The organism is Spartinivicinus marinus (assembly GCF_026309355.1).
Classification (GTDB): domain Bacteria; phylum Pseudomonadota; class Gammaproteobacteria; order Pseudomonadales; family Zooshikellaceae; genus Spartinivicinus; species Spartinivicinus marinus.
This window is the reverse complement of sequence record NZ_JAPJZK010000001.1, coordinates 3,554,885-3,670,227: the sequence shown is the minus strand read 5'-3', so window position 1 is coordinate 3,670,227 and position 115,343 is coordinate 3,554,885. Positions and strand designations below refer to the sequence as shown.

Here is a 115,343-nt window from a genome sequence, read left to right as displayed (position 1 = left end):
ATACCTGTAGTCCAGTCTTCTGAATCTCTCTCATCGTGCTAGTCAAGCATTAAAAACTTCGGAATCGAGTATTTAGCCTAGTTCTCATTTAGCTTCTTTAACCCAATCTTCTCGCCTATCTATTCCTTTATCTTGATAATTTACTATCAGCACTACCTAAATAATATCAATATATTACCAGAACAGCCTTATAAATATATGGCGCAGTTATCGTACATTTTGTTTCTATGGAGAGAGTATCAGTGGCTTACTTATTTAAAAGCTGCTATAAGTTAACAACTAAACTATAGCGACACATATAGTATATATACTCTTCGCGAATGATTTTTAGGGTTTGTTGTCATCGCATCTCACCCCAATCACCTATTATTTATAGGCTCATGGGGCTTCGTTGCTCGACGGCCGCCCCTAAAAACCCTACGCTTTGGGTATAACTAAAAAATAATAAACATTCACTCAAAAACTAAATTAACTTTAACTACAATACCTTATGATAAATACATTAACTGAACCTAACCTTAACCGAATAGACCAAAGTATACTAACCAGCAGCCACTCTCAACCAGCTGTTAGTAATATCACACAATATAACTCTCTGCCTGGAAGTGATTTGAGTGTTACCGCCTGGAGCCCAGAAGTTGCTAAATTAGCAGGTACTGAAGGTGATTTTTCTGAGCGTTTCAACCTGATATATCAAGCACTCCAACAAACAACAACCGATGTATTTATTGCTCCTGAGTATTATTGGAATCAACATGGTAATACACTTACGCCTTTTACTACTGACCAAAAAAACCAACTGTTAGAACAATTAAAAGAATTAAGTACAAACCAGCCCGATAGGCTAGTTATACCAGGCAGTATTGTTTGGCATGATAATGAAAATCAAGGAATAGTACATAATTCAGCTTTTGTATTTCTAAATGGTGAGCAACTGCAGGATAAAAATGGCCTGGATCGATACGACAAGCTTGACCTTGATTATGAAGATAGAACATTTCCCTCCTTAAACTGGGGCGGAGGCACGCAAGCAGGATTTGATGTCAACTTTAATGGTAAAAATGTACGAATAGAAATATGCAGTGATAATGGTATTAGCGATGAGCACAAACCTTCTTTATCTAGTGAGATTGATCTGAATCTGGTACTTTCAAGCAAAATTGGTTCACCTCACCAAAATACTAAGGTTGGTGGTTCAACTGTCGTTTGTGATGGTGAAGGTTGGTCAAATCAATATGAAAAAGCGCCTCCACGCCAACAACCAGCAAACCTAATAGCACAGTTTAGCGACTATCTTCCTGAGGAGTTACGAGATAAGTTCATACCCAGGTTCCGTCATCAGGAAATATTGATGAAACATGTACCAGAAGACATACTTCGTGAACACAAACCAGAGTGGTATCCACCACCGGCAAATAGTCAACGAGTTTAATAAATACTATCAACCAAAAATCAACACGCTAATGTCATCCTATACCCTGAATAAATAATAACCTAATAACATTCAGGGTATTTAAACACGTCTCATTTAATCTAACAAGAACCAATATTTAAACTGGTCCAATAGTATAAAAAGTAAGTATTTATACGATTATAATGTAGTAAGTATTGAATTTTTTTATTACTTAGAAGTAACATCCAGTTACACTGTTTAATCAAGATAAAGTCACTGGAGATATAGAAACCAACACGATGTATATACAATAAAACTCACATAATATTAATTACACCTATTTTTATAACGTATTTCAGGACTACAAATGCAATTTAATAAAACAAAGCTTTTTCCATTATCTGTATTATTTTTATCAGTACTCTCAGTTAATACTTTTTCAGCACCAATATCCAATCCCGAAACCGTAGTATTTAAACCATTAAAAAATGCTAAAGGGATAATAATCAGTCAACCAAAACAACCCAGCAAACAAAAACGACGAGTTAAACGCAGCACGCTTTTACAAGATTCAACCCCCCTCAATGATTGGTTTAACTTAAGCCCTAAACAGGATGGTATAGAAGGATCAAATGTAAATAGGGTATATAACAGCTTAAATCTAAATAATAGTAGTCCTCCTGTCATTGTTGCAGTCATTGACTCTGGAATAGATATCAATCACAAGGATCTACAGGGAAAAATCTGGCAAAATAGTGACGAGATTCCCGATAATGGCATTGATGATGATAACAATGGTTATATTGATGATATTCATGGCTGGAATTTCATTGGTGGCCCAGATGGTAGCCAAGTAACAACCGACACTAAAGCAGTTACAAGAGAGTATGCCAGGTATAAAAAATTGGTGGCATCTGGAACAACGCTATCTGAAACGCAACTTAAATATTTCCAAGAAGTAGAAGAAAGATACAATCAAGAAATCACTGAATACGATTTTAACTATTGGCTGGAGACTGAAAAAAAATAAATAATGCAAAATCAGTTTTATCTAACTATGGCCTCACTGATTACTCTAAATACAATATAGAGCAGTTTTTTCACTCTGATAGTGAGATCATGAATGAAAGAAAATATTTACTAGATATAGTAGAAGATTATGGAAGTTTAAGTTCACTTGGTAGCTATATAAAATCTTTAAAAGGATATTTTGATTTAAACCATAATCCAAGAGCCTCTATTGTTAAAGATGACCCCAATAACTTAAGGGAAACTGGTTACGGAAACAATAATGTACTTCCTGCTAGTGTCAGTGAAGATCATGGTACTCATGTTACGGGTATAATTGCAGCGGATAGAAATAATGATATCGGCATAAACGGTGTTGCTAATAATGTTAAAGTAATGGCAATACGGGCAATTCCTGATGGGGATGAGCGAGACAAAGACGTAGCTAACGCCATCCGTTATGCAGTAGATAATGGTGCTAGAATTATTAATATGAGTTTTGGCAAGCGTTATTCTTCGCATAAAGAAATTGTTATCGAAGCCTTTCAATACGCTGAAAGCAAAGGGGTATTGCTCGTTCATGCAGCAGGTAATGATAGCGAAAATATAGACCTGACTCCAGCCTATCCAAGCAAATACATATCACCAGGCGTTCGTTTAAATAACTGGCTAGAGGTTGGTGCATCTGCAGCTCAAGCTGAAAAGCTAGCTGCTGGATTTTCTAACTATTGCAAACAAAGTGTAGATTTATTTGCTCCAGGTGATGATATTCTATCAACCATACCTGATAACCAATATAAAAAGTTAAAGGGTACCAGTATGGCTGCGCCTGTGGTATCAGGAATTGCAGCTTTAGCTTTATCACAATACCCAGAACTAGATATTCTGACGCTCAAACAATACTTGTTAAATACGGTAAGAGCCTATCCAAATCTACAAGTCGTAAAACCAGGAACTGATGATGAAAAAATCAACTTCTCTGATTTATCTTCAACAGGAGGGGTTGTTGATGCCTATGCTTTTATACAAGCACTTAGCAGTGATCTCAACAGCGCTAGTAACAACCATTGCGAAACAAAAATCAATGATATTTACAGTGGTTACCTAGATGACCCTCGAGCTTTAGAAAACTGTATTGCAATAACCAATATTTCATCACAACAAAATAATAAATATTATTATGTTTTTGTACCCGCTGGCACTAAAACTCTCAAGTTATCGTTAACTGATGGCGAAGGTAATGCAGATCTTTATGTATCAGAAGCAGTTAATGGTTGGCCCTCTGCTACTGAAAATGATTTTTCTTCAACAGAAGAACACAGTACTGACCTAATTGAAATTAACAATCCGACTTCTGACCAGTTTTATCATATTATGATAGCGCCTGCGTCAACATATAGTAATGTATCTCTCAAAGCAGAGTTGATTAACTAGTTTGTTTTTTCCCTTAAACCATGGAATTTTATGGTTTAAGGGGTATGAATTATATGAAGATTCCGCCCTATTTAAACAATTAACACATCTAACCAGCACTACTTCTGCATGTATCGCCCTTTTTTCTAACAATTAGACAGGATGACAAAAGTCAAGTTATTTTTTATTACCTCCAATTTTAGTTGGATCAAACTCAGTAAAGTGTTGTCTTCTGACTTCGCCAGGTCCAATACCAAATATCTTTTTAAAATTTTTACTAAAGGCAGATACAGATTGATAGCCAACCGCTTCAGCAACTTCAATAACAACTTCTCTATTTTTTAATTTTTTCCAGGCTTTTTGCATACGCCACCAGACTAAATACTCTATTGGAGACATACCTGATAATTTTTTAAACCTATTTGCTAATGTAGTTCTCGATACTCCACATAGCCCTGCCAGCTCTTCAAGCTGCCAGTTTTTCGCTATATCTTTATGTATTGCAGATAAAGCTACTGAGGTTAGCGAATCAGTATACAAATCAAGCATCCCCAAAGATTGATGATTGTCAATATAGTATTTTAATATCCTAACAAAAATAATCTCTGAAAGTTTATTAATTATAATAGGTAACTCTGGAGAGTCACTTTCAATAATAATTAGCTTCAACAAAGGGTCTATCCAATGTTTAGTTTTTTCTATATAGGGAACCAATACAATGTCAGGTAATATATCCAAAAAGCTATTGACTTGAGGGTTATCAAAAGATAAATAGGCACACAAAGCACCTGTTTTATTCGTTGTACTATTTTTTTTAATATCATAAAGTTTGTGTGGCATTTGTCTTGGAAATAGTACTAGATCACCAGCCTTCAGCTGAATATTTTCCTTACCTACTATTTCTAAGCTGCAAATCCCCTCTGATACCAAATGAAATGATGTTTTACCATAGTTTCTAGATGGTGGAGATAATAGTAAACTATCACATGTATGCAGATTTTTTACTACAAATGCATGCATTGAAAAAACAGACAGTAAATCATTAAGGGGTGATGAAGCGTCAACCATCAGATAACCTTATCTACTTACAGCTAAGAATATCATAAACAATACAAACAGCTTTTAAATTCAATAAGAAGTATAACTAGCTGTTTTTATATTAAGGGCACCTCTAATAATAGCAGCGCAGATGCTTTTTTATAAACCAGATAGACTTAGTGACATCTTTTGCTGCTTAAAGTGAATTGATATACCAAACACTATACAAACAAGGCCTACTCCACAGCTCCATGCCCAGCCACCATAAGCATAGGCAGCAGCCCCTAAATAAGAACCTAAAGCACCTGCTAAATAGTAGACCAGCATATACATCCCATTAATTCTGCTTCGTGCCTCAGGATTAAGTGAAAAAACCCTAGCTTGGTTAGGGATCTGCGCCACAAACACGCCTAAATCCAGCATAATAATACCTATAACCAGACCGATAATACTGTATTTTGAAATATATAAGCATACAAATGCTAACAAGATCATCAGTAGCGCAAACGAAATCACTGGATTTGCACCATAGCGGTCAGCCATGATTCCTGCACGTTTCGCTCCAATAGCGCCAGCCAAACCTACCAAACCAAATAAACCAGCCTGCTGAGTGCTTAGCAAAAAGGGCTCAGAGGTAACATGCATTGCCAGTGTAGCCCAAAGACTGTTAAAGGCAGCAAACCACAAAGCACCAAGCACTGCTGCTTGCCTTAATTCAGGTAGCTGATTAAACAAACGCAGCATGGACTTAATCAACTCAGAATATCGCTCATTTGTACTCGGCTGGGTCGCAGGCAACCGCCAGGCTAATATTCCCCCAATAATTGTGGCAATAGCGGCAGCAACCAAAAACATACTACGCCAACCAAAGTGTTCACCAATAAAACCACTTATCGTTCTTGAGCATAACAAGCCAATGGTTAATCCTGTCATGACAATGCCAATTACGCGCCCTCTTGAGCTTTTATTGGATAAACTTGCTGCTAATGGAATTAATTGCTGAGTAATATTGGCAAAAACCCCTATTAACAGGCTAGCAAATATTAACATATAAATATTTACCGCAATACTCGCTAAAAACAAAGACAAAACAAGACCAATAGAAAGGAATCGAATTAGTACCTTTCTATTAAATTTATCTCCTAATGGAGATATAAAAAACAGGGCAAGGGCATAACCTAGTTGTGTTGCGGCAGGCACATAACCGACTAAATCGAATGATATACCAAAATTATCTGCAATACTTGGCAGTAAAGGCTGATTGTAGTAATTATTTGCGGCAGTTGCGGCAACCGCTACTACTATAATAAAAATAAGGCCAGAGCTTAGTTCTGCTTTATAGTTTCCCATACTATCCCCACCAAAACGCTAGTATTAATCAACCACAGCCCTTATAAATTGATAGTCAAAGGCTCACAAGATTGTAAAGAAAACTACAAGCAGTTGATATTCTCAATTTACAAGATATTATCCTCAATTAACAAAGCCACTAAGTGAGACAATATTAGGGCACCTATAAATATTGAAATCGCTCGTTACTTACTATTATCATTCAACCTCCACAATCTAAACATCAGGAGATATGTAAATCGAACACTGTATATACAGCAGTATCAATATAACCTTAATTACACATATTTTATAACGTATATCCTTCAGGAAGATAAATGCAAACTAATATAACGAAACTATTCTCTCTATCTTCTTTATTTTTATCAATACTCTCAACCAGTAGCTTAACAGCACCAACAAGCGATCCAGAAACCGTAGTATTTAAACCACTAAAAAATGCTAAAGGAATAATAATCAGTCAACCAAAGCAGTCACTAGAGAGTATGCCAGGTATAAAAAGTTGATGGCATCTGGAACAACACTATCTGAAGCGCAACTTAAATATTTCCAAGAAGTAGAAGAAAGATACTATAAAGAAATCACTAAATATAACAATTGGCTGGAGACTGAAAAAAAAATTAATAATGCAAAATCTGTTTTATCTAACTATGGCCTCACTGATTACTCTAAAGACAATATAGAGCAGTTTTTTCACTCTGATAGTGAGGTCATGAATGAAAGAAAATATTTACTAGATATAGTAGAAGATTATGGAAGCTTAAGTTCACTTGGTAGCTATATAAAATCTTTAAAAGGATATTTTGATTTAAACCATAACCCAAGAGCCTCTATTGTTAAAGATGATCCCAATAACTTAAGGGAAACTGGTTACGGAAACAGTAATGTACTTCCTGCTAGTGTCAGTGAAGATCATGGTACTCATGTTGCGGGTATAATTGCAGCTGATAGAAATAATGGTATTGGGATAAAAGGTGTTGCTAATAATGTTAAAATAATGGCAATACGAGCAATCCCTGATGGTGATGAACGGGACAAAGATGTAGCTAATGCTATGCGGTAGATAATGGTGCTCGTATTATCAATATGAGTTTTGGCAAGCATTATTCGCCTCATCAAGAAATTGTTACCGAAGCCCTTCAATATGCTGAAAGTCAAGGTGTCTTGCTTGTTCATGCAGCAGGTAATGATGGCAAAAATGTAGACTTGACTCCAGCCTATCCAAGCAAATACATATCACCAGGCGTTCGTTTAAATAACTGGCTAGAGGTTGGTGCATCTGCAGCTCAAGCTGAAAAGCTAGCTGCTGATTTTTCTAACTATGGAAAACAAACTGTAGATTTATTTGCTCCAGGCGATGATATTCTCTCCACTATACCCAAAAATAAATACAAAAAGCTTGGTGGCACCAGTATGGCTGCACCTGTGGTATCAGGAGTTGCAGCTCTCGCTTTATCACAATATCCAGAGCTTGATATTCAAACACTTAAACAATACCTGTTAAATACTGTAAGAACCTATCCAGATCTACAAATCATAAAGCCAGGAACTAAATATGAAAAAGTCAATTTCTCAGGTTTATCTGCCACAGGTGGAATTGTTGATACCTATTCTCTTATGAAAGCACTTAACAGTGACTACAGTATCAATAGCTCTAGTAATAGCCATTGCGAAACAAAAATTAATGATATTTACAGTGGTTACACAGATGATCCCAGAGCGTTAGAAAACTGTATTGTGAAAACTAATATTTCATCACAACAAAATAATAAGTATTTTATATTTTTATACCTGCTGGCACTAAAACGCTCAAGTTATCTTTAACTGGTGGAGAAGGCAACGCAGACCTTTATGTATCTGAAGCAATTAATGGTTGGCCCTCTGCTACTGAAAATGATTTTTCTTCAACAGAAGAATACAGTACTGACCTAATTGAAATTAACAATCCGACTTCTGACCAGTTTTATCATATTATGATAGCGCCTGCGTCAACATATAGTAATGTATCTCTCAAAGCAGAGTTGATTAACTAGTTTGTTTTCTCTCTAACCATGGACAGTTATGGTTAGAGAGAAGTGATTCAGATGAAAATCCCATCAATTTTGTAACAATTGACATATATAACCAATACTGCTATTGCATTGATTGTCAATTCAATAATGAGTGCACTACCAGATGCCTGCTATACCCATGAAACGACTTATATTGATAATTGGGCTGCTATTTTGGCTTCCACCAAGCTTTGCCTTAGACTGCTTTGCCCCTTCACCCAGTAAGCAGGAAGGTGATAACACTTTCATACCAATTACATCCTCCAAACTATCAGTGGCTGAACAGAAAAAGGTCAAATTATTATTTGATAACCTTGTGGGTAATTGGCGAGGGAAAGCGGAAGAGTTTGAATGTTTTGGTACCAAAAATTCGCCTAGAGCAGTTAAATCTAGCTACAACGTAGACTTTAGAGTGTCAGAATTTTCTCAGGGAGATTTAGAGATTAATTCAACATTAGATGATCAATTTAAAGGAAGGTTAACTCAAGAGTATATTAAGCTGCATAGCAGCAAAAGGTATTTACGCATTGAAACGAACAATAAGGCTGGTGATGTTGAAATCAGCATGCTGTCTTCAACAACTGTCCAGTTTTTTCAAAAAGTAAGAAATAAAGGACTAGTTAAAGAAACTGTTAGGCGCTTTGAAATTCACGGTTCACACCTAACAGTCGACTATGAGTTTTATACTCAGAATGTGCTAGCGAGAAAAATTACATACCGACTAAAAAAATAACACCGCCATCAATAGCAACGACTTCTCAGCTGGCTTGCAATTGCTCTTCATCCTGTACTTGCTTAGCTTGCACTACTGCGTTATAACAAGCTTGCAATGATGCTAATACGCTATCTTGCTGAATAGCTACGCCATAGCCATTTTGATCATTACATTTAATCGCAATATAAGCAGCAGCATCGGCTTTACTGCCAGCCCCCATCGCATGCTCTTGATAATCACTGATTTCATAGTGGGTACTATCATGTGCCATTAAGGCATTCAGGAACGCTTCTAGCGGACCATTACCAATGCCCACGATGGTTGTGACACCATGGGGGGTTTCAATGGTAGCATCTAAACGCTGCTTGTCGTGTTGTTGGTGAATATCATAATTCAGTATTTTGCCAGCACTATGGATAAAGGTTTCAGTGAATACACGATAAATCTCGTCTACAGAAATTTCTTTGCCAACCCCTTCTGCTCTTTTTTGCACAACTTTACTTAAGGCTATTTGCATCCAACGAGGTAACTTGAAGCCATAGATTTGCTCAAGTACAAATGCAACCCCCCCTTTACCGGATTGGCTGTTAATTCTAACCACTTCTTGATAGCTTCTACCTACATCTGTTGGATCAATGGGTAAGTAAGCAACATCCCAGTGGTCGCTTTCATGTTGGACTTGCAAGCACTTATTAATAGCATCCTGATGGCTACCTGAAAACGCGGTATAAACCAACTCACCCACATAAGGATGCCGGGGATGAACCGGCAGTTGAGTGCAATCTTGAATGGTTTGCACAATTTTACTTACCCCACTTAAATCCAGGGTTGGATCAATGCCCTGGCTGTATAAATTCATGGCCATGGTGACAATATCCATATTGCCAGTACGTTCACCATTACCTAATAAGGTACCCTCCACTCGTTGTGCACCGGCTAATATGGCTAATTCAGCAGCCGCTACCGCACAACCACGGTCATTATGGGTATGCACACTTAAGATGACTGAATCACGATAAGCGAAGTTCTCGTGCATATATTCTATTTGATCGGCAAACACATTAGGTGTAGTCATTTCCACCGTAGAAGGTAAATTAATAATGGCTGGCTGTTCTGGAGTGGGTTGCCATACCGCTAACACCGCATTACAAATTTCTACTGCAAATTCTGGTTCTGTAGCACTGAAGCTTTCAGGTGAATATTGGAATGTCCAATGCGTTTCCGGGTAACCAGCCGCTAACGCCTTAACGGTTTTTGCGCCATTAACGGCAATGTCTACAATACCTTGCTTATCTAACTTAAAGACCTTTTCTCGCTGAGTGGGCGATGTTGAATTATATAAATGAACAACCGCTTGTTTAACGCCTTTTAACGCTTCATACGTTCTTTCAATCAGGTCATGTCTGGCTTGGGTTAACACCTGAATCGTCACATCATCAGGAATTTTATTTTGCTCAATTAGGCTTCTAACAAAATCAAAGTCTGTCTGGCTGGCTGCAGGGAAACCCACCTCAATTTCTTTAAAGCCCACTTCAACCAATAAACTGAATAGCCGGTCTTTTTGGTCAACTGTCATCGGATCGATCAGTGCCTGATTACCATCCCGAAGATCAACAGAACACCACTTTGGGCTATGCTCAATTGTTGCATTTGGCCAGCGTCTGTCAGTTTTATTGATGGGATGATAGGGGCGATATTTTTTGTGATCGAATGCCATGACTATAAACCAATTGATTACCCTAATTAATAATGCGACCCACCTCAGAAAATAAAGACCGCATAGTTTTAGAGCTAAATCACTATAAAATGAAATATTTAAAATGTATCAGTTTCATGGTGGCTTAGCTCTACACTTTTTTGCTTTTAGTTTGCTTACGTATCTTTTCCCTTTTGGGGTATCTCACTAAGCTCGTCTACCTTTTGGGCTGTGTCATTTTACTTTGACTAAGAATGCTCACCTTGTGGGTGGTTAGGTTCGCCGTGGGTTGGCTCACCCTTTTTAACGATGATTAGTATAAACCACTTGCAAGGGTGAATGATTGCCAATATCCTCATTTAAAAGATTTTTAAGCAATAATAAGCTAATATATGTTAATTTGTTAGCATAAATAACCCTTTAATAGCCAGGTATTAGCATGACTTTATCATTAGACCGTACTGATAAACGTATATTGGAAGCAATGCAGCAGGATGGGCGAATCAGTAATCTAGAGCTAGCAGAGCAAGTGGGGCTATCCCCTTCCCCTTGTTCACGGCGGGTCAAACAGCTAGAAGAGTCTGGAGTGATCAAAAAGCATGTCACTCTATTGGATGCTGAAAAGCTCGACTTAAAGCTAATTGCGCTTATTCAAATTTCCATGGATCGCCACACACCCGATCGTTTCAAACAATTCGAAGAAAGCATTCGGGAACTACCAGAGATATTAGAGTGTTTACTCATTACCGGCCAGGCTGCCGATTATCAGTTAAAAGTCATCGTGCCTGATATGAACTACTATCAATCATTTCTGTTGGGTAAACTCACTCGAATCAAAGGGGTGACAGGGGTTCATTCAAGCTTCGTTCTACAACAGGTGGTTAATAAAACAGCTCTGCCGCTAAATCACTTAAAGTAACAGCCCCTACAAGTTACTCCTTAAAACCGTTATGCTGTCTTCAAAAGAATGAGATAAAAACATACGGAGCAAGCAAATGGTAAGGAAACCAGTCACTGCTGCTATAATCAAAGTAGTTTTAGCACTTGCGGTTAGCATAGCTTTTCTACAAACGTCTTTTGCACAAACACCACCTGATGTGTTAATTGTCGGGCAGATTGCCGAGCCCAAATCAATGGATCCCCACACAGCAACTGCACTCAATGACTTTCGTATTTTAATGAATCTCTATGATGGCCTGGTGCGCTATAAAGATGGGACTTTGCAGGTAGAGCCCGCTTTGGCCAAATCCTGGCAAATCAGTAAAGATGGTAAAACTTATACCTTTCAACTCCGAAAAGGAGTGAAATTTCATGATGGTTCCTCCTTAACAGCAGGGGCAGTAAAATTCAATTTCGACCGAATATTAGATGAAAACCATCCTTACCATAAAACCGGACCATTTCCTTTGGCTTTCTTTTTTAGCGCTGTTGATAAAGTTATAGCCAAAAACCGCCATACGATTGAATTTAAGTTAAAAGAACCTTATGCCCCTTTTCTTTCTAACTTAGCTTATCCAACTGGATTAATTGTATCGCCAGCAGCAGTAAAACAACATGGTAAAAATTTTGGTCGTCACCCCTCGGGCACAGGTGCTTTTCGTTTTGTTGAATGGAAAAGTAATGCCAAAGTGGTGGTTGAACGTAACCCCAATTATTGGAGTGGCCCTCCCACATTAAAAACCATTATTTACCGCTCTATTACCGATGCAAACACCCGAGTAGCAGAAATGCTCGCTGGAGGTATTGATATGATGGTAGAAGTGCCACCAGATAATGTCAGCACTTTTGCCAAACAAAATAATTATCAGATTTATGAACAAATCGGACCTCATTTGTGGTTTTTAATTTTAAACCTTAAAGAAGGCCCACTTGCTAATAAGCAATTACGTCAGGCAGTAAATTATGCCATTAATAAAAAGGCATTAGTTGACAATGTTTTACAAGGGACTGCGACTGTTGCAACAGGCCCTATTCCCCCTGCGTTTTCTTGGGCCTATAACAATAATTTACAACCCTATGCCTATAACCCTGAAAAAGCTCGTCAATTAATTAAAAGTGCAGGTTATCAAGGCGAAAAGTTAACCTTTTATGTGACAGAAGGTGGTTCAGGCATGCTTAATCCTGTGGCTATGGGAGCCGCTATTCAAGCGGATTTAACTAAAGTGGGTTTGAAGGTGAATATTGAAACTTACGAGTGGAATACTTTTCTGGGCAAGGTAAACCCTGGTTTAGCAGGAAAGGCCGATATGGCAGAAATGGCCTGGATGACCAATGATCCAGACACCCTCCCCTATTTAACCTTGCGTACTGCTGCCTGGCCAGATAAAGGAGGCTTTAATTCAGGTTATTACTCTAATCCTAAAGTAGACAAATTACTGGAGCAAGCTCGCCGTATTACCGACCAAACGGAGCGAGGCAAACTTTATAAAGAAATGCAGGCTATTGTACTAGAAGATGCCCCTTGGGCCTTTATTGCTAACTGGAAACAAAATGCTGTCGCTAATAAACGGGTAAAAGGATTCAAACTACAACCGTCGTTTTTTTTATTATTAAAGAATGTTACTAAGAAGTAAAAAAAACAAACTAAACCATTATGCTACATTACATTATTAAACGATTACTCGCCATTACCCCCATTTTATTTGGGCTAACCCTAATTGTCTTTTTAGTGATGGCTTTAATACCCGGTGACCCTGCCACTGCAATTTTAGGTGCATACGCTACTCCCGAAAATGTAGCTCGATTGAACAAGCAATTAGGCTTAGATAAAACACTTGTCGAACAATATATCATTTGGCTGAGTAATTTATTGCAGGGGGATTTGGGCCGCTCTTACAGTCTTAATCGACCCGTGGTTGACGAAGTAATAGAACGCTTTCAAGCTACCCTGGTATTAGCAGGCACTGCATTAATATTGTGTAGTGTAATGGGGCTGCTGGCCGGTATTGTATCTGCAGTCAGACAATTTAGCTGGGTTGATAAAACGATTACTTTTTTGGTGTTAATCGGTATTTCCATGCCCTCATTTTGGCTGGGCTTATTATTAATTATGCTGTTTGCAGTTAAGTGGCAATTACTGCCAGCCAGTGGTATGTATGCTATTTATGGTGGTGGTGATTGGTTAGATCTGCTCAAACACTTAATACTCCCCGCCATTACTTTAGCCTTAGTGGCCACCAGTGTGATTGCTCGGTTAACCCGCAGTGCTATGCTAGAAGTACTACGCCAGGATTATATTCGTACTGCTCGCGCAAAAGGATTAGCTGAACGTCAGGTGATATACCGACACGCTTGTAAAACTGCTTTAGTCAGCGTAATTCCTGTTATCGGTATTCAAGCCGGTTTTGTATTAGGTGGCGCCGTTTATATAGAAACGGTTTTTCAGTGGCCAGGCATCGGTAGAATGCTAGTTAATGCCATTTCAATGCGGGATATCTTGTTAGTACAAGGTGGTGTATTAATAGTTGCTGTCTCTTATGTCATCTTTAATTTACTGGCTGATATTTTTCAGCACTATTTAGACCCCCGGCTCACTTCATGACTAATCAAGTGCCAGCAAATAAAACCCCTCGACCATCAGCTTGGCAGTTATTTATCAACAATCGTCTCGCCTTAATTGGATTTGTTATTTTTTTAACGTTGTTATTCCTGGCACTCGCAGCCCCATTATTGCCCTTAGCGCCTCCAGATGAAACGGCTTTAACCCTACGGCTACTGACTCCATTTTCATCAGAGGCTTTGTTAGGCACCGACCACTTAGGCCGAGATTTATTATCCCGCCTGATTTGGGGCACGCAAGTCAGCTTAATGGTTGGTGTTTCTGCCACCTTAATTGCAGCCATCATTGGTTCAACCATTGGTTTATTAGCGGGCTATTTTGGTGGCCGTACAGATAGTTTACTGATGCGAGGTATTGATATGCTGATGGCATTTCCCTATATCTTACTTGCCCTTGCCATTGTTGCTGCCTTAGGGCCAGGGTTAATGAATGCACTCTATGCCATCGCTATTGTCAATATCCCTTTTTTTGCCCGGAATATTCGTGGAGTCACCTTAGGATTATCACAACAAGCTTTTATTGATGCTGCCCGACTTTCAGGAAAAAATGACAGTCTAATTCTACTATCGGAAATACTGCCCAATGTGCTTCCCACCATTGTCATTACTATGACCACCACCATTGGCTGGATGATTTTAGAAACTGCTGGGCTTAGCTTTTTAGGGTTAGGCGCTCAGCCTCCCCAGGCTGATTTGGGCTCTATGCTAGGTGAAGGTCGCAAGCTGTTATTTACTGCCCCTCATGTTTCTATTATTCCCGGATTAATGATTTTTGTTTTAGTGATGAGCATTAATTTAATGGGTGATGGCGTACGAGACTTGCTAGATCCACGCTTAAAATCTGGCGTCATGGGTCGGCCTGCAGCAGCCACTTTAGTTAACCATAAAAATACAGCCTCTAAACAATTAATCCCTTGTAATGTTCATGGCCTGAAAAATGGACTGCAAGTAGCTAATTTACATACAGAATTTCACCAGGGCAAAAGCATTTATAACGCTGTAAATGGTGTAAGCTTTTCTATTCAACCTGGCGAGTGCCTAGGCATTATAGGTGAGTCAGGTTCAGGCAAATCGGTGACAGCAATGTCTATTTCACGATTAGTACCGTCGCCACCAGGGGAAATAAGCAATGGTCAAGCATGGCTTGATAATCAAGCGTTATTTTCATTGCCATTAAGCCAGTTACAACAGATTAGGGGAAATAAAGTGGCTTACGTATTTCAAGACCCACTTTCTGCTCTACATCCTCTATTAACAATAGGAGAGCAACTTATCGAAGCTATTCAAGCTCATCAATCAATTTCTTATCAAGCCGCTAAGAGCATGACTATTAGTCAGCTAAAACAAGTAAAAATCCCCAACCCTGAACAGCGAATTAAAAATTACCCTCACCAACTATCCGGGGGATTACGACAAAGAGTTGTTATTGCAATGGCGTTGGTTAATAGCCCTAACCTGTTAATTGCCGATGAACCAACAACCGCATTGGATGTAACGATACAAGCCCAAGTATTAAAATTATTACGACAACTTCAACAACAAACGAAAGTTGCCTTATTATTTATTACACATGATTTTGGTCTGGTTTCCGCTATGTGTGATCAGGTAGCTGTCATGTATGCAGGGCATATAGTTGAAACAGGGCCAACCCACAACCTTTTAACTCAACCTGCTCACCCCTACACGCAAAAGTTGATTAATTGTGTGCCAATATTAGGTAAAAATAACCAACAACTGGAGACTATTGAAGGAATGCCTCCTCCAATGAACCAATTACCAACAGGCTGTCATTTTGCTGATCGTTGCCCTTATGCAGAAGACAGCTGCCGACAGCAAGCCATTCACTTAACAAATTTGACTGATGGGCATGCTGTGCGATGTATTAAACCGCTTCAACATACCCTTCATTAATGATTTTTAGCTCATGGAAGAAAATATTTTACAAGCACAACAGTTAGTCCGTCATTTTGGTGGAGGCAAAACATTGCTGGGTAAGCAACGACCAGCTGTACATGCTATTCGAGGTATTAATCTACAAGTTTACAAAGGTGAAACTCTGGGGGTTGTTGGAGAGTCTGGTTGTGGTAAATCTACTCTGGCAAAAATGTTAGTCGGGTTGGAAAAACCCTCTGAAGGGAATATTTATCTCAATAATCAACATTTAATTACCCTTTTACAAAAAGATCCAAAACAATTATTCCGTCAGGTTCAGTATGTATTTCAAGACCCAGTTAGTGCCCTAAATCCCCGAAAAACAATTAGTGACATTTTATCCTCACCTATCGCGCACTTATTAGGAATGACTAAATCAAAAAGGGAGAAACAATTAAAAGCACTGATGAATGACATTAGCTTGCCTGCTGAATTTTTACAGCGTTACCCTCACGAACTGTCTGGTGGCCAAGCCCAACGTGTAGGTATTGCCCGCGCCTTGGCAGTTAAACCCAACCTGTTAGTTCTCGATGAGCCAGTATCAGCTTTAGATGTATCTGTGCAAGCACAAATACTTAACTTGTTAACAGACTTAAAAAGCCGTTATCAGCTCACCTATGTATTTATCAGTCATGACTTATCAGTGGTAGAAACAATCAGTGATCGAGTAGTCGTAATGTATTTTGGTAGGGTCGTAGAACAGGGACCAGCACAAGCCCTATTTAACAACCCCAGTCATCATTATACCAGGTTACTACTGGATTCTGTCCCCATACCCGGTAAACCCTTAATTGTAGAAGACGCTAACGCTTCTGAATTACCAGACCCATTTAACCCACCAACCGGCTGCGCCTTTGCCCCTCGTTGTCCCCAAGCAACCGAACACTGCCGAAAAGTGATGCCCGAACTGCAGCAAATGAACCAAGCAAACCACCAAGCAGCCTGTCACTTTCCGTTGACAAAAATAAAGTAATCAGTTTTTTTTCTAGAGATTATACCCTTCTCGAATGATTTTTAGGGTTTGTCGTCGTTCCTTAACCCAGCAACTTTTAAACTAATTATTAATATTTTTCATTAATAAATTGTAGCCAAAAGCTTACACAAAAAGCTACATAACAAACATTAAATTCAACCTAATACTTTTGTCGAATACAACTTGTAAAACAAACACACATAAAAACAATATACATTTATTTGCATCATATAAACAATAACTTCAAGTAATACTTTATTTTAATTTTCACATTCCATTGAAAAAATTTTGACTTATAGATAGCGTATCTCTGTATCAGAAAACAAATTAAGACACGACGGAGTCATTTATGAAGAAAAATACCTTTATTGGTTTAACCTTACCTTTGTTATTTATTGAACCTGCTTTAGCAGCAGGAAATGCCGTTGATATTGAAGGTAAGGCAATAACAATCAATACTCGTTCTTTACATCAGGAACAGTCTAGTGGAAAAATTTATGGGCTAGATGGACGTGTTTATGTTCTTACAGGTACCTATAAAAGCTTTGATAAATTTGGTAACACTATTTATAAGAAATGCTCTGAAGCAAAACTGTTTACAGATCCTACTGTCGTACCTGATGTACCTCCTGGTTCTTTAGTAGGCCCAGAGTGTAAAATCCAACAGGTTGAAGGCCCTATATTAGATTCAGATGAACAGCCTTCTGCTAATGCCAAAAAAAAAGTAACCACCCCTGATAGAGACTTAGCTATTGCATCATGTAAACGATTTGCTGGCTATGCGCCGCCAATGGTGTGGAGTCCACAAACAAGTATAATGGGTCATATAGGTTCAACAAGCTTTAAAATCGATATAAAAACCTTAGGTAGTACATTAGTCCACTCGCTAGTTAGATTTTGGGGGCCTAGTGAGCGCTGGCAAGAAAAACAGTTTAATGGCTCAACATCTATACGTACAGGTGATGCTGCTGCAAGTGTATACATGAGATATAAAGGTGTTCCGCTTGGCTCAGCGGTTGAAGGAAAAATTTGTTAATTTAGCTTAAAAGGATTTATGAAGTGAAAATAATATCAATACTTACTACCTCAGTATTGCTAATGGCAAACCATGCCATTAGTGAAATAAATAATACCGAAAATGGCAATGAAAAAATTCCACCCGCATGGCAAATCGCTAAACCAAAGGATAGACCAGCAGAGCCAATATTATTTGACAGTCCTATTACTGCCACTCACTCAACTGAAGAGATGGGTTTAAAGGAAGTTGAACCATATCTTAATAGCAAGCAAGAGGGAGTCTATGCTTCAATGAAATATGTAGCATCAATGACGCCTGAAGAATTAAAACGCTTTGCCAGTGATGCCAGTATTACTGAAAACTCTGCTATTGCATTTCATGACAAATCGGTAAAAACACTTTCTAATGCTGAAAAAGAATCAATCAAACATTATAAAGCGTTTTGTAAAAAACTGTTAAATCATACATTTAATTCACCAGTACAAAGATATGAAATTGAAGATTTCATAATTGCTCGTGATAAATCTGAGTCAATAATGTTTGAAGTCATTGCCAAAGGAATTGACTCATACAAGGCGGCTTACCCTCAAGATTACAATTCCATGTTTAAGGATATCAGTGCCAACTTCAGTTACATCGAGCATAATGATGAGGCTGTTAGCCCAAGCCACTGGGTCAAATATTATAAAAATGACTGCAAATTGATTAAATAGGAGTTAAGCTAGTGAATAAACTCGTTTTTGTTGTATTTTCTACTGTTTGTATGTTTACCAAACATGCTTATGCAACCCACCAAGGCTGTAGTGTTACGCCTGATCGCAAAGGATTCTGTATAACACAACTTTATCCAAATGAAATGAGTAAAATATCGAATGTTAGTGTCGCTTTCGTTGAGAGAAAAGGTGATCACTATAACTATGGGGGTACAAATCATATCATCAGAAGATCTCTTGCAAGACAGGAATACAAACTACCCAGGCCAGTTCAGCGACACTCCATTAGGGGCAATCATTGCTTTAAATACAGCAATGGAAATAGTAACTGCTTAAAGTCACTATATACCGGCGGCTTATAAAATATTACAAATAAAGGGAGTTAGGCCGAGTTTCTGTTTGCTTAATACATCAAGAGTCTCGGCCGTATCTTAAAACATCACTCAGTTATTTTCCCTGCATTATTGACAATTCTAACTAACCTCTTAAAACACTCATTATTGTAATTTAATGGGGCAACAAACTTCTTAGCTTCAGACCAACTCAAGTGTTTTACTGCATTTTTTTTATTGTGCCCCTCAAAATAAATAACAGGAGAGTGGTAACAATCAACATTTTTTTCAAATGCTCTATTTTTCAAGAAAAATTCATACCAATTTCCATCTTCAGAGTCAAAGCAAAAGCCATATGAGCCTCCATCTCTATAAAGCATAGCTCTCCATACTTTTATTACTTTCATATTACTAAATATACCTAAATACTAATAAACACCCTCTAATCCAATTGATACAAACAAGTTAGATAGCTACCTCTTACAAAGAAATAGCTAGCATATTATTATAATAATTTTACACATATCAAACAAATCTACTTATACCTTTCTATTTTGACTGAAAACTACTGATAGGGTCTACTAACCCTAGAAAATTTTAAAAATCAGCCAAATAAGTTATCAACAACTTACTACAGTCTAAAAAAACAATTCCAGCTTGGATCAAATAGTTTTTTTATCAAAAAAAATGACTAATTTTTTAAGAGCTTCATACTGTTTATAGGTATAAAGGGAAAAATTTAAATACTGCTCACAGAGAAGTGAATAATTTAATGAAAATTTTTGATTGCATTAGGCCCAGAACAACAGACTATGATGTCGCCTCTCAGCAAACTGACAACAATACAGGTAAGCAGCATATTGACTCAAGTCAATTAGAAACTGCATTTAAAGATGCTATCGATAGAAAAACTAACTACCTGGATCTATTAAGCTGCAGCAATCTTAGACAACAAGATATCGATCAGCTCTATAGCGCGCTCAGTAAACAGCGTGGCCATAAAATAAAAGTCGTTCTCTTTGCTAATGATATTAGTATAAACCCTTACCAGCATAAACCGGAGAATATTAAAGTAGTACAAGCATCTAACTGGTTAGAAGGTATGTCTGCTATCAATAAGTCACTGTCAGAAGAAAACCCTGAAATTGAAGCGTATCGTGCAGCCCGCCAAGCCGAGCTTGATCGATTTTATGGAAATAATATTGAGCAATCACCAACAGCCTCTTCATCTAAGCTATACACAACTAACCGCTCAGGTAAAATAACAGTCGTCCAAGATGAAAGCAACTTTTACCGGGATGGAAGGCTATTATCTTACTATGCTGATATTGGCAGTAATGCATTAAAAGTATAAGCCAACTGTTCCCCCAGTTAACTGAGGCTATCGTAAAAGCTAGCGGATATGGGGTGACGGGATGTTCTATAGCTGCGACAAGGAAGTCGCTTTAGCTCTTGATGGGCCAGGGATGGTACTTCAAGAGCGGCGGAAGAATATCCTGTTATTCCATATCGGACACTAGACTTATTTCAACACCCTTTTGATTAACTCGTATTAAAGCTCGATCAAATAACAGTCGTAATTTTTCTGAAAAAGTGATTTCAGGTTCCATCCCCATTTCTTTTACGACGGCGGTAATGAATTGAGTATTAACCCCTTTTCCTTTCAAATCTTTTGATGTAAAGGAAGGCCATTCTCCAGTAGCTAGCGGTAATGTTCCAGCTGTAACACATTGAATAGATCGAGTCAGTATTAAAACAACTATGTAGATTAACTTTTTGTTAGAAGCTATAAAATTATACATAAACAGCTCGAATCAAATAAATCTCTTATAGGCATCACTAATGATTCATGCTACCAGATAAGAATACTATACTCTTCGCGAATGATTTTTAGGCTTTGTTACCGTCGCTCTTCACCCCAGCCATTTAGTTTATCAGCACATACTTGGCGGTATAAACCATAACACCCTTCCTCTATCCTCTTCTATTTCCAAACAAACAATGGCAGAATTTTGAAACTTAATGACATCTCTCTCTTGATCACCAGCCACCAATTGAGCAACCACTTTTTGCAGGTTTGGCAAGTGCCCAACATACATACACTTCTCTTCCAGATAGCCTCCAATTAAAAAGTCAGGATCGTCATTTGGTGACATATTTGACACTTCAATAACATTATCAACCTTTAATTGTTTCGAGAATATTTCTGCTGTTTGTTTAGCCCGCAACTTGCCGCTATGACATATTTTATTAATCTCAATGTTATGCTGCTTTAAATAAATGGCTATTTTATTTGAATCATTATAACCGATTTCCAATAAAGGCCTGTTCTCATCAACTTCCTTAGCAGCAGCAATCCCATGCTGAACAAAGTATAATTTCATGATTTTACGCCATGATCTTAAATTTTAAGTTTACTCTACACGCTTGTCTCTCAAGAATTACTCTAGAAGACAATATTTATTTTTATTCAACAACTATTTGTATACACAAACCTATAGTTCAAATAATCTCAAATGTAAAGATAACAACTCCATAACACAGTTTTTTTGAGCAATAAATATTTTGAGAAGTGTATCTAATATGTCTTGTACTTATTTGTGTACTAGTTATATCAATAGCTACTTATGGTTTTCATATAATTCAGCAAACTGAAGTGAGAGCCTAACATGCGTATAAAAACATTAAATAATAAAGTGACGAAGCCATCTAAAGCTTTTTGTTCACCCTTACTACTTAGCCTATGCGTTTCATTAATTTGCTCTGTCAGCCATGCAAATACATGCCCACCAGCCCCTGAAAAATTTGCTGTGCCTATTCCAAATCCAGACCCAGGCTCACCTAATGGGAAACTGCCATTAGATATAAATAAAGTCATGCCTTTTATTAAGGAAAAAGGTATTCGCAATGCTAAAGAGTTTATTGATGCATTACCCGACAGTATGCATAAGAACTATTCAATCATTGAAAAATCCCGAGCACTAGGGCAAACCGATATTAATCACCCTGGTTTATTAATGTTTGGTTCAGATGCTCGTTTTATGGTTAATATCAGCACTAAAAAATCTGATCCTCGCTATGAGATTGTCGATATAGCTCACCTTGACAATAAAGGAAATTGGGTGTTTAGAGCTTTAGACTTCAGTAGTGGCACCCCTAAAATGGGTAAAAATGACACTGATTGCCAAGAATGCCACGGTAAACCGGCAAGACCTTTTTGGGGGGAATATCTAGACTGGCCGGGTATATTTTCAGATGATGGCCGCGGCAATGAAAAAATTACAAACCGTCAAGCAGCAACATTAACCCGAATTAAACAAGGCCAACAAAATAACGAACGTTTTCATCAGTTAAAAATTCCTGACTATTATTTCGATAAAGCAGGTACTGCAATGCACTTACCCAACCATGTATATGGACCAGCGCTTACTATTTTTAACAATGAGTTGGCCGGGGCGGTTGCTAGTAGTATTCACAAACGAGCAAAAAAATCAGCTAATTATAATGGTTTGCGAGAAGAGTACTTAGCCCTTAGTTATTGTGATACATCAGCAGGTGTATTAAGCCAACAAGCTAAGGATAAAATTAAACAGCTAATTGAAAGTAAAAAAGGTAAAACCACAGGTTATAATGGATCAGCTCATTGGAGTGACATATTAAGCTTATGGGGATTAGATCCTAAACATGAGCTACCTCTACATAAATTATCAACTGAAGACGTCAAACGCCAAGACTTAGATTGGAATACAGGTGTTGGCCGTTTAAGAGAAGTCATCGATTTAGCCATTTTAATGGAATTAGCTAAAGAAAATAACCAGCTAAATGCAATATTGGCAGGTAACCCTTCATCCTGGTCTATGACGAGTTGCGGCAATCCCTTTTCAACACTCAAAGACCATCTAACTCATAAACTTTTTGCGAACTTTACGCTACGTAATGAAGCCAGACAAACAGCAAGAGAAAGCTACTACGACATTGATTACTTAAGAATTCATCAAAGCATGGATTATATCACTACTTCCTTCTGCAACTTACTATCTGAAAATATTAGTGAAGACACTATAGGAACACCATCCAAACCTGATGATGACAAACCCACTCCTCCTGATAATGGAGATGACAATAATAAACCCAATCCACCGGATGATGGCGATGATCATGATAAGCCAAATCCTCCCGATGATGGAGATGGCGACAACGACAAACCCAATCCACCCGATGACGGGGATGACAATGACAAACCCACGCCTCCCGATGATGATATTAATCGACTACCTGTAAAGCCTTTGTTCAAAGGAAAGCCCGCGAGCAATTTGAATGATAGCCAAGGTAAACAACAGCTGTATACCATTCATGTTCATGGAAAACCCAGCAATCTTAAGTTTTCAGTTGAAGGTGGCCAAGGCGATGTTGATCTTTATGTCAGGCATAACAAAAAGCCAAATTTAACTCAATTTGACTGCCGTCCACTTGAACATGGCACAAACGAAACTTGCTTATTTAAAAATCCCAAAATGGGATTAGCTGGCTCTTGGTATGTACTATTAAATAGTGACAAAGATTTTTCTGGTGTAACACTAACTGCAGACTATCAAGATAGTGATGGCGATGACCATGGCGATCATGACAACGGCCAGGGGGCCTGTGCTCATCAAAAGCCAAGTCATGATGTGGCCATTTTCGACAGCAAACCATTATGTGTCACTCCTGCTCCTAATAAAGACCACTACCGGCACTATTACATTCGCCTACCTCAAACTGATGCTGGCAAAACGTTGGAAATTACAATGAAAGGAGGCACAGGTAATGCCGATTTATTAGTATCAGCTGATTTAGGCCAATTTCCTCATGAGGAGCATTACGAATCAAGACCTGATATTGTATTTGGCTCTACTAATCCAGGTAACACAGAAAAAGTAACGATTAAAAATGCAAAAGCAGGCAAAGACTATTTAATTACGCTACCTGCAGTATCAGCCCACAAAGGCATCACAATTACTGCTAGTGTGCGTTAGTTGTTTGATATGGATTCTTCCGCTGTGCTAAAGGCCATGGATGGCCTTTAGCACTTTTTTGCGACAACCTCTCTTATGGAAGACTTTACTAACTAAACTCTGGCGGTAAAATATCAAACTTAGGGACATCCTCTGGAAATACTGCCCACTTAGGTGCTGAGGCGGTATAAATAGCCATTTTCGGAGAAAAGTGAGAGCTGTCATCTAATGTTGACGCAGAAACAGAGTAAAACCCAGCTACTGTCACCTCAACACAGACTGTCGTACCGCAACGGCTACAAAACTGATGGTGTATATCTTTACTAGAGTCTCCTTTACGGGTATAAGACTTGGTTTCCCCTTTGGTAAAGGCAAATTTATCTTTGGGTACCCATAATCCGAACCACTTATCTGACCCTGTATGCTTCTGGCACTCTTTACAGTAGCAAAATGCAGCGTTAATCGGCTCCCCCTCAAACGCATACTTGACATGACCACACCCACAACTTCCTTCATATTTTGCCATAAACTAGATTTCCTAATTAATTTTTATGAGTCTCTTACCAATATACAGTAATACTCCTGACAGCATTATGTCAGGAGCTTAAAACGCTAGGCTTTGACCCCGTTGGGGAATATCTGTTTGTATCCCCTTTTCATCCCACAATTTTTGAGAGAGTGCATCCAGCGCTTCAGGTTCACCATGCACCAACATAATACGGGGATTATTTTTAAATTGGCTGATCCACTCAATTAATTCAGTTTGTCCAGCGTGCGCAGAAAAGCCTCCTAAGGTTTCAATATGAGCCTTTACAACATACTCGTCACCAAACAGTCGTATATGTTTGACACCATCAACCAAAATCCGACCAAGCGTCCCATACGCCTGAAACCCTACAAAAATAATCCGATTAAGTTTATTCCAAATCCGCTGTTTAAAGTGATGTCTAATCCGCCCCCCAGTACACATACCACTACCCGCAATAATAATAGCGCCATTTTTTATATTGTTGATGGCCATAGATTCCTCTGGCTTTACAGTTAAATGAAGTTTAGGAAGAAATTTGCCTAATAACGTTTGATCACCTGAACAAAGTGGTTTAATACCTTCACAATCCAAAGTGCGCAACCAGCGATCATAAATTCGGGTTACTTGAATTGCCATGGGGCTATCCAGATATACATGCCAATTATCCAAGACACCTTCATGGTTCAAGCAACCTAAATAAAACAAAAGCTCCTGGGTTCTACCAACCGCGAATGCAGGAATTAAAACATTACCGCCATCATCCCAAGCTTCTTGTAGAATATCCCTTAGTTGGTCAATGGTATTATCAAGAGAACGATGATCGCGATTGCCATAAGTGCCTTCCATCAGCACCACATCAGCTTGGGTAAGTGTCATTGGGTCATTCATTAGCACTGTATTTTTTTTGCCCAAGTCACCTGAAAATACTAGAGTTTTTTGTTGCTGCTTTTCCTGAAGTTTAATTTCAATAATAGCTGAACCCAAAATATGACCTGCATCATGAAAAGCAACAGTTGCATTATCAGAGAAAGCAAACGGCTTATTATAAGGCTGTGGTTTACAAAGCTTTAACACCTTACCCACATCACTTGATACAATCTGCGGCTTTAAGGTTTTTTTCCCTCTTCTAGCACGTCGCAAGTTTTCTTTTTCCAGGTCACGCAGATAAAGGTTAGTAGAATCATTCAGCATAATATCAAGCAGTTCAGCCGTTGCCTCTGTGCAATATATTTTGCCTTTAAACCCTTCATGCACTAACTTCGGTAATAATCCTGAGTGATCAATATGCGCATGGGAAAGAATAACTGTATCAATTTGTCTTGGATCAAACAAAAATGATTCATGTTGCAACCTTTCTACAGCATCTCCCCCCTGATGCATTCCACAATCCAGCAGCACTTTACCGGTAACAGAGGACTCCAATAAATGACAAGAACCTGTTACCTCTTGAGCAGCTCCAATAAACTTTATTGTTGCCATATCAAAACTTTTCCATACGAGCATGATAAGTTAGGTTATTATAGACGTATTAAACTGAGCACTTCATCGAATCATATTATTTTTGGGCAAAGCAACAATATAGCGCTTCACTTTTTGTTAATAAAAATTAAACTACAACTGACATCTACCTTTATGAATATTTAAGCACTATGCAAATGAACACCAACATCAATCAACTTACGCTAGAAACAAGTAGCTCCACCAAGTGGTGGGGAGAAATGACTTTAGCTGTGGGAAAAAATCAAGTCTGGGATTTTGGTACATTGCTATTTAGTTTGAAGCGTCAACAACGTGAATGGCAAGTCCATTACAAGCATTTTAATTTAAACCCTGAAGCAGAGAGAAATGATGTATCAACTTGGTGCGGAGAATGCGACTTAACCGATGCTGACAATTTTAAGCGCTTTGTCTTTAGTCGCACCCATAAAGACCTGATAATTACTCCTATACTGCCAGATCGAAACCTGGTAGCCAAACCGATTGTCAGCATAACCTTAATGCTAGAGGAACAGATTACCCTTTATATCAGCGCAGCGTTGTGGCTTCGAGTTAGGGTTAAAAGCCCTACAATAGAGAGTGTTAAAAACAATAAAACGATTATCTAACACTACACGAACTACCTATCCGAGAGTTGTCGAATACCTGGTTTGGACCCAACACACCTAGAAGGTGAACTTTATTATACCAGTAAAACCCATGCGTTTGTTAATCAGTAATCATTAACTGAAGAGAAGTTTATTACCCGAGCATACGAAGTATTCTTTTCCTAATTAACCCTTTGTTGAATCACAATTTTGCACAACTATGGAAACACTAAGTAGCTTAGCTTTTAGCCAGATACTTATCAGTATTGCTTTTATTATCATTGGCTTTATTTTAGCTAAGCTCTCTACCAAGGAAGCCTCCAGATTAAGCAAGGACAAATTGACTCTGCACCAGTCATTACTGTTTCAAAGAATTAGTTTCTACCTTATCGTCGCACTTTTTATCATTACTGCCCTACAACAAATCAATGTAGATTTAGGTGTTATTCTTAGTACCGCAGGTATCTTATCTGTTACTATTGGCTTTGCTTCACAAACTTCCGCTTCAAATATAATCAGTGGTTTATTTTTTCTCGGTGAAAAGTCATTTGGTGTAGGCGATGTTATAAAGGTTAGTTCAACAACCGGAGAAGTGCTTGCTAATGACTTATTATCAATAAAATCACGTACTTTTGATAATTTATTTGTGAGAATTCCTAACGAAACAATCATAAAATTAGGGGTCACTACACTCACCCGTTTTCCAATCCGTCTTTTGACTTAGTGGTTGACGAGGCTTATAAAGAGGACTTATCCAAAGTTAAGTAAGTTCTATTAAAAGTAGCTAATGACTATCACCTGTGTTGAGAATATCCAGAGCCTCTATATATTACAAGGGTTTAGTGATTCTGTCATTAATATCCAACTTTCAGCTTGGGCTAATCGTGAAGACTTTTTAGCCTTAAAAAATGGCATTATTCAGCGGGTTAAAGAGGCTTTTGACGAAAACAACATTGAAGTACCATTTCCACATCGAACACTTTATACTGGCATTGAAACCAAGCCTTTTTCAATCCAGCACATTAAATCGCTTTGAACATATACCCAGCACGAATGGTAAAGGTAACCAATGTCTGAAGAAAATGAATTTGAATGTAGGGTTTTTCCCAGCGCAGCTGATGATGTAGAACACGCCAAGCGCGTTGAATGCAGTAAGCAGTTAATGGCTTCCTCTGCTTTTCGGCTAGCGTATGATGATAAAGCATTTGTTCTAAGGGATGAAATGAGACCCGTTAGGCTCCTACTGGAACTCAGCAAAACCGAGCTAATCCTTAATGACCATAATATCAATAACACAGTGGTTATGTTTGGTAGTGCTCGTATGCTTCGGCCAAAAAAAGCAAAAAAGCAGTTATTTGAAGCAAAACAATTATTAGCCCAACAACCCAGTAATCCAGATTTTAAACGTCAATATAAGCAAGCTAAAATACGGCAACAACAAACTGACTATTATATCCAGGCAAGAGCTCTAGCCAAAATAATCACCGAGCAATCCATGTTAGGTGATATACCAAACCTGTATGTTATTACAGGTGGCGGACCAGGTATCATGGAAGCGGCTAACCGAGGAGCAAATGATGCAAAGGGAAAGTCAGTGGGGCTTAACATAATACTACCAGAAGAGCAGCAGCCAAACCCTTATATAACCCCTGAACTTTGCTTTCGCTTCCACTACTTTGCTATGCGCAAAATGCACTTCCTACTAAGAGCCAAAGCATTAGTGGTATTTCCAGGTGGCTTTGGCACTCTAGATGAATTGTTTGAAACGCTTACCTTAGTACAGACTAAAAAAATAAAGCCCATGCCAATTTTATTATTTGGTAAAGCTTACTGGCAGCGGCTGTTAAACTGGAATGTCTTAACTGAAGAAGGAATGATTAATGAAGATGACTTAAACTATTTTTCCTACGTGGAAAGTGTTAATCAAGCATGGGAAATTATTGAAAAACATGTAAAAGGGTTACGTAAACTTCATAGAGATATATAAGTCTTTCATCACTAACCTACAATTCAGCTGGTAAATTTAAAACCGAAGAACCATCCTCAGTGGGCTCAGCTACCACTATTACAGCTAAACTTTTACAAATCGTATTCGCCTGAGACAATTGCTCGATAAATCGACGGCTTAAACTGGCAACCTGTAAAGCGAGATCTATTATATGTATTTCTGCTTTTTCATCGACAACTGCTGCAATGATCTGTTTTTTCAGCACATCATATTTTTCAATTAAACTCGTTAACTGTTCCTCCTCTAATACGTTGTCACAATGATGCAGTGTATAAGAAACCTGATCAACAGCAACTAACCATTGGCGCAAATACTCCACCGCTGTTAATCGGCCAAGCCGGATCGACTGATATAGCAAGACAGCTTCTGCATATAATTTGCATGCACTATATAGCCGATAAGCCACTGCAAGGCCATTAGTGACTATTTCACCTTGCTCTTTAGCCAGACTGGATTTCAACAATAAGCTAATAAATACATTAACTTGTTCAATTCTACTTTTAATCTGCTGTATTTCTTCCTGCTTCTTTTCACGAACAAAGCTGAGTTGCCCGACTTCTTCAAGTAATAAATTAAGTTCTAACACCATTGCCCGAATGGCTAAGTCAGGTACAGCGGCAATATTGGCATCTAAATATGATTTAAAGTGTCCTTTTACTGGCTTTTTATAACGCGCTAATAGGAAACGCGACAGGTATGGTTCAATAGGCCACATCAACAGCACGCCAATAATATTAAAACAAGTATGAAAAATAGCCAACAAAATTGTCAAGTTGCCATCTTTCCCAGTTAACCCTGCTATCCAAGTTACTAATGGCCAGAATACTGGCAACATGATAAGTGCTACTGCTGCTGTAAGTACATTAAAAACTACATGAGCCCATGCCAGTCGTTTTGCATTAACAGTTGCCCCCAAACTGGCAATAAGTGCTGTAGAGGTGGTACCAATGTTAGCCCCAATAACTGCTGCAGCAGCTACCTGAACACCCGCTACTCCACTGGCAACTGCAGTTAGAATAATAGCTATTGCTGCACTTGAAGACTGAGTAAGTAAAGTTAAAATAAAACCAATAAATAGGCCCCACAAGACTTCATGACCACCTTCAGCCAAAAAACTGGTGATATCAATTTGGTTGGCATAACCCGAAAAGTTTTCCTTAAGGGCATCAATTCCCATAAAAAGTAAACCAAAACCAGCCAACGCCATCCCCAGTGCTTTACCTCTTTCATAAGGGAAAAAAATCCGTAAGGCTGCACCGATACCTACTAAAGGAAATGCAAACGCATCAATTTTAACTGTAAAACCAAACAGGGTTACAATCCAAGCTGTTAACGTTGTCCCCACATTACTACCAAAAACGACCCATAATGCTTGTTGAAATGTGAGGACACCCGCATTAACAAAGCCGATAGTTGCAACAGTAACCGCACTGGATGACTGTACTAAACCTGTTATTAAGACGCCAGAAAACAGGCCTCGTTGTCGATTAGATGTCCATTTGGCTAATAACTGTTCTAAGGCTCTACCACCAGCTAATTTAAGCCCCTCTGTCATTAACCACATACCCAATAAAAACAGACCTAATGAGCCCACTAAATTAAAGATCACCTTTTTCTCCTAAGCATACCTTTTGCTCTGGCTAGCACTTTGACGCTTATTTCTACTTCTGTTAACGACAATCACTATTTTTAACTTGGTAAAACGATAAGTTGGCTATTATTGTCATACGTTATTAGCTAACCATCATAAAAAGGGTAAAGCTAATCTTAACCAGAAAAAATAAGGAAAATTCATGAATATTTTATTACATATTTTTAATATTTAGGTAACTATTCAGCTCAAAAAAAATGGTAATTTTACTTGACAGGTTTTTTGCGTTATTTTTGGAAGTTTAAACATTACTGGCAACTTACTTCATATATATGGCTAAATGCCTTGTTCTAGAAGCTGTGGTGCTAATTCCACTACTTGTTCTGCATAGGCTTCAACACGTATTTTATTTTCTTGATCGATGGTTTGACGCAAATCGAAAGCAAAAGTTGTACTCAATTTAAGATCAACCAACGCGAGAAGTGGAAAATCTAAGTCCTGTTGAGATTGACTCGTTGAGCCATTATAAAAGTAGCCTACCTCAGTCTTCTTTCCTTACTTATGTTGAGGTTTATTAACATTGAGCATAAAACCGTTTTTACTATGCTTTCCAAAGACAGATTCCTGTGACAATTCGACTTTGACAATCCCATTTTCGCAGTTTCTATTTTTGGTTCGATCTTACCATTCCAAGATCAAAAACTGTCTGCAGCATTGTTTATATTAGTTTTCAAAAATGCTGAGACCAAGCTTTAGCTCCTTGCATGATCATCTCAACAGACACAGTTCCCACATATAATGCAGTAATACGGCCTGCGATTTCTATATACCTCTGGATCAGCGGCTCATGACGTGTTCGAGCAGCATCGTGTAAGGCCTTAAGTCCTAACATGATAAATAGAGATATTAAAACTGCAATAAGAACTGCTCCACATGCCAATATTGCATCATGTCGTTTACCTATAATGACACTTGCACTGATAGTACCTGGTCCAATGAGAACAGGCATTGCAATTGCTCCCACAAGATGATCGGACTCTCCCTGTAGGAGCTCAATTGCCGTAGGACCACGGAAGACAAACTGCAAGCCAATAAGTAGAAATATAACACCACCGAAAATCTGAAATGAAGCAAACTGGGCTTGCATGAGGCCGGAAAAGACCGTATCGCCAAGGACCACAAAAACCCAAAAGACTGTTGTCGCAATCAGGCCAGCACGAACTAGCACACGAGCAAACTGTATGCGGTCAAGTTTTTGAACTACATCAATCAAATAGATGATTAAAAGGAAAGGATTAAGCAGCGCCAGTACTAAAGCTGAAGACTTCAAGAAATCTGTCATTCTATTCCCCATCATAAAATTAATGATCATTATTTTTATGTTGGTAATCAATGCTATTGAATACCGAGTAAACTGTTATAAAAGTGATAGTAACGAATTTACAATCAATAATGATTAAGTTAAGTAGTCAGCTATATTTTACTACTGTTTAACTGAGTTTATTTTTTGTACAAGAAATTATGCTTCATGCTTCTCTAAAACCAACTATACAAAATCTGTTTGTATAACTATAAATAATTATTTGATCTCTCACTATTGGAATGCCAAAACCAATTATTGACAGAGGAGCAGCTCCTAGACATTTTTATGTAAACTTGAATAGCTTTTCAGCAAAGTCAGTAGCTGCCTCTAATTTTACAATATAAGCATTATCTATTATTTACTCTAAAACAACTCCAATCATATCGTTATTTTCAGCAGAAATCGATTTCCCCCCTGAAATCAAGATAATCTCAGCACTTGATAATCTAAGAAAGAAAAAGAGTATTATCAAAACTATAATAAATTTGTATATCACTGATTTACTACCTATTAATATGCACTTATTAAATATAGTATGTCCTACAATTATCACTGTTTTTTTGCCTTGACTTCTGTCATGTCCAAGGGTGCACTAATATTTTGTTCACTCATTAACTATTTTTTGCTGAGTAATCGTGTCTGACAGACCCGACCTTTCTCTTATATTCTAATCACTCACATTAGCTTTTCAAAATGTTTAACTTTATCTGCAATTGCTCAACTTCTTCAATAAGGTCCAAGGCCAATGCGGCTCCTGCAGTATTAATACCTAAATCCTGTTTTAGTCGCTGGGCACTGTAAATCCGTACGATGCTGGTGGCAGCAAAACGCCATTTTTTTCGTTCGCCACATGGTTCAACAATGCCGTAATCAACTAGCTCCATCAGCTGTTCAGCCGAGATATGACAGGCATGACATAACTCAGCCATACTGATTTCTGTATCTGTATCGATAAGCACGCCAGAGATAACCACCATGGATGTTTTCTTCATGGTCACACCCCCAGATTTTCTCGTGGATTAAAATTCAAAGCGCCGGCAAACGCTTCGTACGCCTTTCTTGTTGCCTCGTCTTCAGCTTTAGGTAATGCGATTTCCAATACTACATACAGATCCCCAGGCGTATTCGCTGGAATTCCCCGGCCTTTCAAGCGTAATTTGGAGCCACCTTTGGAATTGGCCGGTATTTTGAGTTCCACCCTGCCTGAAGGCGTGGGTATTTTCACGTTCGCTCCCAAAATGGCTTCCCAAGGTGCTACCGGCAAAGTCAAATAAACATCTTTTCCCTCAACTCGGTAAAAGGAGTGTGGACGAAATTCTGCTTGCAGATACAAGTCACCGGCTTCACCGTTACCAACGCCCCCACTTCCCTGTTTCTCAAGTCGAATGTATTGGCCTTGGCTGATGCCCTTGGGAATACGCACATTGAGGGTCTTCTCTTTAAGCTCAGGCCTGCCCTCTTTACCTATGACTGACTGTTTTAACGTTATCGTGCGCGTGGTGCCTTGATAAGCATCATCAATATCAATCACTATCTTGGCATGAGCATCCTCACCCCGAGTATGAAATTCCCGGTAAGCACTGCGGTTACCACCCCGGGTAAAACCACCGCGACCAAATAAACTCTCAAAAAATTCACTAAAGTGTTCTGCTCTTGTATCTGTAAAACCACCGCCATGAAATTCAAACCCTTCATCCCAGTCTGGCGGTGGTCGAAAGTCCTGTCCCGCTTTCCAGTTGTTACCTAACTGATCGTAGGCAGCGCGTTTTTCCGGGTCTTTCAATACTTCGTAGGCTTCCCCGACTTCTTTAAAACGCTCCTCTGCATCCGTTGCTTTGTTCCGGTCAGGGTGGTATTTGAGCGCCAGCTTACGATAAGCTCTTTTAATCTCATCCTGGGGGGCATCCCTGTTAACCCCCAGAACTTGGTAATAGTCAGTGAATTTCATGTTGCCCCATAGCATTGTTAATTAATTATTATTGGCCACATCTAATCTATTTTAGGTACAAATTTGATTGGCAAACGAATCAGGTCAATTATCAGTTACGGATTCAGTGCAGCAAGCACCTAAAATGATTCTAATGAGCAAGCAAAGCTCTGTGGAGAGTGTCATAAGGGAAAAATACCTAAAGCTAATCTTAACCAGAAAAAACAAGGGAAATTCATAAATGTTTTATTACATATTTTTAATATTTAGTTTACTTACACTGACGCTAGCTTGGATACATTTATTACAACTAAAGCAAGACTTAAGGATTATCCTATGGATTTCTTGATAGGGCTAGGAATACTTGTTTGCATCACTCAGTCAGCTATGTTTTCGGGTTTAAACCTGGCTTTTTTTAGCATTACTCGCTTACGGCTTGAAATAGAAGCAGCAAAGGGGAATGAGCAAGCCAAGCAAGTACTCGCTTTACGTAAAGATTCTAATCGATTATTGGCTACTATCCTTTGGGGTAATGTGGGTGTTAATGTGTTATTAACACTGTTGTCTGATAACTTACTCGCAGGGGTTGCCGCATTTCTATTCTCTACAGTCGCAATTACTATTTTAGGTGAAATTATGCCGCAAGCCTATTTTTCTCGGCATGCGATAAAAGCAGCTTCTTTTTTCTCACCTGTTTTAAGATTCTACCAAGTTCTTCTTTACCCTGTTGCTACACCAACTGGAAAACTACTCGATTGCTGGATTGGCCCTGAGTCAATTAATTACTTTAAAGAAGATGACTTTTACCAACTCATCAAATTACACATTACCTCTTTTAAAACTGATATCAGCCATATTGAAGGTACAGGAGTAATTAACTTCTTAGCACTCGATGATATTCCTGTGAAAGATGAGGGAGAGATAGTTAGCCCAAAGAGTATTATTGCCTTATCCTTCAAAGAGGGTAAACCTGTATTTCCTGATATTACTTGTAATCCCGATGACCCTTTTCTTAGACTTCTAAATAGTGCTAGAAAAAAATGGATTATCATTGTTGATGAAACCCAAACGCCCCAAGCTATCATTAACGCCTACCGTTTTACCAGCGGCGCCTTATTTGATGACCCTCCATTTGATCCTATCAGTTATGTGCTGAAACCATTGATTATTAAAGATAACCATGCTCAATTAGGTTATCTTATCAGCCAGTGGAAAGCGTGGGGAGATTTATTAGTCAATGATGTAATACTGCTGTGGGGCACCAACAAACGAATTGTTACTGGCTCTGATATTTTAGGCAGGCTACTTGAAGGCATTATAAGTACATCGTCCCACAAACCAACACCAGAACAGATATAAATCGAGAGAATGGTATGAGTCTTAGTCAGCTAGAAAAACAACTTCCTTCATTTCGATTAATCCCTGACGCCTTAGCCCGGTTAGTTGAAGGCCGGTTATGGGTAAAAGTGCTAATTGGCCTTGGTTTGGGAATAATAGTGGGTATTTTATTAGGCCCCGACCTTGCTTTATTTTCAAAAGAAACTTCATTGGTAATCGTTGGCTGGCTCGCATTACCCGGCAAATTATTTATAGCAATGGTACAAATGATTGTTGTGCCATTAGTCTTTACGTCCATTATTCGCGGTTTAACATCCACTTCCGACTTGGAAACATTAAAGCGAATGGGAATTCGTTGTGGGCTATTTTTTGTGGTAACCACAGCTATTGCTTCAGTTATTGGATTAACGATCGCTGGGCTTATAAACCCCGGTGATTTTGTAGACCGAGCAGCAGTGAAAGTCAGCTTAATGAGTGAGCCTGCGCCGCCAGCTGTTGTTAACAAAACCATGCAAATTCCCTCTATCGCTGAACTACCTCATACATTACTAAACCTGTTACCAGTCAATCCCGCCCAGTCCATGGTACATGGAGAGATGTTACAGGTGATTCTATTTGCCACGATTATTGGTATAGCCCTGCTTAATCTAGCGACTAAAAAAAGCGAGCCAATTTTTAATTTGATGATTTCAATTCAAGAACTGTGTATGAAGATCGTTTCCTGGGCAATGGTCCTAGCACCTTATGCCGTATTTGGTTTGATTGCACGATTAACCGCCATGGTTGGTATTGAAATACTTGCTGGTATGTTTGTTTATATGTTAACCGTCATTTTGGGGCTGGCGATATTATGTGGCTGCTATCTATTTTTTATCAAATCAGTCAGCGGTATCATACCTAAGCACTTTATCAAAGAGTCGAAAGAGCTTTTATTAATGGCATTTTCTACTTCCAGTTCTGCCGCTGTCATGCCACTTTCGTTAGAAACAGCCGAAAATAAACTCAATATCCCCCCTCATATTGCCAAGTTTGTCATTCCCTTAGGTGCAACAGTTAATATGACCGGCACTGCATTATATCAATCTATAGCAGTTGTATTTCTCTCTCAGGTATTTTCAGTACAACTCGACACCATGAGTTATGCTTTGGTGGTTTTTATGAGTGTTGCTGCTTCTATTGGCTCACCAGCCACACCCGGTGCCGGCATTATTATTTTAGCTATGATATTAGAATCGGTCGGTATTCCATCTGCAGGTGTTGCATTATTGCTAGGAGTAGATCGCATTTTAGATATGATGCGAACAACAGTGAATGTCGTAGGTGATTTAGCTGCCTGTATTTTCTTGAAAGAAAATCAACGAATAGCAGGGCTAGCTAATGCCAATCAAACCTAATAACATTTCATATATTGTCAACACAAACTATTTTTAGTTAAAACACAAATAAGGCTATAGTAGACATACGCCGAACAGGTTCACATTAACCTTGCTTAGGTCTGGTTCTTGTTTAAGTATTTATTGCTACTTTTAGGACAATAAAAGCCGATGGCAAATCACCACTTATCACTATGGAATAGTTCAGAAGCCAGCCTTCCAGCTTCTTTTCTGGACTTACTATCATTACTTATTCGTAACCCTTCTGTCGTAGGCGCAGAACACCCCTTCTTTCGTGTATTACAACGTGAACTTGAAGAACGTGGTGCCCATGTTACCTGGTATGAAGGTGTCTTAGTTGCCCAGGGAAGTTCCCCCAACAGCCTGATGTTTTCAGCTCATATTGATCGACATGGTCTAATGTGTACAGGTCCCAATGAGTTTCAATATGCAGCTTTTATTGCAGGCGCTCGTTCTGATTTACTCGGCAATTCAGTAAGCGAGCAATTAATGCAAAAGATATCTGATCGCTTTCAAGATACTCCTGTCTATGCCTACGAGCCCTGGTCAGGCACTTATCGAGGCAAAGGTCAAATCTGTGGTACATATATTTGTGAGTTTCGGAATAACTTAATCTTCGAGTTAAGTGGCCTAGAACACTTAGTAGCGGGCACACCTATTGCATTTACCGACAAGTTAACTGTCACATCAGAGGCGCTGATTGGCCAGTTAGACAATGTATTAACAGCAGCAGCACTCGTTTATTTATTTGAGTTAGGGTTTCAAGGCACCGCTTTTTTTACTGCACAAGAAGAAGCAGGTAAAAGCTGGCGTTATCTGTTGGAATGGTTTCGTCGGTTTGGTGGTTCTACTAACCAATTGATTGTAGTAGACACCAGTCCATTCAAAGATTTTGCAAGTGCTAAACAGCAACACCTGGTGTTAAGGAATAAAGATGCCAATGCACTATTTAATCAAGTCTTAACCCAACAATTAGCATCACTCTGTCAGCAACACAGCATTGAAGCACTATTTAAAGACCAGTATGTAGAACAAGCAAATACAGCATTAGTTACACGAGGTGAAGCACCTAACTCCATAGGTTCAACAGAGATGGGCAGAATTATTGCCGCCTCTAACGGCTTGGTGGATGGCACAACCTTACAAATACCTACATCGGGTTATCATACCATGATGGAGTCAGCACCAATAACATCAGTTAATGCATTTCTGCATGCTTTAAAAACATTAGCTCAGATATAACCTATACACTATGCATATAAATGCCAACACCAAACAACTTATATTAGAGCCAAGTGCTTCTACCAGATGGTGGGGCGATATGACTTTCGCCATGGGAAAAAACCAAGTCTGGGATTTTGGCACATTGCTGTTTAGCTTAAAGCGGCAACCACATGAATGGCAAGTCCACTATAAGCACTTTAATATAAACCCTGAAGCTGAGCGAAATGAAGTGTTAACCTGGTGTGGAGAATGCAGTTTAACTGATGATGACAACTTTAAGCGATTTGTCTTTAGCCGTACTCATAAAGACCTGACAATCACCCCTACATTGCCTGATCGTAACCTTGTTGCCAAACCCATTGTCAGCATTACCTTAATGCCAGAGGAGCAGATAACCCTATACGTTAGTGTAGCACTGTGGCTTAGGGTAAGCGTCAAAAGTCCTACAATAGAAAGTATTAATAATAATAAGGATGATTATAAAACCTTATGTGAGCTTCCTATACGTGAGTTGTCGAATACCTGGTTTGGCCCCAATACTTTAGAAGGAGAGCTTTGTTATGCCAGCAAAACCCATGCGCTGGTTAACCAGGAATCATTAACATTAAAGCCCTATCGAGCGATTGTTCCTGTATCTGTAATCAATAATCAACCAGAAATTTTAAAAGTTGAAAAAATCAATATACCCGTACCGGCTTTAGGTTTGTACCGTAACAGTAGTGGTTTATTTTGGGCATCAGGCGTAACTTTAGTTAAATTAAAAAATAGTAATCAAATTAAACTATCTACAACTAACAACACCAGTATCACACCTGCTGATAAGTCTGATAATGGGGCAGCTTCTGGAATCTATACAATAGCAGACGAGCTTACTAATACGAGCAATACATCTGCCTCTCAGTTGCAACAATGGGAAAACGTTTCTGTCCCCCGCAGACCCATTGAAGAAAAGTTTATAACCCGAGCATATGATGTATTTTTTTCCTAATCAATCTTATTAAATTACTATTTTTTTACAGCTATGGAAACTCTACGTAACTTAAGTTTTAATCAAATATTTATTGGCATTGCTTTTATCATTATTGGCTTTATTTTAGCCAAACTAGCGACTAAAGCAATTGCCACATTAAGCAAAGATAAACTTACCAAACATCAGTCACTTTTATTTCAACGAATTAGTTATTACCTGATTGTTGTACTTTTTGTCATTACTGCCCTACAACAAATTAATGTAGATTTAGGCGTTATTCTTGGCGCCGCAGGTATCTTATCTGTGGCTATTGGCTTTGCTTCACAAACTTCTGCTTCTAATATAATCAGCGGCTTGTTTTTACTCGGTGAAAAACCTTTTGGAGTAGGTGATGTTATCAAAGTTGGTTCAACCACAGGAGAGGTTCTTGCTATTGACTTATTATCAATCAAGTTACGTACTTTTGATAACCTATTTGTAAGGATTCCCAACGAAACTATCATAAAGTCAGAGGTCACTACCCTCACCCGATTTCCAATTCGTCGTTTTGATCTAGTAGTTGGCGTGGCTTATAAAGAGGACTTAACCAAAGTTAAACAAGTGCTATTAAAAGTAGCTGATGATTTTCAACTGTGTTTAGAAGACCCAGAGCCACTTTATTTATTGCAAGGTTTTGGCGATTCAGCCATTAATATTCAACTTTCCGTCTGGGCAAAGCGCGAAGATTTTTTAGCATTAAAAAATGGCATGATTCAACAGGTTAAAAACGCATTTGACGAAAACAACATTGAAATACCATTTCCACATCGTACACTTTATACCGGTTCAGAGACAAAGCCTTTTCCTATTACTCAGCAAGCTAATATACCTTGAGTAGACAACCCATATCAGGCCTGAAACTTGACGCCCCCTTGCCAATAACTTTCATTGAAGCCTTACCTTACAGGGCAATATATAACCAGCATGAATAGTATAGAAAAGCGTAATACCTAATTATACCCATACCAGTTAATCAAGCTGCCGCACTTGCTGGCGTAAGCTTTTGCTTCTCTCCCTTCAAGCCTTGAAGCTACCAAGGCTTGCCCAACATCGCTGAAGCCCCCAAGTCATTGATGTCTGACGAGACTTTCTGTCTAGTCGGTCTGGTTTAGATAACATTAAACGAACCAAAAGCCATACAACACTACAGTAAGATAGGATAGAATGGTGTTGTTAACGTTAACACCCGGTAGTTATCCAATATGCAGCTAAATCGTTTTACTGATTACTCAATCCGCGTTTTACTTTACGCGTCAGTTAACCGTGAGCAGTTAATTACGATGGCAAGTGTAGCTGCATTCTATCATGTCTCGGTTGAGCACATGCGCAAAGTTGTACATAACCTAGCCAAACTTAACTATATCAAAACCTATAAAGGCAAAAATGGTGGCTTTGAGCTTGCCTGCGATCCCACTGAAATTAATTTGGGTCATGTTATCAGAGAAATAGAGGGCCTTACCCCTCTAATCAATTGCGAAAAAGAAGAATGCCGTCTTAACCCTCAGTGTACACTTAAGGGAATTCTGCGTGAGGCTCAAATGGCATTTATCAGCTCACTTGAACAGTATACGTTAGCTGATTTAGTAACCGATCAATTTATGCAGAAAAGCCTCAATATACAACTGATTCAAAAAAGTTAATGAGCCCCCTTTGATCCTGCATGATCACGATAAAAATAATTTAAAGCCATACATTCCAATAGTATACGACACTAATAATCCATGTCGTACACAACGATATAACCAAACGAGCATCGACATATAAGAAATTTAAAGTAATACAAAAGCTGTTAATCTTAAGAAATTATTTTACACTATAGCGGCTATGAAGATTTCTTACTTTTGATTTATTCACCTCCACTATGGAGGAAATATACTTCGAAGGCATAACCAATAAATACCTAAACATTTGCTGTGTATTTTTAGCTAAATTTGTATATAAAAAAGCTTGAGCTGATAGATATCAGGAGTAACCGAGTTGAATAAATATTTTGTAGGCACCACATTGTGTGCGACCCAATTGCTAACAATAACTGGAACTGCTGCCGATTCCTTTATTGATGATTCAAAACTAAATCTACAACTACGAAATTATTATTTTAACCGCGACTTTCGTACTAATGATTCAGACAAACAAAGTTACCGTGAAGAGTGGGCACAATCTTTTTTCCTTAATTATGAGTCTGGCTACTTTGCAGATATTATTGGGGTAGATGCTTCTATTTTCAGCACCTTAAAACTGGATTCTGGTAAAGGCACCGCTGATACAGGCTTGCTACTTAATACAAATGATGGTGACTCAGAAAGTTATGCATCTCTTGGTGTTGCACTACTTAAAGCCAAATATGCTGAAACTGAAATTAAGTGGGGACGCCAATTAACGACCTCACCACTGCTTTATTACGGCGACTCACGAGCTCAACCACAATCCTTTAAAGGTATCAGTATCCAATCAAATGATATTAGCAACCTCACCATAAGTGGCGGGCGTTTTACCGAAGTAAAAAACAAAGCCAGCAGTAACTTTGAATCGTTCAGCGCAGAAGGCAAAAAAACTGAGTATGGCTTTAATGGTGAGTCCGACAACATCAGCTTTGTAGGCTTAGATTATAATTTAAGTGACACATCCAGTATTAGTTTTCATACCTCAAAATACGACGATATTTGGAAGCAGTTTTACTACAACTATAATCAACGCTTCTCAATAACTGACGATGTAGCCTTAAGTATGGATTTAGTCCATTATCGTACTATTAATGATGGCGACCCAAACGATCCTAACTACACAGACCGTGACAACAAGTCGAGTAGTGCCAGCTTTAAACTTAGCAAAGGCGGTGCCGGTATAACGGTAGCTTATCAAACGGTTACTGGTGACTATTTGTATGACTACATAGCCGACTCTGATTCGATTTTTCTAGCAAACTCAGCCCAGCTATACGATTTTAATAATGAAGACGAACGCAGCTGGCAACTAAGGTTTGACTATGATTTCAGTGGGGTAGGTGTTCCAGGGTTAAGCTTTATGACCCGTTATATCAAAGGGGACAACATTGACCTAGACTCCAGTATTTCTCAAACAGCAGTTGGAATCAGTGGTGAGTCCCGTCGAGGTGAGGAGTGGGAGCGAGATATCGAAGCACGTTACACCTTGCAAAGCGGTACTCTAAAAGGCATGCAATTTAGACTAAGATTGGCAACATTACGAACTGACTATAATAATAACGACCGGGATGAAGTTAGATTAATTGTTAACCATAGTTTTGATTTGTTATAGCATTGGAGGTTGCCAAATTCAAAGTACGGTGTTTTCAATAAAAACTGCTACCTATAATGATTAGGCAGCAGTTTTTAATTAAATACTATATATTATGAGTAATACACATAGTCTGACTCAGCCTGTACAAGAGATGCTGCATATTCTTGCAAAAGTTTATATTGCTCCTCAGTTTGCACATAGGCTTTACCTCTGGAAACTCTCCCATCTGCAATTAAGTTATCAACGGTCTCTTTATAGTTAGCTAAATTTAACTTGTCAGCCTTATTCAACTGGTAATAAACCTTTTCTTCTCAAATACAAAGCAAGCTTCTCCATATACTCCACCGCCTAAGAGTTTAGGATCACCAATTTCAATAACTGGCCCCGACCCCATCTTAGATTCCCACGAACCATTTATTTTTTGGCAAATTGAGTGAGTTGGATAAACAACACCATCATTAAACTTCACTACTGTCGCAAGAGTACTCTTAAGCTCATCACTTATGCGCTTATTACTGGCTAAAATGTCTCTCGCCCCCTGTGGTGTTATGCCAAATACAATAATTTTTTCTTTTCTTGGGTTACGTTTAAATGGGTCAGGCTCCTGATCTAGATTGGTAGCGGTGTAGTCCATACATGCAAACCATTCAATAACAGCACTATGTGCCTCCTGGGCATCCATATAAAGAGCCAAAAGATCTGCCGGCCCGTCATATCCAGAATTAAGACGAACAGCATAACAGTGACAGTTAAGACTATCATCTACTCCACTTGTTTCAGTAAACTGTTGCGCTTCTAATTGAGGTAATTCATCCGGGTACTGAGCCAAGTAATCACTAAACTGATGATTAGTAGAAACCACAATTTCTTGGCCTTCAGTACTTATAGAAGTAATATTAAACAATGCATTGCTTGAAGTTTTCATGTTCACCAGCTTTTACAAAGTGACAACATAACCTGATAAGCTATAACTTTAACTGAAACAGCAAGTTTTCCGATATTGAATCTGGCCAGACTTTATTAGCATCGGAGTATATAAGATGCAAAAACAAAGCAGTCAAATAATATTAATAGTAAGCTACTATTTTAAATAGTCTTCTAATTTTTGGCCCCAAAAAAAAATCCATATAAAATATATTTAATCCATTAAATTCCGACATTAATCAAAATTTTTAATTTCGTCTAACAACCCTTCAAAGCTGTCGCAATGAATATCAATGATAGAAACTTGCATATAAAAAAGCGTGAAACATAAAAAAAAGCTGCGAAACATTAAAAAAAAATACTGCAACCTATATATTCTTAAACTGATATAAACCTAATGCTTACTATACACCCAACTCTTAGTGTCGGCTTTAAATATGAATAAAGAAGAAATTATTAATGTATGGCTTGCAGAAATTTCTGGCGGTCAATGGCAGTTATTAAATAATGAATGCAACTTAAATTCTGAAGATGGACAACACTATGCCACTATCATTCATTACCCTAATCGCTTAGCTATTCTTTTTCCACTTCCTCCCGCAGATCAACCAGATAATAAGCAGCAACTACACAACAAGTTATTAATGCTGAACAACCACCCTGATGCTATCGGCATCGCTTCTTTTTCATTAGCAGCAGACAATGCCACCATCGTGCTTTCAACATCTCTACCCGACAGTTCGGTGCTTTCAGAAAATCTAGAAGAATTTTGGAAGCACTCAATCAGTCTGCGAAATGCCTTATTTGAAGCCGTCATTAATAACTAAAAAAGGGTAGATTATGTTTAATTCAGCAATAACTCATGGTCAACCTAACCCGACCATTACAAGTATTACACAGCCCCAAATAACAACTGCACCCGGCGCAGGAAACCTGACGCAAGTTTCGACGGCAGCTGTCCCTTTAGTGAGTCACCAACAGCCACTCAATCAACAGTCTGCTATCACCCCTCCCTTACAACAAGTTGAACAAGAGTTCAATAAAGCAGTTTTACGTGTGGCTCAATATGAAGGCAACATTGAAAATAATATTCGAGATAATGTTGAACGATTATTTCCTGAAGCTAGCCCATCTCATAAGGAAAAAATGGTTGCAGAGTCAGTTGAAAAAGTGGCTGAGGCCAACCAGGCATTTGAATTTAATCATTTAGGAAATGACTTACTTGAGCATCCAGCAGTCGAGTATATGTCAAAATCCTTCCTCCGTCGGGTATTAGAAAACCTGTCGACAGCTCAAGAAAAAGGCTTAAAAGTTAATGTTGCTAAAACTAGCCTGGATGCTGGCATAGGCTTTCTTGAAGGATGGAGCGAAAACGACACTGAGTGGGCTAAGCAAATGAATGCGGTACTTTCAGAGGGAAAAGCTAATTCCCGCGTACTCACCACATTAGCCTACCATCATATGCGCACTTTTCGAGACCCAAACCTTCTGAAAGGATTGGGTGACTCTGTCAATCAAACACTATTACAACAAAAGGAAGCTAACGAACGATTGGATATCTTCCAAAACCATGAGGCGGGTGATCAGCCCAAAATGGCAAAACCAATCACTACACAACCTCATGGCTGGGCTTGGCTAAAGTATGCCGACTGGAAAGCATCTGCATTAGTAGACCAAAAAACAGACCAGGACTTTATTGGGGAAAGGTTTGGTACTGACCCCCATAAAGGAACAGGCTTTGGTTTTAAAGGAATGCAGGAAACGATGAAACCTGCCCCTTATCAAAGTGAGGCTGCCTCACTTAAAGAAAGAGATAGTCATGAGTCTGGTTATGGTGGCTTTGTTATCAATGACAAGGCAATGAAAACCGTAGGCAACGACCAGCCTGAAGTCTCAGTGAACTGGCGTCAGCAGAATATGGATAAGAAACTCCCCATGTTCGCCGGTCCATCCAGTACTACCTCATACATGTATGAGGTCGCCAGATTGTTAAAACTACCACCCGAAGAAGCGCAGCCGTTCAGACTGATGTTATTAGGTTGGATGATTCAACCGCGTGATCACAGCTTCACTGAAATAATGGGGGCTTTTGATGCCTATGCGATGGAGCATCAAGACAAAGGCCAGGCTGTCGTCGACACAGATGCGAAAATGGCCTGGAAAGCACGGGAAAATGGTGACTGGCTAAAAGCCTACGAAGACTTACTCACTGAGGATATTGACTTGCCAGCTCAACCGGCAAAAACCATTACGTTAAATGGACAAGAGATCCATCTTCCCGCCCAAGAAGCCGTTAAAGTAAGCCGACCAGAATTCAACCAAGCGCTGACGGGAAAAACCGATAATAGTGCTTATCCTGGACACTATGCTTCTGATGGTTATCTAAAAACGTTGAATGTCGCTATTAAGAACGCTCAAGAACCTAAAGATACTGTTGGCTTAGCTGACGAGAAAATAAAATATGCACCACTCAATATGGATAACTTGAAGCTTTTCAATTATGTCGAGCATAAAGTGCTTCCTCGGCCTGAAAAAGCAGCATCAGGAGAACCTTTTCTCAACACAGAAAAAGATAAAGTCGTAACAGCCTGGTTAAATGATTTAGCACCAGAAGATCGAGAAAATTTACTTCAAACCTCTGCATCAATTCTGGCTGAGTCTACCCAAGCAAGCTCAATTAGTAATGTTTTCCACTATAACGAACGTAACGCCATATGGGAGACATTCCTGACTGTGCCTCAAACCAACCAAATAACGGATCAATTTCAGTTTGAATCCCTAGGTAGTTCGAAAGATGCTTTCAATTATCTCTTGGATGTTGCACAAGATAAGACGACACCCGAGGCACGCCAACAAGCCATTCTTGATGCCCTTGGAGATAACACACACAACCAAGACACTCTGATGAAAGGCATGCTTATGGGAGTATCACGGTTTTATACCGAAAATGGCGCCAATGTGATTAACCCAGGATACGGCGACTTTGCCCCACCCAAAGATGCAGAGGAAAACCAAGCACGTTTGAAGGCACTATTAAAAAGAAACCAATATAACACATCAGCTGAACGGGAAGCGGCAAGAGCTGAATACAATAAAGTGGTGGATGTTTTAACCACGGCAGTTGAATCTCCCATGTTTGAGCAATATTCAGGTAAAGCTTGGCATGGTGCCCAAGTTGATGTTGCCAATGCGGCTATCGAAAAAGGGACTGGGTTTAAATTCCCAGGCTTTATGAGCACCACCCACGATGCCAATGTCGCTCATGGTTATCTACAAAAAGGAGCCATTTTTCAAATTAATAATGCCAAGAGCCTTGGTGCTCATATTGAAGGGATTAGTGGTGCACCAGGAGAAAAAGAGGTGCTGATGTCAAATGACACCTCATTTAATGTTGAGAGAACCTATACCATCCATATGGAGAAGGGAGAAATTCCTCCTGAATTCAACACATCCCATGTTAAACGACAAATTTATATTCGCAAACATGGCGAGCCTATCAATATACGAGTGACAACGCCTGACGGCAAGGTAAGTACAGAAGGAGAAAAAGAGCTTAGCGATTTAATTGCACTGCTAAAAAAAGACCGAAAAGATTTGGATACATTAACAGTCGTCGTCTTAACACCTGAAAAAGCTAAGTCCAATAACCAACAGGAACGAGAGAACTTACTTAAAAATAGTATTGCTGCTAGAAATCAGCTAAGCGAATATAAAGCTCAGCGAAATAAGCTGAAAGAAAATTTTCAAACGATAGATAAACTAACTGAACTAGCTGATAAGCTAAAAGGCAGCAATTTAGAAAGTGCATCTACAGCAGCAAAAGCTCTAATAAGCGAAGAATTCACTGCTGATATGGCACATATGCTCTATAATCGTCATAGCTCAAAGGAATCTCAACAACTCAAGTTAATTGCCAACCATGATTATATTAATTTACTAACTGCCGCAATTAAGGATGGAAAAATCGATGCCAAACATGCTTTGGATGTATTAACTGAAAATGATAAAAAATTCTCAACAAATCAGCCCGGTTATTTATTCCAAATTGCAGAATTTGCAAAAAATGATCCAAAGTGGGCAAACTCTGTAGCTGACTTGATTACTAACATCAATGACAATCTAAAAGCGGCTGGAAATAAAGAGTCTGATATCACTGTCAGAATGGCGCTACTCGCTCAAAACAGCTATAGAGAAAACTCTACCGGCTGGCAAAAACTTCGAAACAAATTTAGTAATGTTTTCCAAGGCGGCCAGGGAGATAGAGATTTTTATAGTAAAATATTTGGCAATGGAAAAGAAAAGAACCTTACACCTGGGGCAATGGTGATTGCAAGCAAACTTCAAGCAAAAGAACTACTACCCACAGCTAAAGAAGTAAAAAATACCATATCACCCCATCGGCTAAGCGATTTTGACCGAGCAACAGATAATGCTGATAATTTCATAAAGAAAAATCATCACCTTATCACTAATGCTGAATATAGAGCAGCAAAAAGTTCGAATATATTAACGTCAAACATTAAGAGAAGCAATATTGATAAAATTATAGTTAATGAACTTAACAAAATTGATAGAAATGAAAGATCAACTAAAGTCGACAACCAAATAAGTAAATTTGAAAGAGAATTATCCAATCAAATCCGTGATATTTGGGATAAAACAATAAAAGAAAGAAAGCGAAAATTATCTTCCAGTGAAGCTGAGTTTTTAAATACCAACATGCCTCAATCATTAATAGATGAATACATCAGTAAGGCTAAAAGTCATCCTGACTTTGCAAACTTAATGAAATCACAAGCGCTTCATAATCACGAAGGCATTCAACCAGAGGAAATTAAAATAAAGCCTGGAGCTTTTGATAAATTAGAAACAGAAATTGCTAAACTTGCTAAGGACTCAATAACATCACGTGTTGAGAGCTTATCTGATAAAGTCATCAAACAAGCTAAATCAGATTATACAGACTTTAAACATAAGCAGGAGCAGCAAAGACAACAACAGCTTGAAGAACAAAAGCGTGTTCAAAGAGCTAGAGCTGCCAGCCAAACTACTTCAAGTAGAAGCTCTCGCCCTACATCACAACCAACTAGTTCATTTGGTGGCTCTTCAGCATCGAAGTATTCAAGCCCATCAACACCAAAAAGCTCAACAACGACTAGCTCGGTCACCAATACCTCTTCTAGTACATCAACACCAGCGCCCAAACCATCAAATGGCCCTAAAGACATGCTACATCCGATGAGGGCAGAGTTGATGAAGAAGTAAATAGAGAGATTGTAATGTAAACCACCACTAGCATTGCTCAACCAATGCTAGTGATTTGCACCAAATCTGCACATTTGCACCACTGGATTTGCATGTTGGCTTGCCATAATCAACAAAACTATCAAATGCAGGGTTGTTGATTATGTTCAAGCAAAAGGTTCAACCAGTGGTGCTGGTGGCTAGCCTTGCTACAGCAGGGCTAGCGTTATTATTAGAAGGTACTCTTGGCTTCGCTCTATTCATCTGCACTTTATTGATCATTTTAGTTGTCACTCGCCGTTCATTTAATGATCATAATAACAAGTTGAGCAAAACCCAATGGTGGCTCATTGGCACGGCTTGCTTGTTCACTTTATTACCAGTTTTTAGGGCATCTCCGGTGCTAAATGCACTGAGCTATTTGGGCTTAGCTATTATTGCCCTGCTTGCTTTGGCCATCGCTTACTCCGAAAAAAATCCGGTTAAGATTGCAATTGCAACCCTATTAAGTTGTCCATTTAACGTGCTAGGTTATCTGGTATCCACTTTACCAGGCTTTACCATTCAAGCTGCAGCGCCTTTTGTAACAATTAATAGTACCAAACGCCACCATTTTCGATCGGTTATATTTGGGCTGTTATGGGCAACACCTCTGTTATTGTTATTTGGTGGTTTATTGATTGCCTCTGACCCCAGATTTCAGCATTTTGCAGAGAGTCTGTTTACCTTCAATGCCGATGAAATGATTTTAACTGGTGTAGAGTTTAGCTGTTACTGGTTAATTACCTTGATTTTTTTCTATTTAACTCTAGCACCTGGGTTGGGCCAAACAAAACCTGGCAATGCAATATTACAACAAACAACTAGAGCACCAATTCATGTTGATAGCATTCAAGTGCTAACCGTATTAGCGAGTATTAATTTATTATTCCTTGCTTATATTGGTGTGCAATTAACCTACTTTTTTGGTGGTGACAAACTAGTACTTAATACTGACAACCTGAGCTACGCTACCTATGCCAAGCAAGGATTTTGGGAGCTGGTGTTTGTGGCCATGTTAGTCATTCCTGTTTTATTAGTTGTCGATGCATTACAAGCCAATCAATCCTCTAGCATTAAAAAATGGTGCCTACGATTTTCTATTTTAACAATTGTGGCCACAGCCATTATCGAATTATCTGCCTTACACCGGATGGCACTTTATTTAAAAAATTACAGTTTGACTGAGCTAAGGTTTTATTCAACTGCCTTTTTACTTTTTATTATGAGCATCTTTATTTGCTACACAATTACTGTACTCCGACAAAAAAGAGGGGCTTTTGTACTCTGGTCAAGCAGTGCTGCTTTAAGCTTTATTCTCGCCCTTAACATCATTAACCCCGATGCATTAATTGCTAAAGCCAACCTGGAAAACAAGTTCTCCAATATAAAACCTGATACCTCTTATTTATCAAGCTTAAGTGAGGATGCTTATCCGATAATTGCTGATTATATCCAGATAAACTTAACAAAAGACTGGTGTAATTTATTAGTGCAATTTAATTACCGTCTACAAGATTATCAAGATATCAGCTGGCAGCAATGGAACTGGTCAAGAGACCAGGCGCAACAAGTCGTTGCCTCTCTTACTGAAAAGCAAGGTTGTAAAATTATGACTTATTTTCAATGAGGGAAGTATTTCAGTGTTGGCAATAAATCCCAGCACTGAAATTATGCTTACTAATATACCCAATGCGAAGGGTTTTTAGGTGAGGCCATCAAGTGACGAATCCCCATGAGCCTATATTAATAGGTGATTGGGGTGATCACTTCTTATTATAGAAAAACCCCTTCATTAACCCTACTGCCGTTTCAATATCATTTTGGTTAACATCTTTATGAGTGACAAACCGAATAGTGTTGGAAGGGCTGATCAGTATACCATTGTTTTTTAAATGGCTTGCCAACTCCGCAGGGGTTGAGCGTTTTAACTCAGCAAACACCATATTAGTTTGTACTTTTGTTATATCAACTGAAAGCTCTTCTATATTTGCCAGTTTATGAGCGAGAATCAATGCATTTTCATGGTCTTCTGCCAATCGTTCTACTTGCTCATTTAACGCAACAATGCCTGCCGCGGCTAAAATACCAGCCTGGCGCATACCACCGCCAAGCACTTTTCTCCAACGACGTGCTTTATTAATCAACTCATGACTGCCACATAATAAAGAGCCCACGGGTGCTGCAAGCCCTTTTGATAAGCAAATAGATACAGAATCAAAGTGTTGGGTAATCTGTTTTACATCGATATTTTGTTTAACTACAGCATTAAATAACCGAGCACCATCCAAATGACAGGCTAGCCCTACCGATTTAGCATAGCTAGTGGCTTCTTTTATATAGTCTAGTGACTGTACCCGCCCAGAATGGGTATTTTCTAAACACAGTAATCGAGTGCGAGCAAAATGAGGATCAATGGGTTTTATAGCTGATTTAATTTCATCTAATGGTAAGCGTCCATTTTCACCTTCTAATATTGGTTGTGGTTGAATACTCCCTAATATTGCGGCACCGCCTCCTTCAAACTTGTAGGTATGCGCTTGCTGTCCTACCAAGTACTCATCTCCCCGTTCACAATGTGCCATTAATGCAAGTAAATTGGTTTGCGTACCACTGGGAGCGAAGATGGCATTCTCATACCCCAGTTTTTCAGCTGCTATTACTTGTAGCTCGTTAACTGTAGGATCATCACCATAAACATCGTCACCCACAACAGCATTTGCCATCACCTGACGCATTTTTTGTGTTGGCCGCGTCACCGTATCACTGCGAAAATCTATAGCCTGCATAAATGACCCCTTATAACCTTTTTAATCATTACTTCATATTTAATTAAGGTAAACCTTAAGGGAATGAGAGAATGGATAACAGATACAGATTGCTTACATTTAGTACATAACAGATAATCAACGCTCAGTGTTCCTTTCATAATGGTCGAATAACTGCACTCTGTAGATTCCTATGAAGCAACCAATCTATCAGCGACTTGCCGAACAACTTGCCGAGCAAATCAAAGCTGGTGTTTATCAAGCTGGGCAAAAGTTACCCTCGGTAAGGGGCCTAGCTAAACAGATGAACATAAGTATTACCAGTGTAATGGCAGCTTACAACTGGCTGGAAGCGCAAGAAATTATTGAAGCACGTTACAAGTCAGGGTTTTATGTAAAATCCCAAGTACACTTTGCCATCCCACAGGCAGAAGCCGGGTCTACATCACCAACACCAGAATCAGTTACCAGCTCTCAGCTTATTATTGACTTAGTGGCCAGTGCTGCCGATAGCAAATACCACCAATTTAGTGTAGCTAATCCAGCAAGTGACCTACCAGCCAATGAACCATTAAGAAAAAGCTTTGCCAAACTGGTTCGTCAACGTTATTCCGTTATGCAGCGTAATACTGAGTTGCAAGGCACAATCAAACTACGTCAACAACTTACTCGTATTTTGGCTGATGCAGGGATTATGACAAGCCCAGATAATATCGTTATTACCACTGGCTGCCAAAGTGCCATGATGTTGTGTTTAAGAGCGCTAGCTAAGCCTGGGGATATTATTGCAATTAGCTCACCCGCTTACTACCGCATTTTACAGTTACTGGAAGCGCTGGAACTAAAAGTACTTGAAATTCCAAGTCATGCAGAAACAGGTATCGACTTAAATGTGCTAAAAAGCATATTAAGTCAATGGCCAGTAAAAGCTTTAATTACCTGCCCCAATTTTGCTAACCCTTTAGGCGACAGTATGCCTATAAAACACCAACAACAGTTATTGGAAATTACTGCTAAATATAATACAACTATTATTGAAGACGATGTTTTTGGCGAATTAGGCTACCAAAAAGAGCGCCCCAAAGCGTTAAAAGCTTTGGATAAAAATGGACAGGTGTTGTACTGCTCATCTGCCTCTAAGTCGATTTCCCCCCAATTAAAAACAGGCTGGTTAGTAGTAGACAAGCACAAGCAAACTATTCTTTATCAACAATTATTGATGGGGCTAACACCACCCATAATCAACCAACTGTCCCTCGCCGATTATTTGACTTATGGTAACTACTACCAGCACTTAACTCAGGCACGACAACGCTATCAACAACGTTATTATCAAGCACTGACTATTCTTCAAGAGCACTTTCCGAAAGATATTCGCCTTTCTAGTGCCAAAGGTGGCTTTGTATTATGGGTAGAGCTAACCAAGCCATTCGATACCACACAACTTTATTTTGCAGCAAAAGAAAAGGACATTTTGGTTGCCCCAGGGGAATTGTTTTCAGTTAATCCTGAAAAGTATAAGCATTGTTTCAGGATTAATTTTTCCCAGCCTTGGGATCAGTCACGTATTGACGCAATTAAAACACTAGGCAGTATTATTAAGCAACAATATGCCAGCCACTGTTAATTTAGCATACCACTTTAAAAAAAGCAGTTTGGTTTATTTATTAAAAGGATAGAAATCAACTGATACTAACCCAGCTTTGTCACTTCCCTTTGGGTATGAGACTTGCAAAATAACCTGTTTATCATTAGAACCTGACAACAAATATTGCCGACCAATTTGCGTGGCTATATTGGTGTGTATTGAGGCAATAACCAATTCCTCGCCCTTTGATACATGCGCAGGCCTAGTACCTATTCCTTCAAATCTTATTTCACCAAGAAAGTTTTTAGACAAGTCAATAAACGTTTGAAGCTCTTTATCTTGAAGGAGTGAATTTTTTTGAGAAAATACACTCCTCAACCTTGACAGATTATTTTGATTAACTGCTTTTACTAATATTTCTGCATTTTCCGTACGTTTAACATCCAATTTTTTCTGATCAGTTAGTGTATTAGAAAAAGTTGCCATACTAATCAATAATAGAGATACTAAAGAGTAAAACCTGATAAGCACTTTTGATTTCAATTTTATTTCCTCAGCAATTTATACATATTACGAGTATTTTTTATAATTACCATTATTATTGACAATAACCGTTGCAAACTATTCATCTAGTACTATCTAATACTATTCACTCATCTGATACTATTCGCTCATCTAACACTATTAGCTTTCGCTAAAAATATACCTGTCGCGGGTCATTTCACCTTATCATCTACTTATTAAAAACTTATATAGCTATATATACGTATATACTAAACCTATCAAGATCGCTTTGTACCTATAACTAGATACAGAAGTTTTCTGGTACTACTAGTGTGTTTGAATAAAATTTTATTGCAAATAGCGGCACATGTGCCACTATTTGCAATCTGCGTTTTTACTACCCCTTGATAAAAGAATAACTAGAATTATCATTTTTTATTTTCAATAACTAAACAACCACCTACTAAAGTAGGTGGGTTAGTAATATGGACTGAAAGTCCGGATACGGGTCGAAGACCCGTTTTTTTTATCAGTCTTCAGTCCTAAAATTATCATCAATCCTCGGCTCAAAGTGATGTTCTAAATATTCTTTTATCATTTCTTCTGTTACATCTCCTGAAGTCACACAAAAATAACCTCTAGCCCAAAAATGTCGACCCCAGTATCTTTTCCTTAAATCAGGATAGCTTTCAAACAGTTTTGCCGACGTTCGACCTTTTACTCTTCGCATTATTTCGCTAGGAGCCATATTGGGTGGCGCTGAAACTAGCAGATGTACATGATCCTTACTAATGACACCCTTTAATATATCAATTTCAAAAGTATGGCATGTCTGTCGTATTAACTCTCGAGCCTTTAAACCAACATCACCTTTTAGCACTTGATAACGATATTTCGTTACAAATACAAAATGATACTGAATTTTGAAAACTGTATGGCTACCATATCTATAGTCCATCGCAATACCCCTACAGCATTATATAAGTAGACTCAGAGTATCATAGCTAAAGCTGACCGGCTAAAAGCCGGTGGTTTTAACCTTTCAGGTGACTAATAAACGTTAATTGATGTGCCTCTACTGGTAATGGAAACTCAAACCGATTTTGCTGCTCTACAATGATTTGATCTGACAAACCATTAGCACGTTTTTGATTTTGCTTAATGCATATATCCATAGGATTTACCATCATCACTAATTGCATAAAGCCATCATAATTTCGAATCATCGTGAATAGCTGATCTCTAAAATCACGTCTGATATTAGTAGCATCCCACACCACAGACTGCCTATTCCTTAAACAGTCTTTTAGCCGTTGCTTCGCAATAGTCACTACTTGTTTATTCTGGCGTTGATCTGCCTGATTGCCGGTTAGCTCTTGTCGTATGCTATCCAAACTAATTACAGGCAAATCAGCATGATGGCGCTCAATCCAAGTGGATTTACCACTACCACTCAACCCACAAGCCACTATGACTTGAGGAGTCGCCTTATTCCGATAATGGTAAGTTTTGCCAAGTGCATCTGCTGGGTCATGAATTACTCCTTGCTCTCGAAGATAAACAGCCTCTGACTTTATTAATGCCTGAGTCACTTTGGGTAAGCAACTAATATCTTGCTCAATGACTTTTAACCAATCTTGATGAGGCGGTTGCTGCCAAAGGTTATACTGTCGGGACTGCATTTTAAACAGCTCCAGCAATTCCAATTGCCACTGTTTGTCTTCACACTCTCTACCTTGCATATCAGCTAGTGCTAGAAAATAAATTAATTCCAAATCCACTTTTCTTGCCAGCTGCAAATAGTCAGCAATTGGCTTATCTTTTATCACTAGCCATTTTGGTACCTGATGTTCCCCAACCAAATGCAAAACAGTCAACCAAACTGTTTTTGGCAGTTCAAAAGGTAACAAGCGGAATAACAAGTAGTCTCGCCCTATAGTTTCATGCTTTGGAGACACCCATCGCAAATGACCTCGTACCTGGCGCTGCACAGTAGTGACTGGTTTAGCTACATCATGCAATAAAGCCCCTAAGATTAAGCTGGCTCGTCGCCAGCCTGTAATATGCACGGCCTCGTTATCTAACAACCGGTAAAGTGCTGTTAACACCATGTCCGTATGAATAGCTACATCCCCTTCTGCATGCCACTGTGGCTCTTGTTGAGTCTGTTGAAACTCTTTTAATAAAGGAAAGTGCGCACCCAATACTGACAGGCATTCGGCAAAAGATGGTTTTGCATTATGAGTTAAACCTTCTAACCAGTACTTCACTTGACTTATTACTTTACCATTAGTTTTCACTCTATTTTTATTCATCATTATGCCCTTCACTACCGTCCATCACCTTATTGGGCGCTAATTTATTGGGTAGAATGGGTTTATGCATCCAATGTTCATCGCTGGTAACATGGCCAGCCCGCACCCATTTGGCAACAGCCTGGCTAAATTCATCATAATGAAATGACGCAGCCAACCTGACGACATAACCTTCTGATTGATGAGTGTTAATTTTCAGATCTCTAACCAGTTTTTCATTCCATTCACCTTGATACAACACATTTGGTGTGGCTAGTCCCCACTGGTTAGCTTGCTTCAATGTTTGCTGCCAATTAAGACAACGATTATTTTTATCCCAAATTGAAAATAGATAAAAATAGCTGATTAAGTTGTCATAAATAATGGAATGCTGAGCATAAATATTTTCCCCACACAGCCGCCAACCTTCAGGAATAAGATGACATATATCACCATGTAAACGTTTTACCCAATTGCGAGAAGGATGATGCCGGCTATCCACTGAACGCGCATGAATATTTTCCCGATACATGGTGGTATTTTCGCCATCCAGTTTTTCGGTAATCACTACGTCTTTACCCACAAAATTGTCACAATGGTCCATGGCAATATCATCATCCGAATAACCAGGTGACCAAGGCAAATGCAAGGTGCGGGGGTATTTACAATAGTTCATGTAATAAACCTCACAAACCAACTACTAGGTGATTGGAAAGTAGATCACGTAGAGTCTATGCAATCAGTAAGTAGCAGTTGATTAATTAAAAAAATAGAAACCACTCTGTCGATCATACCGACAGAAACTCCGTATGGTGTGTGATAGTTTGAGGTATTACATGGCTCTTCTGAGTGCTACTCAGCCTTTATTTTGGTGTTCTAAACTGAAAGGCGGGATTTAACCATAGTTAATGGCAAGTTACAACTTAGGTTAGAGCAAACGATAAACCCTAACCTGTTTGCAACCCTTCTCACAAGCAAATGCCATATGGTTTTTTCCAACCTGCCCAACGTAATGAACATGAAAGCTATGATTTTCATATTGGTATGGAGAAATTAGTTTAATACCTTTAAAATTAAGTGACATTCCTTTACCAATGGCTTTGGTTAACGCTTCTTTTTTAGTCCAGGTTTTATAAAAAAAGTCTTCACTTAACCTTTGCTCTTGCCAAGCAATATACTCATTAGGATGCATGAAATATTCGGCCACCCCCTGTCGGTCATTCATCGCTTTTGGCATTTCAATATCAATACCACAAGCAGCTTGATGACAAACCACTACAGCAACAGCACTATCAGTATGAGACAAATTAAATTGACAGTCAGGCTGATCAATAAGGAATGGTTTACCATATTCATCACTAAAAAAGCTCAATGTATCTGGTTGACTTTCAGTAAACTTAGCCAGGGCTATTCTTTTAAAGTAGTGTGACAATCTAAATTTTAATCTTAATTGTTCAGTTACAAAACGTTGTCCACGCTGTTGCTCTTCTGCACTTAACATACTGACATCAAGATAGGGCTTTACATTATCAAATTCTGCATAAAAAATATTAACGTTGTTATTTGTTAATTGGTCAGCCTTTAAAAAACTAGAAAAATCTAAAGTAGTGTGTTCAATATTCATAAAAAAAATACTTAAAAAATTTTATTCCAAATCAAATTCCTTCTCTACCGTGGAAAGCAGTCGCAAAAGCTGGGAAATAGGGAGTGATAGGATGTTCTGGAACGGCTGTCGGGAACAGCCAAGGCTCTAAAAGCCAGGGTTGGCCTTGTAGAGCGGTGGAAAAATACCCTATTAATTCATATTTATTTTCCAGAACCCTTTCGCAACACCCTTGTGGGGGAGAAGGTTAGGATGAGGGGACCTAAAAAACTAATACCATCCACCTGTAAAAGTGAATACACTTGCTTTGGTAATGTTGAGTGAGATAAAACCACTACAGTTATTGAGCAATTTTTAGGTATTGCTTAATAACATTAGTAAACCCTTGGTCAATAGACTCAACAATCAACGCATGGCCAATAGATACTTCTTTAATGTTGGGAATTGTTAAAAAAGCAGCCAAGTTTTGTAGATCTAAATCATGGCCCGCATTAACCTCTAACCCGATAGATGTCGCATAGTCAGCAGCTTGTTTATACTGTTCTAATACTGATGCATAGTTACCTGACTGAAATGCCCTGGCATAGCCTTCTGTATACAACTCTATCCGATCTGCTCCAACCTGCTTTGCAAGCTCAATTTGCTCGATAACAGGGTCCATAAACAAACTGACCCGAATCCCAGCCGCCTTAAGTTGTTCTACAATCGGAACAACCTGTTTACTTTGAGTAGTTAACTCCCAGCCATGATCTGACGTTAATTGATCTGGCTGGTCAGGGACTAAAGTACACTGATCAGGTTTATTTTTCAGCACAACCTCTAAAAAATCTGCAACTGGGTTACCTTCTATATTAAGCTCTTTACCTGGGAATTCCTCTACAACAGCCTTAAGAGAAGCCACATCTTGATAAGTAGCATGACGCTGATCAGGGCGAGGGTGAATCGTTACCCCCCCTGCGCCAGCCAGAAGACACTCTCGCGCATAATGTTCAACTTGTGGGTAGTTACGCCCTCTTGAATTTCTTAACAGAGCAATCTTATTTAAATTAACACTCAACACTGTTGCCATTAGACTATCCCCCAAAGCCATACACTTAGAAGCGCTCAAAAACAAACTTGAAATTTTAACCTGTCTTATTGCAAAAACCAGCACAAGACGACTATGACTATATTTTGCACCGTACCAGATGGCTACATTAGTTAAAAACCCAGCTATTCATCAGATGGTGTTGAATAAGTAACACCATAAGCAAAGTATAAGCTGATTAAAATTCATTCATCTGTAATTACATGTTCAAGCAGCTGAGTCCGGATATTATCATCAATTAGTACTGAGCGCTTGGCTTGATAGTCGTACTGCACTAAAGTTGTATTCCCCTGTGCGACTCGTTGCTGGCGCTGATAAGCCCGCTGAGTCACGACAAAAGAAGAGTTGCCTACTTTAGCTACTCCAGTATGAATTTCAACCGGCTCTCCATAGCAAATTTCGGCTAAAAATTGCACATCAAAACCTGCTAGTATTAAGCGCCACTGAGCGGGATTCAAATCAGGAGTAAAAAACTTAAAAAGTGGCTCTCTCGTCTTTTCAAACCACATAGGTACCACAGTATTATTAATGTGTCCAAGCGCATCGGTTTCATAAAAACCTGGTGTTATAATTTGTGTAAACATAGAATGACAACCTTTGGTACATACAACCTTTCTTAAATGGTTTTATAATACAAGCAGGCCGTCCTGATCAACTACATACACACTGGCTCCCTAATGATGGTGTGCGATGTTCCTTGTTGAATTACTTGTTGTGTTGCTTATAATAATCCATTGCTTCATTAATCCATTGCTCTATCAACTTAGTATTTCTGATTTTTAATATCTCTTGGTTAATCTTTGGCATTAACGATACATAAGGCGATTTTTTTGAAATTGTTATATAGAACTTTTCATTAACCACATTTTTTTTAAGCTTGATAATTTTTTCATGGTAACCATGTTTATGAATTTCTATTAAACCTGGATATAAACCACATAAGAAATAATCTACTCTTCCATGTTCCAATTTCCTAAAATGATTGATATATTTATGCTCACGATCAATAGAAAGCTTTTCTTTTATATACTGATCAAATTCTTCACCATAACTTTCTCCTAAATGTGTGGTACCATGCTTTCCTATTAAGTCATTCCATTTATCATACTTAAATTGCTTATCATACCATACAAATAAAGCGACGGGATCTTCCATAAACCATTCGCTATATAATAAATAGCTTTGCCGCTCATCATTTAAGTAAGCAGCTGCAATAATATCTATATTTCCGTTCATAGCATTCTTATGCACCCTTTTCCAGGGCCCTACAGATATAGCTTCATACACTACTCCTATTTTTTTTAAAACATAATCCACTACTTTAAAGGCAACACCAACCATTTTATCATCCTGTAACCACATGATAGGAGGGTAGGATGGATGAGCAGACACTTTAACAACATCATTTGCTGCAGCAAGTGCAAAATGATGACAGCCAACTAAGCAGTAAATAATACAAACGGTACGATAAAGCAGAAGACTTTTTAGTCGATTTTTTAAATATTTTTTACCCACTATAAAGCCAGATATCAGCATTCAACAAAATGGAAAGCACAGTTAACAGATATCAAGTATTATAGTTAATATCTAAAAAAATAACGAAACGTATTTTTAAGATCTATTTATACTAACAAGCACAGCACTCAAACCAATAGTATTCATATTAGAGATAAAATTGTCTATTATGCTGCTTCGGCATGAAGAATTGACGTAGCTTGGAAGAAGTGTTTTAGTAAGCGTGGTTTCTTGGAGCCATTTTCATAATATTTCTGCCATAACTGTGCCAAATTAAGCTTAGTTGCTTGCTCTGGCAGTACTAGGCCTTCGAAACAATAAATACTCCAGGCTATTGCGCTGGCGTAACGAATGTTTACAACTAACTCCTGATGAGGAGCTTCAAGAAAGGATCGCTGCGATGCCATCCCTCTGATGGTACTGGCTTGTTCAGGCAAAAAAGCTAAACATTGATCCCATACAGCCTGATGAATTGTTGGTGAAATTTGAAAGACTCCTAACTGCCCTTCGACACACTTTTGCTTACCTGCACGCAAGTCCTCTGTCTTGGCTGTGCCTAACAATAGCTGACATGCCACGTTGGAAGTTTCACCTAGTTTTTCTAGGGCTTCACTGATAACAGCTGTCAGTAGATTATCGGTGAACCACATTTTCAACACCTCTACTGAATTAGACCGTAAGTTTTTTACTTATTGTTCATAATTATTTATATCGACCAATCCCTCTGCTTGTTTATATTTAAATGCCGAAAACTCAAGTATTCAGTTATACTCATTTCTAACATAACAACTTTACCTTATGCACTATTATTATCATTTACTCTTATAGGTAATAGGAACGACCTATGCTGACAAAAAAGCTAAGTCAAGGATGGCTTGCAATAAGTATGCATTTACTTGCTGCTATTTTGTTACTGACTGCATGTTCTGACGAGTCTCAGCCCAAAGCTACCCAAGCTCCACCCACTGTAAAAACAATTGTTATCGAGCCACAAGCAATTCATCCCAGCGTAGAAGTCGTGGGCCGAACCGAACCTACTGAAGATGTAAAAATTCGCTCTAGAGTATCTGGAAACTTGCTGGCTCGACATTTTCAAGAGGGACAAGAAGTACAAAAGGGTGATCTATTATTTGAAATTGACTCAGGCCCTTATCAATCAGAAGTTAACCGTTTAAAAGCTGAAATGGCCAGTACCATAGCAGCAAAAGAAGTTGCAGAACTTAATTATCAACGAGGAAAACAATTAGTCACTAAAGGCACCATCAGTAAATCACAAATGGATGATCTGACCAGTAAAAAGTTACAAGCTGAGGCAGCAGTGACTGCCAGCGAAGCTGCTCTTAAAACATCAGAATTAAACCTTAGTTATACAAAAATAACAGCACCTGTCAGTGGTCGTATTGGGCAGTCAGAAAAAAGTATCGGTGACTTAATTAGTCCGTCTCAAGATACATTGGCAAATGTAGTCACATTAGACCCAATGTATGTTCATTTTCAAGCAAATGAAAAAGATGTACTTAATTTCAAACAGGAAACAAAAAAATTACCACAAGATAACAAAGAACAGTTAGTTAGTGTGCAACTTAAGCTGGCTAATAAAACAATCTATGATCAAACCGGTAAAATAGACTTTTTGGATAATCGTATTGATGAATCAACTGGCACACTGAAAGTAAGAGCCGTATTTCCTAACCCAGACAAACTACTTATTCCTGGGCAATTTGTAACCATTATTTTGAAGCGTACTAAAGCCAGACAGGCAATATTGGTTCCCCAAGTTGCCGTACAAGAAGACCAAGCAGGTAAATTTGTCATTGTAATTAATGACCAACAACAGGCTGTTACACAACGAATAACTATTGGTGCAAAGCTAGGTGATAGTTGGGAGGCAAAAGAAGGCTTAACAGCGGGTCAGCACATTGTAATTGATGGGCTACAAAAAATAAAAATAGGACAACCAGTTAAAGCTACTCTCGCTGAAAGTACCACTACTCAATCCAGCTAATCAATAAGAGCCAAATAATGTTTAGCCAATTCTTTATCAGCCGTCCTAAGTTTGCATTTGTTATTTCTATCGTTATCACTTTGGCAGGTTTGCTTTCCATTCCTCTACTACCTGTTGCTCAATATCCAGAAATAACGCCACCAGTAATTGAAGTATCCGCGTCATATCCTGGTTCAAGCGCTAATATTGTGAAAGAAACTATTGCTAACCCTATTGAAGCTGAAGTTAATGGGGTTGAAGATATGATTTATATGTCGTCTAAAAGTGCTAATGACGGCAGCTATAAATTAGCTGTTACTTTTGCAGTCGGCACTGACTCAGACCTGGCTCAAATCAATGTACAAAATCGAGTAGCATTAGCTAACCCTAAACTCCCAGAAGAAGCAATAAGACAAGGTATTTCGGTAAAGAAAAAGTCTAGTAATATGCTACTGGTGGTTAACCTTACCTCGCCGAAAAAAAGTTACGATGCATTATTTTTATCCAATTATGCCAGTATCAATATCCGAGATACACTGGCTAGAATTCCTGGCGTTAGTGATGCACAAATTTTAGGTGGCACTGACTATGGTATGAGAATTTGGCTAAATCCCGATCGAATGGCAAGTTTGGGGATCACGACATTAGATGTTGCTAATGCCTTAAAAGAACAAAACCTTCAGGTACCCGCTGGACAGTTGGGTGCAGCCCCAACTCCTCCTGATCAACAATTTCAATACACTTTGCAAACTAAAGGACGGTTGAATGAGCCCGCTGATTTTGAAAAGGTAGTCCTCAAAGCCACTTCAGATGGCTCAATTGTTTATTTAAGAGATGTTGCCAAAATAGAGCTAGGGGCAGCCAACTACAGCTGGTTTGGAAACTTGAATAACCAACCCAGTGTTATTATGGCTGTATACCAGTCTCCTGATGCCAATGCGCTAGCCATTGCTGAAGCCATTTATAAAAAAATGGAATTGTTAGAAAAGCAATTTCCAGAAGATGTACAATATGAAATACTTTATGACTCTACTCGCTTTATTGAAGAATCAATTGCTGAAGTTGTTGAAACCCTTTTCGTTGCAATTGCTTTAGTTATATTAGTTGTATTTATTTTTCTTCAAGACTGGCGTTCAACGCTTATACCTGCTATCGCCATTCCTGTGTCATTAATTGGTACTTTTGCTGTATTACTTGGATTAGGCTTTTCAATTAACACTATATCGTTATTTGCAGTTATTTTAGCCATTGGAATAGTAGTAGATGACGCCATTGTGGTAATAGAAAATGTTCAGCGTTTAATGGCTGAAGGTCACGACCCCGTCAGTGCTACCCGTCAATCAATGACTGAAGTTTCTGGGCCTATTGTTGCCACGACCTTAGTATTACTCGCTGTATTTGTACCTGTCGGACTAATGCCTGGTATTACCGGCAAATTATATCAGCAATTTGCTGTTACAATTTCTATTGCTGTATTAATTTCCTCTATCAATGCACTCACATTAAGTCCTGCGTTATGTGCTAGCTTGCTAAGAAAAGAGCAATCTACCCCTATCTATCCATTGCGAGTCTTCAATAAATACTTTGACTGGCTTACTCATCATTACTCCAATTGGGTAAGCCTGTTAGTAAAACGACTAGGCTTGGTCAGCTGCTTATTCCTAATACTAATTGGCTTCATCTGGCTATTTGCAAAACAGTTACCTTCTGGTTTTATACCAACCGAAGACACTGGCTACTTCATGGTTGATATACAACTACCTGATGGCGCTTCATTAAACCGCACCAGTAAAGTAACAAACAAAGTGAGTCACCTAATTAAAAAAGAACTTGGGGTTGCTGATGTAATGACTGTCACAGGCTACAGTTTACTAAATGGCGCAGTTTCTTCCAATGCAGCTTTAGGTATTGTTGTATTAGCCCCCTGGGATAAAAGGGGTAAGCCTGAATTGTTCCAGCAACATATCCTACAACAAGTACAAGCTAAATTAAGCCAATTAACAGAAGCAAAAGTGATGGCATTTAGCACCCCTGCCATACCTGGTTTAGGTACTACCGGCGGGTTTGAGTTTGTACTCACTGATCAAATGGGTAGAACTAGCGAAGAAATAGCAGGCGTTATGCGGGCTCTAATTCTACAAGCAAACCAGGCTGCAGATATTGGTGTTGCCTATAGTACTTTCCGTGCCAATGTACCACAGATTTATCTGAATGTTGATCGACTTAAAGCAAAAAACCTAGGGATACCATTAAGTGATATTTTTTCGACTTTACAAACCCAGTTGGGATCTTATTATGTCAATGATTTTAATAAGTTTGGCCAAACCTATCGGGTAATGTTACAAGCAGAGGCCGACTACCGTGATGACGAAAAAGATATCAACCGTTTTTATGTGAGAAGCAAAGAAGGCAAGATGGTACCATTAGGTACACTTATCAATACCAACACTCTAGTGGGACCAGATATTGCCACCCGATATAACCTGTTTAATTCAATCAGCATCAATGGACAACCTGCTAATGGGGCCAGCTCCGGTGATGCCATTGCAGCCATGGAAACAGTAGCTAAAAAAATACTACCTGCAGGGTATAGTTTTGAATGGACAGGCATGACCTATCAGGAGTTAGCTGCCGGTAATCTGGCTCCTATATTATTTAGCCTGGCATTAGTATTTGTTTATCTGTTTCTTGTTGCACAATATGAAAGCTGGTCAATTCCCTGGGCTGTGATTCTTGCAGTACCTATCGCAATACTGGGAGCATTTGTTTATGTATGGCTAATGAGCGCTGATATTAACTTATATACTCAAATTGGCCTAGTTTTATTAATTGGCCTGGCTACAAAAAATGCTATTTTAATTATAGAATTTGCTAAAGTTCAACATGAAGAACATCAGCTCAGCATCACAGCAGCTGCAATGCAAGCTGCTAAGTTACGATTTAGGGCAGTATTAATGACTGCTTTTTCGTTTATCCTAGGTGTATTGCCATTAATCATCGCTACTGGAGCAGGTGCAGCCAGCCGCCGATCAATTGGTTATAGTGTGTTTGGAGGAATGTTAGCAGCCGGCATTGTTGGAACTTTACTTGTACCTGTGTTTTATGTCATTGTGCAATCATTAAGAGAGCGGGTTAAAAAAACAAAAAATCAGTCCCCCCCTGATACTTCGTTAGATATCGAAGATCCTAAGCCTACTGGTTAAGTGGTTTTTCTGTTAGCTAGTATCAACTAACAGATGACTGTTTGTTTGTATACCTTTTCTGAGTAGTTAAAGCAAAAGTTCCATATCACAATAATAAATTTTCTACCAATCAGGTTTTGTTAGCTATTCTATTATAAAAACAAAATATCAAATAAACGAAAAATTCTGTTGAAGGCTACTTACATTAGCCGATAAACAGTTATTTCATATCACAAGTAGTATATTACATGAGTATACAATACATATTAATCATTATATCTTTATTGGCCAGCTTCAACTTATGGGCAAAAGAACTCAAACTCTGTGGTGTCGAATGGCCCCCTTTCACTTATGGTGAAAATAATCGGCTGGTCAAAGGTATATCTATTGACGTTTATAAAGAAGCATTTCCGCGCATGGAGATGAAATTTACCGCAGACCAACTACCTTGGGCTCGCTGCTTAAAAGACGTTGAAGATGGTTATTATGATGCTGTCATCGATAACGCAAACCTTCCTCCCTATATTGTGGCAGATACCCCCACTAGTGTTTATCCACTAGGCATTTATGTCCGTAACGATTTTCCCCAGGATAAATTTTCCTGGGATAGCATCACTGGAAAGTCTGTTGCAATGGTCACTGCCTACGACTACACCAAAAAGATTGCTGCATTCACTGGCTGGAAAAGAGTTGACTTTGCTAGTGATGAAAAGGTACTACAGGCTTTGCAGTTAAAACGCTATAATTATGCCTTGATTGATGTATTCAGTGCCCCAATACTATCCAAAAAAGTAGGAATAGAAATTAAGCTTTTAAAGCCTGTTGTTGATTCAACTAATCTTTATCTTGCATTTTCCCCAAAAAATTCTCATTTGGTTAAACAGTTTGATGAAGCTATAAAAGTTATGATAAAAGAAGGAATAATGGATATAATTTATCGAAAGTATATTTCAATGAGTTACTCTGAAGTATTAAAACTTAGTCAAGAAGCACAATAAATAAAACTTAGTTATTTTGTACTTTTTTAAGTTGAACAGGCAGTTCCATTAACATTGCTTTTCTTAAAGAGGCTTGAGGTTTCATAAAGTAAAAACCCTGAGCTTGCTCACAACCCATGTGAATCAGTGTTTCAGCATGCTCTAGCTGTTCAACCCCCTCCGCCACTACTTCAAGTTTTAATTCTTTAGCAATAGATATAATGGTTGAAACTATCGCTTTGTCATCAGGGTCAATTAACATATCCCGGGTAAAGCTCTGATCTATTTTTAATTTTGAGGCAGGTAGTCGTTTCAAATAAGAAAGAGAAGAGTAACCAGTACCAAAATCATCTAAGGCCAGTTTTACTCCCAACTCACGAATCTTATGCAACATTTCAATTGCACTAGTGGAGTCATCAATAGTTAAATCCTCAGTTACCTCTAATACTAATAAGTGGGGTGGCAAACCAGTTATAGTTAATACTTTTTTCAAGTGTTCTAAAAATCCTTCACTACCAAACTGAACAGGGCTAACATTTACCGCTATCGAAATTTGTCGTTGATTATTTCCTGCTTTTAACTGGGTCATCATTTCCCGACATGCTGTTTCTATTGCCCATCCCCCCACCGGTATAATCAAACCTGTTTCACTCAGCTGAGTAATAAATCCACTGGGGGAGACCATCACACCACCTTTATTCCAACGGATCAAAGCTTCAACACTAACCACCTGATTGGTCTGCATATCAATTATAGGTTGATAAAAAAGGACAAACTCCTGATTATGGGTAGCCTCTCGTAAAGCAACAAACAAATTTAATCGTTTAGAAGATATAGCATCAAGGTCATTGGTATACATTGTAAAATGGTTTCGACCTGCTTCTTTTGATTTATACATTGACAAGTCAGCTCGACGCAATAATTCATCAACATCCTCACCATCGATTGGAGACAAAGCTCCTCCCATACTAGCGGTAACAGATAGCTTATTATTTTCTATATAAAATGGGTCTGCTAATGAATTACATAATTTATTAGCAACAACAGCTAATGACTTTCTTGCCACAGACTCAGCAAGGCCTAGATTATTTAGCAAAATAATAAATTCATCTCCTCCTAAGCGCCCGACAGAATCTTCTTCTCTAACCACATCCTTCAAACGCTGGCTAACTTCTATTAATAATTGATCCCCAATATTATGCCCTAAAGAGTCATTGATATCTTTAAAATAATCCAAATCCACAAACAGTACACCACTATAGTCAGCATGGCGTTTATTATGCAATAAAGCCTGATGAATGCGGTCTCGAATAAGCGCTCGATTAGGTAGCCCAGTCAAGCTATCATACCAAGCCATTCGGTTAATTTTGGCTTCTTGAATTTTACGTTCACTAATATCACGCCCAAGCACTAATAAGTGTGGTTGATCATGATACTCTATCACGGAGCTTACTATTTCTACAGGAATAAAGTGCCCCCCTTTTGCAGAAAGCCTCAACTCCTTTGCTTCAATAATTTCATCGTCAGTTTTCCCTTCATTATTAAATATGGGAATCTCTTTAAAACTACTAGGAAACAGCTTTTCAATAGGTTGTTCAATTAAGTCTTTCTCTTGATACCCCAAAGCTTGCCACGCCCTCCGATTACAAGCACTCACTATTTGTTTCTTAATGTTAAGAACTAAAATAATATCACTAGATCCATCAAACACGCTCTTTAGCTGATTCTTTTGTTTTTGCACATCATCAAATAGCTTTTGCATTTTTTCAAACGAATGACTTAAACGAGTACGCATGGCTTCAATTATTGTCACTAAGTCATCTAATTCATCTGTTTTTTTTCGTTTTTTAGTATCTATCTTAGGGGGGAGCTCATCTGATGTGGGATCCCATTTAGCTAGAAAGTTGGAAACAATACCCAATCGATAAGTAACTACCGTAAAAATAATAAAAAGAATTACCCCAGAGACAAGAAAAGTTTTAACTGCTTGAGAAGCAAGAATAACGAATACTTTATCCAATAGTCGGCTATATATGTTGTCTAATGTAGCCCACACGACTAATACACCAATTTGTCTTTCTCCTTGAGGGCTATCATAAACTAAAGGCCATTCCTTTTTTATCAAATATTTCCCTGCTTTCTCTCCTACATGATGGAATAAATTACCTTTATCATCCAAGAGTTCGGTATGAACAAAGTCAGGTAGGCTATTTACACCTTCTAGCTGGGAAATCACTATATCTTTGTTTAATAGCCAAATATTAGAAATTAAGCTAGGAATATGGCTTTGCTCTACTTCTGCAAATCGTTCATCTAACAGTCCTCTATCTACTCGATAATCAAGATAAAGCTGGGTGATAGTAAGAAATAAAGTGATAATAGAGCTTGCAAGAATTATTAAAAAAAGCAGCTTTCTACCTAACCCTGTAGAACGAATCTTAAGAAAAGTAGGAATATCCATGACTTTCGTTAGTTCAAACACTTCTGCTCAGACAAATAAATTTTATATGCTTCTTAGAGTCTATATCAGCTATCGAGAAAAGAGATTATAGTTAACCTTCAAAACTATTGTAATTATAATTTTTCATTATTAGCAATTACTATTTTGTGAAGATATTCTCTATCAATTAATAAAACAACAAGTCCAGTTTCATATAAAAACTTATAATCATCAAATAAAACCATCCTACTTTAGGGCAAGGAGTGAAGATAACAAAACCTAAAAATTATTTGTGAAGGGTATAGAAGCACAACATACAACCTGATGAGCTAGTATTAACCTAGATAACATCTATGAGTCATTATACTCCCAAATTAGATTGACTTATGATTATGTATTCATACAACCAAAATATAGCAATTAAAAATCTGTTGCTGATTGTTATATCTATTAGCATACTCATTTCATTAAGCTTAAATACTTTAGGAGAACCATTGACTGTTGCCACCAGTGTTGATCCCCCATTAGTTATTTATCAAGAAGATCCAAATAAACAGCATACTGGATCAACAGTAGAACTTATACGTGAAGTCGCACGCCGCTTAAATCGTGAAATAAAATTTGAGTTTTACCCATGGAAACGAGCACTACAAGTAGTAGAAGCTGGTGATGTTGAAGCCATTTGTTGTGCAGGAATAAATAATGAACGGTTAAAATTTCTATATTTTCCAAAACTCCATTTAACCTCTGAAGAAAATGTTTTATTTGTCAAAAAAGGAAATCGCTTCCAGATTGATAGCAGTTACTCAAATGCTGATAAAATCAATTTAGGCGTCATGCGTGGGTATGTGTACGGCCCAATGCAAAAAGTTATTAATGAGCAACGATTTATGAGCGTAACTACAGTGGATAAATATGAACAAGCTCTACATATGCTGCTTAAATCACGGTTCGATATTTTCGTGGGAGATCGACTTGTAGTGGCTTATAACGCGAAGCTTATTGGGGTACGAGACCAAGTAGAAATAATTAAAACAAATCAAAAAGTATTTTTAGTCACCAGCTGGCCTGTCCATCTTGCTTTTTCAAAAAAACGTCTAAAAGACCCCTCTTATGTAAATAAAGTAACGCAAGTTATCACTGATATAAAACAAGATGGAACTTATGACCGTATTATTAAAAAGTATTCTGAATAATTATACAGTCTCCACTCTGTTTGTTATGACTCAACAACCTCAATTCTAGTTACTCCAAAATCTTCAAGGATTGAATACAAAGCAGGTAATACTATCAAAACTAACACTGTTGAGGTAATAAGACCAAAGGTAATGCTTGCAACTAGTGGTATTAAAATTTTTGCTTGAAAGCTAGTTTCAAATAGTAACGGTAACATCCCCATCACGGTTGTTAAAGAAGTAAGAAAAATTGCTCTGAATCGATCCCGTGTTGCCTGGCTTGCTGCATCATGAACACTCATCCCTTCCCTCACTCGTAGTTTGACAAATTCTACTAGTAAAATGGAATTATTGATAACAATACCTGCTAAAGAAACAAATCCCATTACACTTGGCATGGTCAGATCGAGTCCTAAAAAATAATGCCCCCAAATAACGCCGATTAGTGAAAGTGGAATCGCCACTAGTACAATAATCGGCTCAATATAATTCCTAAATTGTAAACTTAATAAAAAGAAAATACCTACAATTCCTAATAAAAAAGCTTTAGCAAAAGAATCACCTGTCGTTTTATTATTTTTACTTTCACCCTCAACAAGCAGTTTAACTTCAGGATACTGCTTTGCCAATTTAGGAAATAGCTTTCGCCGAGTATCCATAACAATTTCAGTAGCATTAGCAACATCGGCTTCTATCTCACCATACACGGTTACGGTACGTATATTATTTAATCTATTTATTCTTGCATAAGAACGGGTTTGCTCAATATTGGCGATGGCGGCTAAAGGTATCGCTTGCTTGGTTTGAGGGTGAATAATTGTCATATAGTCAAAATCAGTTAAGGTATTCTTTGACTCATCAGCAAGCATCACTTTTATTTCATAGCTTTCATTCTGGTACTGTATTTCATCTACCTTAATTCCTTGATAAGCTGCTCGTAACTGTTGCGATAAGTCTTGAGCATTAATTCCTATCCCTAAGACCCCCTCCTGCAAGTTAACTGAAAACTCTGGCATACCAGGCCTTAAATCATCTGCCACATCAACAACACCAGGGTATCCTCGTAGCCAGTTTTGTAATGCATTAGATACGCTTGATAGCTCTTCCAGGCTATCTCCCTGAAGTCGAATTTTTATTGGCCGCCCTGCAGGGCCACGCGAAGGCTCTTTATACTGTAGTGATATAATATCAGGTATATCTCCCACCTTTTCCCGCCACGTACGAGCAAAAGTAGTGATATTTGTATTGCGTATTTCTGCAGATAGCAAATCCACACTGACTGTGGCTATATGGGTACCCGACTCATAAGCTTCTGAATTTTTATTAAAATCTACCCTAATATTACGTACCAACGACTCATTTTCGTTAACACTTAATTCCATGCTTGTTGCTTTCAGCCCTTTTATTACCTGTTCTACTACACTTTCTGTTTTTTCAAGCGGTGTTCCCTGGGGCAATAAAATAAGTGCTTGAATAATATCTCCATCAATATCAGGAAAGCCTTTAAATTTTACGACACCTGCCGGTATCAAGCTAACAGTTAAGAACAAAATAGCAAAGGTCAAACCAACAAATGCATAACGAAACTTTACCGACAAATCTGCTAACCGACCAACTTTTTCTCGAAACCTTTCAAATATATTAGAAAACGTCTGTCGCCAACCTGAAGTACTTTTTTGGTTATACTGCTGCCTATCTAGCGACTGCTTTAAATGGTGGGGTAAAATCAAAAATGCTTCAATTAAACTAACAGTAAGAACCGAAATCAATACAATAGGTAATACCTTGAGGACTTGTCCAATATCACCCTTTAAAAATAACAACCCACCAAAAATAAGGATAGTAGTAACAAACGACGACAAGATACCCTTTGCTACCCGGCCCACACCTGCCACTGCTGCATCTAATGGTGACAATCCTTTTTTATACTCTGTAGCAATGCTTTCTGAGATAACAATAGCGTCATCCATTAATATACCAATAGCAATTAACATCCCTACCATCGATATCATATTAATTGATACACCAAATGCAGATATCACCATAAAGCTAGCCATAAATGAAACTGGCAGCCCCATGGCCACCCAAAAAGTATAACGAGCACTAAAAAATAAAAATAATGCCAATATAACTAAAATAATGCCTTGCCAACTATTGGTAATAAGCAATTGTAAGCGATCTTTGACTATAGAGGTTGAGTCTTCAGTAAGGTACAGCTTAACCCCTTCAGGCAACTTAGCATTTTCTGCTTCAACAAATTGAGTAACTGCATCTAATATTTTTAGGCTATCATCCGCCTTATTTTTACTTATTTTAATAATTGCCGAAGGTTTACCATTAAAAGTAATTTTCTCTTCTTTATTCTCAAATGTATCTGTGACTTTTGCAATATCTCCTAGCCTAACTTCGCCACCCTGCTCACCTGAGATAATTACTAATTCTTCTAATTGATCTGGTGTTCTTCTTAGATCCACAAACTTTATTTGATGATTACCATATTTTGTTTCCAGCTCACCCGTTGGTAAATCAAGCGCTTGTGACTTAATGATATCCGCCAGGCTATTGATACTTAAGCCATATTTTTGAAGATTATAATCTTCAACTTCTATTTTTAATAACCTATCAGAGAATCCTTGAATATCGACAATGGGAATATTGGGTTGTTGAAGCAACTTGCTTTTATAATATTCAGCTAGATATTTTAGCTCTGTACTGGACGTATCGGCACTAACAGCAATACTAATCACTTGACTGGTTAAATTTAATTCTTGAACAATTGGATCTTCTGCATCCTCTGGAAAGCTGTCAATACCATCAACGGCTCGATTAATATCATCAATAAACTGGAGCATATCTCCCTGCTCCTGCATTTTTAACGTCATTATTCCTGTGCTGTTTTTTGCTTCACAGCTTTTTTCCTCCATATAGTTGATACCATCAGTTGCATCCTCCAACGGTTGACATATACCTTCTTCGACGTCGCTTGCACTAGCGCCAGGATAGGCTACCGATACTTCTACTTCGTACTTCTCAATGACTGGAAAGGTTTCTTTTTTCATACTGGGTATAGCCACCATACCAAGCAGCAAAAACACCCACATTAATACATTCGCAGCGGTAGGATGGCTAGCAAAATACCGGATCATTTAAAATCTCCTTTACCACTTGCTAATAACTTAATGGTCTCTTGGAGCTTTTCATTATGCGCCAAATTCAATTGCATGCCTGAAACAGCAGGAATCACATCACTTGTTACTAACCTATCACCAGGCTGCACTCCTTCAGCAATGACTACTAATTCACCTTGAAAAAACTCAATTTTTACCAGCTTTATTTGTAAAGTATTATCTTTACTAGCAAGATAAGCCTTTCCCTGGTGAATGGCTTGCCGGGGAACCACTATCCGAGGTTGTGCTGCTGACTGAAACTCAACTTCGGTATACATTCCTTTTAACAACGGTGGTCGTTCCCCCGGAATACCTTTTTCATAACTACTGTCTACTACCACAATAAAAGATACTGTACGACTGGTTTGATCTATCTCTTCACCAAGGCGAACAGCTTTTGCTTTCCAACTGGCTTTTTTTAGAGTTCCCACTAATCGTACAGTGACATCAAGGTTAAGAGCTTGTAAAAGCTTTTGAGGGGATGGAGGCTCCCTCGTTAGAATTGAACGATCCACGCCAAGCACTAACGCCCTGGCGTGTTTCATAGGTAATTGAGCATGAATTTCCACACGACCAATATTGCTTGCATCAAACAGCTTTGCTCCAGTATTAACATATTCATCTAAGTCAATATGAACTTCTCCAATGCGCCCTTTAAACGGCATTGTAATTGTCGTACGTTCTAGATTTTTTTGTTGTTCTTTCAATTGTGCACTAGCTTGCATAATTTGAGCTTCAATGACTGCTCGGCGGCTGGGCAAAGTAGTCAAGGTGTTTTGTAAGCTTTGGAACTGCTCTTGTAATGCAAGAACTTTCTGTTCTTCCATGTCCACCGTTGACTGTGACACTGATTGTTGTTTATGTAATTGCTTTTTACGCTCAAGTTCACTTTTTCCTATTTCATAGTTACGCTTGGCAATTTCGCGTAGGATTTGGGTATTTTGCTTTTCAACTTCCAGTTCCTTTAAATTAGCCTGATAGACAGCCAGGTTTGCCTTCGCTTGACTAATTGATAGCTCATAGTCAGTAGTATCAATCTGAAGTACTTTTACTCCTTTATTGATACTACCTCCTTTCTTTAAATCAGGATGAACATATACAACTTTTCCTGCTACTTGTGCATTAGCTGCTAATGTTGTTTCCGGCTGAACAGTACCATAGCCTATTGCTCTTGCTTTAAGCGGTATTTCTTCAACATCAATATACCAAACCTTACGAGATACTTTTGTTTGTTCAGCACGAACAATTTCGGGCTTTTGCTTAACAGCTAAAGCTGCCAAGGTTAACCCAGCAATAGCAATAAGAGGTAAACTAAATTTACTCTTCAACCATTTATTCAGCATTCATACACTCCAGCAAATTCATTCCTTTAGCAATGGAAAAAGCACCTGCAACGTAATATAGTCCAATATTTCATCAACACCCTAGAGGAACTTATCCATGTATAAGTAATATTAGCTAAAATTTTATTACAGGTAGAATATGAAATGAAAAAAGCCCGTTCACTAGGTATAGATCACAGCCGATCAGTGAACGGGTTAAGGGACTCAAGAAACTTAATCAAATCTCACAAGTAACTGATTATGTTGGTTAAAATAATACTGTTTCAATAGAATTTACGAAATTTTTACACTTATTAAAATAGCTAAGCATGTATATAAATTTCAAACCTTATCTGTCACAGAAAATTGGCCGATTTTACTGACACCACTTTGTTCTAAAGAGCGGCAGTAATATAAATAAGGAACATGGAGTTTTAGGTTTGAAGGATGGATTCCCGCCTGAAAACGATTAACACCTTGACGATAAGTATAAAAATTAAACCTTATCAATATTTTTATTTTTTGGATAGCCTTTAGTCTAGCTAAATTTTTAGAGAAAATCAGCGTATCTTGCCACCCGCTATAGTCAACCTCTGGCTCTTGCCCATCAATACTAATTATTAAAAATGACCCACCGTACACATGAAAAGAGTAAACACCTGATAATGATATTTCCCAAATTTCGTTTTCTTCTCGTGTTGAGTTGTTTTCAATTTTATCAGCAGCGAATAGCATATTACTTTTAAATTGCTCACTAGATAAGTTATTGGATTGTATATTTATCTGTTTGTTAACTGGAAGTAAATTAGCTAATGCATAGTTAACCGTTAGTTTGCTTGATCTTAGCTGATTTGGTAGTACAGTTTCAGTACATGCAATATCTTCAACTTTTATTTTAAGAGCAACCATTGAAAAACTAGTGTCTACTTTATCAATGGCCAACATAGCAATATTATTTTGTTTTTCCTTCAAAAAAAGCATAATTTCACACCGTTCTTCAGGAGCAAGTGTTACTGCTGTCATTGCTACAGGTTCATTTAATAGTCCTCCATCAGAAGCAATTTTATAAAACGCTTTTTTTTCAGATAATGAAAGTTCAAAGATACGGCTATTAGATGCATTTAATAATCTAAGTCGAATCCAACCAGGTGCAACTGATATATAGGGATTAACTGTTCCATTGACTACTAACGTATCTCCCTTAAAGAGCTTACCAGGCTGACTATTGTATATTTGTTGGCCTTCTACATTAAAGTTTTTGTCTTGAAAAATAAGTGGTATATCATCAAGGCCATAAGTAGTAGGTAAATTTAAGGACATACTATGCTCATCTTCGATAATAATCATTCCAGCATATCCTGAGTAAAGCTGTTTTGATCCTACACTATAGTTAAGAGGATGATACCAGCAAGTTGCTGCTTCCTGTTGGATATGCATGGTCACCCTCCAACTTTCTCCTGGGCTTATCATTTGATGAGGACTACCATCAACATTGCTAGGAATATGCAAACCATGCCAGTGATTCATGGTGATCTCATTCGTTTGGTTCTTGACTTTTATTCCAACAACATCACCTCGTTTAAATTTAATCGTAGGACCTAAATAACTGACTGTTTGCTGACTAGTTGACATTCCAATCGCTGTCGACGCTTGTTGAGAAAAAAAGTGATGATAAGTATTCCTAATCAATATATCTGGTAGCTGATAAAAGTCAGCTAGTGGTTCATATAGTAATGGCGGAATAAATAGTAAGTTATCGTTACTTGTAATTTCATACTTAATATCACCATTTTTCTGTCGACTACAAGAATAGAAAGCACTTAATAACCCTACACCTGAAACAACAGTGAAAAACTGCCGTCGATCCATTTCACTTCCCCATATAGAGCTTGTTTTTATTTTTCTTTCAACAAGATTATTTCACTTATCATGATAAACTGTAAACTGTCCCATCATTCCCTTATCCTCATGCTCTAAAAAATGACAATGGTACATATAAGGCATATGATTAGCTAATACCTTAGCGGCTTCTTTACCCTTAACAGGATTATTAGGGTTACGATATGTTGGGTAGCTAAATTTTATCAAAATTTTTGCAGAGAATACCTGTCCAGCTTCTGGTTGTGTACCCGGCGGTATATCTGGCGGAGTATGATGTACTACGTCTTTCCAACCACGATACTCCATACCAGGAGGTTTATCATTAATCGATAAAATTAAAAATGAACAACCATGAACATGAAACGGATGAGGACCACTTGTCGAGGTTATTTCCCAAACCTCATAAGTATCGATAGGAATTGCATGATTAATCACTCGCATATCAAATAGCTTATCATTAATGTAATGTTCAGACATATCTGCACTTGCACTCAAATTAAACTTCCTGGTTACCGATGGAGCATTAGCTGCAGCTGTTTCCCAATCAATGAATTCATGCCTTAACTGCTCTGGCAAAGTTGCAAGCGGGCCAGGGACAGTACTTGTTACCAAACATAATAGTTCAAACTCTTCTTCATATTGCAAATCAATGATTGTTTTAGCATAAAAATTACTGATAATGCCAGGCTCACCCGTAAAGTTAACCATAATTTCAAACCGTTCACCTGGTGGTATTAATAAACTGTCTTTTTTAACTGGCTGATTTAAAAAACCACCATCTGAAGCTATAACCCAAAATGGACGCTCATCCAAAAAGAAAATTTCAAAATCTCTACCATTTGATGCATTGAGAATTCTAAGCCTTACCCATCCTGGTGGCACAATACTATAGGGGTTTAAGGTACCATTGACTAAATATTTATCCCCAAGGAATACAGGCTTTCCTCTCGTGTCATATATTTGCTGACCAGTGTCATCAATTATTTTATCTTGAAAGATAACAGGGATATCATTTACGCCATATAGGTCAGGCAGCCCAAGGGCTTTTGAATGCTCATCCTCAATGATAAACATACCTGCATGCCCCATATATACCTGTTCGGCTGTTTTTTCACAAGTATGTGAATGATACCAGTTCGTTGATGCCTCTTGATTAATATGCATCGTTGTACACAGTTTCTCACCAACATTAATAACTTGATGAGGCCCCCCATCTATATAACCAGGTATATGCAGACCATGCCAGTGATTGGTCACTTCCTCTTGACGGAAGTTGTACATTTCAAAATCAACAATGTCACCTCTTTTAACCTTTATAGTGGGACCTAAATAAGAACACTGGCTATATAATGTAGAAATTCCTACGGCACTAGCGGGTTTACCAGGATAAAATTCATGAAATGTATCCTGAACATACATAGGAGGAACTTTATAACGTGTAGAATAGGGATTCTCAAGCAGTGGAGGAATATTCAGTTGATTGTAGTCACTTATTGCTTTTAATTGACTTGCTTTAAGAGATTCAGCTGAACTTAAAAGGTTTACAGCAGCGGTACCTGCTGATACAGCAGTCAATCCAAAACTTAGTCCTTTGACAAAAGTACGACGTTTCATCTTTGTTGTCCTTAATATTTTCAATAAACACTATGTTAACTCAAAAAACTTTCAGAAATATCCATCAACTGACTTTCAAAAGCCCTTTCAAAAACCCTTTCAGAAAAAAGCAAAGCCACAAAAATTCAGACAAAAACCAACAGCTCTAAAGAGATATACCCTACACTCTGGGTATACTAGTTATTTATAAAATATAGCGACCTATTTTTCATTTATTTTTTTAATTGCAGATTTTTCAACCTAGCCAGATTATACTTACAAAAATAAACCTTACTATAAAGCAGACTACTTTAAAGCCAATTGAGTAAACCAATATTTGCACTAGCATATATCAAACCACTACCGGAATAAAATTATTAGCAAATTAATCAAACACCATCAATAAGCTTTACAATCAACCAAGCATTACCAATGCATGACATATATTTTACAGCATATAAGCCTATTAGGTTATATGCTTGCTTTATTACTTTTAGGAGTCATGCAACTAATGCATCAGTGTAAATATTACGTAAAGGCATTTGACTGTTTTATACCTTGTTGATATTAAGTGCATAATAAATCAGAAGTTTTATATTGTATATTACCATCATCTTATCATGCAAAGCTTAAGCGTAGTTAAAATATAATAAGATGGACATAAGGAAATTCGCATGAATAATTTTTACAAACTATTAAATATAGTTTTTATTTCTACTGTATTTACAGAGATTAGCAACGCCAAACCAATAGTAAACACTTATACACCTCAATCCGTAGTCCTTAATCCAGCATATTTCAATACAGAACACTTCTTAAAAAATATATCTCTAGTGAATTGCACACTTGAAAACAATCAAGAAGCATTGTGTTTTGAGCTTTCAGTGAAGAGTAATCCTATAAAAGATGGGCCTTACTGCCCTAAAACAATAAATGATGTAGGGGGTATTTATATTTATGATGGCAAAACCAACCCTGGTCTAAGAGTGCTGAAAAGAGATCTTTTTGAAGACATGGAAAAAGATGGTTACGACATTGTTGATGACCAAGGCAATATTCGATTTACATTAGCAATACCAGGACAACCCCCTAATCCTAAATATGCCTACTGTATTGAAGCAGAGCATGACTACAGTTTAAAATTGACCTATTATATTCCAGCATATCCAAGTTATGCTGCAGAACCAACACCAATGAGTAGTGCATCAAATATAGTTGGGCTTTCACTGATTGGATTACCTATCAATGGCTTGCCTCCTTCTGTGGTCACAGGACCTGATGGTCAACGTGGGGGGAGTATCCCTGCATTAGACCCGTGTGGTGGACATATAAATGAAGGTTTCTATCACTCACATATATTTCCAGAAACAATAAATAACATATTTATAAAAAACCATATTTATGACACCCAATGTCAGGGAGTGCATCAAAAATTCGACTCAGACTTAATTGGTTATGCAATGGACGGTTTTCCTATTTATGGCAGTTTCGAATTTACAGGAATACCCCCTACAGATCTTGATGAGTGCAATGGACATATCAGCCCTACTTTGCACTATCCTTGGGGGGAATATCATTATCATGCAGATATCAACTCACCAGTAAACATACCAACCTGTCTAAAAGGCAATCTTGCTAAAGATCAACTGGTTATTGAATAATTTACACAGCAATAAATGCGCTAACAATATAAAAGGAATTCAATAATGAAGAAAAAATTAGCTAATATTGCAATAATGGCTTTTTTATTATCAGCTCATTCTTTAACTAACGCATCAGGTAAAATTACAGGCATTAGCTTTTCTGGACCTGACGATGATATCCACTCTAATCTTGTTCAAATACAGATTGAAGGTGGCTATAATTCACCAAATTGTGATATTACTCGTGCAGCTATCAGAAATACAGAAGATAGACAGCATCTCATTAAATTTGCCTTAACAGCTTTTAAAAATGAAACGCCCGTTGATATTGTGCTAATGGAGGAGGATAAATACTTTAGAGAACGGTGCACTATTAAGCGAATATCAACTGTAAGACCTCAATCAAATTAATTAACGTAATGAAATAGCCATATACCCCCTCAAAATATAGGGTATATATACATGCCTGTTGCCACTGTTTGTAACAGGCTTCCTATTATATTTATAGTCACTTTAATATGAAAAAAATAGTTGGTGCTTTACTAAGTAGTTTAATTTTTTACCCTAATATAGGTTATAGTCACGAAGGAGGATTTGGAGGAGGCTTTGGTGCAGGCTTAGCCCATCCAGTGCTTGGCTTTGATCATTTATTAGCGATGTTGAGTGTAGGGATTTTAAGTGCTCAAATAGGAGGAAATACTATTTGGACAATTCCTTTAGCCTTTGTCAGCTTTATGCTAATGGGAGGGATACTTGGAATAAATGAAGTAGCATTAGTCTCTGTAGAACTAGGTATAGCATTTTCAGTACTTATTTTGGGTGTTGCCCTTGCTGCGGACAAGAAAATCCCCGTTATCATAACAATTTTTTTTGTTGGAATATTTGCCATTTTTCATGGGCATGCCCATGGTACTGAGATGCCATTTTTAGCGGAACCACAGTTATACGCTGTTGGATTTATTATTGGTACAGCAGGCATTCATATTATTGGTGTTTTGATCGGCATTAGTGCCTCAAAAATAAAACAAGGATGGCAGCTGCTTCGTTATATTGGTGCATCTATCGCAGGAATTGGATTTCATCTTATTATTTCTTAAGCCTTGATATTTTTCAGCACAAAGCGAGTACAACTTTGTCTTTTCAGAATATAAGCATAAAGTCTATTCATGTTAATTCTATCTTCTTTGGCTTATTTATATTAACTAGCTCGTTCTCTACTGATGCTGACAACTCATCAATAGCAATAAGCAAACATCTACTTGACTCCGTTATAACAAGAATTCCATTTGTCAAACAAGTTTTAGTTATTCCATGCATCCTAGAAAATAATCTGTCTACTGTTTGTTATCAATTTTCTTTTAACAGTAATCCCATAGCAGATGGGCCTTATTGCCCGAAAACACTAGATAATATCGGTGGATTATATAACTACGATGGCATAACAAATCCAGGTTTTCAGGCACTTAAAAGGCAATTTTTTGAGTCTATGGAAAATGATGGTTTTGATATAGTCGATGATGAAGGCAATATAAGAATAAGCCTTCCCAAAAATACTGATAGTGAATTCAATTATTGTTTTGAAGCAGAACGTGATGATAGTTTAGTCATTACTTATACTATTCCAGTATTTCCTACTGATTTAGCAGTACCTTCACCTAATAATACTGTATTTGATATGGTCGGATTTACCTTAAACGGCATCCCTATAGAAGGCCCTGCACCTTCGGTCATTAATGGAGCACCATTGCCAGATGGAGGTACTGGAGTAGCAGGTAATGTTCCAGCTATCGATCCATGTGGCGGACATGTGGACCCCTCCGGCTATTACCACTTTCATATGCAGCCTGAAACAATAAACCATGTGTTAAAGAAGAATAATATTTATGATGTCTTTTGCTCTAATGTTAGCCAAGATTCATATGCACTTCTTGGCTATGCAATGGATGGGTATCCTCTTTATGCAGATAAAGACTTACCTGGTATGACACAAACTAAATATGATCAATGTAATGGTCACTTTGGTCCAACTCTTGAGTATCCTTTTGGTGTATATCACTATCATGCATCTAATAAAGCAATTCCAAATACACCGCCCTGCCTAAAAGGTGCTAGCGCAAAACACTCTTTTTCTATTGAGTAGTAGCGCCTATCCAATTGGTCTGAATGAAGGTTTTTCCAGTATAATTGAATATGTAGTCTAGGATAATTCAACAGATAATGATAGATCTGATGAATTATCCTACTTAAGTCTACTCTTTATCCTAGCAACTAATCATTTGTAATACCCATTGGCCTTTTTGAGAAAGTCCCATCAGCCATACCTAAATAAACTAGTGTTTTAGGTGGATGTTTTGGTTTAGGTTTTGGATGAGGATCTGCAGTTGCATCATGATCATCAGGTCTTGGCCGAGGCTTCTTCATAGGAGGCATAACAGTCACTATTTTATCAGCTCTACCATCATTTGTGACATCAGCAAAGTTGAGGATTTTAGGTGCTTTTTTAGGCAGATGTTTATCACCATGAAACAACCCTTTTTTAATAAATGTTCCATCGCCATAGCCTAAAAAGGTGACTGATAAAGAATGCCTTGGTGAACCCCAAGCAACTTTATCGAGACTTCCATCACCATTGACATCTACAAATACTTGTTGAGGTAAAGGTGGCGGTCTCTTTGGTTTTCTCTTTTTGTCTTTAGGGTCATTAGGTTGGTCAGCGTTGCTGTATACAAGCGGATCTCCCTCATTCAGATCATGTAGAATATTATTATCCGCAAATACAATACTAGCTATACATGATGATAAGATCAAAGCAAATGATTTTGTTAAATTATTATTCATTGTGTAGTCCTTACAGTATAAAGTCCATTTATCATTAGAGGTTAGTTTTATTACTGCACAAAAACTTCATTTATATATTTAAAATGGTGGTTCAAATGGATCATCACTGGACAAGCAGCTTTTATCTCCATCTAACTGTAGTGAGTGACCCGTAATATCCTCTATAACTTTGATGTTATTAGGTCTATATAATAATTCTAAAATTTCTTGGTAATCGGTACCTAATATAGAAAAACCTTTTGCTAGCTGGATATAATAGTGTAATCTAAGCCATTGAATTAGAATAAAGTCTCTAAAAAGCTCTTCTGATTTTATTTTATTATAATAACTAGAATGCATTTTCTTAGCTTGTCTTAAATAAAGTTGTAAATGATACATATAAGCCGCTGCACTATCCATTGCATTACTAGCACCATATCCATCGATATATTCACCTACAACAGCAACACCAACCAATCCTGTTAGCCCTGCATTAAGCTCACTCAATACACCCTGCATTAAATAGCTACCCTGGGTGCGATCTCTCAAGTACAAATCATCCCATGGTTTAGTCACATTTGACTCTAATAAAGGGATAATTTCTCTACGTGGAAATCCTCCATGAATAGGTACTTTAGGTTGCCAATGCTGATTAACATATGCTGTTAATTGCTGCTCCCAATCCGTTCGACTAGGGTCAAGATCATACATATGCGTTTCTTCATGAATAGCAACCATAAGAGATTCAGCCATTTTGTTAAAATTTGTCTTATTTACAAACTGAGAAAAATAAGGGTCATTTGCTTGAGCTTTAACTAGCTTAACACCACTTTGCCAACGCCTATCATAAACTGACATAATTGTTTGCAACCAATTATATCGACTAAATTTACTTTTCAAATCAGCAATATTGGCGTCTCCCTTAATGACTTCTTCATAACAATATCCATATTTTTTATTGACATCTGTATTTACATACCGACTCTGTATATTTATAAAACGATCATGTTGATTATGACTTTTAAATTTTGCATAGTATAAACCTTTATCAGCTATTGTAACTACACAAACACTTTTGTTATTACCAACTGCATATGAAGTACACTTTAGTTCATAGTTATCTTTCTCTTTACTCATAACTACATTGAGTTCTATCTGTTTCCCCATAAATGATACAACAGACATATGATAAGGCACTATTAACCTATATACTTTATTTACTTCTATTCTTTTATAGCTATTCAATAGATAAGCATTTGATGAAATAGTAATTTTACTATCTGTATTTATAGCTACAGATGATGACATTGCCTGAGTATTGAATAAAATAGCTACAACAAATAGCACTTGCCTTGCATTATTATCTATAACGTTCATCACTCATTATTCCTTTAAATCAAGTTTATTCCCTGACCAACCAATATGGATTATAGAGAAAAAATAGCAAAAAACGTAATCAGCAATAGCTACATATTTTGCACAGACAATCAAAATATAAGCATGAATAGTTCTAACAAATTATAACGATAACAAGTCGCTATTAAGATTTTTCAAATATAGTTATCTACTGATTCACAGCAAAGAAAATTTACACTAATTTACAATTAAGGCTTTAATTTAAATAACGCAATATTCGTACTCAATTACAGCTATTAAATAATATATATTTTATGAATCCTATACTTATCAACAAACAACATCATCTATTAGCATTTTTACAACAAAGCATACTATATACCCAAAGCGAAGGGTTTTTAGGTGAGGCCATCAAGTGACGAATCCCCATGAGTCTATATTAATAGGTGATTGGAGTGAGGAACGACGATAACAAAACCTAAAAATGATTCGCGATGGGTATAGCTTAAACGATTGTTTTTTTGACGCTAGCTTATATCAATAAGATTGAAGTTGATAATGTTTGTAATATCTTGCGTGTAGAATGATTAACTCAGGTTATTATGCAGCATGTTTTAGTAACACACATAAACATCATTTGCGAAGGGTATTCACTAAAACTATCATTTTTATTATTTGATGCTAGATTAACAAAATAGTCTACCAAAAATTTCTGAGCAGTAAAGTGAAAGTACTACTAATCATTATAGGTATTCTTATATTAATAACTATTGCTGTAGCAAGCTTTGGTTACTACTGGTGGAGTCAGCATGGAGAACAGTTTATAGCAGATACTCAAGAAATTATGAATAAGGCTGGTGAGTTTGCCAAAGAAGCCGATTCCTTTGCTTGCTTAGATAAGGTTAATGAAATGATAGTTAACTGCGAGTCTATAGAATGTACTTTGCACAACCGTTTTTTTTTAAGTGAATGCCTAGCTATAGCCAAATATGATGTAGATTTTTGCCAAAATATTCCACCCGCAAGTGACTTCATACAAGCAGCTGATTGGAAGCAACAACACTGTATTAAGATTAACAAAAATGACACCTATTGTGAGGGTGTTATAGATGAAGTGATTATATTCTGCGATACTAAAAGAGATTTACTATAACCACCTGATGATTCATTACATTTTCAGCTTTATCCTTTCATCTTATAAAATATCCATCCATATCCAACATAAATTTAAAACAATTGTTATACTTTTCATAAAGAGTAAAGACACATTATTGTCATGTTCAAACATCTGAGTAAGCCTTTTTTTAGAGCATTTCAAGGGGCTGTGTTAGCTACAGGTGCTCCTTTAGGTTGGCTTTTAATTCGCTATCTTCAAAATATTGACATCTGGACTGAACTGGTTGAATATACAGGTGTTTATTTATATATGTTGGTGGGTACTACAATTGCCTTCGCATGTTTTGGCTGGTATGTTGGGCATAACGAAAGTTTATCAGATGAACTGGCAATTAGAGACCATTTAACTGGCCTTTATAATGTGCGTTATTTCCAGAATCGTCTTGTTGAAGAAACGAACTCCTCTAAACGACACCAGATCCCTCTATCCTTGATCATCTATGACATTGACCACTTCAAACAGGTAAATGATCATTATGGGCATCCAGCTGGCGATAAAGTCTTAATTGCTATATCTGAAACGGCACAAAAGAATCTAAGAAGTAGTGAAGTAGTTGCTCGTGTAGGTGGCGAAGAGTTTGCCGTGTTACTGCCTTTTTGTACTGAAGAACATGCAATACAAACGGCAGAACGTATTAGAGAAGCGGTCAGTAAGATAAAAGTTACAATTGATAACCAAAACCAAATCAGCCGAACCATTTCTTTGGGAGTTGCTTCGTTACAACAAGGTGAAAATTGCGACTCATTATATCGTCGTGCAGACACAGCTCTATATGAAGCAAAGAATTCTGGAAGAAACAAAGCTATTGTAAGCTCTGATAGCAAAACATCAAATTAGCATTGTATTGTAATAGTTTTACTTACTAAAATATTTAATCTGAAATCAATGATTTCCACTAGAGTTTAGGAAGCTTAGGCTTATTATGTCGTAAATGTGCCAGGTGCTGCCATACCCACCAACGCATTGCCTCCCATTTCGCTCTGTCATGTATATTTTCATTAGGTAAATGGGGAAAACAGTCTAAAGGAGCGTATATATGTGTTCCATCAATTAAGTATATATCAATATGGTCAAATCTCATTACAACATGTTGAATTTTAACAAGATTTTTTTGTTGGGTAGCCATGCTGCACCCTCTTACAACAAACTAATGCTGTGAAAACATGGATACTAATAAGTATAGTGTTTATCAACTATTCATCGCCACTCTTTCTCATTCTATAACGTTATAGACAATATGAATGCTGTTTAAGATCAATTGATGAATGAGGTACTATATGTGCTGACAATAAGTCTTAAATACCTTTCTTACGAGTATATACCCAATGCGTAGGACTTTTAGGTGAGGCCATCAAGCGACGAAGCCTCATGAGCCTATATTAATAGGTGATTGGGGTGACAGTTAAATGCTCCATGCATTAACTGCATTCACACCATCCTTGGTGATTAGGAACGATGATAACAAAACCTAAAAATCATTCGCGACGGGTAAAAATGGCAATAAATAGCTTATAATATACCCATCATGAATCATTTTTAGGTGTAAAAATAAAGTGGTATATACTCAAAGCGAAGGATTATTTAGACGAGGCCACCGAGCGATGAAGCCCCAGAAGTTTAGATAAACTAAATGACTGGGGTGAAGAACGACGGTAACAAAACCTAAAAATCATTCGCGAAGAGTATATGCTAATCTTCAACGATAAGGAAATCATGTGTACAAAGCTGCCTTCTCTTCAATAACCTTCATTATCACAGTAGTATTACTGACTTTTAATTTATTTTTTTGGAGCATCCTTGAAAAGAGCACTTTATTTGGTACAACCACCCAATCACAATGGCTTAAATTATTAACATTTAACCCTCTGGAATGGGCTGAAGCATTTGGCTTACCTTTCTTATTATCAATTTTCTTTCACTCATCAGCAGAGCATTTGATATCAAACTTAATTATGTTACTCATTGTCTCTTCAGTATGCGAAAAAAAACTAGGAAAAACAAATACACTATTACTATTTTTCTTAACCCACTTATCTTCATTAGCAATCATAGCAATGTTTTATGAATTTAATTTTACAGGAAAGCCAATAATTTTATCAGGATCATCAGCCGCAATTTTTGGAATGCTTGGATTTTATCTATTAAAAGAAAGGAAGTGGGTCATATGTATAACAATTTTCTGCTTTTTACTACTAAATCAAACCAATATAATCAGTTTATTTCCTTACAAATATACTCTAATTGACCCACATTTAATTGGCTACTCTATAGGTATTACCAGTTCAATTTTATTCTCAAAAACTATTTTAAGGTATATTACTCTACTCAAGTGAAAGCTTTCGCACATTACCTTCTATATCAACTGTTACCCAGTTTGATTCAACCGAAATAGGGCTGGCATAAGTTTTTTCCCACTGCCCTTCTTCTACTGAAGGTAAATAATGATGAAGCAGTTTTCCTGTTGAGGGATTTAAAAATATTATACCTTTATTAGCTGTCGTATAAGCTAAAATATTTGTTTCATAATCGTATGATACTGAAGTCATGTGCTTACCTGATAATTTAGACTCAAAACACCATTTTTTAGTTCTTTTAGATGTATCTATACGACATACTTGCCCAGATAGATCACTAAATATTATGTCTTCATCTAATACAAATGGTATTCCAATAACAGGAGATTTATTTAATATACTGAATTGTGGCTCACCTGTTACTTTATCATAACAATTTACACCACCTAGTTTTGTTTCAAAATAAATTTCTCCCATAATGAAGCAAGCATATTGAGAGGTTATTGCAGGTTCCATCCAACTAGATGCAGGTATTTCATGCTTCCATACCTCTTTTCCTGTCATAAACTCATAAGCTATTGCATAAGAACGGTGTTTTTGATTATCTCCTTTTTCTCTGCCTGTGCCTACATAAACAATACCATGATCAACTCTAACAGCGGCGTCCATATGACCAGGTGTTTGATGCCATACTTGCTTCATTGTATGAGGATCAATTGCATGTATACCATCACTTCCTGCAACTGCAAATAGCAGCGTTCTCCCTTGATACTTCCCAATAACAGGCTGCCCTTCTGTATGACCTTTTGTTGAATAACGAGTTTCATGTTCACCAGTAGCTAAATTAATCTTATAAATACGTGCATGATGTGTGTCATGAGTACCCTCTCCAGCAAATAAGTACCCATTAAATACTATCGGAGAAGGCGTTACTATAGTACCAATAAAGAATTTTCTTAATGTTTGCCCATCTTTAGTTGATAGCTCATGAATATAGCCATCATCGGCACCAAAAAATAGAGAGTTGCCACTTAAAGCTCCAGTCCTAAAAGATCCCATAGGCAACTTAATTTTCCATTGTTGTTTTATTGAATTAAATGATTTAGGAAGTAGATTGGACTCCTGAGACTTATTGGTCCGACTTAGTAATTCAGAATAATTCACCTCTGCTAATGGAATCGGCTGGTGTTGTTTATTAATCACCCACTCAAATGATGGTAAATTATGGACATATTGGTAACTTTTGTATCCTCCATAAACTAATATATTAACAATGAGTGCTATCAATAACACTTTCGGCTTTAATAAAATTTCAAGCAGTTGTTTTGGCCCTTCAGTTTTTAATTTTATCCCAAACAAACCTGCAATGAATGCAGCAACTACGCTTATTGCAACACTTAACATTGTGAAAGGAATAAGTACTGTAGGAACAATCAGAGGTATATATTCTACACTTTCATTAATGTAACTCATAACTAATATGTCCATTGTTTCCATCTAAACAAATTTTTTGCCCGTCTCTAAGTCTATTAATACAATCTCTAATACCACTAATCGCAGGTATTCCCATTTCTCTTGCAACAATAGCTGAATGAGATAAAATGCCTCCTTTTTCAACAATAATACCAACTGATTTGGTAAATAAGGGAGTCCATCCTGGGTCTGTTGATTCAGCAACAATAATCGTGTCTTCAGGCAACGAATTCATATCACATTGACTAATATCACTCACTATTTTAACAGTACCATAAACTAAGCCAGGAGAAATTGGCTCGCCATCTAAACAATCAACTTCTTCTGAGTAATTACCAGAAATAAGTTCATCAAGTTTACTTAAACTAATAATCATAGGCAGTGAGTAACGCTTGAAAACAAGTGACTGCTGCTTTCTATCTTTTATTTTACTTATAATTTTATCAGATATATTTATTGGAGAAATAATCTCATCACTTATAATTTCATCAACCCCCAGTAAGTAAATATCATCAAACAACTTACTTCTTTTACCTATTTCTTGGACAATATATCGTATGTGAGCAAAAGGCTTTAATATCTCCATTTTCCACGATTCCCTGAGCTCAAGCATAGATTTCAATAGCTGCCATTCTTGGAGAATTATCGATTTTTTAAATGTTTTTAACCCGTTAATTTCATCTTCAACTTTATCGACAGCATAGTTAACTTCTTCACTCGTTGAGCCTGATTTTTTAAGGTTAATAAAAGCTTTTTGGCCCAATTCAACCCATCTAGGGTTGGACAGATCCAGCTCACCTGCTCCTCGGTGACCATATCTAGCCATGAAAAATGGTTGTTTATTAGTATCTTCACATGCCCTTTTAAAATACCGATTCATTTCATAGCTGACTGTTTTCAAACCAATAGCCATCCATCGTTTTAAAGTTTTTTTGGCTTGCTGCTCCCCTAACAGATTGCTGAGAATAGCTTCAAGTGAATGTAGAGTTGCTTCTGTTAGAACAATTAAAATAAATGGCCACAATAAACTGTTTTTAGTAAAAACATGGCATTCTTTAGCAAACCTCTTCAATAATTCTACGTTATCCCAACTCTGATACATAGTAGGGTCATAGGGTCTATCCATTTTATGCTTAAATTTCGCTAATTCTCTTAAACATTGATCCTGCCAATACTTACGTCTACTGCTTAAATTCCAGCCAACTTTTAGCATATTATAAATTGCAAGAGGGGTTCTTATTAAAGACTGAGCCGTCAGTTCCTTAATGCTAAACTTCAAGTGGGGCCTAGGTTTCAAATTTATTGAGTATGGGATAGGCCCAAAGTATAATGGAAACATCATATTTAAATTTATATAAGCTCTACCAAAAACCCTATCTAAAATTGATTCATGAGGAGAAAACTCCTTATCAACAAAACTTAAATAACCCAATTGTTTTAATGCATCTCCAAATGCATTATGTGGTAAAAATGCTTTCTGCCAAAGAGTATATGTTATATAGCTTTGTATGCCTGTCCATTCAGCAAATGTTTGCCCATCCCAAGTTGTCTCTTGATCATATTGACGATGAAGCCTTTCTAATTCTTGTTCAACAATTCTTAAGTGCGTAGAGTATGTGTATGCAGCAGTAATAGGTCTGGCTTGTAATAGTTTTAACTGATTTTCTTCATCTATAGCCCACTCCATATCAACGTCAACATCCAGTAAATTTTTGACTATTGTTCCCATTCTTTGGATATCATTCGTGAATGTTTTTTCCCACATAGGGTGAGTATCTTGTAGAACTCCACCATAAATTCTGTAGGGGGTTTGCTTTCCTGATACTAAAGCCTCCCCATACCCCTCAATGAATTCAATTAAATCACCAGCATGTTTACCTCTAGGGTCAGATGAAAAATATACACCCGAGAATTTTGGTTTAACCATTATTTGTATAAGTACATTCATACATCCACTACTTGCTTTACCTAGAAAGTGCTCCCTATATACTTTAGAAGAAACTTTATTTATGGAGTCAAAGCACTTAGTTACTGCTATTTGCAAAGTTTGATTATCTCTCACATTCAAGTAGCTATTATTTTGCCCAGCAAAACTTACTTGACTGTCATCCTCATCACTCGCAGAGCTTCTAACAGCTAGTGGCTTATAGCCTGTATTATTCCACCAATCGAAAATTTCATCCCATTCGTCTTGCTTAGTAGGCAAAGAGGTTAATATAATACCTTCTGGTACAGGAAGTTTATTCTGATATAAGCAAGCTAGATTAAAAGCTTTACCACCAATATCTTTATTATTTTGATTAATATCACTGAAATATAACAGTGTCACAATCGCTCCTTGATTATAGACATGCCCAATAGAAAATTGCGCTTATTGAAAAGTAGAGAAATTGAATTAAACTTAGTAATGATGATTTAATAATATGTACTTCACGAATGATCTCTAGGTATTGTTATCTTAATCTGATACCTTCACCTAAAAATCATTCGGGTTGGGCATAGTAATTAACTTGCTTTCTTAATTGCAATTTTCTTCGTTCTGCTTTGTACTAGTTCTTTCCTAGGAAGACTTATACATAAGACACCATTTTTAAATGATGCACTAATTTCATCTGCATCCGCATCCTCTGGTATTGTAAGCATTCGCTGAAATTTCCCATAACTGCGTTCTACCCGATAATGATGCTCCTCTTTTTCTTCTTTTTCATTTTTCTTTTCACCACTTATAATTAATGTATTATCTCTCATTTCAAGCTTTATATCTTTCTCTTCAACACCTGGTACTTCTACACTTATTAAATATTCTTTATCTTTTGCACTAATATCAATACTAGGCTTAAACATATTATTTGATACCCTTGACCATTCGTCAGAAAAACTGGGAAAGCCACTTCCTTTGAACATACTGTCAAACAATCTATCAACTTCTTTATGAAATTGAATTAACGGGTTTGCGATAGGATCATAAGCCCCTCCTATAGCGAGATTTTTACCTTCTTGCTCTTCTTCCTTTTTAAGCCAGTTCCAGGGAATTAAGTCCTTAACATTCATAACATAGTTTCCTTTACTCAATTATTTAATTGATTTATATCAAAGAACTGTATTTTTAAAGTAACATTCACATTACTGTATTATAGATGCAATACCACCACCTATATGCTCTTAGGCGTTCTGCTACTGAAAGTCACAAACTATGTGACTTTCTTAAAAGTCATTAATATTAGGCATATCTACAACTTGAATATTTAATTAAGCAATAGACGAATTTTGTGTATCTTAGGACTTTAATCAGATAGATAATAGAATACATTATATTTGTATTCAAATATGGCCATTAATTGTTTCACGTACTAGTTGTATCGCTACTTTCTGTGGTGATTATGAAGAAGAATAGTAAGAAAATCTAAAACTCACTCATTAAGGTCATAGGTGACATATTTATATCAATTAAATTACATCCTTGATGTACAATTAACTCACCATCCACATAACAGGAAGTGCTTGTAGTATGATCAATACAAAAGTGTTTGAAGGAAGGTATCGAAGACAGCTTTCAGTAAGGGAACTACCTCCATAAGCCTACGGTTATTTCTTTAATTTTTACTTGTAAAATCTATGAAATAACCGTGTAAGCAAGAGGCTAATTGTTATTTTTTCACAGGTTTTGTTTTTTTACCGCTTTTAGCTTGTCTGCTGCTATTACTATTACTATTACTATTGCTTTTACGTCGTTTGCTACCTTTAAAAGAGTCCTGCTTTTTATTCCGTTTAGGCTTACGTTCAGTGACAGGAAGCTCTTTGCCTGCTGTACCTATATTCAACTTTTGGCTACAAACATAAACACCTTTTAATAGTTGTAGCACATCTTTAGGCATGCCTGCTGGTAAATCAACTGTACTAAATTCATCGTATATGCATATTTCACCAATATACTGGCTTTCAATATCCGCCTCATTGGCAATAGCACCAACCAAGTTACCGGGTTTCAAACCATGATCACGCCCTACATCTACCTGATAACGTTGCATTTCAATATCTGGATGGGCTTTTAGTGGCTCTGCCTGATGGCTGTATTGCCTGCGTTTTCTGCCTTTTTCCTCAGGTTCTTCACTTTTAAACTTTTCAGCTTTTAAATTCAGCAATAGAGGCTGTTCACCTTGTACCATTTTAGCCAAAGCCGCTGCGATATTAATCGCATCTACTTCATGTTCTGCCTGGTATTCAGATACTAATTTATAGAATAACTCCAGCCCATCACCTGCCATTGTGTCCGTAATCCGTTGCTTGAAACGCTCAATCCGCTGATCATTGATATCTTTCGGTGATGGTAACGCCATTGCCGCTATCGTTTGTTTAGTGGCTTTTTCAATTGCCCGCAACATGCGCATTTCACGAGGAGCAACAAATAAAATGGCCTGTCCTTCTCGTCCAGCACGTCCAGTACGTCCAATTCGATGAATATAAGCTTCTGTGTCATATGGAATGTCATAATTCACCACATGACTGATACGCTCAACATCCAAGCCACGTGCAGCCACATCTGTAGCTATTACAATATCCAACTGCTGTTTCTTTAACCTACTAACAGTCATTTCCCGCTGTTTCTGTGGCATATCCCCATTTAATGCAGCACAAGAATAACCTCGTGCTTCTAACTTTTCTGCCAACTCAATGGTCGCTGTTTTGGTACGAACAAAGATAATCATGGCATCGAAGTTTTCTACTTCTAAAATACGCGTTAAAGCATCTAACTTGTTCACCCCTCGCACAGCCCAATAGCGCTGACTGATGGTTTCAGCCGTAGCCGTTTGCATAGCAATTTTGATTTCTTTAGGGTCTTTTAAATGTTGTCTTGCTACTTTTCTGATAACTGTTGGCATAGTGGCAGAAAACAACGCAACCTGTCGTGTGGCTGGCGTTTGATCCATAATCCACTCCACATCATCAATAAAGCCCATCCGCAGCATTTCATCGGCTTCGTCTAACACTAAAGCTTGCAAATTATCTAGCTGCAGACTGCCACGACGGATATTGTCCATTACCCGGCCAGGGGTACCAACCACTACATGCACCCCCCTTTTTAATTGCCGTAACTGAACTGAGTAACTTTGCCCACCATAGATAGGTAACACATGAAATCCTTTCATATACTTGGCATAGCTTTGAAATGCTTCGGCTACCTGGATTGCTAGCTCTCGTGTAGGGGTTAATACTAATACCTGTGGCTTGGTTTCTTTAAGGTTAAGTCTGGCCAATAATGGCAAGGCAAAAGCAGCTGTTTTACCACTACCTGTTTGAGCCTGGCCAAGAATGTCACTACCTTCCAGCAAATGCGGAATACATTCAGCCTGGATTGGGGAAGGTGTTTCATACCCCACTTCGTCCAGAGCTTTCAGTAATGAATCAGTCAGCGCCAAGTCCGCAAATGTTGGCTGCGAAGGTGTTGAAGACATTAAGTTGTTTCCTCAGTAACAGGGCAGGCGACAGTAATGGAGGCCAAACCAGTAGAAAATAGAATTTGTCATTGGGCAGTCTACCATATTTCCAGAAATAGCCTTACTGTTTTGTTTGTAATGAAGTTATTTCATGCACGTTCCTTAGCTACACTTTCAAGCATGAAACTGCTAAAAAACTCGTTCCTGCTCTTAGCGATACTATTCAGTTGCCATATTGATGCCAGCAAGCCATGCAAAAAACCTTTAATCATTAGCTTTGATACTCACACAGAGCCTTGGTCTTATCTTGATCAAGACGCCCAGTTAACTGGACTAGATGTTGAGCTGATTAAGACCATCTTCACTCATATGGGGTGTGAATTAATTATTCGCTTGGACATACCATGGAAAAGACAAGTACATTGGCTAGAGCAAGGGCTGCTCGATATAGCCGCACAAGCCTCTAAAACCAGTAAACGGGAAATGTTTGCTTATTTTTCAGAACCCTATCGACACGAATATATTGCTATCTATATTCGCAGCCACGATCTTCATAAATTTAACTTTATGAGTCTTACAGAATTACCTCACCTGAAGTTTCGTCTTGGCATTCGTCGAGGTAATTATTATGGTGACACATTTAGTCAACTCCTAAAAACAACTTTATTCAAGAAGTACATGAATATAGCTGAAACGGAGCAGGATAATTTTTTTAAATTAATCGCCAATCGAATTGACGGCTTTATTGGCTACCCACCGGGAACAGAAATTGACTTAAAAAAGGTCGGCTTAAGTAAGCAAATTATCAGACACCCCATGCCAGTGATCAACACAGGCAATATCCATGTCATGTTTAGTAAAAAAACCACACTCCCTGCATTAATTACCCAGTTCAATCGTAGTTTAGATACGATTAAGACGAGTGGTGAATACAGCAAGATTATACAAAAATACAACGGAGATTTAATACACGCAGAGCATTAATCACAGAGACAGACTGAAGTAAAATATATTACTCAATTTAGAAAAATATTTATAACTATCTTCGCTAAAATAGTCTATAAAACTATCTATAGTCAAAGCGAATGGTTTTTAGGGGAGACCGTCGAGTGATGAGTTCCAGTAGCACTTTTATGTAAATTAAGGTAGCTACTGCAAGTCTTGCAGTATCAGATTTGCCCCCATGAGTTTATGTTTTAAAGCCTAACAATCATTCGAGAATGATATATAATCTTTAGACCTAGGTTGTTATACAATGAAGCCAATACTTTTTACTTGCTTGTCGATCTCTTTATACGCATTTTCAGCCGCTAACTATGCTGCTGAAGCGGTAAAAACAGCCCCCTCAACTCAGGATACAGTTAAAAGCTACCTGATGCAGAAAACCAAAAAAGCAGTAACCCTTCACCTGGTTTCAGGCAAAACACTTTCTGGCACAGTAGGTACAATAGGCCAGCATTTGGTGCAGCTGAAAAGCCTAACAGGTAAGGAGTTCTACGATGCTCTAGTGCCTTTCGATAAAATCGAAGCGGTAGAAGTAAGAAACCGATAGGCCAGATCCAATAGTATTTATAGGTGTTGTTGATAGACGGCACTTATCAATTACGCAACATATCAATGTATGAGTATAGCGGAAGAGTACCTCTACTAATTGTTTTAGAAGCTATTCTCTGGATAGTTACCAGATAATCTGGATAATACCCTCCTTATTTGTTAAATACTGGGTAAATACAGATTATGTACAAGCTGCAGTTTGCAACACCTGCTGCGTGGATTGAAGCAGTGATGGCTGATTTTGATGCCTTTTTATTGGATCATGCGACCGCGGAGAAAAAAGCCTCAGGCATGGCAATGTCCATGGTTTCTCACTACCCAGATAAACCAGAGTTGATAAAAGCCATGATTGATTTAGCTATTGAGGAGCTAAGCCATTTTCGTGAAGTATCCCAGCTGATCTATCAGCAAGGATTGCAACTAGTTCCTGATGCTAAAGACCCTTATGTAAACGAGTTTCGTAAGGCTATTCGACAAGGTAAAGAAGCTTATTTGTTAGATCGATTATTAATCGCCAGTATCGTGGAAGCTCGTGGCCATGAGCGGTTTGGGCTAGTTGCCGAGGCCTTGCCAGAAGGACGCCTAAAAAAGTTTTACACCGCTATTACTCGCTCAGAAGGCCGCCATTATGAGCTGTTTTTAGAGCTTGCCTACTGCTATGTTGATAAAGCCTCAGTCGATGAGCGCCTTGAAGCGTTGCTCGCATTTGAGGCAAATATTGTCGCTAATTTACCCATAAGAGCAGCCCTACACTAACTTAAGGGTACCTCTAATAAAAGATGGCCAAACAATCACCTATTAACCAATATTTAACGGTTTATGCTGAGCCAGAAGCAGCCGTGGCTGCTAATATACCTGTAGTATTTCACCAAGCATTAGTAATACCCGCCTATAATGAAGACTACTGCTTTTTACAACAGCTAGCTCCTGCTTTTACAGCAGCCTCTCACCCCTGTTTACTGATTTTGATTGTTAATCGGCCAGAACAAGCCAGTGCAGATAAAATAGCGAAAAATAACCAGTTAATTAACCACATAAGTCAAAGCCTACAACAACAGTGGCAACAACAACACTTAACCCTGTATCAATGGCTTAAGCGCCATTACATTTTAGTGGTTAACCGCAATCAGCCTGACACTTTTATTCCATCACAGCAAGGGGTTGGTTTAGCCAGAAAAATTGGAGCTGACATTGCTTGCCAGTTATATCAGCAGCAAAAACTATTAAGTCACTGGTTATTTTCATCTGATGCCGATGTCGTGTTACCTGTTGATTATTTTAATATATCTAGTCATTTAACGGATACCACTGCAGCTGGCGTATTTAATTTTAGTCATGAAATACCTACCACAGATTTCTGTGAAAATGACAAGCCGCCCAGTCACTATAAGTCCGGTCATTATAAAAAACAGCTAGTTGCCCAACAACTATACGACATTAAGTTAAGATATTATGTTGCTGGGCTAAACTGGGCTAATTCTCCTTTTGCTTACCATACCATTGGCAGCCTGTTAGCTATTAATATTCCGTACTACTGTCAGGTGAGAGGGTTTCCCAAACGTGCTGGTGGAGAAGATTTTTACTGTTTAAACAAATTAGCGAAACTAGGCCGCATCACATGTCTCTCTCAAACAATCAGGGTGAAAGCTAGGATTTCGAATCGAGTTCCGTTTGGTACTGGACCTGCTTTAAATAGTATTTGCCAATTACCTGAACCACTAACTGAATACTGCTATTATCAGCCTCGCTGCTTTTACTGGCTAAAATTAACGCTTTATTGGTTAAGTCAAAGTCTAGCAACTCTGCTAAACCCACAAGCCAATTGGCAACATGCCTTTACTGAGTATCTGTTATCACAGCAACTCTCATCAGCAGACTGCCAGTCAGTACTTAAAGTGCTAGAGTGGTTGGGAATTAATAAATTAATACGACATGTATTAAAGCAACCCCCTACTCCTCAACAATGGCAAGCAACGACTACTGATTGGTTTGATGGCTTTCGTACCCTTAAATTCATCCATTTATGTAGAGATAATTTTTTACCCTCCCTGCCTCTCCAACAATTAATCGACTGCCCTATCTTTAATGAGCTATCTCAATGGGGAGTAGCCCCCTTACCCAATTTACAAACTGATCCAATAGTGGGGTTAGCATTAATTCTTGATACTCTACGCCATAGTGAGAGTATTAACTTTAGGCAGGGTAATTGTGAAAATAACACCAGATAAGTCATCCAAATTATCAGCTGTAACCTCGCCCTCGTAGAAGTCAACAATCAGCTTAACAATATATAAACCAAACCCTAAGTGTTGTTTATTGTTAGCTTCTTTTCTTACAGAGACTAACGAATCAAACAGCTGATGGCGCATAGTTTCTGGCAATAATGGTCCTTCATTACTGACTTCAAGCAAATAGTCATTTTCCAATACAGCCAGTTCAATGGTAATTTGCTGGCCATCAGGCGTAAAATCAGCAGCATTACTAACCAGCTTATCCAACATCTGACTGATTAATTCAGGCTCCCCCCATAACTGACAAGGGTTATCAGTAATATCTAGTTTGAATACTTTGCTTGGGTACACACTTTGATAAGCTTGCCCCATGCCTTCAACAACTGACTTTACGCTAAATAGTTCTGGCTCGGCACTAGCAATACTCTGCTCTACTCGGTTAGCCTCACTCATAGCCTCAATCAGGTAGCGCAACCGATCGACCCCTTCTATCGCTCGAGACTGGTAAGTTTTTACTGTATCAGGCAACGGCTCTAGGGCCATATTATCTAATGACGACTTAATAACAGCCAGTGGTGTACGTAACTCGTGGGCTAATTTACTGGACAAGCCTTTTAAGTAGTGGGTGTACTCCATGAGTCGGCTATGTAAAACTGAAAAGCTTCTATTTAAATCCCCTATTTCATCCTGGGCACCAGATACAGGGAAATAACTAATTAACTGTCCTTCTTTACTCAACACCTGTTCAGCCAAACCGCTGAGCCGTTTTATCCGAAATGACAGCCAGCTGGCATAACCAAATAATGCAAAAACACAAACCGTAACAACTAATAGGGTTATCTGTAACAGCTCCCGCCAGGCAGAATTAGTTAACGTTAAAATCTCATCACTACTATTAATAAGTACAACAGCCCCTACCACCCCCAGTTCATTTTTAACCGGATAAGCCACTGCTACCTTAGTTTTATCACTAGTAGAGCGATACCACAGGGCATTAGCCTCTCCTTTTAATACAGCTTGTACCTGTTCATTATAAAACCTGTTTTCCACTTCAGAAAAAGTAGCTAACTGTCGTTTATCACCCAACAATAAACGATATAACCAGCGCCAGAAGCCATAACTAAGACTTTCTTCAAACTCATCTGGCTCGGTATCTTGATATCGATAGGTACGAGCAAGCAACCAACCCTGCTTATCTACAACTAATAACTCATCTACATTGTTAGCATAAGGCTCAATTTGAGCAGCTAACTGTCGCTTAGACCTGATTAAATAGCCTTCTGGTGGAGGCAGCAACTGCAAGTGTTGATTCAGTTCCGCCATGGTTAACAGCTGTGGAGGCTGTCCAACTTTATACATAACCACCTGATCAGTAGCAGACTGGTAGTCTAGATAACTAATTGCCACCCTATTCCCTACAATGGACAGCGGCATTTGCAGCTCAATAGCAACACCTGTTGCAGACTCTTGCCAGTATCCATGAATATCATCTCTTATTACCCACTTTAACTGACCAAACTGATGGGTAATTTCCTTAGCCCTTAATAAACCTGGGGCACTGGTATCCAGCAAATAAGCAGAACGCGTCCCCCAGGGGTGCTGCAACTCTATTAATATTGCATCAGCTGCAAAAACCTGGCGTTCTTGATAAGGACGATAATGTAGTTGGTTATCTTTAATGTTGAAATGAAAATACAGTGAACCAGAAGACACCTGTTGTTGATTCTGATATATACCAAGACTAACCGATAGCTGTACTTGGCTAGATGCGGCTTTTGCAGGCCACCAATTCATTTGCTGCTGTTCTTGCACCCAGTCATCAGCATAACCATCGACAATCATCGGTCTTGCCAATTGATAAGCATATAATTGGCTGTCAGCTTGAGGCATTTGGTTAATATAAGCAGTCGTAGGATAAAACTGTTCTACCTCATCGAGGGACTGTGCCAATACCTGAGCACTCGCTAACAAGGTATTTTCTTGACCTTTACGTAAAGCAGACTCCAGCTCTTTTACATACTGACAACCCGCCCAAGGCAACGCAAGCATGAATAGACTGATAAATAACAACTGTAATGGCAGGCGCATAAAAGGGTAAGATTAATGTGGTTGCCAACGATAGCCAAACCCATAAATTGTTTCAATTGCAGTGAATGCAGGGTCAAGCTTTAGGAATTTTTTTCTGATCCGCTTAATATGTGAAGTAATGGTACTGTCATCTAATACTACATTAGCAGCATCCATCAGTTGTTGTCTGTTTTTAACATGTCCTGGGTGTTTAGCCAGCGCATGAACCAACCAAAATTCGGTTAACGTTAATGGTACAGGCTCATCTTTCCAAACCGCTGTCATACGATCCAGATCTAATACCAAAGGCCCTTCTACTACTTGTTGTGAGTTTTGCTGTGACTGTTTTAATGAGTCGATACGACGAAATAATGCGACTATTCTAGCAACCATGTGCTCCAGGCTAATATCTTTGGTCAAATAATCATCAGCCCCTAGCCGTAAGCCTGATATCGCATCAAACTCACTATCTCTTGCTGTTAGAAAAATAATGGGTAACTGTGGCGCCATTGAGCGTAGCTCAAGACATAACTCGAAGCCACCTTCAACTTCGTCTTCTAGCCCAACATCAATAATCGCTAGCTCTGGAAGCTGTTCACGAAAAGCTTTCATCGCTGTTGGACGGTTACTATACAATGACACATCGTAACCATAACGGGTCAATACTGCCCGGTAGTTTTCCCTAATAGCCGCTTCATCTTCAACTACAGCAATTCGTCGCTTCATTAGCTATACTCGCGTAAACATCATACACCTTGCAAATCATATACCTTAATAGCAGGTACAACAGTCGATTATTCCTTGCTTGTTACCTACAGGCAAGCCATTTATCTTTTTCAGGTTAGCTCAATCGTCTCTTACTGTTAGTCATTGGTTGATCACAATCCGTATCAAAACCTGAATATTACATTCAATATTTAAGGTTCTGAGTATTCCTAGCTAAGCAGTTTGCTCAACTTTCTTTATGAAAAGCTTGTCTTTATGAAGAACTTGAGTCGTTCTAGAGATCAATGAAATTAGGGTAATATTATTTAGACTAAACAATTGAGCGGTAAAAATTAGGAAGCGTTTAACAGCGTTTTTTATAAATATCATTCAGGAGAAGTATAATAGCCTTCCAACAGCATATCATAATATTTTCCATAAACGCCCTTTTTTTTCAGCCGCCGTAAGCCATCATTAAAAATATTAAGAAGCTTTTTCGAGTCATGCCTTTTTTTAAAAAAAAGTAGATGATTGGTATTAGTAAAGTAAGGGCGAGGATGAAAAGTAATTTTTTCCACTTGTTCCTTGGAAAACTCTTTCAACAGCAAACTATACCCTGCAACAGTCGCAGATAAAAATAGATCAATCCTTTTTTTAATCAGCATATTAAAATTAATTACATCATTGCTATTAACAATTATATTTAGCCTATTATTTTTATGAGCATCCCAAAACTCAGGAGTATAAGTATATCCCCGAGTAGCACCTATACGAAAGCTACCGATATCATCCAGTGATTGCCAGCCCGAGAACGCTGTTGTTTTTAGATGAAAAAAAACAACTTCTTCAGTATATAGTGAATCACTATGATAAAATAAGCGCTCCCGCTCACTGGAATAGTACCACACCATAGTGGCATGATATTTGTCTGTTTGTGCTTCTTTAAATGTTCTGGCCCAGGGATAATAAAAATACCTCACATCATATCCAGCTAGTTTAAATACTTCTGAGGTCATGTGCTGAGCAAATCCTCCGTGTTTCAAGCTTTTTGAAATCCAGGGAGGGTATTCACCAGTAACGATCTTTATAACTTTTTCGTCGTTTATATCTGCCAACACAGAAGTGGTTGTCACCAGCAATAGATTGATTAGCCATCTCATTTTAATCAACCTGTAATCTTTGCCTTTGCAATTATCATTAGTCTGGATCTAGTTTTATGATCAACCACTTGTTTTGCCACTTTTGCTTACAACAAGACTAGCAGTACTTTACAGATAAGACATCATCCTACTCAAGGATACTAGTACTACCGAAACAACTTGCCAGTCAGTCTATTACAAATCAACCAAAAAGCGACCAATAAGTCAATCTGATATCAGCTGGTTTAGTTGTGTTAAGCTAAATAATATAGTAGCTTTTTATTCACATGTGCAGCTGCCTTGTATGGTTGCCTAACAATTTCAATAACGCGAAAAATACAATAATTTATGTACAGCAATCACTATGCAAACAATTCAATAACAACCAAGTGATAGCTAAATAATAAACAATTAGACCTAACGTTATTATATAAAAACAGGACAAATAGCACGCCAACACATTGTATAGGTATTACTAATACTAAAGTATGTTTTAAACTTTGGCCTAATATATTAATTCTTGTTTTTAATATTAGATACTATAGATATTTACCAAATAAAAACGCTAATACATTATTTAAATAACAACATAAGAAGTCACTTATTGTTTTTTTGAACTTTTGTTCTAGCTAACACACCTACATAAGGAAAAAATAATAATGAAAACCAAGCAGATAGCAGTATCAACCTTATCCACTTTATTACTAAGCGGTGTTAGTTTTTCTAGCTTCGCTCAATCTGCAATAGAGCCTCTCCCTCCCTTAACTAATGCAAAAGGGGATATCATTGAGCAGATTGAAACGGTTAAAAAACCAAATCGATTCAAACGCAGCATTAGGTTAGAAAATACCACAGAAATTAAAGACTGGTTTAATAAAAGCCCTTCTCTTGATGGCATTGAAGGCTCTGGGGTCGATAGAGTTTATAAGGAATTGGCGCCTCATAGCAATTACAAGCCTGTTGTGGTAGCGGTTATTGACTCAGGTGTAGATGTACTCCATGAAGATTTACAAGGAAAAATTTGGCATAACCCTGGAGAAATAGCAGACAACGGCATTGATGATGACAACAATGGCTATGTTGATGATATATATGGCTGGAACTTTATCGGCGGTAGAGATGGCAGCCATGTGAATTTTGATACTCTTGAAGTGACGCGTGAATACAAAAAATATTTAGATTTAAAAGCATCCGGCACAGAGTTAACGGAAGAACAAAAGAAATACTTTGAAAAAGTAAGTAAAGATTATCATGACGAGTATGAGGGTGCCAAAAAGTCTCTTGAAAAATCAAACGAGTATAAGGTAAAAACTAGCCAATTTAAGCAGCTGCTAACAGAAGCACTGGGTATTGAGGATTTCTCAAAAGCATCACTTGAAAATATAACCAGCACAGATGAAAGCATTATAGAAGCGAAAACCTACTTACTTTCTGTGCTAGACAGGTTTGGCAACTATGAAAAAATAAATGAATACGTTGAATACTATTCAAATAAAGTAAACTATTACTTTAATACTGATTTTGACCCACGCTCTGATATTGTAAAAGATGATCCAAATAACCTTTGGGAATCAAACTATGGCAACAACGATGTCATAGGGCCAGATTCTGATCATGGTACACACGTTGCAGGTATTATCGCAGCAGACCGAAATAACAACCTAGGCATTAAGGGTGTTGCCTCCAACGTAAAAATAATGGCTTTACGAGTTGTCCCAAATGGTGACGAACGTGATAAAGATGTTGCAAATGCTGTACGTTATGCTGTTGATAATGGAGCCGATATTATTAACATGAGCTTTGGCAAGAGCTACTCCCCTCATAAGGAAGTGGTTGATTCAGCCTTTTTATATGCTGCTAGCAAGGGCGTTTTATTAGTTCATGCCGCAGGTAACGATAGTCAGAACAACGATGAAGGCGATAACTTCCCTAATCGCTTTATGAAATTCTATTCAGGCTATCGTAATCCAAACTGGCTTGATGTAGGCGCTTCATCTTATAAAAAAGGTGAGAATATGGTAGCCAGCTTCAGTAACTTTGGTAAACGTACTGTCGATTTATTCGCACCTGGCCATAAAATTCTGTCTACTACGCCTAATAATCAGTATGCCGCTTTCAGTGGAACCAGTATGGCAGCCCCTGTAGTTTCAGGCGTTGCAGCATTGGGTTTATCACAATACCCTTGGATGAATGGCTATTACTTAAAACAGCTGCTGATGTATACCACTAGGGATTACCCAGGGTTAGACGTTAAGTCACCAGAGGATTCTGAGCTGGTTAAGTTTTCCAGCTTATCGAAAAGCGGCGGAATTGTTGACGCTTATACGTTACTGAATGTATTGAAGTAAACTTTCTTTAAAGAAAAAGCTTTTATAGCTCCCTCACCCTCTGAGGATGTCGTGAAAGTACTTCAAATCCAGCCCCTTCTCCCCCGTGAGGGAGAAGGGGCTGGATGAGATAGCAAATAAAAATTAAGATCTAATTTTCTCTTTTGCTTTACGATACAAATTCATATTATCTTTGGTTTTTACCACTGGTTTGCCGATATTAACAAAGTTATCTTCTTTATCAAAAACGCACATAAAGCTAATTTCTTCCCCTCCTTCCGCTGTAGCAGAAAGGTCAACAGAGAAGAAAGAGTCCCTTTTTACTTGACCATTCACAACATAACGTGAGTATTTACGAGTAGTGGCTTTTGCCCACTCTGGCTCAATTGAAATTTTGCCCTTTACCTCAGATAACAAGTCTTTGCACTTACTGATCGCCTCTTGTTTTAGCTCATTTGACACACAAATACCTACCTTTTGACAGGCTTTCAAAGCTCTATCTTCTTCAGCCAATAAATGGGTAGAGAGCAATAGACTAATAACAATCACACTGAGTTTCACTGGAAACATCCTTGTATTTACCTAAAATGTCAATTGGTTGAACAACAACCAGCTTCACAACTAAAGGAATACCTAAAGATAAATGTTTTACCTCACCCTATAGTTTAGTTGCGTATACATTTAGTGGCGTAGCCGAGCATCCAGCTCATCTACTACCTCAGCCCAATCTGCATCTTCTTCAACAGCCACTCTTAAAAACTCAGCTTGAGACTCATTCCAAAAGTCAGCCTCACTTAACTGAGCATCAGGCTTTAAAGAGTGAACAGTTAAAAACTTATCAATCTCTTCATTGCTTGCAGATAAGCCAAGCTGCTGAAACAAAGTACTGAGATTGTGCTGCGAGGTATCCATAACTACTCTCATCAAAATGACTATCTTTTGTACAAAGTATAGTTGACAGAGTAGCTATCTACCAAAGGGCTACAGTTTTGTTTTGCTATACCTTTTGCCGTGGATACTTTAATCAAGTATTTCGACCTGAAAGTCATTGTTGAAAGGAATCTATTTATAAGCTAATGATGTTTATTCATAATCTTAGCGCCAGCTATTTTAAACAAGGTAAAAATAATAATAGCAATAACTATAAGGCTTTCAATTGAAGCAATAAAACCGACAAAAAAGTGAAACCGTTGCAATACTAAAACTACTATACAAGTGAGCAGCATCATTAACATCAGTCCAGACAACCTACCAAAACCAGGTAAATGTTCAAAGTCAGTTTTTCTAGCAACTTGTACAAATACTAATACCATCGAAACAACTGGTAAAAAGTAGATTAATGCATTAACCTCAAGCAGGTTACCTCGAATAATAAATAAAGTATAAAAAATTAATGAGAATGAAATAATTCCTGGGATAGAAGACAAATAAACTAATACTGATAATAAATAGTCAATCCAGTTAAGTTGAGCCGTTCGCTTATATATTAACGCGATGCTCGACTTTTAATAACTTGAAATGACAAACCCTAACCCCATCCTAAGTTTGCGAAAACAGGGATATCAAGGAAAGGGAATGTCACTGGAAGAGTTTATCATAACTACTTATTGTTGGGTCGATGATGTTTTAACTGATTTATTAAAACAACGGCGATTACGTCAGCGAGGAATTAAGCCCTCACTGTCGGATGCAGAAGTCATTACCATGGAGTTAATTGGTGAATTTCAAGGCCTTGATGCTGATACCGCTATCTGGAAATACTTCAAAGAGCATTGGAAAGCGTATTTTCCAGGCATAGGCTCAAGAAGCCAGTTTGCTAAACAAGCTGCTAATTTATGGGCGATAAAACAACAATTACAAAAGCAAGTAACAGCTGAGCTGGGTACTATTAATGATCCTATACATGTTGTCGATGGTTTTCCTTTGCCTGTTAGCCACTTTAAACGTGCAAGAAATTGCCGCCGCTTTAAAGAAGAGGCTGAGTATGGCTATTGTGCATCCAAGGGGGAAACCTATTATGGCTTTGAAGGGCACCTCATTATTGACTTTCATGGAGCCATAGCAGGATTTACATTAACCCCAGCAAGTGATGGCGAAAGGGAAGCTGTATGGGAGTTAACAGAAGGTATGCCGTCAGGCATGTTGTTAGGGGATAAAGGTTATTTGGGGGCTGAATTTAAAGCTGAATTGTTAGAGTTAAAATCGCTTCAGCTAGAAACCCCGGTTAGAGATAACATGATTGATCCTTTACCCAAGTCCTGGAGGAGCCAGCTTAATCGGTTACGACGACGAGTTGAGACAACCATTGGTCAGCTAGTAGAAAGGTTTAATATTCAGCGGACCAAAGGCAGAACCCTGTGGAGTTTGACTAATCGAATGACCCGCAAGCTGTTATCGCACAGCTTATGTGTATTATTTAATAGGAACCAAGGCAATGCCCCACTACAGTTATCTAAATTAATAGGCTGAAAAGTCGAGCATTGCGTTATATTAATAACAAAACATAGCTAGCTACTGGTAAACTAACAAAGTAACTGACAATCACCAACTGATACTCAGCAACCAGTGATAAAAGCTCGTTAATACTCATCAAATAGATACTCTTTTGTCGTTTACTTACTCCATATTAGCCAAAGAGGATGACAACCCAATAGAGTATTAAACTATGCATCTACAGTTAAAACGGTTTGTTACAGTAGTCCTACTGCTATTACTCCTAACAAATTGCAACTCCCATCACTCTTGGCGCTATCTCGCAGACTTGCCGCACAATGAAAGAACCATTTTTCTTGTCAGTCATGGCTGGCACACAGGACTGGTAATTGCCACAAAAAATCTGACCAAAGAGTTAACATTTATTCAAAACTATTTTAATAATAGCCTTTACTTTGAAATTGGCTGGGGTGATAAAGATTTTTACCAAGCTAACCAGGTTACTAGTGCTATGGCATTGAAAGCAGCGTTTTGGCCAACCAATAGTGTACTTCATGTAGTTGGTTTACCTACCGATCCTACCCAATACTTTTCTAGCAGCGAGGTTATTGAGATTAAAATATCAGTTATTGCCCATCAACAACTTAATTCAGCTATTGCTGACTCGTTCCAAAGGGACGCCACAGGAACAATTGTCCCTATTCAAACAGGTCTTTATGGAGATAGTCATTTTTTTAGTGGCAAAGACTATTTTTACCTCACCAACAACTGTAATAACTGGACTGCCAAACAGCTCATCACAGCTGGAGTGCCTGTAAGCAAAATAAGTTTGACAGCAACTAGTTTGGTTAAGCAGGTAAAAAAAGCCAATAAGTATTATCAGTGCTGTATACAGTTACAATAGCGTCCATCTTTGTTTATCAAGTCAAAAATTGACCATGATTTTGCAGACCAAAACTATTAAACACTCATTTATATTTTAATTAAATTTACACTTTTTTTACTTTTGTGATTCACATATAAATTTTTATTAAAAACAAGTAAAACCACAGTTCCAATTATAGTGCTATAGAAGGATTTACTTACAAGCAACATATTATTTTTAATGCATTATTACTGTAGATAGTAGCGAAAACAATGTTCATGCATCAATTGTAAATTTAATTTTCAAACAGTTGTATAAACAAAAAAATAATGCTAGCCTCACTACACCAATAAGGAAAAATACCTACAACCTTATATAAGATTATATATAAGGGATAACTCAAAAAATAAAACTCTTTTATATTTCAAATAAAATAACAATAACGGGGAACTTAACTAATATGAAAATAAATAAAGCTGTCGTACTATTAACTGCTTTAGCTCCTGCCATAGCCTCTGCACTCACTCCAGGTGAAACTCGACGAGAAATAGCCTTAGAATTGGCTGGCAAGTCAGAAGTGTTAGCTTATAGCCTTGCAGATAATAATTACAAGCTGGATTTAGCAGCTATAGCCAAGGCTGTTCCTAATAATAAAAAGCTTAACAAGCTATCTCACCAAGCCAATAAATCTACTATTTCTAAATATGGTGTACAGGGCTACGCCAAAAGTGTTATGCAAGTTCGACTAGTCACTCCCAAAATGACTGACATGGATGCTGATAATGAGGTCCTTATTAGTTATGTACCTGATGGTGACGAGTCTGAATGGTCTGCTATTGAAGCATTTGATCAACAAGGCAATACCGTTTATCTCGATGTTTATAATCAACCCAGTCAACCCGTAGTGGTTATTGGCACAGATGATAAAAAGATTCAAAAAGCAGGCATCAGATTATTAAACGACAGGTTAAGTGGAGCCTCACCAAAAGGCATGCAACGTAGTCGCAAGTCAGATAATACTGAAACCTTAAATACTAGTATATTGAAAAAAATAAACTTAACTTCTGACCAAGAGCCTTGGATTTTAGGTAAAGCAGAAATCTACGCGATTGTTACTGGGGTTTCAGCAGAACGTGATAAGCCGCAAATTGATATTGTTGATATGCCTTACTTAGATGAAGATGGTAAAGACTATCACCCAAATCAGGTGTTGGTGTATTGGGAAAGATACCGTTGGGGAGTCGCAGATATTTTATTCTTTGAACAAGACAGCGACTATAACTATAAAGAACTCGCTAAGCTATTACTTGAAATTGTTGGTAAAGGCTTAGAGCTAGGCGGCATTCCAGAAGCAAAACCCTTTATTGGTATAGGACAAAGAGTGCTTTCTGCAATGAAAGATAGCTGGTTCCAAAATGATGATGATTATGTTGATTCATTTTATGTGCTTGAAAATTCTCGCACATATAATAGTTATGTTGGCGCCAATAGCAATGCGACTATCAGCTTACAACCAAGACAGTTTACAGCATTTTAAATAATACTTTTTTACTTACTACAGTTCTTAACAGAACCAGCCAGGCTTAGTCTGGCTGGTTTTTTGCTGATAACTATCAGCACTCTCAACATGTAGTTCGCAAAAAGTATAGATTAAGCTGCAACCACGCCATGGGGATCTATTACATATTTCGTAGCCGCCCCTTCATCAAAATCAGCGTAGCCATTCGGTGCATCATCTAAAGAAATAACCTGGACGTTTACAGCATCAGCAATATTTACCTTATCCCATAAAATAGCCTGCATTAACTGTCGATGATATTTCATGACTGGACATTGTCCTGTATAAAAATAATGAGACTTCGCCCAGCCTAAACCTATTCTTACGCCAAGTTGCCCCATTTTCGCTGCATCATCAACTGCACCAGGGTCACCGGTGACATATAAGCCTGGAATACCCACACCACCACCTGCTCGGGTTACTTCCATCATCGTATTTAAGACAGTTGCCGGCTGTTCCTGATGATGATTACAGCCATGGCAACGTGCCTCAAAACCAACACAATCCACACCAGCATCTACTTCTGGCACACCCAACACCTGCTCAATCAATTCAGGAACAGTTGCATCTTGACGTAAATCGATAGTTTCACAGCCAAAACTATGGGCTTGCTCAAGTCGAGCTGGATTCATATCCCCCACAATCACACAAGCAGCTCCTAATAGTTGAGCTGATACAGCTGCAGCTAAACCAACTGGCCCTGCACCCGCAATATAAACAGTGGAGCCTGGCCCAACACCTGCTGTTGCTGCGCCATGAAAGCCGGTTGGAAAAATATCGGATAATAGTGTCAAATCACGAATTTTATCCATTGCCTGGTCACGATCAGGGAATTTTAATAAATTAAAATCGGCATAAGGCACCATCACATATTCAGACTGACCACCAACCCAGCCTCCCATATCGACATACCCATAAGCGGCACCAGGGCGCGCAGGGTTTACCTGCAAACAAATACCTGTTTGCCCTTCTTTACAGTTTCGGCAACGACCGCAAGCAATATTAAAAGGTACGGAAACTAGATCCCCTACTGTTAAAAACTCGACATCAGAACCACACTCAATAATTTCTCCAGTTATTTCATGGCCTAAAACCAAGCCTTCAGGCGCAGTGGTTCTTCCCCTTACCATATGCTGGTCGCTGCCACAAATATTAGTAGATACTACTTTTAGAATGACCCCATGGGAACATTTCCGCTTACCTAAGGCCAGTTCTGGAAATGCAATTGACTGAACTTCTACATGGCCTGGGCCCATGTAAACGACACCACGATTTGACGCTGAGCACATAGTTATTTTCTCGCTTTTATTCATTGAGAGCACTATAAGCCACCTTATAATCCTCTCTGTTTATTAAGGCATCCTTATATGCCTCTTGTTTAAGCTATATCCGTTCTTTGGCTATAGTAATCATTCACACAAATTTAAATTTGCACTTATACAAACTAACGCGAGAATATGCATAACCGCTTAGCTGGAAGAGACAATCTTATTGCAATTCAAGACACGATGAAAAACAAAGCCCCTGTAGCCTATACTTACAAGGTATATCATTACTCTGCCGGAGTTGTCTCATGCTTCGCTAGTTAAGCACCTTAGTGCTATCTCTTAGTGCTATCTATAGTAATAACCAGCTATAGTAACGACCAGCTGCTTTGCAGCCTGCAAAAAAGTCGTTTTTAATATCGCATGGGACTATTATCAACCTTACGGGTATTTAAATACCCAGAATATGCTCGTTGGGCTCGATAGCTCTCTTTAAAAAAGCAATATTTGGAAAAGCTAATTGCCAATACAAAATTATTATTGTTAATTGGCAGCGTTCATTAAAAGAGCTAGAAAAATACACCCTTGTATTGTTTCTAGCAGGCCTGTTTACTTTATATTCAGTAAAAAATCTGTCACACACCAAGATGTTAATACTATTAATAATAGCATTAGTTAACTTCATAAAAACTGAAGAATACCAGGCTATTTATAAATTTGATTAAAAATACTTTAGCCCCTCTCTACAATATCATGACCATTGCTAAGTAGCTTCATAAGAAGAATATCGTCATACTCTCTCGTTTATACTAGAATTTAAAAAAACAAAATACCATACCTGTAGAGTATTATTCGGAGCCTCCTCTGTGATTAAACAACAGATGCTTGCCTGCATTTTTATATTAGCTTATTGCAATACAGCTGTATCCCAAAATCAAGCTAACCAACTTACTTTTAATAAAAGCCCTACTAATTTTTATCAAGCTAAAAGGATTCTAAAAGAGATTTATAAAAATAAAACGACCACCTTCTATTGCGGTTGCAAATTTTACTACCAAGACAACAAATTAGTTCTAAATCATCATAGTTGCGGTTATCAAACAAGACAAAACCAAGAACGCGCTAATCGAATAGAATGGGAACATATTATGCCTGCATCTTATTTTGGTCGTAAATTAGACTGTTGGAAACAAGGAGGACGAAAATACTGCCAAAAACATAGTAAAGCGTTTCGGCAGATGGAGGCTGATTTACATAACCTTGAGCCTGCAATTGGAGAAATTAATGGGGACCGCTCAAACTTTGCCTTTGCGATGGTAAGAGGTGAATACCGACATTATGGCCAGTGTGATATAGAAATTGACTTTAAGCATGATAGGGTTGAGCCCAAACCGAGTATTCGAGGCAATATCGCCAGGGTATATTTATATATGGCCAAGAAGTACAGCCTTACATTATCAAAACAAGAGCACGAAACATTTACCAAATGGGCAAAACGAGACCCCATCACCAGATGGGAAAGGAAAAAGGCAGCCCTGATTTCAAACTATCAGTCAGGGCTAACGCCTGTTGATCTAGCTCAGTAAAATGTATACGCCAGTTGAGTGCGTGATGCTGCCTGCAATACTAAACTGCATGGTAATGAATAAAACTGAAAGTTCAGTAGCTTCTGTTTATTGTTGTTCTTGGTAGCTACTTGTCTTAGCTGGCTAAAACGAGACTGACAAGCATAAAAGTCAGTTTCCAACTGCTGTTGGTTCGATAGATAGTTGTTATAAGCAAGCTGTTTTTTGTCAGTAAGTGCTGCACGCCAGATAGCACAACTAATTTCATTGTAGCTTTTAGATGAGCAAAACTTTTCAACACGGTTAATTAGCGAGTCAAAATCACTGGCTTGTAAATCTTTCTGATAAGCCTGTTGCATTTTTTCTTGCCATTGAGAATAAGATGAGCAAAACCAACTACTGGCTTGCTGTTGATAACCACATTGTTGACGTTTATAAAAAAACTCCTTCCAGTGCATGGCGGCAAATACATCATCTTGCTGGAACCGGTTACGGCTTAACTGGGTGTCCCTTTGTTGCTGCCAGTACTGCTCTACTACATACTTTGCAGTATTACATGCCTTAGTTTGCCATACTGCTTCAGCTGCCGAAGGACCTAGTGCCTCATAACCGGCTTGCGCCTTGGCTTCACATTTTAATAAAATTTTCTCTGCTCTTTCTGGGTTAGCTACAGCAGGTTGGTCATCAGGGGAGACACAGCCAGTACTTAATAAAATAGCCAACAATATTAATGATGAGCGATACCACTTTTTCATCACAAACTAAATGCTCTACACTTTAGGGTTGTTGATTGGGCTAAATCTATAAAGCAAATCAGGTACAGGCCCCCTAATATTCAAGAGATGTCCTATATTTTTGCTTTTGGTGCTACCTGTTGTGGGTATCAGTTGCTTTTTACACAAACTGCTGTGTGACTTATACCAACTATTTACCCAGCTATATTGGCTGTTTGCGCGGTTATATTAGCTACCAGAGAGCTAATAGTTATTGCGCACTTACCCATTATTTTTTCCTAGGCACCATTCAGGAAGCCTGTGATAATTATCTCAGACAATACGGAGAATTAATGTGGAAGCTATCGCTAAAAAAAACAACTTAATTAAGTAAACAGATTGTCATAATTATACTTGCAAGATAGGTCAAGCCGTTTTTTTTAACTGAATAGAAAAATTGAGGAAGGCAACAGTATTTTCAAACAGATGCTCAATTAAGCCTCTTCCATAAGGCTTACAGCACAGACTATCAACACAAATGCTTGAGGTATTCATGTCTTGTAATTTTTTATCATCAGATCAATAGCCAAAACAAAGGTTATCCATTACGAACTGTTACTGTTCTTGTCGTAGTTAGTTAACTGGTCTCGCCCCCACGCATTTTGATAACGATTACGAATCGCATCGAGAATCTCTTCATAACTAGGTACTGGAACTTCTGTAATTTCTCCCCCTTGGTCTAAAAAGTCTTCAATTTGCTTTTCGATCTCAACTCTTTGTTTTGCTTTTTCGCTGACCGAAGCATTCACTTTCATTTACAAACTCCTAGCTAAACTTGCTTAATACTTTTAATGATCAAATAATCAATATTTTAGTAAATATCATGATCTCCATGACAGAATGATGTAGCTTCCGCATAGTATTCCTATAGATCATATTTATTATTACTTCAACTAATGGGAAAAAATAATGCTATTGAATCTTCATGATCCTGTTTTTACTCAGCACACCATTAGTGAACCACTTAACTTACGAACATTGAAGCTTTACACAACGTTACATTACGCTTAAGATACTTATTTATTCTTATATTCCGAATAAAAACATAAAGTATTTATAACTAAATGGAATTTACAATAAGGTAATTACCAACATGAACGGACTAACTATTCATTTACCTAACATCAGTCATTTACCCAAAAAAATATAAGGTCATTAAAGCAAAGCTTAGGGTAGATAGGATGAACAGCTTTTGAATCTTACCACTGCTCGGGTCAGTCAACTATCACCTCTTCACTATCAGGTTTTGCAATGTTTAGCATGAAACCACTACACGAAATAAATTTAAATTTATTGGTTTGCCTACACGCCTTATATGAAGAACGCAATGTAACTCGTGCTGCGCATCGACTAAATATGACACAATCGAATGTGAGTAAATCTTTATCTCAATTGCGTCGTATAATGCATGATCATTTACTTTATCGAGAAGACAACACCCTTAAGTTAACACCATTATCTATTGTCATAAGAGATAAAGTAGCTTTTATTGTACAAAATGCCCAAGATGTATTTTCGGCAGGCCTACGTGGCAGCTCTCTTGCTAAGCAACGATTTACTCTTGCTGCCAGTGACGTAAGTGTACGATATGTGTTTCCTAAACTGATGCCACGCTTTATCGAAGAAGCACCCGATGCCTTGATTTCCCTTAGCCCTTGGCACGAATATAACCCCGAGAGCCTGGTACAAGGTAAAGTTGACTTAGCTTTATGTGTATTTGAGGAGGAAACCAACGGCCTGATCTGTGAAAAACTCGGTACCACCGACTTAAGCTGCATTGTTAGAAAAGAGCACCCTGCTACTGAAGGGCAAATGCAACTGGAAGACTACCTAAGCTACCGACATATTGCTAATACTGGCAATGCTAATTATTGGCGCATCATTGATAAAGCCCTGGCAGAAAGAGGCTTACAACGCAATATTGTGTTAGAGATGCCGCTGGTTATTTCTGTAACTGAAGTGGTAGAACAAAGTGATTTAGTGCTTACTTTACCCACTCCACTATGCAGGTTAATCAGTGATAATCAAAATCTTTGTATGATTAATTGTCCAGTAAAAACCCTTCTGGATTATGGGCTTATGTGGCATCCACGAATGGACAAAGATCCAGATCATATCTGGTTTCGCAACCTAATTAGAGATGTTACTTTTGAGACTCCAGAATTTATTAAAAGCTTGGTGGCTTAATTCTTATCCTGAATTTTTATACACCACTCTATACTTATCATGACTCATTTTTAGATGTAAAAATAAAACTGTGTAGAAGCAGACTTGCCCCCAGAAGCTAAGACACGAAGTGACTGGGGTGATAACAGTTAAATGGTAGCGATGATAACCAAGCACCTTTTCAATACCTACTTTAAGGTCTCTATTTACTAAGAGCTAAAATAAGCCTTTTGGATTATAATTCGAACAAAGTATAAAACTTCAATTACACTAGTTGTATATGCTTTAAATTTTGCAGTTATACCATGTCGATGAAAGCGCCAAACAAACTTATCCAAGTCTTGCTGGTATATCTGCTATGCATCTTTGTCAATTTTGCCTATGCAAAAGAGATTATTACCATTACTGGCTCAACCACAGTAGCACCCATAGTCAAAGCCAGTGAAAGTCAATTTCAAAGCCAAACAGGGATTTCAATAATTATCCGCGCAAAAGGGTCAAGTGCAGGTATTGAGGCCGTTGCTAAAGGAGAAGCCAATATAGGCATGGCTTCACGTCCTTTAAGGCAATCAGAGCAACAGCAATGGCCTCAACTTAAGACAATTACACTTGCAGAAGATGCCATTGTCTTAATCGTTAACAGCAAAAATCCAATATCAAACTTAACGAGACAACAAGTAAATGAGCTTTACTCTGGGAGATACAATAACTGGGAACAGTTGGATAAAGAGCTAAATTTTAACTTACTAAAAAACCAACACATTCAACTTATTTCCAAAAAAGAAGGTCATGGGTCACTTAGTGCTTTTTTAAGCTTATTTGGATTAAGTAAACCTAATATCCAAGGGCGAAAAATGTACTTTAAGTCAGCCGATGCTAGTCAATTCAGCTCACTAGGTGCCTCACAAGTAGATACAGCCAAACAAGCGATGACATTGGTAGCAAGGCTTAAAAACTCAATCGCTTATGAATCATTAGGTACATTAGAAACCTTAAAAACAGACCCTCTGTATACTCAAATAAAGATTTTAAATATTGATGATATTAAGCCAACAGTAGCCTCCGTAACCTTAGGTGAATACCCTATAAAAAGGTCGCTGTCACTAGTTATTGATCAAAACAAAACAAATCCGCATGTAACACAGTACCTTCAATATATGTCATCACCCGAGGGTAAAGAACACATAACAACCCATGGCTATATAGCCAAATAAACTATACTCTGTTAGTTATGTATTCAAAAAAAGGCACATCTAGATGACTGCTGCACTGGATGGGCAGATAATACTAATCACATTGATCGC

Annotated in this window: 100 protein-coding genes and 1 pseudogene (1 of these 101 cut by a window edge); 54 read left to right on the top strand and 47 right to left on the bottom strand. The window is 37.9% G+C overall.

What is annotated here, in order from left to right; translation table 11 throughout:
- The first annotated feature begins 490 nt into the window (after positions 1-490).
- From OQE68_RS16455 to OQE68_RS16445, 3 genes are all read left to right on the top strand, one after another.
- Positions 491-1,432, top strand: a complete 942-nt coding sequence (locus tag OQE68_RS16455; protein ID WP_180571768.1) for a carbon-nitrogen hydrolase family protein — start codon at positions 491-493, stop codon at positions 1,430-1,432.
- Positions 1,433-1,760: 328 nt separating this feature from the next.
- On the top strand, positions 1,761-2,423 hold the full coding sequence (locus OQE68_RS16450) for a S8 family serine peptidase (protein ID WP_180571769.1): 663 nt from the start codon (positions 1,761-1,763) through the stop codon (positions 2,421-2,423).
- A gap of 89 nt (positions 2,424-2,512) precedes the next feature.
- Positions 2,513-3,835: a S8 family serine peptidase gene (locus OQE68_RS16445; RefSeq protein ID WP_266195700.1), complete on the top strand. Its 1,323-nt coding sequence runs from the start codon at positions 2,513-2,515 to the stop codon at positions 3,833-3,835.
- Positions 3,836-3,991: 156 nt separating this feature from the next.
- On the opposite strand, the gene OQE68_RS16440 is transcribed toward OQE68_RS16445, so the two are convergent.
- Both OQE68_RS16440 and OQE68_RS16435 read right to left on the bottom strand, forming a co-directional pair.
- Complete coding sequence (locus OQE68_RS16440; RefSeq protein ID WP_180571681.1) at positions 3,992-4,882, bottom strand: AraC family transcriptional regulator; 891 nt, start codon at positions 4,880-4,882, stop codon at positions 3,992-3,994.
- A gap of 129 nt (positions 4,883-5,011) precedes the next feature.
- Positions 5,012-6,202, bottom strand: coding sequence for an MFS transporter (locus OQE68_RS16435; protein ID WP_180571680.1), 1,191 nt, complete (start codon positions 6,200-6,202; stop codon positions 5,012-5,014).
- A 317-nt stretch (positions 6,203-6,519) separates the two neighbouring features.
- On the opposite strand from OQE68_RS16435, the gene OQE68_RS16430 reads away from it, so the two are divergent.
- From OQE68_RS16430 to OQE68_RS16420, 4 genes and pseudogenes are all read left to right on the top strand, one after another.
- The gene (locus OQE68_RS16430; RefSeq protein WP_180571679.1) at positions 6,520-6,708 is read left to right on the top strand and encodes a hypothetical protein; all 189 of its coding nucleotides are present in this window, start codon (positions 6,520-6,522) and stop codon (positions 6,706-6,708) included.
- Positions 6,708-8,026 (top strand): annotated as a pseudogene (locus OQE68_RS16425) (S8 family serine peptidase). The gene OQE68_RS16430 and the pseudogene OQE68_RS16425 overlap by 1 nt, the downstream one beginning before the upstream one ends.
- On the top strand, positions 7,984-8,235 hold the full coding sequence (locus OQE68_RS30885) for a PPC domain-containing protein (RefSeq protein ID WP_180571322.1): 252 nt from the start codon (positions 7,984-7,986) through the stop codon (positions 8,233-8,235). The pseudogene OQE68_RS16425 and the gene OQE68_RS30885 overlap by 43 nt, the downstream one beginning before the upstream one ends.
- 157 nt (positions 8,236-8,392) lie before the next feature.
- Positions 8,393-8,986 carry a hypothetical protein gene (locus OQE68_RS16420; protein ID WP_180571310.1) on the top strand — a complete coding sequence of 198 codons (594 nt, stop codon included), beginning with the start codon at positions 8,393-8,395 and terminating at the stop codon, positions 8,984-8,986.
- Between the two features lie 25 nt (positions 8,987-9,011).
- On the opposite strand, the gene leuA is transcribed toward OQE68_RS16420, so the two are convergent.
- Positions 9,012-10,685 (bottom strand): 2-isopropylmalate synthase, encoded by a 1,674-nt coding sequence (leuA, locus tag OQE68_RS16415; protein ID WP_180571311.1) that lies wholly within the window; start codon positions 10,683-10,685, stop codon positions 9,012-9,014.
- A 418-nt stretch (positions 10,686-11,103) separates the two neighbouring features.
- Between leuA and OQE68_RS16410 the strand changes: the two genes are divergently transcribed.
- The 8 genes from OQE68_RS16410 (at position 11,104) to OQE68_RS16375 (ending at position 19,220) form a co-directional block, all read left to right on the top strand.
- Positions 11,104-11,583, top strand: a complete 480-nt coding sequence (locus tag OQE68_RS16410; protein ID WP_180571312.1) for an Lrp/AsnC family transcriptional regulator — start codon at positions 11,104-11,106, stop codon at positions 11,581-11,583.
- Between the two features lie 76 nt (positions 11,584-11,659).
- Positions 11,660-13,237 (top strand): ABC transporter substrate-binding protein, encoded by a 1,578-nt coding sequence (locus tag OQE68_RS16405; RefSeq protein WP_180571313.1) that lies wholly within the window; start codon positions 11,660-11,662, stop codon positions 13,235-13,237.
- 20 nt (positions 13,238-13,257) lie between these two features.
- Complete coding sequence (locus OQE68_RS16400; protein ID WP_180571314.1) at positions 13,258-14,205, top strand: ABC transporter permease; 948 nt, start codon at positions 13,258-13,260, stop codon at positions 14,203-14,205.
- Positions 14,202-16,133 (top strand): dipeptide/oligopeptide/nickel ABC transporter permease/ATP-binding protein, encoded by a 1,932-nt coding sequence (locus OQE68_RS16395; protein ID WP_180571315.1) that lies wholly within the window; start codon positions 14,202-14,204, stop codon positions 16,131-16,133. The genes OQE68_RS16400 and OQE68_RS16395 overlap by 4 nt, the downstream gene beginning before the upstream one ends.
- Before the next feature lie 13 nt (positions 16,134-16,146).
- Positions 16,147-17,127 (top strand): ABC transporter ATP-binding protein, encoded by a 981-nt coding sequence (locus OQE68_RS16390; RefSeq protein ID WP_180571316.1) that lies wholly within the window; start codon positions 16,147-16,149, stop codon positions 17,125-17,127.
- A 349-nt stretch (positions 17,128-17,476) separates the two neighbouring features.
- Positions 17,477-18,163, top strand: coding sequence for a hypothetical protein (locus OQE68_RS16385; RefSeq protein WP_180571317.1), 687 nt, complete (start codon positions 17,477-17,479; stop codon positions 18,161-18,163).
- A 23-nt stretch (positions 18,164-18,186) separates the two neighbouring features.
- Entirely contained in the window at positions 18,187-18,858 is a 672-nt protein-coding gene (locus OQE68_RS16380; protein WP_180571318.1) for a hypothetical protein, read from the top strand.
- A gap of 11 nt (positions 18,859-18,869) precedes the next feature.
- Positions 18,870-19,220: a hypothetical protein gene (locus OQE68_RS16375; RefSeq protein ID WP_180571319.1), complete on the top strand. Its 351-nt coding sequence runs from the start codon at positions 18,870-18,872 to the stop codon at positions 19,218-19,220.
- Positions 19,221-19,297: 77 nt separating this feature from the next.
- On the opposite strand, the gene OQE68_RS16370 is transcribed toward OQE68_RS16375, so the two are convergent.
- A complete protein-coding gene (locus tag OQE68_RS16370; RefSeq protein WP_180571320.1) occupies positions 19,298-19,597 on the bottom strand; it encodes a hypothetical protein in 300 nt (99 codons plus the stop codon).
- A gap of 365 nt (positions 19,598-19,962) precedes the next feature.
- On the opposite strand from OQE68_RS16370, the gene OQE68_RS16365 reads away from it, so the two are divergent.
- A complete protein-coding gene (locus OQE68_RS16365; protein ID WP_180571321.1) occupies positions 19,963-20,544 on the top strand; it encodes a hypothetical protein in 582 nt (193 codons plus the stop codon).
- 145 nt (positions 20,545-20,689) lie between these two features.
- Here the strand turns inward: OQE68_RS16365 and OQE68_RS16360 are convergent, their stop codons facing one another.
- Complete coding sequence (locus tag OQE68_RS16360; protein ID WP_266195699.1) at positions 20,690-20,992, bottom strand: hypothetical protein; 303 nt, start codon at positions 20,990-20,992, stop codon at positions 20,690-20,692.
- 132 nt (positions 20,993-21,124) lie between these two features.
- Entirely contained in the window at positions 21,125-21,574 is a 450-nt protein-coding gene (sixA, locus tag OQE68_RS16355; RefSeq protein WP_180570965.1) for a phosphohistidine phosphatase SixA, read from the bottom strand.
- 285 nt (positions 21,575-21,859) lie between these two features.
- On the opposite strand from sixA, the gene OQE68_RS16350 reads away from it, so the two are divergent.
- Positions 21,860-24,205 (top strand): PPC domain-containing protein, encoded by a 2,346-nt coding sequence (locus OQE68_RS16350; RefSeq protein ID WP_180570964.1) that lies wholly within the window; start codon positions 21,860-21,862, stop codon positions 24,203-24,205.
- An 88-nt stretch (positions 24,206-24,293) separates the two neighbouring features.
- Here the strand turns inward: OQE68_RS16350 and OQE68_RS16345 are convergent, their stop codons facing one another.
- Together OQE68_RS16345 and OQE68_RS16340 are read right to left on the bottom strand one after the other, a co-directional pair.
- On the bottom strand, positions 24,294-24,710 hold the full coding sequence (locus OQE68_RS16345; RefSeq protein ID WP_180570963.1) for a GFA family protein: 417 nt from the start codon (positions 24,708-24,710) through the stop codon (positions 24,294-24,296).
- A gap of 78 nt (positions 24,711-24,788) precedes the next feature.
- Complete coding sequence (locus OQE68_RS16340) at positions 24,789-26,192, bottom strand: MBL fold metallo-hydrolase RNA specificity domain-containing protein (RefSeq protein WP_180570962.1); 1,404 nt, start codon at positions 26,190-26,192, stop codon at positions 24,789-24,791.
- 176 nt (positions 26,193-26,368) lie between these two features.
- On the opposite strand from OQE68_RS16340, the gene OQE68_RS16335 reads away from it, so the two are divergent.
- The 4 genes from OQE68_RS16335 (at position 26,369) to OQE68_RS16325 (ending at position 28,784) form a co-directional block, all read left to right on the top strand.
- A complete protein-coding gene (locus OQE68_RS16335) occupies positions 26,369-26,818 on the top strand; it encodes a DUF432 domain-containing protein (protein WP_180570961.1) in 450 nt (149 codons plus the stop codon).
- Between the two features lie 199 nt (positions 26,819-27,017).
- Positions 27,018-27,521: a mechanosensitive ion channel domain-containing protein gene (locus OQE68_RS30880; RefSeq protein WP_219340194.1), complete on the top strand. Its 504-nt coding sequence runs from the start codon at positions 27,018-27,020 to the stop codon at positions 27,519-27,521.
- Between the two features lie 63 nt (positions 27,522-27,584).
- Positions 27,585-27,833: a mechanosensitive ion channel family protein gene (locus OQE68_RS30875; protein ID WP_219340193.1), complete on the top strand. Its 249-nt coding sequence runs from the start codon at positions 27,585-27,587 to the stop codon at positions 27,831-27,833.
- A 33-nt stretch (positions 27,834-27,866) separates the two neighbouring features.
- The gene (locus tag OQE68_RS16325; protein ID WP_180570960.1) at positions 27,867-28,784 is read left to right on the top strand and encodes an LOG family protein; all 918 of its coding nucleotides are present in this window, start codon (positions 27,867-27,869) and stop codon (positions 28,782-28,784) included.
- A 16-nt stretch (positions 28,785-28,800) separates the two neighbouring features.
- On the opposite strand, the gene OQE68_RS16320 is transcribed toward OQE68_RS16325, so the two are convergent.
- The 5 genes from OQE68_RS16320 to OQE68_RS16300 form a co-directional block, all read right to left on the bottom strand.
- A complete protein-coding gene (locus tag OQE68_RS16320; protein ID WP_180570959.1) occupies positions 28,801-30,414 on the bottom strand; it encodes a Na/Pi cotransporter family protein in 1,614 nt (537 codons plus the stop codon).
- Positions 30,415-30,732: 318 nt separating this feature from the next.
- Positions 30,733-30,855 carry a hypothetical protein gene (locus OQE68_RS16315; RefSeq protein WP_255491050.1) on the bottom strand — a complete coding sequence of 41 codons (123 nt, stop codon included), beginning with the start codon at positions 30,853-30,855 and terminating at the stop codon, positions 30,733-30,735.
- Between the two features lie 271 nt (positions 30,856-31,126).
- Complete coding sequence (locus OQE68_RS16310; RefSeq protein ID WP_180570958.1) at positions 31,127-31,738, bottom strand: MarC family protein; 612 nt, start codon at positions 31,736-31,738, stop codon at positions 31,127-31,129.
- A 701-nt stretch (positions 31,739-32,439) separates the two neighbouring features.
- The gene (locus tag OQE68_RS16305; protein WP_180570957.1) at positions 32,440-32,751 is read right to left on the bottom strand and encodes a chaperone modulator CbpM; all 312 of its coding nucleotides are present in this window, start codon (positions 32,749-32,751) and stop codon (positions 32,440-32,442) included.
- A 2-nt stretch (positions 32,752-32,753) separates the two neighbouring features.
- Positions 32,754-33,707 (bottom strand): DnaJ C-terminal domain-containing protein, encoded by a 954-nt coding sequence (locus OQE68_RS16300; RefSeq protein WP_180570956.1) that lies wholly within the window; start codon positions 33,705-33,707, stop codon positions 32,754-32,756.
- 315 nt (positions 33,708-34,022) lie between these two features.
- Here OQE68_RS16300 and OQE68_RS16295 point away from each other — a divergent pair, with 315 nt between their 5' ends.
- From OQE68_RS16295 to OQE68_RS16265, 7 genes are all read left to right on the top strand, one after another.
- Positions 34,023-35,045, top strand: a complete 1,023-nt coding sequence (locus OQE68_RS16295) for a DUF21 domain-containing protein (protein WP_180570955.1) — start codon at positions 34,023-34,025, stop codon at positions 35,043-35,045.
- A gap of 14 nt (positions 35,046-35,059) precedes the next feature.
- Entirely contained in the window at positions 35,060-36,418 is a 1,359-nt protein-coding gene (locus tag OQE68_RS16290; RefSeq protein WP_180570954.1) for a dicarboxylate/amino acid:cation symporter, read from the top strand.
- A gap of 150 nt (positions 36,419-36,568) precedes the next feature.
- Positions 36,569-37,660: a peptidase M42 gene (locus OQE68_RS16285; RefSeq protein ID WP_180570953.1), complete on the top strand. Its 1,092-nt coding sequence runs from the start codon at positions 36,569-36,571 to the stop codon at positions 37,658-37,660.
- 79 nt (positions 37,661-37,739) lie between these two features.
- Positions 37,740-38,630 (top strand): DUF432 domain-containing protein, encoded by an 891-nt coding sequence (locus OQE68_RS16280; protein WP_180570952.1) that lies wholly within the window; start codon positions 37,740-37,742, stop codon positions 38,628-38,630.
- Positions 38,631-38,663: 33 nt separating this feature from the next.
- Complete coding sequence (locus OQE68_RS16275) at positions 38,664-39,485, top strand: mechanosensitive ion channel family protein (protein WP_180570951.1); 822 nt, start codon at positions 38,664-38,666, stop codon at positions 39,483-39,485.
- A gap of 368 nt (positions 39,486-39,853) precedes the next feature.
- Complete coding sequence (locus OQE68_RS16270; RefSeq protein WP_180570950.1) at positions 39,854-40,291, top strand: RrF2 family transcriptional regulator; 438 nt, start codon at positions 39,854-39,856, stop codon at positions 40,289-40,291.
- A gap of 337 nt (positions 40,292-40,628) precedes the next feature.
- Positions 40,629-41,927: an OprD family outer membrane porin gene (locus OQE68_RS16265; RefSeq protein WP_180570949.1), complete on the top strand. Its 1,299-nt coding sequence runs from the start codon at positions 40,629-40,631 to the stop codon at positions 41,925-41,927.
- 92 nt (positions 41,928-42,019) lie between these two features.
- Here OQE68_RS16265 and OQE68_RS16260 read toward each other — a convergent pair whose 3' ends face one another.
- Both OQE68_RS16260 and OQE68_RS16255 read right to left on the bottom strand, forming a co-directional pair.
- Entirely contained in the window at positions 42,020-42,199 is a 180-nt protein-coding gene (locus tag OQE68_RS16260; protein ID WP_180570948.1) for a hypothetical protein, read from the bottom strand.
- Positions 42,196-42,834 carry a DUF7689 domain-containing protein gene (locus OQE68_RS16255; protein WP_180570947.1) on the bottom strand — a complete coding sequence of 213 codons (639 nt, stop codon included), beginning with the start codon at positions 42,832-42,834 and terminating at the stop codon, positions 42,196-42,198. The genes OQE68_RS16260 and OQE68_RS16255 overlap by 4 nt, the downstream gene beginning before the upstream one ends.
- A 436-nt stretch (positions 42,835-43,270) precedes the next feature.
- On the opposite strand from OQE68_RS16255, the gene OQE68_RS16250 reads away from it, so the two are divergent.
- From OQE68_RS16250 to OQE68_RS16240, 3 genes are all read left to right on the top strand, one after another.
- On the top strand, positions 43,271-43,660 hold the full coding sequence (locus tag OQE68_RS16250) for a type III secretion system chaperone (protein WP_180570946.1): 390 nt from the start codon (positions 43,271-43,273) through the stop codon (positions 43,658-43,660).
- A 13-nt stretch (positions 43,661-43,673) separates the two neighbouring features.
- Positions 43,674-48,098, top strand: a complete 4,425-nt coding sequence (locus OQE68_RS16245; protein ID WP_180570945.1) for an ADP-ribosyltransferase — start codon at positions 43,674-43,676, stop codon at positions 48,096-48,098.
- A 142-nt stretch (positions 48,099-48,240) separates the two neighbouring features.
- Positions 48,241-49,746 (top strand): DUF4153 domain-containing protein, encoded by a 1,506-nt coding sequence (locus OQE68_RS16240; RefSeq protein WP_180570944.1) that lies wholly within the window; start codon positions 48,241-48,243, stop codon positions 49,744-49,746.
- A 136-nt stretch (positions 49,747-49,882) separates the two neighbouring features.
- Here OQE68_RS16240 and ltaE read toward each other — a convergent pair whose 3' ends face one another.
- On the bottom strand, positions 49,883-50,905 hold the full coding sequence (gene ltaE / locus OQE68_RS16235; RefSeq protein WP_180570943.1) for a low-specificity L-threonine aldolase: 1,023 nt from the start codon (positions 50,903-50,905) through the stop codon (positions 49,883-49,885).
- Between the two features lie 172 nt (positions 50,906-51,077).
- Between ltaE and OQE68_RS16230 the strand changes: the two genes are divergently transcribed.
- The gene (locus OQE68_RS16230) at positions 51,078-52,511 is read left to right on the top strand and encodes an aminotransferase-like domain-containing protein (protein ID WP_180570942.1); all 1,434 of its coding nucleotides are present in this window, start codon (positions 51,078-51,080) and stop codon (positions 52,509-52,511) included.
- A 33-nt stretch (positions 52,512-52,544) separates the two neighbouring features.
- On the opposite strand, the gene OQE68_RS16225 is transcribed toward OQE68_RS16230, so the two are convergent.
- From OQE68_RS16225 to OQE68_RS16185, 9 genes are all read right to left on the bottom strand, one after another.
- On the bottom strand, positions 52,545-53,015 hold the full coding sequence (locus OQE68_RS16225) for a hypothetical protein (protein ID WP_180570941.1): 471 nt from the start codon (positions 53,013-53,015) through the stop codon (positions 52,545-52,547).
- A gap of 490 nt (positions 53,016-53,505) precedes the next feature.
- The gene (gene tnpA, locus OQE68_RS16220) at positions 53,506-53,934 is read right to left on the bottom strand and encodes an IS200/IS605 family transposase (protein WP_180572236.1); all 429 of its coding nucleotides are present in this window, start codon (positions 53,932-53,934) and stop codon (positions 53,506-53,508) included.
- A gap of 76 nt (positions 53,935-54,010) precedes the next feature.
- A complete protein-coding gene (locus OQE68_RS16215; protein WP_180570563.1) occupies positions 54,011-55,294 on the bottom strand; it encodes an AAA family ATPase in 1,284 nt (427 codons plus the stop codon).
- Complete coding sequence (locus OQE68_RS16210) at positions 55,284-55,946, bottom strand: RNA ligase family protein (protein WP_180570562.1); 663 nt, start codon at positions 55,944-55,946, stop codon at positions 55,284-55,286. Before OQE68_RS16210 ends, OQE68_RS16215 begins: the two co-directional genes overlap by 11 nt.
- Before the next feature lie 252 nt (positions 55,947-56,198).
- Complete coding sequence (locus OQE68_RS16205) at positions 56,199-56,894, bottom strand: 4'-phosphopantetheinyl transferase family protein (protein WP_180570561.1); 696 nt, start codon at positions 56,892-56,894, stop codon at positions 56,199-56,201.
- A 319-nt stretch (positions 56,895-57,213) separates the two neighbouring features.
- Positions 57,214-57,942 (bottom strand): pyridoxine 5'-phosphate synthase, encoded by a 729-nt coding sequence (locus tag OQE68_RS16200; RefSeq protein ID WP_180570560.1) that lies wholly within the window; start codon positions 57,940-57,942, stop codon positions 57,214-57,216.
- Between the two features lie 203 nt (positions 57,943-58,145).
- Entirely contained in the window at positions 58,146-58,544 is a 399-nt protein-coding gene (locus OQE68_RS16195) for an acyl-CoA thioesterase (protein WP_180570559.1), read from the bottom strand.
- 121 nt (positions 58,545-58,665) lie between these two features.
- A complete protein-coding gene (locus OQE68_RS16190) occupies positions 58,666-59,475 on the bottom strand; it encodes a substrate-binding periplasmic protein (protein ID WP_180570558.1) in 810 nt (269 codons plus the stop codon).
- Between the two features lie 167 nt (positions 59,476-59,642).
- A complete protein-coding gene (locus tag OQE68_RS16185) occupies positions 59,643-60,125 on the bottom strand; it encodes a hypothetical protein (RefSeq protein ID WP_180570557.1) in 483 nt (160 codons plus the stop codon).
- A 194-nt stretch (positions 60,126-60,319) separates the two neighbouring features.
- Between OQE68_RS16185 and OQE68_RS16180 the strand changes: the two genes are divergently transcribed.
- From OQE68_RS16180 to OQE68_RS16170, 3 genes are all read left to right on the top strand, one after another.
- Positions 60,320-61,480: an efflux RND transporter periplasmic adaptor subunit gene (locus OQE68_RS16180; RefSeq protein WP_180570556.1), complete on the top strand. Its 1,161-nt coding sequence runs from the start codon at positions 60,320-60,322 to the stop codon at positions 61,478-61,480.
- A 17-nt stretch (positions 61,481-61,497) separates the two neighbouring features.
- Positions 61,498-64,662 (top strand): efflux RND transporter permease subunit, encoded by a 3,165-nt coding sequence (locus tag OQE68_RS16175; RefSeq protein ID WP_180570555.1) that lies wholly within the window; start codon positions 61,498-61,500, stop codon positions 64,660-64,662.
- A gap of 227 nt (positions 64,663-64,889) precedes the next feature.
- On the top strand, positions 64,890-65,639 hold the full coding sequence (locus OQE68_RS16170; protein ID WP_180570554.1) for a substrate-binding periplasmic protein: 750 nt from the start codon (positions 64,890-64,892) through the stop codon (positions 65,637-65,639).
- A 7-nt stretch (positions 65,640-65,646) separates the two neighbouring features.
- On the opposite strand, the gene OQE68_RS16165 is transcribed toward OQE68_RS16170, so the two are convergent.
- Positions 65,647-68,100 (bottom strand): EAL domain-containing protein, encoded by a 2,454-nt coding sequence (locus OQE68_RS16165; protein WP_180570553.1) that lies wholly within the window; start codon positions 68,098-68,100, stop codon positions 65,647-65,649.
- 344 nt (positions 68,101-68,444) lie between these two features.
- Between OQE68_RS16165 and OQE68_RS16160 the strand changes: the two genes are divergently transcribed.
- Positions 68,445-69,254 (top strand): substrate-binding periplasmic protein, encoded by an 810-nt coding sequence (locus OQE68_RS16160; protein ID WP_180570552.1) that lies wholly within the window; start codon positions 68,445-68,447, stop codon positions 69,252-69,254.
- A 23-nt stretch (positions 69,255-69,277) separates the two neighbouring features.
- Here the strand turns inward: OQE68_RS16160 and OQE68_RS16155 are convergent, their stop codons facing one another.
- The 4 genes from OQE68_RS16155 to OQE68_RS16140 form a co-directional block, all read right to left on the bottom strand.
- On the bottom strand, positions 69,278-72,379 hold the full coding sequence (locus OQE68_RS16155; RefSeq protein WP_180570551.1) for an efflux RND transporter permease subunit: 3,102 nt from the start codon (positions 72,377-72,379) through the stop codon (positions 69,278-69,280).
- A complete protein-coding gene (locus OQE68_RS16150) occupies positions 72,376-73,743 on the bottom strand; it encodes an efflux RND transporter periplasmic adaptor subunit (RefSeq protein WP_180570550.1) in 1,368 nt (455 codons plus the stop codon). The genes OQE68_RS16155 and OQE68_RS16150 overlap by 4 nt, the downstream gene beginning before the upstream one ends.
- A gap of 321 nt (positions 73,744-74,064) precedes the next feature.
- Positions 74,065-75,354: a multicopper oxidase family protein gene (locus OQE68_RS16145; protein ID WP_266195698.1), complete on the bottom strand. Its 1,290-nt coding sequence runs from the start codon at positions 75,352-75,354 to the stop codon at positions 74,065-74,067.
- A gap of 288 nt (positions 75,355-75,642) precedes the next feature.
- Positions 75,643-77,217, bottom strand: coding sequence for a multicopper oxidase family protein (locus OQE68_RS16140; RefSeq protein WP_180570548.1), 1,575 nt, complete (start codon positions 77,215-77,217; stop codon positions 75,643-75,645).
- A gap of 653 nt (positions 77,218-77,870) precedes the next feature.
- Between OQE68_RS16140 and OQE68_RS16135 the strand changes: the two genes are divergently transcribed.
- From OQE68_RS16135 to OQE68_RS16120, 4 genes are all read left to right on the top strand, one after another.
- A complete protein-coding gene (locus OQE68_RS16135) occupies positions 77,871-78,857 on the top strand; it encodes a YHYH protein (RefSeq protein WP_180570547.1) in 987 nt (328 codons plus the stop codon).
- A gap of 45 nt (positions 78,858-78,902) precedes the next feature.
- Positions 78,903-79,250 carry a hypothetical protein gene (locus OQE68_RS16130; RefSeq protein ID WP_180570546.1) on the top strand — a complete coding sequence of 116 codons (348 nt, stop codon included), beginning with the start codon at positions 78,903-78,905 and terminating at the stop codon, positions 79,248-79,250.
- A 107-nt stretch (positions 79,251-79,357) separates the two neighbouring features.
- Positions 79,358-79,936, top strand: coding sequence for a HupE/UreJ family protein (locus tag OQE68_RS16125; protein WP_180570545.1), 579 nt, complete (start codon positions 79,358-79,360; stop codon positions 79,934-79,936).
- On the top strand, positions 79,870-80,979 hold the full coding sequence (locus tag OQE68_RS16120) for a YHYH protein (RefSeq protein ID WP_180570544.1): 1,110 nt from the start codon (positions 79,870-79,872) through the stop codon (positions 80,977-80,979). The genes OQE68_RS16125 and OQE68_RS16120 overlap by 67 nt, the downstream gene beginning before the upstream one ends.
- A gap of 128 nt (positions 80,980-81,107) precedes the next feature.
- Here OQE68_RS16120 and OQE68_RS16115 read toward each other — a convergent pair whose 3' ends face one another.
- On the bottom strand, positions 81,108-81,677 hold the full coding sequence (locus OQE68_RS16115) for an FG-GAP-like repeat-containing protein (protein WP_180570543.1): 570 nt from the start codon (positions 81,675-81,677) through the stop codon (positions 81,108-81,110).
- A 78-nt stretch (positions 81,678-81,755) separates the two neighbouring features.
- A complete protein-coding gene (locus OQE68_RS16110; protein WP_180570542.1) occupies positions 81,756-83,033 on the bottom strand; it encodes a hypothetical protein in 1,278 nt (425 codons plus the stop codon).
- A gap of 703 nt (positions 83,034-83,736) precedes the next feature.
- Here OQE68_RS16110 and OQE68_RS16105 point away from each other — a divergent pair.
- The gene (locus OQE68_RS16105; protein WP_180570541.1) at positions 83,737-84,165 is read left to right on the top strand and encodes a hypothetical protein; all 429 of its coding nucleotides are present in this window, start codon (positions 83,737-83,739) and stop codon (positions 84,163-84,165) included.
- Positions 84,166-84,288: 123 nt separating this feature from the next.
- Positions 84,289-85,026, top strand: a complete 738-nt coding sequence (locus tag OQE68_RS16100) for a GGDEF domain-containing protein (protein ID WP_180570540.1) — start codon at positions 84,289-84,291, stop codon at positions 85,024-85,026.
- A gap of 58 nt (positions 85,027-85,084) precedes the next feature.
- Here OQE68_RS16100 and OQE68_RS16095 read toward each other — a convergent pair whose 3' ends face one another.
- Positions 85,085-85,315 (bottom strand): hypothetical protein, encoded by a 231-nt coding sequence (locus OQE68_RS16095; RefSeq protein WP_180570539.1) that lies wholly within the window; start codon positions 85,313-85,315, stop codon positions 85,085-85,087.
- Between the two features lie 589 nt (positions 85,316-85,904).
- Between OQE68_RS16095 and OQE68_RS16090 the strand changes: the two genes are divergently transcribed.
- Positions 85,905-86,522, top strand: coding sequence for a rhomboid family intramembrane serine protease (locus OQE68_RS16090; RefSeq protein WP_180570538.1), 618 nt, complete (start codon positions 85,905-85,907; stop codon positions 86,520-86,522).
- Here the strand turns inward: OQE68_RS16090 and OQE68_RS16085 are convergent.
- From OQE68_RS16085 to OQE68_RS16070, 4 genes are all read right to left on the bottom strand, one after another.
- The gene (locus OQE68_RS16085) at positions 86,511-87,980 is read right to left on the bottom strand and encodes an outer membrane protein assembly factor BamB family protein (RefSeq protein WP_266195697.1); all 1,470 of its coding nucleotides are present in this window, start codon (positions 87,978-87,980) and stop codon (positions 86,511-86,513) included. The genes OQE68_RS16090 and OQE68_RS16085 overlap by 12 nt on opposite strands.
- A complete protein-coding gene (locus OQE68_RS16080; protein ID WP_180570536.1) occupies positions 87,943-90,285 on the bottom strand; it encodes a PEP/pyruvate-binding domain-containing protein in 2,343 nt (780 codons plus the stop codon). The genes OQE68_RS16085 and OQE68_RS16080 overlap by 38 nt, the downstream gene beginning before the upstream one ends.
- Positions 90,286-90,461: 176 nt before the next feature.
- Positions 90,462-91,007, bottom strand: a complete 546-nt coding sequence (locus OQE68_RS16075) for an Hsp20/alpha crystallin family protein (protein ID WP_180570535.1) — start codon at positions 91,005-91,007, stop codon at positions 90,462-90,464.
- Between the two features lie 596 nt (positions 91,008-91,603).
- A complete protein-coding gene (locus tag OQE68_RS16070; RefSeq protein WP_180570534.1) occupies positions 91,604-93,409 on the bottom strand; it encodes a DEAD/DEAH box helicase in 1,806 nt (601 codons plus the stop codon).
- A 36-nt stretch (positions 93,410-93,445) separates the two neighbouring features.
- On the opposite strand from OQE68_RS16070, the gene OQE68_RS16065 reads away from it, so the two are divergent.
- The 4 genes from OQE68_RS16065 to OQE68_RS16050 all read left to right on the top strand — a co-directional run bounded on the left by OQE68_RS16065 (position 93,446) and on the right by OQE68_RS16050 (position 97,173).
- Positions 93,446-94,375: a substrate-binding periplasmic protein gene (locus OQE68_RS16065; protein ID WP_180570533.1), complete on the top strand. Its 930-nt coding sequence runs from the start codon at positions 93,446-93,448 to the stop codon at positions 94,373-94,375.
- Positions 94,376-94,646: 271 nt separating this feature from the next.
- Positions 94,647-94,943: a hypothetical protein gene (locus OQE68_RS16060; RefSeq protein WP_180570532.1), complete on the top strand. Its 297-nt coding sequence runs from the start codon at positions 94,647-94,649 to the stop codon at positions 94,941-94,943.
- A 185-nt stretch (positions 94,944-95,128) separates the two neighbouring features.
- On the top strand, positions 95,129-95,701 hold the full coding sequence (locus tag OQE68_RS16055) for a MiaE family protein (protein WP_180570531.1): 573 nt from the start codon (positions 95,129-95,131) through the stop codon (positions 95,699-95,701).
- Positions 95,702-95,724: 23 nt separating this feature from the next.
- Positions 95,725-97,173: a hypothetical protein gene (locus OQE68_RS16050; RefSeq protein WP_180570530.1), complete on the top strand. Its 1,449-nt coding sequence runs from the start codon at positions 95,725-95,727 to the stop codon at positions 97,171-97,173.
- Here OQE68_RS16050 and OQE68_RS16045 read toward each other — a convergent pair.
- The 3 genes from OQE68_RS16045 to OQE68_RS16035 all read right to left on the bottom strand — a co-directional run bounded on the left by OQE68_RS16045 (position 97,114) and on the right by OQE68_RS16035 (position 101,108).
- Positions 97,114-99,264, bottom strand: coding sequence for an ATP-binding protein (locus tag OQE68_RS16045; RefSeq protein ID WP_180570529.1), 2,151 nt, complete (start codon positions 99,262-99,264; stop codon positions 97,114-97,116). The genes OQE68_RS16050 and OQE68_RS16045 overlap by 60 nt on opposite strands.
- Before the next feature lie 12 nt (positions 99,265-99,276).
- Positions 99,277-99,969 carry a proteobacterial dedicated sortase system response regulator gene (pdsR, locus tag OQE68_RS16040; RefSeq protein WP_180570528.1) on the bottom strand — a complete coding sequence of 231 codons (693 nt, stop codon included), beginning with the start codon at positions 99,967-99,969 and terminating at the stop codon, positions 99,277-99,279.
- A 365-nt stretch (positions 99,970-100,334) separates the two neighbouring features.
- The gene (locus OQE68_RS16035; protein ID WP_180570527.1) at positions 100,335-101,108 is read right to left on the bottom strand and encodes a substrate-binding periplasmic protein; all 774 of its coding nucleotides are present in this window, start codon (positions 101,106-101,108) and stop codon (positions 100,335-100,337) included.
- Positions 101,109-101,746: 638 nt separating this feature from the next.
- On the opposite strand from OQE68_RS16035, the gene OQE68_RS16030 reads away from it, so the two are divergent.
- Entirely contained in the window at positions 101,747-103,435 is a 1,689-nt protein-coding gene (locus tag OQE68_RS16030) for a S8 family peptidase (RefSeq protein WP_180570526.1), read from the top strand.
- 123 nt (positions 103,436-103,558) lie between these two features.
- On the opposite strand, the gene OQE68_RS16025 is transcribed toward OQE68_RS16030, so the two are convergent.
- From OQE68_RS16025 to OQE68_RS16015, 3 genes are all read right to left on the bottom strand, one after another.
- Positions 103,559-103,975: a hypothetical protein gene (locus OQE68_RS16025; RefSeq protein ID WP_180570525.1), complete on the bottom strand. Its 417-nt coding sequence runs from the start codon at positions 103,973-103,975 to the stop codon at positions 103,559-103,561.
- Between the two features lie 120 nt (positions 103,976-104,095).
- Positions 104,096-104,326, bottom strand: coding sequence for a DUF2789 domain-containing protein (locus OQE68_RS16020; RefSeq protein ID WP_180570524.1), 231 nt, complete (start codon positions 104,324-104,326; stop codon positions 104,096-104,098).
- Between the two features lie 161 nt (positions 104,327-104,487).
- Positions 104,488-104,841, bottom strand: coding sequence for a hypothetical protein (locus tag OQE68_RS16015; protein WP_180570523.1), 354 nt, complete (start codon positions 104,839-104,841; stop codon positions 104,488-104,490).
- A gap of 148 nt (positions 104,842-104,989) precedes the next feature.
- Between OQE68_RS16015 and OQE68_RS16010 the strand changes: the two genes are divergently transcribed.
- From OQE68_RS16010 to OQE68_RS16000, 3 genes are all read left to right on the top strand, one after another.
- The gene (locus OQE68_RS16010; RefSeq protein WP_266195400.1) at positions 104,990-105,883 is read left to right on the top strand and encodes an IS982 family transposase; all 894 of its coding nucleotides are present in this window, start codon (positions 104,990-104,992) and stop codon (positions 105,881-105,883) included.
- Positions 105,884-106,079: 196 nt separating this feature from the next.
- Positions 106,080-106,751, top strand: a complete 672-nt coding sequence (locus tag OQE68_RS16005) for a DUF2459 domain-containing protein (protein ID WP_180571241.1) — start codon at positions 106,080-106,082, stop codon at positions 106,749-106,751.
- A 421-nt stretch (positions 106,752-107,172) separates the two neighbouring features.
- Positions 107,173-108,249 carry a DUF3103 family protein gene (locus OQE68_RS16000; protein WP_180571242.1) on the top strand — a complete coding sequence of 359 codons (1,077 nt, stop codon included), beginning with the start codon at positions 107,173-107,175 and terminating at the stop codon, positions 108,247-108,249.
- 113 nt (positions 108,250-108,362) lie between these two features.
- Here the strand turns inward: OQE68_RS16000 and fdhA are convergent, their stop codons facing one another.
- Complete coding sequence (fdhA, locus tag OQE68_RS15995; RefSeq protein WP_180571243.1) at positions 108,363-109,559, bottom strand: formaldehyde dehydrogenase, glutathione-independent; 1,197 nt, start codon at positions 109,557-109,559, stop codon at positions 108,363-108,365.
- 857 nt (positions 109,560-110,416) lie between these two features.
- Between fdhA and OQE68_RS15990 the strand changes: the two genes are divergently transcribed.
- On the top strand, positions 110,417-111,121 hold the full coding sequence (locus tag OQE68_RS15990; RefSeq protein ID WP_255491064.1) for an endonuclease: 705 nt from the start codon (positions 110,417-110,419) through the stop codon (positions 111,119-111,121).
- On the opposite strand, the gene OQE68_RS15985 is transcribed toward OQE68_RS15990, so the two are convergent.
- Both OQE68_RS15985 and OQE68_RS15980 read right to left on the bottom strand, forming a co-directional pair.
- A complete protein-coding gene (locus tag OQE68_RS15985) occupies positions 111,115-111,855 on the bottom strand; it encodes a hypothetical protein (RefSeq protein ID WP_180571245.1) in 741 nt (246 codons plus the stop codon). The genes OQE68_RS15990 and OQE68_RS15985 overlap by 7 nt on opposite strands.
- A gap of 563 nt (positions 111,856-112,418) precedes the next feature.
- Positions 112,419-112,628 carry a hypothetical protein gene (locus OQE68_RS15980; protein ID WP_180571246.1) on the bottom strand — a complete coding sequence of 70 codons (210 nt, stop codon included), beginning with the start codon at positions 112,626-112,628 and terminating at the stop codon, positions 112,419-112,421.
- Between the two features lie 496 nt (positions 112,629-113,124).
- Here OQE68_RS15980 and OQE68_RS15975 point away from each other — a divergent pair, with 496 nt between their 5' ends.
- Together OQE68_RS15975 and OQE68_RS15970 are read left to right on the top strand one after the other, a co-directional pair.
- A complete protein-coding gene (locus tag OQE68_RS15975) occupies positions 113,125-114,060 on the top strand; it encodes a LysR family transcriptional regulator (protein WP_180571247.1) in 936 nt (311 codons plus the stop codon).
- 284 nt (positions 114,061-114,344) lie between these two features.
- The gene (locus OQE68_RS15970) at positions 114,345-115,253 is read left to right on the top strand and encodes a substrate-binding domain-containing protein (RefSeq protein WP_180571248.1); all 909 of its coding nucleotides are present in this window, start codon (positions 114,345-114,347) and stop codon (positions 115,251-115,253) included.
- Between the two features lie 39 nt (positions 115,254-115,292).
- On the opposite strand, the gene OQE68_RS15965 is transcribed toward OQE68_RS15970, so the two are convergent.
- Positions 115,293-115,343: the final stretch of an HDOD domain-containing protein gene (locus OQE68_RS15965; protein ID WP_180571249.1), read on the bottom strand. 819 nt of this gene lie beyond the right edge of the window; the window shows 51 of its 870 coding nt (coding positions 820-870); its start codon lies beyond the right edge, outside the window; the stop codon is at positions 115,293-115,295.

Bases quoted from the DNA above. Each gene is read 5' to 3' on its own strand.
- OQE68_RS16455 (WP_180571768.1), top strand. From the start codon at position 491: ATGATAAATACATTAACTGAACCTAACCTTAACCGAATAGACCAAAGT.
- OQE68_RS16450 (WP_180571769.1), top strand. From the start codon at position 1,761: ATGCAATTTAATAAAACAAAGCTTTTTCCATTATCTGTATTATTTTTA.
- OQE68_RS16445 (WP_266195700.1), top strand. From the start codon at position 2,513: ATGAATGAAAGAAAATATTTACTAGATATAGTAGAAGATTATGGAAGT.
- OQE68_RS16440 (WP_180571681.1), bottom strand. From the start codon at position 4,882: ATGGTTGACGCTTCATCACCCCTTAATGATTTACTGTCTGTTTTTTCA.
- OQE68_RS16435 (WP_180571680.1), bottom strand. From the start codon at position 6,202: ATGGGAAACTATAAAGCAGAACTAAGCTCTGGCCTTATTTTTATTATA.
- OQE68_RS16430 (WP_180571679.1), top strand. From the start codon at position 6,520: ATGCAAACTAATATAACGAAACTATTCTCTCTATCTTCTTTATTTTTA.
- OQE68_RS16420 (WP_180571310.1), top strand. From the start codon at position 8,393: ATGAAACGACTTATATTGATAATTGGGCTGCTATTTTGGCTTCCACCA.
- leuA (WP_180571311.1), bottom strand. From the start codon at position 10,685: ATGGCATTCGATCACAAAAAATATCGCCCCTATCATCCCATCAATAAA.
- OQE68_RS16410 (WP_180571312.1), top strand. From the start codon at position 11,104: ATGACTTTATCATTAGACCGTACTGATAAACGTATATTGGAAGCAATG.
- OQE68_RS16405 (WP_180571313.1), top strand. From the start codon at position 11,660: ATGGTAAGGAAACCAGTCACTGCTGCTATAATCAAAGTAGTTTTAGCA.
- OQE68_RS16400 (WP_180571314.1), top strand. From the start codon at position 13,258: ATGCTACATTACATTATTAAACGATTACTCGCCATTACCCCCATTTTA.
- OQE68_RS16395 (WP_180571315.1), top strand. From the start codon at position 14,202: ATGACTAATCAAGTGCCAGCAAATAAAACCCCTCGACCATCAGCTTGG.
- OQE68_RS16390 (WP_180571316.1), top strand. From the start codon at position 16,147: ATGGAAGAAAATATTTTACAAGCACAACAGTTAGTCCGTCATTTTGGT.
- OQE68_RS16385 (WP_180571317.1), top strand. From the start codon at position 17,477: ATGAAGAAAAATACCTTTATTGGTTTAACCTTACCTTTGTTATTTATT.
- OQE68_RS16370 (WP_180571320.1), bottom strand. From the start codon at position 19,597: ATGAAAGTAATAAAAGTATGGAGAGCTATGCTTTATAGAGATGGAGGC.
- OQE68_RS16365 (WP_180571321.1), top strand. From the start codon at position 19,963: ATGAAAATTTTTGATTGCATTAGGCCCAGAACAACAGACTATGATGTC.
- OQE68_RS16360 (WP_266195699.1), bottom strand. From the start codon at position 20,992: ATGTATAATTTTATAGCTTCTAACAAAAAGTTAATCTACATAGTTGTT.
- sixA (WP_180570965.1), bottom strand. From the start codon at position 21,574: ATGAAATTATACTTTGTTCAGCATGGGATTGCTGCTGCTAAGGAAGTT.
- OQE68_RS16350 (WP_180570964.1), top strand. From the start codon at position 21,860: ATGCGTATAAAAACATTAAATAATAAAGTGACGAAGCCATCTAAAGCT.
- OQE68_RS16345 (WP_180570963.1), bottom strand. From the start codon at position 24,710: ATGGCAAAATATGAAGGAAGTTGTGGGTGTGGTCATGTCAAGTATGCG.
- OQE68_RS16340 (WP_180570962.1), bottom strand. From the start codon at position 26,192: ATGGCAACAATAAAGTTTATTGGAGCTGCTCAAGAGGTAACAGGTTCT.
- OQE68_RS16335 (WP_180570961.1), top strand. From the start codon at position 26,369: ATGAACACCAACATCAATCAACTTACGCTAGAAACAAGTAGCTCCACC.
- OQE68_RS30880 (WP_219340194.1), top strand. From the start codon at position 27,018: ATGGAAACACTAAGTAGCTTAGCTTTTAGCCAGATACTTATCAGTATT.
- OQE68_RS30875 (WP_219340193.1), top strand. From the start codon at position 27,585: ATGACTATCACCTGTGTTGAGAATATCCAGAGCCTCTATATATTACAA.
- OQE68_RS16325 (WP_180570960.1), top strand. From the start codon at position 27,867: ATGTCTGAAGAAAATGAATTTGAATGTAGGGTTTTTCCCAGCGCAGCT.
- OQE68_RS16310 (WP_180570958.1), bottom strand. From the start codon at position 31,738: ATGACAGATTTCTTGAAGTCTTCAGCTTTAGTACTGGCGCTGCTTAAT.
- OQE68_RS16305 (WP_180570957.1), bottom strand. From the start codon at position 32,751: ATGAAGAAAACATCCATGGTGGTTATCTCTGGCGTGCTTATCGATACA.
- OQE68_RS16300 (WP_180570956.1), bottom strand. From the start codon at position 33,707: ATGAAATTCACTGACTATTACCAAGTTCTGGGGGTTAACAGGGATGCC.
- OQE68_RS16295 (WP_180570955.1), top strand. From the start codon at position 34,023: ATGGATTTCTTGATAGGGCTAGGAATACTTGTTTGCATCACTCAGTCA.
- OQE68_RS16290 (WP_180570954.1), top strand. From the start codon at position 35,060: ATGAGTCTTAGTCAGCTAGAAAAACAACTTCCTTCATTTCGATTAATC.
- OQE68_RS16285 (WP_180570953.1), top strand. From the start codon at position 36,569: ATGGCAAATCACCACTTATCACTATGGAATAGTTCAGAAGCCAGCCTT.
- OQE68_RS16280 (WP_180570952.1), top strand. From the start codon at position 37,740: ATGACTTTCGCCATGGGAAAAAACCAAGTCTGGGATTTTGGCACATTG.
- OQE68_RS16275 (WP_180570951.1), top strand. From the start codon at position 38,664: ATGGAAACTCTACGTAACTTAAGTTTTAATCAAATATTTATTGGCATT.
- OQE68_RS16270 (WP_180570950.1), top strand. From the start codon at position 39,854: ATGCAGCTAAATCGTTTTACTGATTACTCAATCCGCGTTTTACTTTAC.
- OQE68_RS16255 (WP_180570947.1), bottom strand. From the start codon at position 42,834: ATGAAAACTTCAAGCAATGCATTGTTTAATATTACTTCTATAAGTACT.
- OQE68_RS16250 (WP_180570946.1), top strand. From the start codon at position 43,271: ATGAATAAAGAAGAAATTATTAATGTATGGCTTGCAGAAATTTCTGGC.
- OQE68_RS16245 (WP_180570945.1), top strand. From the start codon at position 43,674: ATGTTTAATTCAGCAATAACTCATGGTCAACCTAACCCGACCATTACA.
- OQE68_RS16240 (WP_180570944.1), top strand. From the start codon at position 48,241: ATGTTCAAGCAAAAGGTTCAACCAGTGGTGCTGGTGGCTAGCCTTGCT.
- ltaE (WP_180570943.1), bottom strand. From the start codon at position 50,905: ATGCAGGCTATAGATTTTCGCAGTGATACGGTGACGCGGCCAACACAA.
- OQE68_RS16230 (WP_180570942.1), top strand. From the start codon at position 51,078: ATGAAGCAACCAATCTATCAGCGACTTGCCGAACAACTTGCCGAGCAA.
- tnpA (WP_180572236.1), bottom strand. From the start codon at position 53,934: ATGGACTATAGATATGGTAGCCATACAGTTTTCAAAATTCAGTATCAT.
- OQE68_RS16215 (WP_180570563.1), bottom strand. From the start codon at position 55,294: ATGATGAATAAAAATAGAGTGAAAACTAATGGTAAAGTAATAAGTCAA.
- OQE68_RS16210 (WP_180570562.1), bottom strand. From the start codon at position 55,946: ATGAACTATTGTAAATACCCCCGCACCTTGCATTTGCCTTGGTCACCT.
- OQE68_RS16205 (WP_180570561.1), bottom strand. From the start codon at position 56,894: ATGAATATTGAACACACTACTTTAGATTTTTCTAGTTTTTTAAAGGCT.
- OQE68_RS16200 (WP_180570560.1), bottom strand. From the start codon at position 57,942: ATGGCAACAGTGTTGAGTGTTAATTTAAATAAGATTGCTCTGTTAAGA.
- OQE68_RS16195 (WP_180570559.1), bottom strand. From the start codon at position 58,544: ATGTTTACACAAATTATAACACCAGGTTTTTATGAAACCGATGCGCTT.
- OQE68_RS16185 (WP_180570557.1), bottom strand. From the start codon at position 60,125: ATGTGGTTCACCGATAATCTACTGACAGCTGTTATCAGTGAAGCCCTA.
- OQE68_RS16180 (WP_180570556.1), top strand. From the start codon at position 60,320: ATGCTGACAAAAAAGCTAAGTCAAGGATGGCTTGCAATAAGTATGCAT.
- OQE68_RS16175 (WP_180570555.1), top strand. From the start codon at position 61,498: ATGTTTAGCCAATTCTTTATCAGCCGTCCTAAGTTTGCATTTGTTATT.
- OQE68_RS16170 (WP_180570554.1), top strand. From the start codon at position 64,890: ATGAGTATACAATACATATTAATCATTATATCTTTATTGGCCAGCTTC.
- OQE68_RS16160 (WP_180570552.1), top strand. From the start codon at position 68,445: ATGATTATGTATTCATACAACCAAAATATAGCAATTAAAAATCTGTTG.
- OQE68_RS16155 (WP_180570551.1), bottom strand. From the start codon at position 72,379: ATGATCCGGTATTTTGCTAGCCATCCTACCGCTGCGAATGTATTAATG.
- OQE68_RS16150 (WP_180570550.1), bottom strand. From the start codon at position 73,743: ATGCTGAATAAATGGTTGAAGAGTAAATTTAGTTTACCTCTTATTGCT.
- OQE68_RS16145 (WP_266195698.1), bottom strand. From the start codon at position 75,354: ATGTCAACTAGTCAGCAAACAGTCAGTTATTTAGGTCCTACGATTAAA.
- OQE68_RS16140 (WP_180570548.1), bottom strand. From the start codon at position 77,217: ATGAAACGTCGTACTTTTGTCAAAGGACTAAGTTTTGGATTGACTGCT.
- OQE68_RS16135 (WP_180570547.1), top strand. From the start codon at position 77,871: ATGAATAATTTTTACAAACTATTAAATATAGTTTTTATTTCTACTGTA.
- OQE68_RS16130 (WP_180570546.1), top strand. From the start codon at position 78,903: ATGAAGAAAAAATTAGCTAATATTGCAATAATGGCTTTTTTATTATCA.
- OQE68_RS16125 (WP_180570545.1), top strand. From the start codon at position 79,358: ATGAAAAAAATAGTTGGTGCTTTACTAAGTAGTTTAATTTTTTACCCT.
- OQE68_RS16120 (WP_180570544.1), top strand. From the start codon at position 79,870: ATGGCAGCTGCTTCGTTATATTGGTGCATCTATCGCAGGAATTGGATT.
- OQE68_RS16115 (WP_180570543.1), bottom strand. From the start codon at position 81,677: ATGAATAATAATTTAACAAAATCATTTGCTTTGATCTTATCATCATGT.
- OQE68_RS16110 (WP_180570542.1), bottom strand. From the start codon at position 83,033: ATGAACGTTATAGATAATAATGCAAGGCAAGTGCTATTTGTTGTAGCT.
- OQE68_RS16100 (WP_180570540.1), top strand. From the start codon at position 84,289: ATGTTCAAACATCTGAGTAAGCCTTTTTTTAGAGCATTTCAAGGGGCT.
- OQE68_RS16095 (WP_180570539.1), bottom strand. From the start codon at position 85,315: ATGGCTACCCAACAAAAAAATCTTGTTAAAATTCAACATGTTGTAATG.
- OQE68_RS16085 (WP_266195697.1), bottom strand. From the start codon at position 87,980: ATGGAAACAATGGACATATTAGTTATGAGTTACATTAATGAAAGTGTA.
- OQE68_RS16075 (WP_180570535.1), bottom strand. From the start codon at position 91,007: ATGAATGTTAAGGACTTAATTCCCTGGAACTGGCTTAAAAAGGAAGAA.
- OQE68_RS16070 (WP_180570534.1), bottom strand. From the start codon at position 93,409: ATGTCTTCAACACCTTCGCAGCCAACATTTGCGGACTTGGCGCTGACT.
- OQE68_RS16065 (WP_180570533.1), top strand. From the start codon at position 93,446: ATGGAGGCCAAACCAGTAGAAAATAGAATTTGTCATTGGGCAGTCTAC.
- OQE68_RS16060 (WP_180570532.1), top strand. From the start codon at position 94,647: ATGAAGCCAATACTTTTTACTTGCTTGTCGATCTCTTTATACGCATTT.
- OQE68_RS16055 (WP_180570531.1), top strand. From the start codon at position 95,129: ATGTACAAGCTGCAGTTTGCAACACCTGCTGCGTGGATTGAAGCAGTG.
- OQE68_RS16050 (WP_180570530.1), top strand. From the start codon at position 95,725: ATGGCCAAACAATCACCTATTAACCAATATTTAACGGTTTATGCTGAG.
- OQE68_RS16045 (WP_180570529.1), bottom strand. From the start codon at position 99,264: ATGCGCCTGCCATTACAGTTGTTATTTATCAGTCTATTCATGCTTGCG.
- pdsR (WP_180570528.1), bottom strand. From the start codon at position 99,969: ATGAAGCGACGAATTGCTGTAGTTGAAGATGAAGCGGCTATTAGGGAA.
- OQE68_RS16035 (WP_180570527.1), bottom strand. From the start codon at position 101,108: ATGAGATGGCTAATCAATCTATTGCTGGTGACAACCACTTCTGTGTTG.
- OQE68_RS16030 (WP_180570526.1), top strand. From the start codon at position 101,747: ATGAAAACCAAGCAGATAGCAGTATCAACCTTATCCACTTTATTACTA.
- OQE68_RS16020 (WP_180570524.1), bottom strand. From the start codon at position 104,326: ATGGATACCTCGCAGCACAATCTCAGTACTTTGTTTCAGCAGCTTGGC.
- OQE68_RS16010 (WP_266195400.1), top strand. From the start codon at position 104,990: ATGTCACTGGAAGAGTTTATCATAACTACTTATTGTTGGGTCGATGAT.
- OQE68_RS16005 (WP_180571241.1), top strand. From the start codon at position 106,080: ATGCATCTACAGTTAAAACGGTTTGTTACAGTAGTCCTACTGCTATTA.
- OQE68_RS16000 (WP_180571242.1), top strand. From the start codon at position 107,173: ATGAAAATAAATAAAGCTGTCGTACTATTAACTGCTTTAGCTCCTGCC.
- fdhA (WP_180571243.1), bottom strand. From the start codon at position 109,559: ATGTGCTCAGCGTCAAATCGTGGTGTCGTTTACATGGGCCCAGGCCAT.
- OQE68_RS15990 (WP_255491064.1), top strand. From the start codon at position 110,417: ATGCTTGCCTGCATTTTTATATTAGCTTATTGCAATACAGCTGTATCC.
- OQE68_RS15985 (WP_180571245.1), bottom strand. From the start codon at position 111,855: ATGAAAAAGTGGTATCGCTCATCATTAATATTGTTGGCTATTTTATTA.
- OQE68_RS15980 (WP_180571246.1), bottom strand. From the start codon at position 112,628: ATGAAAGTGAATGCTTCGGTCAGCGAAAAAGCAAAACAAAGAGTTGAG.
- OQE68_RS15975 (WP_180571247.1), top strand. From the start codon at position 113,125: ATGTTTAGCATGAAACCACTACACGAAATAAATTTAAATTTATTGGTT.
- OQE68_RS15970 (WP_180571248.1), top strand. From the start codon at position 114,345: ATGTCGATGAAAGCGCCAAACAAACTTATCCAAGTCTTGCTGGTATAT.